This window comes from Allobosea sp. TBD101, assembly GCF_059817965.1.
The window spans coordinates 5320001-5434781 of record NZ_CM187543.1 but is presented as its reverse complement, the minus strand read 5'-3'; the positions used below and the strand labels follow the sequence as shown (position 1 = coordinate 5434781).

The following is a 114781-nucleotide window of genomic DNA, read 5'->3' as shown; positions in this document are numbered from 1 at the left end:
CGCTGATCGATCTCGACGACGACGATCTCCTGCGCCTCGCGCCGGATCGCAAGGACTCGTTGCGCGCCGCCTTGCAGGATGCCGCTGTGGAAGAGCCGCGCTATGCCGCCGCCGAGGCGAAGCTCGTCCGCTGGACGCAGCAGGCCGGGCGGCAGGGGCCCTTTCGTTTCTTCGCCGACCTGCTCGGCCCCGGTGGCGGGCGCAATCTCGCGCTCGCCCGGCTTGGCGCCGAGGCGGGCGACGCGCTCGACGCTTTCCTCAACGCCGCGCTCGATCATGAGCGCCGCTATGGCCCCTCGCTCGCCGGCTTCCTCCAGCATGTCGCCGGCAGCGCCGCCGATGTGAAACGCGATCTCTCGGCCAGCGCCGGCGATGTCCGCGTCATGACCGTACACGGCTCGAAGGGACTGGAGGCGAAGATCGTCATCCTCGCCGATCTCGGCGTCGAACCGGGGGCGCGGCGCCTGCCGAAGATTCTGGCCGTACCGACACCATCGGGCGAACTCGTGCCGCTCTGGCCGCCGGCCTCGGCGGAGGATGTCCAGGCGACAGAGGCGGCCAAGGCCGTGGTGGTCGCGCAGATGGTCGAGGAACATCATCGCCTGCTCTATGTCGCGATGACCCGCGCCGAGGACCGCCTGATTGTCTGCGGCGCGCAGGCCAAGGGCGAGGCGCCGCCCGGCAGCTGGTACGCGATGATCGAGCAGGGGCTGATGCAGTCGGAGGCCGGCCTGAAGCAGCTTGGCGAGGGCGACGATGCGCTGCTGCGCTTCATGGTTTCGCCGCCCTCGGCGGAGGAGGAGGCTCAGGCTGAGCGCGAGCCTGCGTCTTTCGTCGTCCCGCCCTGGCTGACGAAGCCTGCCATGCGAGAGGCCGAGCCTTTGCCGCCACTGAAGCCGTCGAGCGCTCTCACCGCTGCCGACGGCGAGGAGCGGCCGGGCGACGGTCCCTTCCTCGCCGAAGCGGCGGCGGCAGGCCGGCTGGCCCATCTTCTCCTGCAAATCCTGCCGGGTGTCCCCGAGGCACGCCGCCTCACGACGGCGGAGGCTCTGGCGGAAGCGCGCGGCGGAGCCTTGCGGCCTGAAAGGCGCGCCAGCATCGTTGCCGACGCCCTGCAATTGCTGGCGGCCCCGGCATTGGCCGGGCTCTTTGCTGCGGACGGCCTCGCCGAGGTTCCCGTGGCCGGCTCGATCCGCCTGCCGGATGGCGAATCGCGCGTCGTGTCCGGTCGGATCGACCGGCTGGCCGTCACGGCGGACAGCGTCGTCGTCGCCGATTTCAAGACCACGGCCCGTCCTCCGCGTGACGTCGATGCCATTCCCGCCACGACCATCGCCCAGCTCGCCGCCTATGCCGCGCTGATGCGGGAGATCTATCCGGGCCGGGCCGTGCGGGCGCTGGCGATCTACACGGCGAGCCTCACCTGTTTCGAACTCGATGCCGGCCGGCTCGATGCCGCGCTCGTTGCGCTGGCGGCCGGTGAGGGCGCCGGTTCCGCCGAGGGAGCGTTCACGCCATGAGATTCGTGCCGCATTCCCTGTCCCTGCGCCCGCGCCTGCTGATCGCGCTTGCCGCAGGGGCGGTGCTGACCCTGTTGCTGCCCGGCGAATGGCGCTGGACGACGCGGTTGCTGGTGGCCTGGGATGCGGGCGCGATCCTCTATCTCGGTCTGCTGGCGACGACGATGTTCACCGAGACGGTCGACGAGATTCGGGCGCGGGCGGAGCAGCAGGACGAAGGAGCCGTCGCCATCCTCGTGATCTCCTGTCTCGCGGCGAGTGCGAGCCTGGCCGCGATCGCGGTTCAGCTCGCCGGCATCGGGACCATTCCGGCGGGCGAGCGCGGCATTCATCTCGCGCTCGGCGGCGTCACGATCCTGTGTTCCTGGACGCTGCTGCACGCCTTCTTCACGCTGCACTATGCCGGCATCTATTACCGCGGCGGCAAGGCCGAGCCATGCCTGGATTTTCCCGGCAAGGGCGACCCGGACTATGTCGATTTCCTGTATTTCTCCTACACGATCGGCTGCACCTCCCAGACCTCCGATGTCGGCGTGAGCACGCGCCATGCGCGTGGCATCGTGCTGGTGCATTCGATCCTCACCTTCATCTTCAACACCTCGATCCTGGCGATGGCGATCAATGTCGGGGCGAGCCTGGTCTCGGGCGGCTCGTGACGCGCCGGCTTCACTTCTGCTCTGCGGTGCACGCGCCTTGACCCGGGGGGCCGGCGTTCATAGCTTCGCTGGCGAAGGGTGGCATTGCCCCCCATTGAAACCGAAAGGCGGCCAGTCATGGCAACGAGCAAGGTAACCGACGCGAGCTTCGAGGCCGACGTCCTGAAGTCATCCGAGCCGGTCGTGGTGGATTTCTGGGCGGAATGGTGCGGTCCCTGCCGCATGATCGGCCCGGCGCTCGAGGAAATCGCGACCGAGCTCAACGGCAAGGTCAAGATCGTCAAGATGAACGTCGACGAGAATCAGCAGATCCCGGCCCAGTTCGGCATCCGCTCGATCCCGACGCTGATGCTGTTCAAGGACGGCAAGCTCGCTTCGCAGAAGGTCGGCGCCGCTCCCAAGAGCGATCTCTCGCGCTGGATCTCCGCGGCGGTCTGATCCGCCTGCTTCAGATATGAAAAAGGCCCGCTTCCGACGAGGAAGCGGGCCTTTCCTGTTTCCGGGCGGCTGGGCCTCAGCCCTTGCGCGATTCGATGGCGAAGGCGCCAGGGCCGGCCGTGGCGATGTAGAGGAAGATGAAGCTGAACAGCATCGCTGCCTCGCCGCCGTTCAGCAGCGGGTAGAAGCCCTTCGAACCGTGAGCCATCCAGTAGGCGACGGCCATCAGGCCCGACAGGACGAAGGCGGCCGGGCGGGTCAGGAAGCCAACGAGGACGAGGGCGCCGCCGACGATCTCCAGCACGCCGGCAGTCCAGGGCAGGCTCATCGCAGCCGGCATGCCCCAGGACGGAGCGACCGGGAAGGCGAACAGCTTCTGCGTGCCGTGCGAGATGAAGGTCAGCGCGGTGAAGATGCGGAGCAGGCCAAGCGTGTAGGGCGCGTAGCGGGACAGAGACTGCATGCAGGGGTCCTTCGTTCAGATTCTGCGATCGGGATCGGATCTTGTCGGCAGGGTTCTAGGCGAGCTGCCTGAATTTGCGCAACAGCCCGGTTGATGACGATTCCGTTTGCGCGTTTGCAAGTTTAATCACGTTCTCGCGACAGCGATGCAGCTCCTGCCGCATTGCACGCTTTACGAACCCTTAAAAGCGCCATGTTTGAATCCTGTGTGACCTGACCGCATTTGCGAGGCGGCATGGCGGCCGAAAACGGGGCAGGATGAACGACCGGATTGCACGAGGCGAGCGGCGCGAGCCCTCCTTTGGTTATGAGCGTGGCGAGCGCCACGTGGACGGTGACATGCGCCTTTCTCCTGACGATCGCCCCACCCGTTTCCGCAACGCTCCGGCGCAGCCCGAGCCGAGCCGGCAGCTCCGCAACCCGCCCAAGCGTGGCAAGAGTGGCGGTGGCGGAGGTGGCGGCAAGCGCCGTGGCCGGCGCGGCCGCCGCTCGTTCCTGGGCGGCCTGTTCTACTGGTCGATGGTGCTCGGCCTCTGGTGCGCCATCGGCGTCGGCGGGCTCGTCGCCTATCACGCCTCGCAACTGCCGCCGATCGACCAGCTCACCGTGCCGAAGCGGCCGCCGAACATCGCGATCCTCGCCGCCGACGGCTCGCTGCTCGCCAATCGCGGCGAGACCGGCGGGCGCACCGTCACCATCGGCGAGATCCCGCCTTACCTCCCGCGCGCCTTCGTCGCGATCGAGGATCGGCGCTTCTATGAGCATTTCGGCATCGACCCGATCGGCATCACCCGCGCGCTCGTCACCAACCTGCGCGGGCGCGGCGTCGCCCAAGGCGGGTCGACCCTGACCCAGCAGCTCGCCAAGAACCTCTTCCTGACGCAGGACCGCACGGCCGCCCGCAAGATCCAGGAGGCGATCCTGGCGCTCTGGCTGGAGCGCACCTACACCAAGGATCAGATTCTCGAGCTCTACCTGAACCGCGTCTATTTCGGCTCCGGCGCCTATGGCGTCGAGGCGGCTGCGCAGCGCTATTTCAACAAGTCGGCGCGTTCGGTGACGATCGCGGAGGCTGCGATGCTCGCCGGGCTCGTCCAGGCCCCTTCCCGGCTCGCGCCCAACCGCAATCCTGATCTGGCCGAGAAGCGCGCCCAGCTCGTCATCGCCGCGATGGCCGATCAGGGCTTCATCACGCCGGCCGCGGCCAAGACCGCGCTGACCGCACCAGCCGAGGTGCCCGAGCGCGTCGGCGCCGGCTCGGTGAACTACGCCGCCGACTACGTCATGGACGTGCTCGACGATTTCATCGGCGCGGTTGAGGGCGACGTCACCGTCCTCACCACGATCGATTCGAAGCTGCAATCCTCAGCCGAGACGACGCTCGTCGATGCGCTGTCGACGCAGGGCTCCAAGCTCAATGCGTCTCAGGGCGCGGTCGTTTCGCTCGCGCCTGACGGCGCTATCCGCGCGCTGATCGGTGGCCGCGACTACACCAAGAGCCAGTTCAACCGCGCCACGGCGGCTCGCCGCCAGCCGGGCTCTTCCTTCAAGCCCTTCGTCTATCTCACCGCGATCGAGAAGGGCATGACGCCCGATACCATCCGCGACGACGCTCCCGTCTCGATCAAGGGGTGGGAGCCGGAAAACTATTCGCGCAATTATCGCGGCCCGGTGACGCTCGCGACGGCGATGCAGCATTCGCTCAACACGGTGGCCGCCCGGCTGATCCAGGAGGTGACGCCCCGGGAGGTCATCCGCACGGCGCAGCGCCTCGGCATCAACTCGGCCCTGCAGCCGAATCTGTCGCTGGCGCTCGGCACGTCGGAGGTGACGCCGCTGGAGTTGACGGCCGCCTACGCGACCTTCGCCAATGGCGGCCAGTCGGTGCTGCCCTATGTCATCCGCGAGGTGCGCCAGACCAATGGCAAGGTCGTCTACGCCCGCAAGGCCGCGAACCTCGGCCCGGTCATCCAGCCGCAGAACCTCGCCATGATCAACACCATGTTCAACGGCGTGATGAATGGCGGCACCGGCAGCAAGTTCAACATTCCGGGCTGGCAGGTCGGCGGTAAATCGGGCACGACGCAGGACTATGGCGATGCCTGGTTTGTCGGCTTCACCGCCAAGCTCGTCACCGCCGTCTGGGTCGGCAACGACGACAATTCGAAGATGAAACGCGTCACCGGCGCCGGCCTCCCCGGCGAGATCTGGGGCAAGTACATGAAGGCGGCCCATGCCGGCGCCCAGCCCATCCCGCTGCCCGGCGGCCTCTGGCAGGGCGCGCCGAAGGCGATCGGCGATGGCGCGCCGGTCGCCGACGCACGGGTTCCCGCGCAGGCCCAGCCTCAGGGCGACAGCGGCTGGGTCCGCCCGGCGCCGCAGGAGAAGAACTTCTTCGAGCGCCTCTTCGGTGGCTGAGGTCTAGGCCTTCGCCGCCCGGATGCCGCGCGACGCGCGGAACAGGACGAGCGCCGCCACACCCAGCGCCGACATCACCAACGGCAAGGGCAATGCGGCGTTCTTCAAGAGGTGGCCGACCAGCAGCCCGACGCAGGCCGAGAGCAGCATCTGGCAGAGCCCGTTGAAGGAGGAGGCCGCGCCGGCTCGATCCGGGAAGGGCATCATTGCCGAGGCCTGGGCCTGCGGCATGGTCAGCCCGACGCCGCAGGCATAGAGCGCCATCGGCACGACGACGCCGGCAGCGCCGCCGAACCCGGTGAGCACGCCGACCAGCATCGCCAGCCCGCCGCCGGCCAGACAGCTGACGCCGATGGCGATGACACCGTCCATGCCGCGCCGTCCGACCAGTCGCTGCGCGATGATCGTGCCGGTGATGTAGCCGAGCACGCCGAAGCCGAAGGAGAAGCCGTACTCGATGGGCGAGAGCCCGTAGACGCCGATCAGCACGAAGGACGAGCCCGAGATGAAGGCGAAGAGCCCGGCATAGGCGAGCGCCGTCAGCGCGACATAGACGCGGAAGGCGCGGTTTTGCAGCAACGTGCCGAAGCCCCGGAAGATGCCGAAGAGAGAGAGCGGCTGCGGCGAGCGCGCCCGCAGCGTCTCCGGCATCACCGTGACGATGACGGCCGCGAGCGCCAGCCCGAAGGCGAGCGAGGCTAAGAAGGTCGAGCGCCAGCCAAAGGCGACCTGCAGCACGCCGCCGATCACCGGCGCGATCGCCGGCACCAGCCCCATGATCATGCCCATGCGCGCGAGCTCGCGCCCGGCGCGCGGCCCGTCATAGAGATCGCGCACCATGGCGCGGCCGAGCACGATCGGGCCCGACGCTCCGAGTGCCTGGAAGGCGCGTGCCAGCGTCAGCGCCCCGATCGAGGGCGCGAAGGCGCAGGCCAATGTCGCGACCCCGAACAGGGCAAGGCCCGCCAGCAGCACCGGCCGGCGTCCAAGCCGGTCCGAGAGCGGCCCCCAGAAAATCTGCCCGGCCGCGAAGCCGAACAGGAAGGAGGACAGCGTCGCCTGCGCGCCGGCGACATCCGTCTGCATCACCCGCGCGATCTCGGGCAGGGAGGGCAGGTAGAAATCAGTCGAGAGCGGCCCAAGCGCCGTCAGCATGGCGAGGACGGCGGTCATCGCCAGCGTGTCGGGACGAAGCTTCATGCACGGCCTCCGGCGCGGCCGCAGAGGGGGCCGCGCTCCGGGTTGTGCTACGACGTCAGTGGGTCATCCGGCAATGGCCCGCGCCGCCGGCCGGTCCTGCGTCTCGCCGTGATAGGCGGTCGCCTGCATCGAGGGGCGTCGCGAGAAGGCCTCGTACCAGTGTGTCAGCCTTGGCCGCCCGGTCCGGAAATCCGGGAGGTTGCGGAATTCCAGCCATGCAAGCGCCGTGGCCAGTCCGATATGGCCGATATGCACGGGCTCCTCGAAGCTCTCGTTGCGCTCCAGCACGTCGAAGGATTCGACGAGCTTCGCCGTCTGCCCCTCGCTCAAGGGGGGATAGCGCAGATGCTCCGGCCGACGCAGGGTCTCCCAGCGCAATGCGATGCCGGCATCGCAAAGCCCTTGCGCGATCGCATGGAGGCGCAGCGCCTGCCAGCGCGCGCTGCCCTCGGCGGGGATCAATCGGCGGCCGTCATGCAGTCCGTCGAGATAGTCGCAGATCACCAGCGAGTCGAAGATCGCGCCTGCTTCCGGCGTGACCAGGACCGGCACCTTGCCGAGTGGGTTGACGGCGAAAACCTCGGGGTTGCGGTTGGTCGGGCTGGTCTCCTGATCGACGATCGCGAGCCGGTCGGCGATGCCCGCTTCATGTGCGAAGACGATGGTCTTGCGCGCATAGGGCGAATGGCTCTGCGAATGCAGCGTCAGACGCGCGCCGCCCTGCATGGTCAAGCGACCTCCTCCGGCTTGAGGCCGACGAGCTCGGCATAGCGCGCCGGGTCGGTTGCCCCCTCGGTGTTGACGAGGAAGACACGGGAACTGCCGTCGAGCTTCAACGCCGCGCGCGCCTGCGGATCGCGCAGGACCGCCAGAAGCCCGGCTAGCCCGGCTCCGCCGCTTTCGCCGGCAACGATGGCCGGGTCCCCAGCGGTCGGTCGTGCCAAGCGGTTCATCGCTTCCACCGCATCGGCATCCTCGGCCGTCAGGAAGGCATCCGCAGAGCGGTAGAGCACGCGCAGCGCCAGCGGCGAGGGATCGTAGCATTCGAGCATCGCCATCACGGTCGGCGCGCCATGCGGGATCTTGCCGGGCTTGCCGTTCTTGGCCGCCTCGAAGATGCAAGCCGCGCGGGAGGGCTCGACCACGGTGAAAAACGGCCGCTCTTCTCCGAAGCTGGTCTGCATCTGCGCGGCGAGGGCGGCGGCGATACCGCCGACGCCAGCCTGCACGAAGACATGCGTCGGGCGCTCCGGCATCTGGGCCAGCCCCTCGCGGGCGATGGCGGTGTAGCCCTGCATGACCAGGCCGGGGATGCGTTCGTAGCCGTCCCAGGAGGTGTCGGAGACGATGGTCCAGCCGCGTTCGGTCGCGACGCGGGCCGCCTCGACCACGGAATCGTCATAGGTGCCGTCGACCCGCACCATCTCGGCACCGAAGCGGGCGATGGCCGCGACGCGCTCGTCGCTGACGCCGCCATGCACGAAGATCACGGCCTTCGCGCCGAGCAGTTGCGCGCCCTGGGCCACCGAACGGCCATGGTTGCCGTCGGTCGCGCAGGCGAAGGTCATGCCGGCCGCGGCGTCGCGCACGGCGGGGTCGTTCATGTCGGCGTCGCCGAGCCGGCGGCCGAGCTTTTCGGAGGCCGCTTCCAGCGCGAGCCGGATCACCGCATAAGCGCCGCCGAGCGCCTTGAAGCTGCCGAGCCCGAGGCGCTGGCCCTCGTCCTTGATGAAGAGCGCGCCGATCCCGAGCGCGGCGGCGAGAGCCGGCAGGCTGTGGAGCGGCGTCGGCACATGGTTGGGCCGCTCCGCCAGATGGGCCGCGATCGCGTCAGCCCCGGCCGGCCCCAGCGTCTCGACATCCTCCGGATGCAGGGCGGAGCGGTAGTCCGGATGATGGTTGAGCAGGAACATGGTGGCCTCGTCTGGCTGAATGCCTGAATGGATATTGCATCGCGAGTGAAAAAGGCGCTGGATTTGGCTGTAAGCCTTGCAAGTTTCTTTCGCGGGATGGGGTATGGCTGAGCCGACTGCTCATGATCTCGATGCCTTCGACCGGGCGATCCTCGCCATCCTCCAGCAGGACAACACCACGCCGCAGCGGGTGATCGGCGAGCGCGTCAACCTGTCGGCGCCGGCCGTGCAGCGCCGCATCCGCCGGATGGAGGCGAACGGCGTGATCCGCGCCAATGTCGCGGTGGTGGACCCAGCGGCGCTCGGCCATCCGATCACGCTCTTCGTCGAGATCGAGCTGGTCAGCGAGACCGCGCCCGACATCGATGCGGCCAAGAGCGCCTTCCTCGCCGCGACGGAGGTGCAGCAATGCTATTACGTCACCGGTGAGGTCGATTTCATGCTGGTCGTGCTGGTGCCGAGCATGGCGGCCTATGAGGCGCTGACGCGGCGACTGTTCTTCGCCAACCCGAACATCCGCAAGTTCCGCTCCTTCGTCGCCATGGACCGGGTCAAGACGGGGCTTGCGGTGCCCATTTCCTAGCTGCCCTGCGGCCGGGGCAAGGCTGCCATCGCCAGTTCGTCTTGTTCCCGCCGCTTCGATATGCGACCGCGGGCGGACGTGACGAACGAGCCTGATGGGCCTTGCCGTGATCACCGTGAAAGCCTCGAAAACGCCGGCCGGAGAGGGCGATGCGCCGCAGGGCTGGCGCGCGCTCGTCCGCTCCAGCGAAATCGGCATCGTGGTGCTGGCCTGCGTGGTCGGCGTGCTCGCCGGGCTTGTCGTACTAGCGATGTCCTTCACGACGCAGCTCCTGCATGAAGTGATCTTCGGGCTGCCGCTTGGTCAGCGGCTCTCGATCGCCACGACGATCCCGCCCTGGCGGGCCCTGGCCGGGCCGGTTCTCGGCGGCCTCGCCATCGGCTGCGCCTCCTGGCTGTTCTTTCGCCGCCGCAAGCAGCCGATCGACCCGATCGAGGCCAATGCGCTGCATGGCGGGCGTATGTCCTTGCGCGACAGCGCCTTCGTCGCGCTCCAGACGATGGGCTCCAGCGGCGCGGGGGCGTCGGTCGGCCTTGAAGCCGGCTATACGCAGGCCGCGAGCGGGCTTGCCTCGCATATCGGCCGGCGCCTGCGCCTGCGCCGGGCGGATATGCGCCTGATGGTCGGCTGCGCGGCCAGCGGCGCCATCGGCGCGGCTTTCGATGCGCCGCTGACCGGCGCCTTCTATGCCTTCGAACTGATCCTCGGCAGCTACTCGATCGCCGCCTTCGTGCCGGTGATGGCCGCGACCTTCATGGCGACCGTCACCCACAGCGTGCTCGCGCCGGCACTGCTCGCCGTCGAGGTCCCCCCGATCGGCCTGATCACGATGGCGAACCTGCCTCTGGTCGTCCTGCTCGGCGCCACCTGCGGTCTCGTCGGCATCGTCGTGATGCGCGCCGCCGCCTTCGTCGAGGCGGGCTTCCGCCGCTCGCGGATTCCGACCTGGCTCAGGCCGGCCTTCGGCGGTCTCCTCGTCGGGGCGCTGGCGATTTGGAACCCCTCGGTCTTCTCGGCCGGCCATGGCGCGATCAATCTCTATCTCGGCATCGACGCCAGCCTGGGGTTGTTCGCGCTGGTGCTTGTCGCCAAGGCGCTGGCCTCATCGGTTTCGATCGGCTCCGGCTTCCGTGGCGGCCTGTTCTTCGCTTCGCTCCTGCTCGGGGTGCTGACCGGGCGCCTCTTCATCGGCCTGCTGACGCTCGCCTTTCCGAACCTCGCCGGGCACGAGACGCTGTTCGCGCTGGTCGGCATGAGCTCGCTCGCGGTCTCGATCGTCGGCGGGCCGATGACCATGACCCTGCTCGCGCTCGAAATGACCGGCGATCTCAAATTGACGCTGGCCGTGGTCGGCGCCGCCGGTGCGGCTTCGCTGGTGACGCGCCGCCTGTTCGGCTTCTCCTTCGCGACCTGGCGCTTCCATCTGCGCGGCGAGAGCATCCGCGGCGCCCATGATGTCGGCTGGATGCGCGATCTCACCGCCGGCAGCATGATGCGCCTGGAGGTGCCGAAGATCGCGGCTGACGCCACCATCGCCGAGGCGCGGCTGAAATATCCGCCGGGCTCGACCAATTACCTCGTCGCTGTCGGTCCAGGCGGCGCCTATGCCGGCATGGTGCCGCCGGGCGCGCTTTACGAGCCGGACCCGGCTCTGGACGAGGAGGCGGCGGCGGAGCCCGCGCCGCGTACCGTGCGTCATCTCCTGCGCAATCCCGATCGGATGCTGCTCGCCGACATGTCGGTGCGCGACACGCTGAAATTGTTCGAGGCGGCCGAGAGCGAGGCGCTGCCTGTCGTCGCCGATCGCGATAGCCGCCGCCTCGTCGGCATTCTCAGCGAGGCGCATGCGATCAAGCGCTACAGCGACGAGGTCAGCCGCCGCAATCGGGAGCTGACAGGGGAGTAGTCGCTTTGTGTGCGGGGTTTATGGGTTCCCTCGGAAACACCTGGTCATCCCGGGCTTGACCCGAGATCCATGCCAGAGCGTTTCCAAAATAGGTTCCGGCATGGATCCCGGATCTCCGCTTCGCTGCGTCCGGGATGACACGCCATTTTGTAACGCTGTGCGAACTACGACCGCAGCGCGACACTCGCGACGACCCGCCAGTCGGCGATGGGCACATCCTGGCCGGAGGTCACGATGCCGATCCGGTCGAAGCGGATGGTGCGTCCCGCGAGGCGGGCGCCGATCTCAGCGATCGCCGCCGCCTTCGCGGATGGCTCGACCGCCCCGTAGAGCAGCGAGACATGCGGCATGAAAGGCGTGGAATCATCCGGGTCGAGCGTACGTTTCAGCGTCGTGAGCGGGGCTGAGGCGGCGAAGCGCGCGTAGAACGAGCGGAAATAGCTCTCGATACCCTCGACGGCCGTGACCGGCTCCGAGAAGGCCTCGACGGTGTCCGCGACGGCCGTGATCGCGTGCTCCAGCGCGGCAGGCGTCGTCTCCGTGTCGCCCTGCAATGTCAGGTGCGGGGCGAACAGCGGGGTGCCGAAGCGGCCGGACAACTCGCCGACGATGCCGGCCAGCAGCGCTTCATCGGAAGGCGCCGGCATCAGCCAGAGAGAATGAATCCGCGCTGTCATCCGAGTTTCACAAAGCTCTTGCATAGACTGCGCCCCGTACGTAACGTTTATTTCAACTGAGCCGGCGATGGAAGAAATATTCCATTGTCAGGCGATAAGAGCAGAACCGGGGGAGTAGGCGCCTTGCAGCCGGAAACGCAAGCCAGAGCGGGTAGCGGCGCGGCCATCGGCGTGCGCGGCCTCAAGGTCGCCTATGGCGGCACGCGCGTGCTGCACGGGATCGATCTGGACTTTACCCCCGGCAGCTTCACCGCGCTCCTCGGCTCCTCCGGCTGCGGCAAGACCACGCTGCTGCGCTCGCTCTCCGGTTTCGTCCCGGTCGAGGATGGCTCGATCGTCGTCGGTGGCCGCGATGTCGCCGGCCTGCCGCCGGAAAAGCGCGGCATGGCCATGGTCTTCCAGTCCTATGCGCTCTGGCCGCATATGACCGTGCTCCAGAACATCGGCTATGGCCTGAAGCTGCGCGGCAAGTCGAAGGCCGAGATCGCCGCCAAGGTCGGCGAGATGCTGAATTTCCTCGGCCTTGCCGGTTACGAGGACCGCAAGGTCACGGCGCTCTCCGGCGGCCAGCGCCAGCGCGTCGCGCTCGGCCGCGCGCTCGCCATCGATCCCGGCATCCTGCTGCTCGACGAGCCTCTCTCCAATCTCGATGCCAAGATCCGCATGGTGATGCGCCACGAGATCCGCGCCATCCAGCAGCGGCTCGGCCTCACCGCCGTCCACGTCACCCATGACCGCGAGGAGGCGATGACGATGGCCGACCGGCTGGTGATCATGCAGGCCGGTCGCGTCGCGCAGGTCGGCACGCCCGAGGAGGTCTATGACCGCCCGGCCAGCGCCTTCGTCGCCAATTTCATGGGCGCGGAGAACGTTCTCCCGCTCAGCATCACCAGCGGCGAGGCTCAGGCTTCCGTCTCCGCTGGCGATGCCCGCGCGACGCTGACGGGTGCCGCCGCGGCCACTCTGCCGGCCGGCGAGGCACTCGCCTATTTCCGCGACGACGTCGCGAGCCTCGACGCGCATGATGCAGCGGCTGCCGGTGGCGATCTCGTCGTGCCCGGCACCATCGCCGCGCGCGCCTATCCCGGTGGCATCTACCGCTACAAGGTCGAAGCCGCCGGCCGCCAGATCACGGTCGACGATGTCGCCCGTCACGAACTCGGAACGAAGGTCGGGCTGCGCATTCCGCTGCAGCGCCTTCACATCTTCCCGGCGGCCGAGGCCGGGATTGCCGCCTGACAGGGAGTCAGACACATGCGCATCCTCACGCTTGCCTGCTCGCTCGCCGCGCTGATCGTGGCATCGCCGCTATCCGCGCAGACCCTCAATGTCGCCTCCGCCGGCGACCAGAACATGGTCGACTACGTCAAGGACTATCTCGGGCCGATGTTCGAGAAGGCCAATCCGGGCGTGAAGGTCGTCTCGGTCGGCACCGGCCCGGGCGATTCCGGTTCGCAGAAGATCTACGAGAAGCTCGACGCCCAGAAGGGCGCTGCCACGACCGATTTCGACGTGGTCGTCATCCACCAGAAGGCCGCCGGCCAGATGGTCAAGGAAGGCCTGCTGAACAAGTACACGGGCAATGTCGAGACGGCGAAGCTCGCCACCGGCGACGCCGCCAAGAACGCGCTCGGCACCGATGTCGGCGGCTTCGTCATCCCGATGTTCCAGTCGCAGACCGCGCTCGCCTACAATGCCGACATGGTCAAGACGCCGCCGGCGACCTTCGCCGAGCTCGCCGACTGGGCCAAGAAGAACCCCAAGCAGTTCGGCTATAACGGCATCAAGGGCGGCATGTCCGGCGTCTCCTTCGTCGCCGGCTGGGTCTATGCCTTCGGCGGCGACGCCGACAAGCTGATGAAGGGCCCCTATGACGCGGCCACCAAGACCAGCTGGGACAAGGCCTTCGCCGATCTCAAGGAGTTCAACAAGAACGCCGTGATCACCCCCGGCAATGCCGGCACGCTCGACATGCTGAACCGCGGCGAGATCGCGATCGGCCCGGTCTGGGTCGACATGTTCTATTCCTGGCAGGCCGACGGCAAGCTGCCCCCGAACATGAAGCTCAAGCTCGTCTCGCCCGGCATGCCCGGCCAGCCGATGTATTACGCCGTGCCGGAGAAGTCGGCCCAGAAGAAGCTGGCCGAGGCCTTCATCGCGCTCGCGACCTCGCCGCAGGTGCAGGCTGACGGCATCGTCAAGAAGTTCAACTGGTATCCGGGCATCGACGCCAAGAACCTCGAGGGCAAGCTCGACAAGGCCGCCTGGGACAAGCTCTTCACGGACGTGACGCCGGCCGAGCTCGCCAAGAACGGCAAGCCCTTCCCGATCGCGCCCTACTTCAACGACATCCTCGAGGGCTACGAGAAGAAGGTCGCGAACTGAGGTTCGCCTGACGGGATGACGCGGAGAAACACCGTGTCATCCCGGGCGGAGCGAAGCGCAGACCCGGGATCCATTCCGGAACGGTTCAGGCATGGATCCCGGATCGGCGCGGCCTCGCCGCTTGTCCGGGATGACCTCGCGGTTCCGGATATCCATTTGACCATCCGTCGCGGAGAGCGCCGCTCATCATGAGCCTGTCCCAACGCAACCTCGCCTTGCTGCTGATCGCGCCCGGCCTCGCGCTCGTCGCGGCGCTGTTCCTTTATCCGCTCTGCTTCTCGCTGATCTCGGCCTTCACCGGCCCGCAGGGCGGCTTCTCGCTGCAGGCCTTCGGCAAGGCCTGGGAGCTCTATTCCGGCGACGTCGTCTTCACCGTCGTCATCGTGCTCGCCTCCTGCTTCTTCACCGGGCTCGCCGCCATCATCATCGCCGGAACGCTGACGCTCGGCGAGAACCGCTACATCGTCGGCACGCTGAAAGCGCTCTATCGCTGGCCGCTCTTCATCCCCTTCATCGTCGCGGCGCAGTGCATGCGCACCTTCCTCGCCAAGAACGGGCTGATGAACAACACCTTCGTCTCCATGGGCCTGATGGAGCCGTTGCAGGCGGTCAGCTTCCTCGACTGGCGCGGCATCATCGCGACCTTCGTCTGGAAGCAGACGCCCTTCGTCGCGCTGCTGCTCGCCGGCGCGCTGGCCGCGCTTGATCGCGCCACGCTGGAGGCTGGCCGTAATCTCGGGGCATCGCGCATGCGCGTGCTGGTAGAGCTTGCCCTGCCGCAAGTGATGCCGCAGCTTCTCGTCGCGCTCGTCCTCTCCTTCGTGACGATGCTCTCGGTGCTCTCGGTGCCGATGATGGTGGCCGGCTCGCAGCCGACCATGCTGACCGTCGACATGGCCTTCCGCATCAACGCCTATGGCGACTACGCCACGGCCAATGCGCTCGGCGTGATCACCTACCTGATCTCGGCTGGTGCTGCGATCATCTACCTCAAGCGCGGCATGGCCAAGGAGGGCACGCCATGATCCGGGCCGTCTCCGGCCTGCGCATGGTCCTGGCGGCCTTCGCGCTCGCGGCCTTCGCCTTCTTCCTGATCGGGCCGCTGGTCAATCTGGCGCTCTGGTCCGTCGCCGAGCGCTGGTACACGCCCTACAAGCTGCCGGTCGTCTACGGCACGCGCTACTGGGAGCAGGTCTTCCGCCCGACCGGCGACGCCATGGCCTCGCTCGCGACTTCGGTCTGGATCGCGGTGCTGACGGTGCTCGTCGCGCTCGCGCTCTCGATCCCCGCCGGCTACGCGCTGGCGCGGCTCAAGCTGCCGGCGCGTGCTTTCTTCATGGTGCTCTTCCTGCTGCCGCAGGCCTTCCCCTCGGTCGCGATCTACATCAACGTCGCCCGCGTCTTCTACAATATCGGCATCAACGGCACGGTCTTCGCCGTCGTGCTCGTCCATGCCGCGCATGGCCTGGTCTATTCCGTCTGGATCGCGGCCGCCGCCTTCGCCGCCGTCGACAAGGACCTGGAGCTCGCGGCGCGCAATATCGGGGCTTCGCCGCTCAAGACCTTCTTCTCGGTGACGCTGCCGCTTGCGGCGCCCGGCATCATCGCCAGCGGCATCTTCGTCTTCCTGGAATCGCTCGACGAGTTCACCGGCACCTTCTTCGTCGGCGTGCCGCAGGTCACGACACTGCCGCTCCTGCTCTACAACGCGGCGATGGGCGGCAATTATCAGGTCGCCTCGATCACGGCGTTGATCCTGCTCGTGCCCTCGGTGCTGTTCATGCTGTTCATCGAGCGTTTCCTGCGGGCCGACGTGCTCGCCAAGGTCGGGGCCTGAGGCGAGGGCGGGCTTGCGCGCCCTCGGGCGATCCGCAACTCTGCCGCTCCCTTCTGCCTTGCGGACCCGCTATGACGAACCCTGCTGAACTCCCCCGATCCGGGACGAATCCGGGTCCCGTTCCGCGTGGCCGTCCTTTCGCGGGTCTCGTCCCCAGCCTGATCGGCTTCGGCGGCGCCCCGCTCGGCGATCTCTACGGGCATCTCGACGAGGTCACGGCGCAGGATACGGTCCGAGCCGCGCTCGCGGCCGGCATCAACCTCGTCGACACCGCGCCGCTCTACGGCCACGGCCTCTCCGAGCATCGCATCGGCGCGGCCCTGCGCAGCGTGCCGCGCGACAGTGTCATCATCTCGACCAAGGTCGGCCGCTGGATGCAGGCCGGCCAGCCGAAAGGCGACGGCTCCGGCTATGCCGGCGGCCTGCCGCATCCGGCGGTGATCGACTATTCCTATGATGGCGCGATGCGCTCCTTCGAGCAGTCGCTGCTCCGGCTTGGCGCCGACCATATCGACATCCTGCTGATCCACGACGTCGATATCTGGACCCATGGCGACCGGATGGAGCAGCGTTTCACCGAAGCGATGGACGGCGCCTATCGCGCCCTTGAGAAGCTGCGCTCATCCGGCGCGGTCAAGGCGATCGGCGTCGGCGTCAACGAAGCCGAGATGTGCGTGCGCTTCGCCCGCGCGGGTGATTTCGACGTGATGATGCTGGCCGGCCGCTACTCGCTGCTGGAGCAGGACGCGCTAACGGAATTCCTGCCGCTGGCGCTGCATAAGAAGATCGCGGTGATGCTGGCCGGCGTCTTCAATTCCGGCATCCTAGCTACCGGCGCCAGGCCCGGCGCCTTCTACAACTACAAGCCGGCGCCGCCCGAGGTTCTCGCACGCGTTACCCGGATCGAGACGGTCTGCGCCAGCCATGGCGTCGCCCTCCCGCAGGCCGCGCTCGCCTTCTGCGCCGCCCATCCGGCAGTGGCGACGATCGTGCTCGGCGCGGTGACGCCGCAGGAGGTCGCGCGCAATCTGGACCTCGTCGCGCGGCCGGTCCCGGCCGCGCTCTGGCGTGAGCTCAAGGCCGAGGGACTGCTCGCCGAAGCGGCGCCTGTCCCCGCAGCCTGATCGCTACTCGGCCGCCGAGCCGGCCGAGCCGAGATAGTCGACCGCGCAGGCGACATGTAGCTTCATCACCGCGATCGCCTCGTCGATGGTGACATGCTCCTCGTCGGTGCCCATGCTGATCGGCGATGGCCCGCAGATGAGGGCCGGCACGCCGCGCCAGCGCCAGTAGCGCGTGTCGGTGCCGCCGAGGCTCGACACCGGCGGCGCGTCATGGCCGAGCAGATCGCGGATGTTGCCGCGCAGGATATTGGCCATCTCGCCGAACGGATCGGTCAGGCTCGCCGGGTAGCTGTGATCCTCGTTGACCACCATCTCGCAACCGGCTTCGCGGGCGAGCGCTTCGAGATCGGCGCGGATCGCGTCGCGGTCGGAGCCGATCGGGATGCGTATGTCGAGATGGGCGATGCAATGCGTCGGGATCTGCGTCGCCTTCTGTCCGCCCTGCAGGATGCCGACATTGACGGTGATGCGCCGGGCGACATCGCCGGCGCCCTTGCCGAGATTGAGATCGGCCGCCGCGATCGTCTCGGCCGAGGTCAGCACCGCATCGATCTCGGGCGGCAGTGCGGCGAGCTTGAGATGGTAGCGGTCATAGATTGCGGTCACGAGCCGGCTCACATCCGCGATCGGGTTGCGCGCCCGGTGAGCGTAGCCGCCATGGCCGCCGATGCTCTTGGCCGAGAGCGAGAAGCGCAAGGTGCCCTTCTCGGTGAAGCGCAGATTGGCAAGCCCGCTCGGCTCGCCATTGAGGCAGCAATCGGCTTCCATCTCGTCGCCGAACTCGTCGAACAGGAACTTCGTGCCGTAGCGGCCACCCGACTGCTCGTCCGAGACTACGGTCAGCGACAGCGCGCCGTTGAGCTTCTCGCGGTGGGGATAGAGCTGGCAGAAGGCGAGGATTGAGGCCAGCGTCCCGGTCTTCATGTCGGAAGCGCCGCGGCCCATGATCTTGCCGTCGATGACCTCCGCTTCCCAGAGCTTCTCGTTGGTGACCGGGAAGATATCCATATGGCCGTTGAGCATGAGATGGCGGCCGGGCTTTCCGGCCTCCCAGCGGCTGATGATATTCGGCATCTCCGGCACGAAGGCTTCGGTGCGATGCGCCACGCCAGCGGCATCGAGCAGTTCGCGCACGAAGGCCGCCGCCTCGCGCGTATCGCCCGGCGGGTTGACGCTCTTGATGCGCAGGAAGCGGCGCAGCAATTCGACGATCTCGTCGCGGCGCGCATCGATCGCCTGAAGCAGCTCGGCTTTCAGGGCGGCTTTGTCGGTGGGCATGGTCGGTCTTCTAGGTCGGCGTTTCGAAAGGGATGGAGCGCTCAGCCGCGATTGCGGAACGACATGGCGCGCGTCAGCTCGGTCTTCTCCAACCGGGCGGCGACGCAATAGGCGGGGTTGAAGACATTGGCGATGTCGTAGCGTACCGCCTGCCCGAGCAGGTGGCTCGCCTCGATCGGATCGACGCCGAGGGCATCACCGACCCAGCGCAGCAGTTCCGTCGTTGCGAATTGGAGGGGCTGGTCGAGCGGGCGCCCGCTGGCGATCACCAGCAGGTCGGTCTCGGTCTCGCAGCGCGGCCAGCGCAGGTTCTGCTTCTTGAGGAGCTTCACGGTGAATTCGACCTCGAACGAGGTCTCGACGCCGGTGCCGGCGATCTCGCCATCGCCCTGGCAGGCATGGCCGTCGCCGAGGAAGAACAGCGCGCCGTCGACGAAGACCGGAAAGGCGATCGTCGCGCCCGGCCCGAACAGGCGGTAGTCCATATTGCCGCCATTGGCACCGCTGGTCGCGGTCGAGATCGCCTGGCCGCGCTCGGGCGCGACGCCGAAGCAGCCCATCATCGGCGCGAGCGGGAAGCTCCAGTCCTTGATGCGAGCGGAAGGCTCCAGCAGCTTCACCGTGCCGGCCTCGGCGTCGATCGCCCATTCATGGCGCTCGCGCTTCGGCAGCTCAGCCAGGACCGAAGGGTCGAGCACGCCGGGCGCCAGCGGCGAATAGGTCCAGCCGGTCTTCCGGTTCGGCGTCATTCTCTCGATCGTGACCAGCAGCGCGTCGCCGGGTTCGGCGCCGGTGACGAAGAACGGTCCGGTCATCGGGTTGCCGCGCGGGGCATGCTGTGCACCATCGCCACCGAAGCCGGCGGCATCCAGCGTGGTCGTGACGACGCTGTCGCCGCTGGCGATCTCCAAAACTGGCGGCAGGGTGGCGAGCACGTTCGAATAGCGGGTCGGAACGAAGTTGTGGCGCGCCATGGAAGCCTTCCTGAGCCGGGTTCGCGTCGGTGTCTGACGGTGACCGTAGGAGCAAGCTCCCGGCTTGAGAAGCGTACCCGGACGAACAGGTGCCTTGCGTGGCGGTCGGCTGGTGCCGTGCAAGGCGTCAGCGAATGTCCCTCGCCGTCAACCGTGGCCAACCGGCATTGGCGCGGGCGATGTAGGTCTTCGTCCGCCCGAGCCAGGTCGCCCGCACGCCGAGATCGTAATTCAGGTAGAGCCGTCCATCGACGATCGACCAGGCCTCCGGCTCGATCTTCACGAGATAGCCGCGCGAGGTGCCATAGGCGCAGTACCCGCCATAGGCCGGCACATAGCGTTCCGGGTCCGCCTCGAACAGGGCCTTGTGCTCGGCGCTGGCGAAATGCCAGACGGCGCCGGCATACCGGAGTGCGAATTCCGGCTTGCCCGGCCGCGGCCCCCCATCGCGAAAATAGGCGACGGGGTCGTAGCCGCGGATTGCGATACCCTCCACGGAGCCGAGCGTGTTGATCGGGCGTGGCGCTTCGGCCCTTGCGGCTGCCGCGGCGACCAGCGCCGCTGTGGCGAGAGCGATGAAGGCGCGTCTGTGGAGCATGGCGTTGCCCCTGCGCTCAGGCCCGGCGCGCTTCGAGCGCCTCGAAGACATAGGCCGCGAGGTAGCCGTAGATCGCGTGGCCGATGAGGCTCATGAAGGAGAGGCGCGGCACATCGTTCAGCAGGAAATGCTGCCCGGCCAGCGGCGCGAAGAAGGCGAGCGCGATGAAGTAGGTGATCACGCCCCAGATCCAGCCATCGGCCGGCATGCCGAAGCTCTTCACCCAGCGCGTCAGGACCCAGTAGCCGAGCGGGTAGAACAGGAAGCCGGTGACGAAATGCAGCAGCTTGGCGGTCGGCGTCGAAATCATCAGGCCGAGCTGATGGAAGAAGAGCGACTTCACCAGCTCCGGCGGCTCCAGCGGATATTCGGCGAACCAGGCGGTCGGAACGGCCGAGAACAATTCCCAGAAACCCAAGCCGGCAAAGCCGCCGAGGGCGAGGTTGATCACGGTGCGGGTCGAGGGCAGCGCGAAGCCGCGGGTCAGGGTCGCGGTGGTCATGGCGAGAGTCCTTTCCGGATCTCAGTGAGCGATGGCGAGCGGTGTCGAGGCGACGGCGAGCGCGGCGAGCCGCCCCGCGCCGCGGCTGCGCAACTGCGCCAGCCGGCGGGCGGCGAAGAGGTTGTTGCCGCCGCGCCGCGTCAGACGTTCGTCGAGGAGCTGGGCGGCGCGGTCATGCTGGCCTGCCCGGATCAGGCTTTCGGCATGGGCCTGCTCGAACAGATCGCGCTGGGCATGGCTGCCGCCGATCGCGAGCAAGCCGTCGCGGGCCAAGCCGAGCAGCCGCGCGGCTTCGTCATAGCCGCCCTCATGGAAGGCGATGAGCCCGAAGGCTGCGAACGCACCGTTGCGGGCGGCAGCGCGCCGCTCGCCGCTGGGATGAGCCTCGGCATCCTCGATCAGGCTGCGGGCGATGGCCTCGGCCCCGTCGGCATGGCCGGCACCGAGCAGCGACAGGGCATAGTGCAGGTCGGCGAAGACGAGGCGGCCGTCATGGATGCGTCCTTCGGCCTTGGCCGCGAGCTCCTCCCAGCGATCGCCGACATCGACGCCGGCATAGTCGAGCCGGGCGAGCAGCGAGGCGCCATTGGCGATGTCGCGATAATCGTCGGTCGGTTCGGCCCGGATCTCCTCGTCATAGAGCCGCAGCACCTCGGGGGTCTCGCCGCGCTCCAGCCGGAACAGGGCGAGATGCCAGACGATGTGGAAGCGCAGGTTGTTGGCATGGGCGACAGGCCGTCCGTCGCCGAGCCAGGCGATGCCCTCGTCGACACGGCCGGTCATCTCCAGCACATGGGCGACGGCATGGCGGCCCCAGGCGTCGCGCGGGCTCAGGGCCACGGCGCGGCGGCCGGTGCGCTCGGCCTGCGCATAGAAGCCCCGCTCTTCGAGTGCGAAGGCATGGCAGCCATGGACGAAGCCAGCGAGCGGATGGGTCTCGCCGAAGCCCGGTGCGTAGCGGTTCAGCGTCGCCAGCATCTGCGCCTGATCGCCGAGCATGAAGCGCAGGCCGTGCGAGAGCTTGAGTGCGAGCACGTCGAAGGGATGGGCGAGCAGGATCGCCTCCAGCCGCTCGGCCGCCCGGCGCGGGGCGTCGTCGAGCCACAGCGCCAAGGCCTCGATCACCATCGTCTCGCGTCGCGTGACCGGCCGTCGGACAGCGGCAGCCCGCGCCTTGCCGAGGCAGTCGCGGGCGGGTGCGACGAGCTCGGCGCGCGCCAGCGAGAGCAGCATCAGTCCCTTGGCGGCATGGGCGAGCGCGAAGTCGGGATCGGCGCCGAGCGTCCGGGCGAGATGCTCGGGCGTCGCCGCGGCATGGGCCATCAGCGCTTCGAGCGTAGCGTTCCAGGCGAGGCGCGCGGCATCGCCGGAGACGGTGATGCGATCGCCGGAGAGATCGTGATGGACGGCGTCAGACATGGGTTGCTCCATTGCCGCGCCGCGAAGGGCGCTTGTGAGGGAGTTCGCAACGGCGCGATCAACCGGCGTTCAACTTGCTTCACGGACCCGTGTGATCCGCGCCGGGCCAGCGGATGCGCCCTGCTGCTCCGGCGCAGGCTTGCGTGCCGGGCCGGTCCAGGGGGCGCTCTTGAACCAGCTGACCACGAGCGCGGTGGCGAGGATCAGCGCGAATCCGGCAAGGTTGAGCAGCGCGACCAGAAGCTCGCCGCGCCCGGCCATGTCGGCGATCGTGCCGAGCAGGCGCGACAGGACGACGCTCGCCAGAAAGGTCGCGAGCGACTGCCGCCCGATCAGGATGAGCAGATGGCCCGCGCCGCGGTCGAGCCGGTCCCGCCAGGGTTCGATCAGGCTGAGCACGAGATAGGCGAGCGCCAGGAAATGCAGCACGCGCAGGATATGCAGATCGGTCTTCTCGCTGGCCGGGATCAGCAGGTCGCGTACGGCCTGCGCGAAGGGCCAATGCTCCAGGATGCCCCAGAAGGAGAGCGGCAGCGACAGCAGCAGGAAGATTGCGGCAGCGAGCATCAGCCGGCGGTCGCCGAGCTGGGGCACTGGCAGCCATCTCATGCCGATGAAGAAGCCGATGAAGAAGATCAGCTGCCAGGCGAAGGGGTTGAGGAACCAGCCCGTGCCGTTCCAGGGATTGCCGGAGAGATTGAAACCGGTCGCCCAGACCATCGCATAGAGCGCCGCCGCGGTCAGCAAGGGCAAGGCGGCATGGAGGTGCCGCGCCAGCATCATCACCGGCACCAGCGCCAGGATGACGAGATACATCGGCAGGATGTCGAGATAGTCCGGCTGCCAGGTCAGCGTGACCAGGCCGAACAGCGCCTGCTCGGGATCGGACAGCAGCGGCGCGAACTGCCGCGCGATCTCCGCTAGGCCGAAGATGCGATCGAGCGTGGCGGCGAGCGCGATCAGTGCGAGGACGAGGCCGATCTGCGCCCAGTAGACCTGCCAGATCCGGTAGGCGATGCGCGCCGTGCCCAGCCACAACCCGCGACGCGTGAAGACGCCGCCGAAGGCCAGCGCGCTGGCGATGCCGGAGCAGAAGACGAAGAGCTCGGCGCCGGACGAGAACCCGAAGCGCGCGGGAATCCAGGCGTTCCAGCTGTTATCCGGCAGATGCGCGACGAAGATGATCAGCATGGTCAGGCCGCGAAACAGGTCGAGCCGCTCGTCGCGTGGCCGCTTTGCCGGCGTGGCGGTGAGACCTGCCATCAGAAGGCTCCCTCGTAGCTCGCGGCGTCGATACGGCAGGCGAGCAGCGTGAAGCCGCTGCGCCAGAACGCCGCTTCGGCTTCGCGCGCCAGCGTCTCGCGATCCTCGATCGTCGCGCCATGCCCGCCCATCGCGCGCGCGACCGCGGCGAAATCGGTTTCGCCGATATCGACGCCGGCGCGGGCCAGGCCGAGCTGACGCTGCTTCAGCGCGATCAGCCCGAGCGCCCGGTCGACCAGTACGACGACGATCACCGGGAGGCCGAGATCCCGTAGCGTCGCCAGCTCGCCCAGCACCATCTCAAGCCCGGCATCGCCGACGAAGCACAGCGTCGGGCGGCCCGCGCCGAGGGCGGCGCCGGTTGCCAGCGGCAGGGCGCAGCCCATGGTGCAGAGCCCGCTCGATTGCAGCAGGCGGCGCGGCCCGTCGCAGCTCCACAATTGGCTGAGCAGGATGCGATGCGCGCCGGAATCGGCCGTTGCGACCGTACCTGCCGGTGCGATCCAGCGTAGGGTCTCGAAGACGGCGTGCGGCCCCCATTCCTTGGGATCGGCGAAAGCGGCAAGGAAGGCCTCGCGCGCTGTCGTCGGTTCGCGGCCAGGCCAGGTCCGGCCGCCTGTCAGTCCGTCCGACAGGCGGGTCAGGATCGAGCCGACATCGCCTGCCAGCAGCAGGCTGGAATGATGCATGCCGTGCTGAACGGGCTCGGCGACGATGTCGATGACCGGCTTGCCGGCCGGCCAGGGGTTTCGCCAGCCCTGGCGCATCTCGATCGGATCGTAGCCGGCCAGCACGATCAGGTCGGCGGTCTCGATCAGCGGCCGGGCGAGCGCATCGGCTTTGGGCGAGAGGCCGACAGCTCCGATCACGCGCGGATCGCTGTCCGGCACCAGCCCCTTGGCCTTGTAGGTGGTGAGGAGCGCCGCGCCGGTCGCGGCCAGGAAGCGATCGAGCGCTGCTCCGCCTCCGTCCTGATTGACGAGGTCGAGCCCGGCGATCACGAGCGGCCTCTGCGCGGCGGCGATCAGGGCTTGCGCAGGCCAAATATCGGCCGGAATCGCGGGAGCGGCAGGCGGAATGACGTAGGTCGCATGCGAGGCCGCGCGGGCGTCGGCGATCGAGATCGGCAGGTCGATATGGACCGGTCCCGGCCGGCCGCTCCGGGCGAGTGCGACGGCCTTGGCGACGACGAGAGCCTCGGTGCCCGGCGCAACGCGAAAGCTGGCCTTGACCAGCGGGCGCAATACGGCCTGATGGTCGAAGACCTGATGGGTGTAGCTTTCGGCCAGTTCCTGGTCGACGCAGCCGGTCACGAAGACCAGCGGCACGCGATCCTGCTGCGCGTTGGCGACGACATTGACGGCATTGGCGACGCCGGGACCGAGCGTCGCGACCAGCACGGGCAGGGCGCCGGTCGCGTGCCAGAGCCCTTCCGCCATGAAGCCCGCGGCGTTCTCGTGCCGCGCGAGTTCGAAACGGATGCCGGCACGTTCGAGCGCATCGACCAGCGCCAGCACCTCGCCGCCGGGAATGCCGAAGGCATGGGTCGCACCGGCTGCTGCGAGCGTGGCGGCCAGGAGATCGGCGCCGGTCACGAATTCTTCCGGACGGGTTCCGGCCGGCCCCGCGGCCGCTATCCGTTCGTGGCGCATCGTCTCTCTCTCCGTTCGCCGCCGCAGCGGCCATGCCGGAGAGATCGCGCGGGGCGCCCGTTTGGTTACACGATCACGGAGACGTGAGGCTGCTGCGCCCTGCGGCAACGGGCGATCCGGCCGGCATCGTCAAACGCCAGGCGCGCTCGACCCAGGCCGCAACAACGTCGTGACCGCCAGGATGCAGGCAGAGTTCCAGCCGTGAGGGGCCGCCGCAGCCGCTGGCGACGCGGCAGGCGAGTTCGCCCGCGCCGCTGGCGGCGCGCGTGCTTCCGGCCCAGCCGGCCGTGCAGCCGCCAGGCGCGATGATCGCGAAACTCCTGAAGACATCGCCCTGCCGGGCGCCGGAGCGCAGCGTGCGGCCGGCGAGCGGAACCGTCATGTCGCTCGTGCCATGAACATGGATCAGCGGTGGACGCGGGCTTTCGCAGCTTGCGGGCAGCGGCTCCCAAAACGCGCCGGCGATCGGGGCGAAGGCGGCGAAGCGCCGTGGCGTGCGGCAGGCGAGGGACCAGACCATCGAGCCACCCTGAGAGAAGCCGCTCGCGAGGATGCGGCGGGGATCGATGGGAAAACGTGCGACGACATCGTCCAGAACCTGCCCGACGAAGGCGAATTCGTCGCGCTGCTTCGCGGGAGAGCCGGGGAAGGACCAGGAGTGGCCGGCGCCGTCGGGCGCGACCAGTGCGACCCCGAGGCGACGGGCGACGGCGGCGAAGACGGGATCGGCGATCACCTCCTCGGCCGAGCCCTGATAGCCGTGAAAATACAGGATGGCGCCGACCGGCCGTCCTGCCGCAGCCTGCGGCGGCACTATGATGCGATAGCTGCCGCTCGTCACGCTGCAACCCCGATCGGCGGGGCAGGCGCTGCCGGGCTGAGCATGGCCCGGCTCCTGCGCAAGCGCCGAAGCAACCATGCAAAACCCGGCCATCGCGCCGGCGAGCCTCAGCCTTGTTGCCATGCCTGATGTCTCCGCTGCGGGTGAAGCTTCGTGGCTCCCGCGCGAGCGTAGCGGGGCGCCGGGTTCGCTTCACCTCGCCATCGCGGGCTTGTGAGCCTGCGCCCGCCATGCGACGGAGTTGAGCTGCGAATCCTCCTGGAAAAAGCGCAAGACGTGTCGCTGCAAGAGCTCGAAACCCTGCTCCGACCGATCTTCCTCGCGGCCCTTGCCGGCGATGCCGCAGCCTATCGCCTCTTCCTCGACACGATCAGCGTGCGGCTGCGCGGCTATCTGCGCCAGATGCTGGCGCGCGCCGGCCGGACCGAGGCGAGCGAGGCGGAGGATGTGCTGCAGGAGACCTTGCTGGCGCTGCACCTCGCGCGCCACACCTACGATGCCGCGAGCCCGGTGACGGCCTGGGCCCATGCCATCGCGCGCTACAAATTGGTCGATCATCTGCGCCGTTCCGGCCGCCATGCCGGCGCCCTGCCGCTCGAAGACGAAGCATATCAGCTCGCAGGTCCGTCGGAGACTGTCGCGGCCGAGGCAAGGCTCGATCTGGAGCGTGCGATGGCCATGCTGCCGGAACGTACGCGCCGGCTGATCGATCAGGTCAAGCTCCAGGGCGCCAGCGTCGCCGAAGCAGCCGGCCGTGCCGGAATGACGGAGACGGCGGCGAAGGTCGCGATCCATCGCGGCCTGCAGGCGATGGCGAAATTCCTCTCGAAACGCCGGACGGGGCCATGATGCAGCCGATGCGCATTCCAAGGTCCGTAACCTTTCGCCGGCTCCTCGCGAACTTTAAGAAGGCCGGAACATCCTTGAGGGTCGGGACATGCAGACCGACGATCTGATCACCCTGATGAGCGCGAGCAGCCGCCCGGTCGATACCGGCTGGCTGCGCCGTGCGACCTGGCTCAGCGCCTTCGCGGCGCTTGCGGCCACGGCCGGGCTCGTCCTGCTGACGCTCGGAACCCGGCCCGATCTTGCCGGCGCCTGGACGACGCTCCCGGTCATCGCCAAGGCTCTGTTCGGCGCCAGCATCGCGGCCGTCGCGCTCACGCTGTTCCAGAGCAGCCTGCGGCCGGGGTTGAAGCCGGCGCGGCGCCTGCCGGTCGTCGCGATCCCGCTCCTGGTGGTGGCCGGCTGGGCGCTCCTGACGCTGGCGCAGGCGCCGGCCGAACAATGGGACACGCTGATCTTCGGCCGCCATTGGCAAGCCTGCCTGATCGCTGTGCCTCTCTATGCCTTGCTGCCGCTCGTCGTGCTGCTGTTGCTGGCACGCCGTGGCGCGCCGGTCGACGGCGCCCTGACGGGGGCCTGTGCCGGCCTCGCCTCGGCAGGGCTGGCTACCGTCGCCTACAGCCTGCATTGCCCGGACGACACGGCTCCCTTTCTGGCGACCTGGTACACGCTCGCGACTGCGATCGTCGCGGTGCTGGGAGCGCTGATCCTGCCGCGCTTCCTGCGCTGGTGAGGTCGTTTCTGACGGTGCCGGCGCGTGTGGATCTGCCTGCCCGTTCTCGGCCCGGCTGAACCCGGATCAACAGCCTGACGAAGACCGGGCTGCCGATCAAACTCGTCAGCGCTCCAGGGGAATCGCGAGAGCTATCGTGGACCACCCGTATGCCTCACGCGGGCGGCCAGCCAGGCGTTCAGCTGCTTGTCGCTTGCGAAGCGCTGCGTCGGCGCGACGAAACGCTCGCACATGTTGTCCACCTGGTTCTCACCCGCGTCATCCTCAGCCTCGCCGCGCTACAGCAAAGTGGCGCAGCGCAGATGACCCGGGGGGGACGGCGCCCTGTCGGACGCCGATCACCGGGGTGCGGAGACATGTTGCACCCCGATTTACTCCCCTGGGCCTACGTCCCAAGGCCCGAAGCCGTGGCCGGAGGACGATGCTTACAAGCCTGCGGGTCAAGGCCATAAACTCGCCCTTAACCTCGATCGGTCATTTCGTCTGACTAGTAGTAGTGGCTTCGCGCGGGCGGTACCTGCTGCGGCGCGAGGGTGGCAAACCATGCGGCTGATCGTCGGCTCAATCATCGTCTTCGTCTGCGTCTTCGGCAGCTATGCGGCTATGGGTGGCCATCTCGAGGTCCTCTGGCAGCCGTTCGAGTTTGTCATCATCCTCGGCGCAGCGATCGGTGCCTTCATCATCGGCAACCCCGGGCCGGTGCTCAAGGCCGTGCCCTCCATGCTCGGCACCATCGTGAAGGGCCCCAAGTACAAGCAGGAAGCTTATGTCGAACTGCTGGGGATGCAGTTTTCGCTTTATAAGCTCGTGAAGCAGAAGGGCATGCTCGCGGTCGAGCAGCACATTGAGAATCCGAGCGAGTCGACGCTGTTCAACGCGTTCCCGACTTTTGCAGCGAACCATCACGCGGTCGAGTTCGTCTGCGACTACATGCGCATGCTGACGCTCGGCGCCAACAACGTCCACGAGATCAGCGATCTCATGGACGAGGAGCTGGAGACGCACCACCAGGAGCAGGAGCGTATCGTTTCGGCCATGCAGTCGATCGCCGACGGAACACCGGCGCTCGGCATCGTTGCCGCCGTGCTCGGCGTGATCAAGACGATGGGGGCGATCAAGGAGCCGCCGGAGGTGCTGGGACATCTGATCGGTGGCGCGCTCGTCGGCACCTTCTTCGGCGTCTTCGTCGCCTACGGCTTCTTCGCGCCCATGGCGGCGTCGCTCAAGAGCACCTTCGAGGCGGAAGCCAAGTACTTCCTTTCACTCAAGGCGGGTCTCCTCGCCCATATCAGCGGCCAGCCGCCGGTGATGGCGGTCGAATTTGCCCGCAAGGCCCTGATGAGCGACGTCCGCCCGACCTTCGCCGAAGTGGAAGCGGCAACCGCCGCTCTGCCCGCCAGCGTCTGACCCGATTTCCAGCAGGAACGCGATGGCCAAGTCGACCCAGCCGATTATCATCAAGAAGGTCAAGAAGGCCGCTCATGCCCACCACGGCGGCGCCTGGAAGATCGCCTATGCGGACTTCGTGACCGCCATGATGGCGTTCTTTCTGCTGATGTGGCTGATCAGCATGACAACGCAGGAGCAGAAGGACGGCCTGGCGGAATACTTCGCGCCGACGTCTGCTCTGAGCCCCGGCACCAGTGGCGCTGGCGGCGTCCTGATGGGCACCGCCCTGGACAAGGCGGGCAACAAGACGTCGGCGCCCCGCGACGTGGCGAGGGACACGACCGGGCAGGATGACAAAGCGCGGCCGACCAGCGCGGGCGGCGGCGACCGCGAGGGCAGCCGTCGGGCTGCCAGCGTGCAGGTCAACTACAGCGCCATAGCCAGCCTCCGGCAGGCGCTCCAGAACATGCCTGAAATTGCCGATCTGTCGCGCAACATCGTGATCGAGCAGACCAAGGAGGGGTTGAACGTGTCCCTCGTGGACGATAACGGCCGCTCCATGTTCCCCGAGGGCTCGGTCCAGCCCTATGAGCGCACCCGTCTCGTGCTGGAGGCGATCGCGCCCACAATACGTCGGCTGCCCAACCAACTGTCTGTCAGCGGCCACACGGCCGCCGCACGCCCGGGCACGGTGCAGGCCGTCGATTCCTGGGGCCTCACCGCCGGGCGCGCGCTCGCCGTGCGCGAGATCCTGTCGGGTGCCGGGCTCCCCAACGACCGCTTTACGTCCGTGGTGGGACGCGCCGACACCGAGCCGCTCTTCCTCGACAATCCCTACATCCCGCCGAACCGACGGGTGACGATCACGCTGCTCAATGCGGAGCCGCCGCTGCCCCCGGGCGCCTTTCCCTGACGACAAGGCGTCTCGGATGAGAGCGGCCAAACGTGAAACGCGCACGGAACGCCGCTAATCACTGTGAAAAGCATAGAGGTCGTCACGCCAAAAAAGCGGCGCCGGCGGCTGTCTGGGCGGCGACAATCTGGCCGCGGGGGCCATTGCGATCGCGGCATTCGGCGTGCGCATCGATGCCGAAATCGCTCTCCCACTGGCAACGGAAGAGACGCCGACTCAATATCGCGTCCGACGTTGATCCCGCCTGAGCCATCCTGTGTCGAGCCGCCGGGGAGCGGACATTCGGGCCGTCGGCAATGGGTTAGATCTCGCCTCGGGCTCTAGGTTCTTGGATGACCTGAAGACCGCCTGGCGCGTCCGTTTTCCGCCGGAATGTCGGTCTCGAACATCCAGACCTGCGGCGACAGCGAACTCTTCCTTTTCAAAAGGCGCCGAGCCAGCGGCGACACAGAGCTGGAAATCGCCCCGTTTTTGTTGCTCCGTGACATCGCCCCTCTGGGAAAGGCGGGGGTGCGTCGCAAAAATCCGATTCGAGCCCATCCGGACGACAATCTCGCGGCGCATCGCAAATTCGACACGCAAAGAGCGGTGATGGGGCAAACAATGGGGCAGGAGTCGAAGCTCGCGAAAATATCTATTTTCTTCAGATATTTAATGGAGTTTCGTGGCGGACAGGGCGGGATTCGAACCCGCGATACGGTTTCCCGTATACACACTTTCCAGGCGTGCGCCTTCAACCACTCGGCCACCTGTCCGGCGCGCTGCTTATGACTGCCGGCCCACGATCTTTCAAGGGCCGAGATGCAGTGTTTTGCACAATCCCGGTAAATCGGTTGCGATCTGCGGCTGGCAAGGCCACATCTGGTCGCCGGAACGGTTGCGTCGGCCGGGAGGTTCGCGGCGCAGCCCGGTGGATCGCGGCGGGAGCAGGTGGTGCGGTTTCTTCTCCGGTTGATCGGTTATCTGTCCGTCGCGGCCGGCTTCGTCGCGCTTGTGATCGACGGCGCCCGATCGATCGCCAATGCCGGATTGCGCTTCACGCCGCTCGGTGAGGTGCTGACCGCTATCATCCATGAACGCTATCAATCGATCCAGCCGGCGATCGAGCGCAATCTCCATCCCTGGCTCTGGGATCCTCTGTTGCTGAATGTGATGCGCGCTCCGGTGGCCGCGGCTGCGCTCCTGCTCGGTTTCGCGTTGCTCTGGCTGGGGCGGCGCCCGGACGAGGTGATCGGCATCGTCACGCGTCGGTGATGGGTCGCCTGCGATCCCGCCCCTGTCCGAACCGGCCCGGGGCGCTTACATAGGCGTCGAGCTCGAACGAAACGGAGCCAATGATGTTCTCCCTGCGCAAGAAGACCGAGATTCCGACCGCCGTCGAGGCGCTGCCCGGCCGTGCCACGGCGATTCCCACCGCCGAAACCCATTTCGTCAACGGCCGCCCGCTGGCTGGCCCTTATCCCGAGGGAGCCCGCAAGGCCGTCTTCGGCCTCGGCTGCTTCTGGGGTGCCGAGCGCAAGTTCTGGCAGAGCGGCGAGGGCATCTGGGTGACCGCCGTCGGCTACGCCGGCGGCTCGACGCCCAATCCGACCTATGAGGAGGTCTGCAGCGGCCTGACCGGCCATACCGAGGTCGTCCTCGTGGTCTTCGATCCCGGGAAGATCGCCTATGAGGACCTGCTGAGGATCTTCTGGGAGAACCACGACCCGACCCAGGGCATGCGCCAGGGCGGCGATATCGGTACGCAGTATCGCTCGGCGATCTACACCTACGATGCCGGGCAGCAGGCAGCGGCCGAACGCTCGCGCGCCGAATACGGCAAGGCGCTGGCCGCCGGCGGCTACGGTCCGATCACGACCGAGATCCGCGAGGCGCCGACACTCTACTTCGCCGAGGACTATCACCAGCAGTATCTGGCGAAGAACCCGGGCGGCTATTGCGGCCTGGGCGGCACCGGCGTCGCCTGCCAGATCGGCCTCGGCGTCGAGGCCTGATGCAAAGGGGAGGCATGGCCTCCCCTTCTTTCGGTCTGCTGAGTTCCCTGTATGTTCTTGCGTTGCCGTCAAAGCTTCGCTAGCCTTCCCATGGGGTAGGGGAGCGGGACCGACATGGTGGCGCGGGTCGCGACGGTGGCGTTCGAGGGCATCGAGGCGCGCGCCGTCGACGTTCAGGTCCAGATCGCGCCGGGTGGCGTCGCCTTCGTGCTGGTCGGCCTCCCCGACAAGGCCGTGGCCGAAAGCCGCGAGCGGGTTCGCGCCGCGCTTCTCGCTTCAGGACTCGCGCTGCCCGCCAAGCGCGTCACCGTCAATCTCGCCCCGGCCGACCTGCCCAAGGAGGGCAGTCATTACGATCTGTGGCTTTGAATATTAGAATTTAAATTCAATATGTTGGACTTCTTCGGCGAGCTGGTATCTGGCTACGGGTAAGCAGGGGGTAAGCAGGCGGCGAGTTTTCGTGCGGCTGATCCTACGCCAGCTCGTACTCAGCGTCTGCGTAGGCTGCGTGTCTGAAGCCCTTGAACATCACAACCTGGTGGAGCCGGTAGGCAGCGGTGAGACCGGCGAGACCGGTACCGCCGATGGCAACCTTTGGCCCATTGCTGACAATTGGAAGGTCTGCTCCCGGGCGGTGCGATGAGGTCGGCACCGAGTGGCCGGAGCTGGCCAAGGCGGTTCTGATGGGCGGCAGGCGAGCATAAGGCAAACAGGCCCCTAATTCAGCGCGACTGTTGGTGAGGGCCAGGTCACATCTTCGCGGGTCACAGAGGCGCGGTCTGAGTCCCACGTGTGGACCTTCGTCAAAGGTTACATGTGAATAGGGCTGTCCGCTCGATCACGTCGTTCCGCGAGCATGTTAGCAAGAGGAATGCACAAGCTCGTCAATCCCTCGACGTCTGGTCAGTCCGAATTCATCGACCTCGGTCGCACGCTGCGTGACATCCCTGTGGGCGAGAACCTGACGGATGAGATCGACCTACAGAGACTCATGGGCTCGGGCGCTTCGAGCACATGGGCCGAGCTCTGCCCGGAAATGCGGGTGGTTGTATTGGCCGAGGCGGGAGCCGGAAAGACCTGGGAGATCCGCAATCTTGCCGGCCGCCTCCGCCACGAGGGCAAGGTGGCATTCTTCATTCGCCTGGAGTTGCTGGCGGAGAATTTCGAGCTCGCTTTCGAGCCGGAGCAGCATCAGAATTTCGAGGCGTGGCTGGCCGGCCAGGAAGATGCCTGGCTGCTCCTCGACTCCGTGGACGAGGCACGGTTGCGCCATCCTAGCGATTTCGGGACCGCAATCCGAAAGTTCGCCAACGTGCTGGGCGCGGCGAAGGCCCGAGCCCACATTGTGCTGACCAGCCGCATTAGCGCCTGGCGACCTGCGACCGACCTGAGTCTGTGCGTCGAGCTGCTGCCGCATCCTTCACCGGATACCAATACACGGACTAGCGAGAGCGACGATGTGATGGATGGTGACACTGTCCGAACGGAACGTGTCCAAGGCGACGCTACATCCGGGTACCGATTGGTCACCCTCGAGGACCTGGGCGACGATCAGGTTAGTCGCTTTGCCGCCGTCCGTGGGGTCGACAATCCTACTGCCTTCGTTGACGCCGTAGAACGCGCCGATGCGAAGGGCTTCACGGGACGGCCCCAGGATCTCGACGAGCTGGTCGACTTCTGGCGCGTCAATGGCAGAATCGGCTCGCGGTGGGAGATCCTGACCGCCAGCATTGACCGCCGGCTAGAGGAGCGCGATCAGAACCGGGCCGATGTCAACGCCCTGTCACCCGAGAGGGCCAAGTTGGGTGCACAGGCCTTGGCCGCTGCCGTGACGTTGACCGGAGTGCCGGTTATTCGGGTGCCCGATGGTGCGGATACCACCGATGGCGTTCCCATCTCCACAGTTCTTCCGCAGTGGACCGATGCCGAAGCGGGGGTGCTGCTGCAACGGCCCCTGTTCGACAGCGCCATCTACGGGACGATCCGGTTCCATCACCGGTCGGTTCGTGAATTCCTGGCGGCGCAATGGTTCGCTGACCGCCTCGGGCAGGCGCCGTCGCGCCTTGGCTTGGAACAGCTGTTCTTCCGCCGCCAGTACGGGATCGAGGTGCTGTCGCCGCTGCTGCGCCCGGTGCTGCCTTGGCTCATGCTGATGGACGAAGGCATCCGACGGCGGGTGCTGGCACTGGCACCGGAGGTGGTCTTCGAAGGCGGGGACCCGAGCCGCTTGCCTTTGGCCGATCGCAAGAGAATCCTGGCTGACGTTTGCAGGCAACTTTCTAAGCACACGTCCGATCGTTCGGTGCAGGACTACTCGGCCGTACAGCGGTTCGCAAACGAGGACATTGCGGACGATATCCGGGTGCTGCTGCATCGCTACACGGACGATCCGGAAGTCGCGCCCTTTCTGCTCAGGATGGTCTGGCTCGGACAGCTTCGCGACCTCGCCTCCGAAGTCATCAGTCTGGCCATCGATCCCGCCGATGCGGGCTATCGCCGCCTGACGGCCGTCCGCGCCCTCAATGCGATCGGGACGGAACCCGAAATCGACGCGGTGCGCCAGGCGGTCCTGGCGGAGCCCGGCGATCTCGACCGGCGGCTACTGTCCGAGTTGATCTCGGGCTTGCCCGGCACACCGGCGAGCGTCGCCTGGTTGCTCACGGCGATCGGGCGTGTGGCGCCGAAAAAGAAGCACGCCGTCGATCATCTGTCGCATGAGCTCGCAGCCTATGTGGAGCGGAGCCCGGCCATCGACCCGGCCCTGGTGGTCGGTCTGGAGGCGCTGTTGGGCACCGCGCCGATGCTCAGCGACCGGAGTAACCAGGTCTCGCAGCGCTTCGAGTGGGTGCTGGTCGCGGCCTCTCGGGCGGTGGATCGGCTGATCCAGGAGCGTGACCCGATCGTGCTGACGCCTGCCGCTCACAATATCATCCGCCGTGTGAGCACCGCCTACCAGAGTGACGTACTGTCGGGGGAAAGAGAGACGTTCGCCGAACTTGTTCAGGCGTGGCCGGAGCTCAACCGGGCGCAGTTCTGGCATGATGTCGAGCAATTGCGGATCAGCAAGGACGCAAAAGGCGGGCCGCGTGTCACCGATTGGTGGCAGCCGGCAAACTATGGTGCCTCCTGGAAGCTCGGCGCCGACGATTTCGCCTTTACGGTCGAGGCGATGACATCGAAGCCGTTGCTAGACGATCAACTCGTTGCCCTGACGCTGGCCTTCCATATCTACCAGAACAATGGTCGGCCACGGCATTGGCTGGCCGCTATGAAGCGAGCTGCAGCAACTGGGGAAGTGGCGGATCGGCTGCAAGCACTGCTACATCCTGGGGCCGATCCAGAGGGGCGCAAACTGAAGGCCCAACAGCGGCGATGGATTCGCCGCGACAAGGAGCGTCAGGCGGCCGAGGCGAGAGAACTCGGGGACTCTCGCGACAATCTAACCGCGCATCTCGAACAATTGCGTACCGATCTCCGCTCTCACCCTGAGCGGGCGGGCCAAATGAGAGCGATCCGCTACCTTTTCGACCGAACCCGGGACAGCCAGCATCAGAACCACTGGTCGAGCTATGACTGGCGCGGCCTGGCCGCGGACTTCGGGGACGACCTGGCGCAGCTGTTCAGGGACGCGGCACAGAACTTCTGGCGCCTCAACCGGCCGACGCTCCGATCGGAAGGGGCGCCTGCAAATGAAACGGCATTCGCCACTATTTTGGGCCTTGCTGGCCTCGATATCGAGACGCGAGAGACGCCTTCGATCCTCAAAACTCTGAGTGCTAATGAGATCGAGATCGCGTCGCGGCATGCTGTGTTCGAGCTTAACGGCTTCCCGGCGTGGTTTCCCGCGCTTTACGAGCACCATCGCGAAGCAGTGGCGGCCTTCCTGTTTGCCCAGATCCGGTACGAACTGACCGGTTCCGCCGCAAAAAACCGGGGCAATGACGTCCTCGGCAACGTGAGCTGGTCGGGCCAATGGGCCTGGGACGATCTGGGGCTGATGCTGATCGAGCTGCTGCACGAGCATGAGCCGGCGGATAGCGGCGCCTTGAGCAAGGTGCTGAGGATCGTGAGGAGCGCTAGCGGTCCTGATGCGGCCATTGCCGCCCTGGCGCGGTCGAAAAGCCGGGTCGTGGCGGAGGTTTCGCACGTTGGACAGTGGTTCGCGGTGTGGATGGGCGTAGAGCCGGACGCAGCGGTCCCGGCCTTCGCAGGCCACCTCGCGGCGCTTCCGGCCAAGCAGGCGACCAAGCTAGCCATGCACACGGCGGTTGCCTTGTTCGGAGGGGACTTCCACGCCGGGCCGGTGGCCCGGTCGGCCTTCATGCAGCCTCGATCGCTGCGCCGGCTCTATGACATCCTGCACCACTACATTCGGCGAGCAGACGATATTCACCGCACTGGTTCAGGTGTCTACAGCCCCGGATTGCGCGACGATGCGCAAGATGCCCGCGACAGCATCCTCGATCACTTGCGCGACCAGCCTGGAAAGGAGGCGCTGCTGGCGCTCCGCGAAATCGCGACGTCGCAGCCGGGCCGGGAATGGCTCTCGAGGCTGCTTCGCGGCAAGGCTGAGCGCGAAGGTGACTTCGAACCGTTCGAGCCCCACGACATCCCCTATCTAGGCGAGCACTTCGAACGCCGCCCTCGGAGCGCCCGCCAGCTCGGCGACACCGCGAGACTGCGACTGCTGCAGTTGAAGGAGGCGGCCGAGGAGAGCCGATCGCTCGACGCTGGGGTGCTGGACATTTCCGATGCACAAGCTGCGCGGGCGCTGCTGCAGGCCCGGCTGGAGGCCCTGTCCGACAACGCTTACAGCGTAGCTGCACTGGCCGGGGTGCCGCCTTCGCTGGTGCTATCCGGCGTGGGGTATGCAGCCGCCCAGCCGCTGGCTACCGGCACGTCCGAGGACGCGCCGGCGGTGTCCTGGATCGACACTCTTGAGGCAGGAAACACGTCGCAACGCGGCGTCCTTGCCGTTTTCCATCTGGCCCGTTCCAAGCGATGGCGGTGGCCGTGGTCACCGCTCCCGACTCTAAAGGGGACCGTGGCTGCAGCCCAGGCGCAATGGGAAGCTCGGGAAGACCAGGTGCCCACGCTCGATGATGTTGAGGTGATCGGCATCGACCTGACCCGGGTTCCGCCAGTGCAGGGCAAGAAGGATGGCTGGGACCGAATCTTCGATTTTCTCCGCTGGCTTTGGGGCACGACGCTGCTGCGGCTTGGGACGATGATCGCGGGCGCCGGCGTTACGGCTATCACCGGCGTGTTCCAAGTCTTCATCGAATGGGCCTTCGATAGATACTTTGGCATTCAGCTCGACATCCCCCAAAGCGCGGGGTGGATCGGGTGGGTGCTGCTGGCGATCGGGATCGGCGTCGCCGTGCTTGGTGCCGCGGATCAGCGCAAGGGGCGATAGGCATGCCGATCTGCATCTTTGGCCGCGTCGATCTGGAGCCTGCGATTACCCTGTCAGCGGGCTTGCGCCGAAGCGGATCGGGTTCGCGCGTCGGACTTAGATCCCGGCAACGCCAATCTTTTTGCCATCGAATTGACGCATCGCGTGCAGAGAGCAGACGGAAATGGAACGTCCGCTTCTCGGCAGATGCTGGATGCGCGGAGTTGGCGCTTGGCCGTGGCCTTGTACCGCGGCAGGTGCGTCATTACCGATCGATAGCATCATGCTGTGCCGCCTTCTGCAGATTGATGAACCCGCGGGCGTTGGCGCCCCCATTATCCTTTCGATCTTCGCAGTCCTTGCCGCGAACGCTGAAAAGCGAACCGACGCCATGCTTACCAAACAGCTCGTTGAATCCGTCCGCGCTCGCTTCAAAGGTCGCGCCGTCATTGTTCCCATTGCCCCAGCGGGAACGGCCCAGCAGCTTCCGCAGGGAGCGGCCTGAAGATGACATTGCGCCGGCAGCTCCGAAGACGCCCATGGCTGGGAGCCATTCTCCGCTTTCTCGGCCACGCGTCATGGGCTGCAGAGCAGAGTGCCTCAGGGCTCGATTTCCTCGGTGGGCGTCTTGAGGCGCCTTTTGCCGCTTGGACCGGTCCAGCCCGAATTGCCCGCACACTAGGTTTTAGAACGATAGAAGTGCCGCTTGCAGGAGGGCAGGTCGCAAGGCTTGTAGGAGTTACCCAGCATGACGCAGCGAACTTCATCTCCGCGGCCAACCAAGCCTTCCGCGAACATATCCTCAGGGAATTCGAAGCGGTTGAAGACGAACTGAGTGCGCTGTTCGAGGCTATCAGCCGCCTTGACCGGCCGCGCCGCTACCCCGCGGCCTGCCTTCTTGCCCCCATTTTTGTGCGCGCGACGGCCCTTATCGGCTCCTTGCCCACGACCATACCTGAGGGCTTCCTGCCGGAGCGCCAGCAAAAGCTCATCGACGCGGTCCGCGTATTCCAGGCGGAGCCTGCAGACGCGCGCCGGGCCGCAGTACAGCGCTTCATCGACTCTGACCTCGCTGACATGAAGGAATTCTTCGATACGATCGAGAAGAACCCTCTGACGCCTGAGCAGCGCCTGGCCGTGGTCACGGACGAGGATGCGACGCTTGTCCTCGCCGGGGCGGGCTCGGGCAAGACCAGTGTCATTGTCGCAAAGGCCGCCTACCTGATCGAACGCGACATCCGCCCCCCAAAAAGCATACTGCTCCTCGCCTTCGGGAAGGGCGCCGCCATCGAGATGGCCGCGCGCATCAGGGAACGGGCCGGCGCAGAAGTTGACGCCATGACGTTTCACGCGCTCGGCAACAGGATCATCCGCGAGGTCGAGGGCCGAGGGCCGGCGCTGGCCGAACATGCCAGCGAGGAGGCGAAATTTCGAGCGCTGCTGCGCGACATTCTGCTCAACGAAGTCGCGTCCAATGCCGACGTCGGGAAGCTGCTTCTGGATTGGCTCTCCGAATTCTATTTGCCGTACAAGAGCGAATGGGACTTCAAGACAGGCGACGGCTATTTCCAATGGCTGGAAGCCCATCGGCTCCGTACCCTGAACGGCGATCTCGTCAGGAGCTTTGAAGAATGGGAGATCGCCAACTGGCTCTATCGCAACGGCATCGCACACGAATACGAGCCGTTTTATGAAGGTCCTCTCCCGGAGGACGCACGCGGTTCCTATAGACCTGATTTCCGGCTGACGGAAAGCGGCATCTACATCGAGCATTTCGGCGTCCGCAAAGCGCGCGGACCTCTCGGCTCAATCCGCCTCACGACCGCGCCCCATATCGACTGCGACCGCTACCTTGCCGACATGGAATGGAAGCGCCAACTGCACACGAGGAACGGCACGACGCTCATTGAGACGTTCAGCTACGAGAAGGTCGACGGCAAGCTGCTCGACAACCTCAAAGAAAAGATCGCCCCCTACGCCACGTTTAAGCCTGTAGCCACCGACCAGCTGGTTAGCACCCTGGACGCCATGGGACAGGTTGATTCCTTCACGCAGACGCTGGGTACGTTCCTAAGGCACTTCAAGAGCTCGGGAGCCTCCATGGCCCAGTGCGAAGCGCGGGCCGACTCATCGGCTGATGCACAGCGCAGCCGTTTATTCCTGAAGATCTTCGACGCCGTAATCGACGCCTATGAAGCGCGCCTTGGCGACACGATTGACTTCGAGGACATGATCGCCCGCGCGACAGCTCATGTTGAGAGCCGCCGTTACAATAGCCATTACCGGCATATCCTAGTCGATGAGTTCCAGGACATCTCCGAAGGGAGAGCGCGGCTGCTCCGCGCCCTTAAGGCGCAGCATGAAGATGCTCGCCTGTTCGCAGTTGGCGATGACTGGCAGTCCATTTACCGGTTCGCCGGTTCAGACATCCATTTGATGCGCAATTTTGGCGCCGAGTTTGGCGGCCATTTCGCCGGCCGCAATGAGATGCACAGCATCGTCGATCTGGGACGCACATTCCGCAGTGTTGATAAGATCGCCCATCCTGCGCGCCGCTTCGTGCTGCGCAACCCCGCTCAGATGACGAAGGCCGTCGAACCTGCAGCGACAACCGCGACCCCCGCCATCATGGTCGCCTATTACCATCGAGGTCAGGAAGGCGATGTCCTTAGAGCGACGCTTGATCGCCTGTCTTCCGGCGCGGCTACCGGCACCAGCGTTCTCCTGCTGGGACGATACGGTCATGCACGCCCTCAGGCGCTCCCCTCGTTCGCCGAACAGTTCCCCAGGCTGTCGATCCGGTTCATGACGGTACATGCCTCCAAGGGGCTTGAAGCCGACCATGTTATTATCCTGCGCGCCGTCTCCGACACGATGGGGTTCCCGTCAGAAATCGTCGATGACCCTCTTCTTGACCTAGTTTTGCCGAAACCAGAGAATTTCGAGCACGCTGAAGAGCGACGCTTGTTCTACGTGGCTCTGACCCGCGCGCGGCATTCCGTGACCGTTCTTGCAGATCGGGAAAAACCCTCATGCTTCGCAAGGGAGCTCGCAGAAGACCCCGATTACCAGGTCGTGGAAATGGGCGAGCCCGGCATTGCCGAGCGCCGATGCCCGTCGTGCGGCGGTCGGATGCTCGTACAATCCTCAAAGAGCGGTGGAACCTTTTTCGCATGCGAGCACCGCTATCTTTGCGGTCAGACGCTGAAAGCCTGCAACGTCTGTGGAAGCGGACTGCCTATCAAAGCCATGGCTGATCCAGGCCATCTGCTTTGCAGCTGCGGCGCCTCATTTCCTGCCTGTCCCCGATGCGCCGGCGGATGGCTCGTCAAGCGTCGCGGCAGGAACGGCAAATTCCTCGGCTGTGTGAACTTTCCCACCTGCAAGGGCACCCGGAACTTGGCCGAGCGCCAGGACACGAGATCCGACTAGGCCGTAGACTCGTAATTGCGCAGCCACAGACGCATTGAGGCGAGTTGGACCATAGCTAGGAAGTTGGCGGCCAGCTTGTCGTAGCGTGTTGCGACACGGCGAAAGTGCTTCAGCTTGGAGAAGAAGCGCTCGATCAGGTTTCGCTCGCGGTAGAGGCGCTTACTGTAACAGGGCTTCCAGCGCCGATTGCTCTTTGGAGGGATGTTGGGCGTGGCGCCCCGTTCCTGGATCAGCTCGCGAATGCGGTCCGCGTCATAAGCTTTGTCTGCAAGCACGATGGTGCGAGGGCCGATGTGCACGGCGGTGAGAAAACCATCCAGTGAAGCGTCGGCGCTTGTGCTGGCGCGGGCGGCGTAAAAGCCGTCCACTGGTTAGGCTGCCCCCTTTCGGGGTTGGCGGGGATGTTCGCTGTGGAGGTCTACGCGGCGGTTCGCGATTTCGTTTTCAACCAGAAGCAGAGCCGGCGGGAAGCGGCTCGCGTGTTCGGGCTGAGCCGCGAGACGATCGCCAAGATGTGCCGTTTCTCGATCCCTCCGGGCTACACGCGCACAAAGCCGGTCGAGAAGCCGAAACTCGGTCCGCTGCTGCCGGTGATCAATGCGATCCTGGAGGCAGATCGGACGTCACCGGTGAAGCAGCGTCATACGGCGAAGCGGATCTTCGAGCGTCTGCGGGACGAGCACGGCTTTGCCGGCGGCTACACGGTGGTGAAGGACCATGTGCGGCTTTGCCGGGCGCGGGGCCGCGAGACCTTTGTGCCGCTGGCTCATCCGCCCGGGCACGCCCAGGTGGATTTTGGTGAGGCGACAGCGGTGATCGGTGGTGTGCGGCAGAAGATCCACTTCTTCTGCCTGGACCTGCCGCAGTCGGACGCCTGCTTCGTGAAGGCCTATCCGCGGGAGACGACGGAGGCATTCCTGGACGGGCACATCTCGGCCTTTGGCTTCTTCGAAGGCGTGCCGCTGTCGGTGCTTTACGACAACACGCGTATCGCGGTGGCGAAGATCTGCGGCGATGGCCGGCGAGAGCGGACGCGTGCCTTCACCGAGTTGGTGAGCCACTATCTGTTCCGGGATCGGTTCGGGCGTCCGGGCAAGGGCAACGACAAGGGCAAGGTCGAGGGGCTGGTGAAGTATGCCCGCTCGAACTTCATGACGCCGATCCCGGTTGCAGCGAGCTTCGCCGAGCTGAACGCGATGTTGGCCGAGCGCTGCCGCCGGCGACAGGGCGAGCGGGCCGGTCGACAGGCGCAGACGATCGGCGAGCTTCTCGCGGCCGATTGTGAGGCCTTGCGCTCCTTGCCGGCGGTGCCGCTGGAGCCGTGCGAGAAGCGTGGCGGGCGGGTCTCGTCGACAGCGCTGGTCCGCTATCGGTCGAACGACTACTCGGTGCCGACGGCCTATGGCTTCCAGGACATGGTGGTGAAGGGCTTCGTCGAGGAGGTCGTGATCCTGTGCCGGGGCGAGGAGATCGCCCGGCATCCGCGCAGCTACGGGACAGGCGTGTTCGTCGCCGATCCGCTGCATTATCTGGCGCTGATCGAGGAGAAACCGAACGCGCTCGACCAGGCGGCGGCGCTCCAGGGCTGGGACCTGCCCGAGAGCTTCCAGCACCTGCGCCATCTGCTGGAGGCGCGGATGGGCAATCGCGGCAAGCGCGAGTTCATCCAGGTGCTGCGGCTGATGGAGGCCTTACCGCGCGAGGTCGTGAGCTTCGCCGTCGGCGAGGCGATCCGGCTTGGTGCGATCGGCTTCGATGCGGTGAAGCTGATCGCACTGGCGCGTCTGGAACGGCGTCCGGCCCGTCTCGATCTGGCAGCCTATCCGCACCTGCCGAAGACGGCGGTGAAGACGACCTCGGCAGCCGATTATGCCGTGCTCCTGCCGGGAGCGGCGGCATGACGGGCGCGGCGAAGGAAACGATGCCGGCGGGCACCACGGCGGGAACGCCGCAGGTGCTGCTGGCGCATCATCTCAAGCATCTGAAGCTGCCGACGGTGCTGCGCGAATACGACAAGGTCGCGCGGGAATGCGCCCGGGACGGCGTCGATCATCCCCGCTATCTGCTGCGGCTGGTCGAACTCGAACTGATCGACCGGGAACGGCGCATGGTCGAGCGGCGGATCCGGGCGGCGCGCTTCCCGGCGGTGAAGAGCTTCGACACCTTCGACTTCACCGCGATCCCGAGCCTCAACAAGATGCTCGTGCTGGAGCTGGCGCGCTGCGGCTACATCCTGCGCCGGGAGAACATCATCGCGCTCGGCAACAGCGGCACGGGCAAGACCCATGTCGCTCTCGCGCTCGGGCTGGCCGCTTGCCAGAAGGGCTTCTCTGTCGCCTTCGCGACGGCGGCTTCCCTGGTAAATCAGCTCCTCGAGGCCCGCGACGAGAAGCGCCTGCTCCGGCTCCAGCGCGAGTTGCAGGCGGTCAAGCTGCTGATCGTCGACGAGCTTGGTTATGTGCCGCTGTCACCGACCGGCGCCGAGCTCCTGTTCGAGGTCTTCTCGCAGCGCTACGAGCGCGGCTCGACCATCGTCACCTCGAACCTGCCCTTCGAGGACTGGACCTCGGTCCTGGGATCGGAGCGGCTGACTGGCGCGCTGCTTGACCGGCTCACCCACCACGTCAGCATCCTGGCCATGAACGGCGACAGCTACCGCCTCAGGCAATCCGCTGGCCGCCGGCGCGCCACCGCCGCGGCGGAGCAAAACCAGGCCACCCCAGACAACGCCGATCCAGAAACCGGCGAGATCATCCCCTGATCAATCCCGACAGCGGATATGGCGAGGGCCCCGATCGGGGCCCTCGCCATATCCGCCGCTCCCCAACGCCAGTGGCCTGCTTTTACTCCGCCACGATGGCCTGGAATCCGACCGCCGTTGACAGTCGGACACGATCGTCCCCGACCGGCCGCGCAGGCGACCCTGCGGGTGCATCCACTTGTAGCTGCCCCTCCTGTGACCAAGGCGGTCTTTGACTAAAGCAGCAAGTCGTCAACCGGGCGATCCAGTCTCGTCAAAGCGGTTCGATTGGAAAGGGGACGGACCTGCGCGGCTCGGTTTGGCCAGAATACTCAGGCTCACAGCTTCGGCGGCTGCCGTTGAGTGTTAGCTATTCGCAGCCTTATCGAGCGGCGGATTTTGAACCCGCGGGTCGTCGGCTTGAGCAAGTTCGCCGTCGACCAGCGAAACCCGTTGGTGCTCTGTCGGCTTTAGCCACGATGCAGAGATAAAATTATCGCGCCGCACTATTGCAACATTTGTTACATTGTGCTCAGGTTTATGGAATAATAACGACAGAGCGGGATAAAAATGGTGCACTCATTGAATCGGCGGGGTTTCCTACAGGGCGCTGCTTTAGCCGGGCTGACTGCGCCATTTCTTATGAGCCAGGCATTCGGAGAGAATCTCAAAAAGGCCCGTGTGCAACTGAGCTGGGTGTCAAACGTCCAGTATGCCGGCGACTGGCTCGCGCAGGAAAACAGCCTTATGGCCAAGCACGGCGTCGAAGTAGTCTGGCAACCGGGCGGACCCAACGCACCTGCATCGCTGGTGACCCTTGCTGCCGGCAAGGCCGACATCGCCTATTCGAATTGGCTCCAGTTCCTTGATGCCGTCAACCGAGGCAATGATTTCGTGATGGTTGGCGCGACATTCCCGCGCAATCCGCATGGCCTGATCTCGCTGGCCAAGAAGCCGGTCCTGGAGCCGAAGAACCTCGTCGGTGCGAAGATCCTCGCCCAGGCCCCCAATGATAAGACGGCTATCGACGCTACGCTGGCGCTCGCCGGGCTGCCGAACAACTGGACCTGGGTTCCGACCGGCTTTTCTCCCGAACCGCTGCTAGCGGGGGATGGCGACGCTTTCACGGCGTTCAGCACGAACCAGCCCATCACGCTTGAAAAGATGGGCCTGAGGGCCGGCAAGGATTTCCATTTCGTATTCTTCGACGATCTCGGCTTTCGGACCTTTGGCTCGATCATTCTGACCACGCGGTCCTTCCTCAACAGCGACAGGGCCGCGGTCGTCGGCTACATCCGCGGGCTGATCGACGGATGGGCGCTGAACAGCAAAGATCCGACCGTCGCCCCGCGCCTCGTCGTCGAGAAATACGGCGCAGATCTCGGCCTCGATCTTGAGCAGCAGACCCGCCAGAACGAATTGCAGATTCCGCTGACGCGCTATGCCGAGCCGGGCAAGCTGCCACTCTCGCTCGACAAGGAACTCATCGAGGGGCAGATGTCCAAGGCCGCCCGGGCAACCGGACGCACCAAGCTTCCCGACATCGCGACAATCGCCGATTTCACGGTCGTTCAGGAAGCCTACGAGGGCAAGCCATGAGCGCCGCTGCGAACGGGAAGGACCACACGCTTCCGTCCGATATCGACCTGCTGATCACTGGCTGCGACATCGTCACCATGGATGCCGCCGGCACGATACTGAAGGATGCGGCGATCGCGATCAAAGGCAATACGATCGTCTGGATGGGGTCCGCCGCCGAAGGCAAGAAGATCGGCCGCCCCGCCTCCGTGATCGACGGAAGCGGCCAGGTCGCGATGCCTGGGATGATCGACGCGCATGTCCACACCGCCCAGCAGTTGCTCCGCGGAAAGCTTTCCGCGTTGCGCAGCCGGGGGCCGCTACGCAACCCGCCGTGGAAAAACTATTACGTGCCGTTCGAAGGGCTACTCGATCCTGAGGATGTCCATCTGAGCGGACTCGTTGCCTATACCAATATGCTCACAGTAGGCACGACATGCTTCGCCGAAGCCGGCGGGCCGCACCCGGATGAAATGGCGCGCGCCGCCATCGAGGTGGGCATTCGCGGATTCGTGTCGCTTTCGACTGTCGACCAGAACACGGATGTTGGCGGCAGCAGCGTTCCGGGCTCCATGATCATGACGACTAAGGAGGCCTACGACCGCAACGTAGCCCTGGTCAAGCGGCTGAGCACGCAAGAGCGGGTCAAGGGCTGGCTTTCGCTGCGCCAGATCATCGTCTGCTCGCCGGAGCTCATCCAGTCGCTTGCGGCCGCTGCCAGGGAGATGGGCGTAAAGATCCATACCCACCTATCGGAAGGCACCTACGAGATCGACTACGCGCTGGAGCACTTCGGAAAGCGGCCGGCGGAGTATCTCGATGATCTTGGGGTACTCGGCAAGCATCTCCACTGCGCCCATTCGATCATTCTGGCGCCGGAGGAAGTCGACCTCTACGAGAAGCACAATGTCTCCGCTTGCCATTGCGCGATGGGCAATTACGGGGTGGGAATTCCGCGCCTTCAGGAAATGTGGCGGCGCAGGATCGCCATCGGACTCGGAACCGATGGAGCGGCGTCTGCCGGCTCGCTCGATCTGTTCGCGGTGGCCCACGCCGCGCGCATCGGCCAGGCAGCGTCGATCGGGCACCCCTATCATATCAGGGTCCCGATGTCGGCCGAGGAGCTTCTCTCGGTCGCGGTCAATGGCGGCGCCCGCGCATTGGGCGTGGAAAATGAAATCGGCAGCCTCGAAACTGGAAAGCGCGCGGACATCATCCTAGCCGGCACTGACAACATCGATCAGTTCAGCGCCGGCAACCCGCTGTTTGTGGCCTCCAATCTCGTGGTGGGGCGCGACGTTCGCACGGTTGTCATTGACGGCAGGACTGTCATGAAGAACCGCGAGATATTGACCGTGGACATGGATGAGTTGCGTCATCGACTGTCCCGGCGGCTTCCCGAAATCATGGCGCGGTTCGACAAAGCCATCGACCACTACGGCAAGAGACGATCCGCATGAACGCCCCCGCCGATCAAGCTCCGTCGGTCGAGGTTCACGACGTTGCAAAGGAATTCCGTCTCGACGACGGCAAGCGCTTGGTCGCGCTCGAGGGTATGTCGCTGAATATCGCGGCGGAATCATTCGTCGCGCTGATCGGGCCGAGCGGGTGCGGGAAGAGCACCGTTTTGCGCATGATCGCCTCGCTCGACACACCGACGGGGGGCAGAGTGACCGTCAAGGGCAAGCCGCCGGCCGCGCTCGCCGCCGATCACCGGCTCGGAGTCGCTTTCCAGGACCACGCGCTGCTGCCCTGGCTGGACGTGCGCCGCAATATCGAACTGCCCTATCGCGTTTCCGGCCTGGCCGTGGATGGGGAAAGGGTCACTGAGCTCATCGCCCTGGTGGGCCTCACCGGGCTCGAACGCGCGCGGCCAAAGCAATTGTCCGGCGGCATGCGCCAGCGCGTGGCGATCGCACGCTCGCTGGTTCTGCGCCCGGAAGTGCTGCTGCTCGACGAGCCGTTCGGCGCGCTCGACGCAGTGACCCGTCGCCATATGAACCATGAATTGCAGCGGATCTGGACGGAAGAGAAGCTGACGACGCTGCTCGTGACCCACGCCGTCGATGAGGCGCTGTTTCTCGCCGACCGCGTGTTGGTGATGAGCGGCCGGCCCGGCCACGTTATCCAGAGCCTCGACGTGCCGTTCGAGCGGCCGAGAACGGTCGAAACCACGCGCACCGAATTGTTCCACCGGCTTCAGGACGAATTGACGGCGGCGCTCGACTCCCGGGCGGAGCACTGACATGGCGGCGTCCGGTCGGCCGCGGCACGGCTCTGCGCTGCTCGGCACGCTCGGCATCGGCATGTTCCTGCTCGCATGGGAAGTAATCGGCCAAAACAGGTGGCTGGGACTGACATGGCCCGCCCTGTCGGACGTCGTCGCTTTTCTCGTGACGGCGTCGCGACGCTCGCTGTTCCTGCGCGCGCTTGGCGCCTCGCTCGGTTCGCTTGCCATCGGCTACGGCCTCGGGCTGGTCGCTGGCATAGCGGCGGCTATGCTCGCCCATACCCTCACGGCGTTGCGGTCCGGACTCGACACGATGAGCGCGTTCATCCACGCCATTCCCTCGATCGCGCTGGCGCCGCTCTTCATTGTTTTCATCGGCCGGGAGAACACGCCGGCGGCCCTCGCCGGGCTCGGCACCTTCTTCGTGATGTATGTGACAACGACATCGAGCTTCGCCTCAACACGGCCCGAATGGAGCGACCTGATGCGCGTGCTCGGCGCCTCGCGCCTCGACCGGCTTCGGATGCTCGACATTCCGGCGGCGATCCCCATCATCGTGGGCGGCATGCGGCTGGCTGTGCCCTCCGCGCTGATCGGCGTGATTATCGGCGAATGGTTCGGCGCCTCACGCGGGCTCGGCGTACTAATGATCAATGCGATGCAGAACTTCCAGATCCCGCTGCTCTGGAGCGCGGTGGTCCTGACGGTGATCGTCTCGCTCAGTCTTTTCGCGTCGTTCGGTCTATTGCAAAGGTATGCCGAGCAACGCTTCCGCTAGAGACCTTGTGCACCCAACCATGAACCCAACCCTCAAGAGATTTCTCGCGAGTACCTGGATCGTCCTGGCGATTCTGATTGCCTGGGAGGCGGTGGTTTCGATCTATGCGATCAACACCATTGTCATGGTCTCTCCCTCCTCCATCGTGAAGGATATTCTGGCCAAACCCGGCGAATTCGGCACGGCGACGCTGCAGACCGTGCTGCTTGCCGCCGCGGGACTGCTGCTCGGTATGGCTATCGGAACGCTGCTGGCGGTGGCCACCTGGCTTTCGCGCTTCGTCTCCGGCCTTCTGACGCCGCTGAGCATCATATTCGCCTCGGTGCCGGTGGTCGCGATCATTCCGATCCTTGCCCGGCTTTTCGGGTATGAAACCGGCACGGTTCTCGCCATCGTGGCAATCATATCCTTCTTCCCCGCCTTCGTCTTCACCTCGGCGGGTCTGCGGAATCTGCCCCCCGGCAGCGATGATCTGTTCCTTGTTCTGGGGGTAGGGAAATTCAGGCGCCTCTGTTTTCTCGCCCTGCCCGCAGCCATCCCGCAATGGGCGATCGCATTTCGGCTTTCGGCGACGAACGCGATTCTTTCGGCGATCGTCGCGGAGTTCCTGATGGGTACGGGCGGGCTTGGCTATGTCTTCAACGTTGCGCGCGGCGATCTCGCTATGAGCCACGCGCTGGGCGCGAGCGCGATCGCCGCCGTCATCTCGATTGCCTGCTTCTTCACGGCGACCGCGCTGGAGCGCAAGGCGAGACAACGCTGGGGCTAGGCCAAGGGACTATGCGTCCTATCGGACGCGATTTGGCGACCCAACTCTTTGCTTTGCGCGCTTCGTAAATTGGGAGCCACTTTCCCGCCCAATGCTCTTCCCTGCCCTCAGGGGTTCTCAATCCAGGGCAGCGACAGTTCGGCGAAGGTTTCGGCATGGTGGATCGTCGCCGGGTGGGCGTGCAGGACGGCTCCCAACAACGCCTCGATAACTGCCAGAATCGCCGCATTGGAAACCGTGCCAAACTGCCGCTGCGCGGCGACAAAAATATTGACGTTGCCGATGGCGGCGAGCGGCGAGCGGTGGCTATCGGTGATCGACAACACTGGGATGGAACGTGACCGAGCGAGCGCTGCCAGTCTCACCGTATCCTTGATGTACCGGGGAAACGCGATGGCGATAACGAGATCCTCGCCGTTCATGTTCACGATGTGGCGAAGGCCGGTAAAGCCGCCCGAGCCGCCGGATGCTGCATGGACATGAGGATTGATCCGCAGCAGGCCGTTGGCGAGGATTTGGCCAAGCGCCGCGCCGTTGTCGAAACCATCGATGAAGATGCGCCGTGCCCTCTTGATCGTATCGACCGCCGCCTGCCACGTTGCGAGCTCGACGGAGGTGATCGTCTCAGTGAGATTTTCGATATCCTCACGTAGGATGTTGGCGACAATTCCATCCGCCGACATTTTCTGCGACATTTCCCGCTTCAGCCGGTGTACCGGTTCATAGGCTGCGCCGAGGTTCTGGATCAGATCGGCGCGAAACGAGGCGTAGTTCCTGTAACCCACGCTGCGGACGAACCGGTTTGCCGTGGCCGACGAAACGCGGGCTTCCTCGACAGCGCCATGTATGCTGACACGCGCCATCTTGACCGGATCTGACAAGACGAAATCCGCGAACATTTTCTGACTTTTTGAAAGCCCAGGGTACTTCTCTTTGATCTTCGCGTAAATTGTGGGCGTCGACATGATAGGTGAGGTGTGTAATTTAATCCGGCCCATCCCTCATTCTAACTCGCGAGTATGCGTTAAGGCCAGCTCTACCATGCTGATTCGTGACTTCGGCAGACGAACCGTAAGGGGCGGCGGATTGACGATCAGGCGGCCATGGCCCCTTTTGGGAGCGCTCGCCAAAGTTCACGGCGAACCACGCCTTGGCTAACCGGCTCTCGCGCTGCCACCGTACTCCTTCTCCGCGCGGTCAAGTCTGACCTGCCCCGAATGTGCGGTTGGGCTTCCGGAAACCCGCTTGCTCATGTTTTTTCTTGGGATTTCTGCACGCCCCGCACAGTTTTGCAGGAGGGCCGGGACAAGGAGCTGGAATTCGAGCAATTCGGCCTTGACGACGTCTCCCAATGAGATCGTCAAGCCGAGCCACTAGAAAGCAATGCCGGTTATCCTAACCACACCCGAGGAGGTTGAGCAGTGGCTACCCGGCGAGGCGAGTGGGAGGACAAGCAACATCTGCAGCGGCCTCTGCCGGTCAACATGATGGTGATTGTCGAGCCTCGGCGAAGCCAAAAGACGACGAAGATGCCCCGCTGTGAACGATGACAAGCGCGCTTCAATCCACAGCCGGTCGATGCCGACGAGGTCTAGCGGTTTCAGAGGAGTCTTTTCAGGGGGCTCCTCAGTCGAGCTTGACCACTGGATTTGGGCGTGGGCATCCGATCCTATACTGTGGACACCAATCGACATCAGGGCCTGCGATGACCTCGGCGGCATGGTTCGCGAGCTGATTTAAACGCCGGGTCCCATTCGACAGTGAGCGCATCTGCAGTCGTGTAAGGCTGTGATTGCCTCGGCTGAGGAATCACCGATGAATAACGCCATCGTCGGTGGTCGAGCCGGCGCCTCTCTCCCCGCAAAGGAATTCGCGCCGGCTCGTTCGTCTTCGACACGCACATATGCGACGTGAATCGAAAGCTGGCGACTGATTCCAAACTCTCGTTGGACGCAACGGCACTCGCCGTCGATCGTCCGGGGCATGAAAACGCCCCTGCCCCGCTGCCTCGAGCGCGTCGACGCCAGCCGAAACATGGCAAGGTTCTACGCGCTCTCGCTCGAGCCTACTCATTTCGGCGACATCGCAATTACACGCGAGTGGGGCGGCATTGGACGGCCAGGCCGCCGCCAGCTCGATTTATTTCCGACCGTCGCGAGTGCGGAAGCCGCCTCCGCGCAGCTCCAGTCCGTAAAGCTCAGGCGCGGCTACCGCGCAACACAAGCGCAGGCATCCAAATTCTCGCTTTTGGGCGTATAACCTCCACCGAAGTGGAACCTGCCTCGTGCTGAAGACGCCGAACCCCATCGATGTGTTCGTCGGACAGAAAGTCCGCATGCAGCGGCGCGTGCTAGGGCTTAGCCAAGAAAAGCTCGCTCATGCGCTGGGGGTGACGTTCCAGCAGGTTCAAAAAATACGAGAAGGGCAGCAACCGAGTAAGCGCAAGCCGACTACAGGCGCTGGCGCGCGTCATGGGAGTTGAACCGTCCTTCTTCTCCGCCGGTGCTCCGTCGCACGAGCGGCATATGGCCGTGGCGGCAGGCGCCTTCGCGGCGACGGATGTGTCGGCCCTGATGGCCACCGCTGAGGGGGTCGCTCTCGCCAAAGCGTTCCAGGCCATCAGGAGCGCGCAGGTACGCAGGCGCGTAATCGACTTGGTCGAATCCATCGCGCCGGAATAACTGACCACGCCTGAAGGTCTCGACGCCCCAGAAGGATGCAGGCTGGCCCTGGCGAAGCGCTGTGTTACGAATTCGCCGAGGATCTGTTCTGGCCATCCTGGTCGAAGCCCACCGGACTCCGGGGGCAACTCATCTAGACCGCGGCATTGCGGCAGGTGCGGTTGACGACGTAGGTCTCAAACCAGCCGCGGGAGGCGCGGGGCAAAAGATCGTTTCTGGACCGAGCCTAATGTCCGGCAAAAACATTTCGCATAAGAGCAGGCCGTATCCACTCATTGTTTGATCAAACCTCGACAGCCAGGCCGGGTGGGAATCACGGATTTTCACGATCGCCGTGGACATTCGGACAGCCGACCTGATTGGCGAGAACGCGTGTTCGACCGACGTTGTAGTCGTGCGAGCCGTGATCGTGACCGTGGATTCAGAGTTCGGGCTGGTGCTCCTCGATCAAAGCGCTGAGGTCCGAGACAAATGCCGGTGACAGTGTACTGCTCTGATGCCTGGGCTGGGACCGATTGCGGATGCGGCGCGTGATGCGTGATGAAGCGGCTGTGACGTCCGCTCTCCTCGCGATACCGGATGAGGCGGTGATTGTGTTTCGGCGTGCAAGTTTGACCCCGTGAGGCGGGGGATCGGCGTCCAACTTTGACCCCCTTGAGCCGGTTTCGGTGAGACTGTCCGTCCTGGTTTCGGATGGGCGGGCGGGGGATGAAGGGCGTGGATACGATTGCGCGGATCCGGCGCGAGTTTTCGATCCGCGGGAAGACGATCAAGGAGATCGCCCGCGAGCTGCACGTCTCTCGGAACACGGTGCGCAAGGTGCTGCGCTCTGGCGCGACGTCGTTCGAGTATGAGCGGAAGGTTCAGCCGCAGCCGAAGATAGGGCCCTGGCGCCCTGAGCTGGATCGGCTTCTGATGGCGAACGAGGGCAAGCCGGCCCGCGAGCGCCTGACGCTGATCCGTCTTTTCGAAGAGCTGCGGGATCTCGGCTTCGAGGGCGGCTACGATGCCGTTCGTCGCTATGCGAGAGGCTGGCGCCGCGAGCAATCCGCCGTCACGGCCGACGCCTATGTGCCTTTGAGCTTTGCGCCCGGCGAGGCCTACCAGTTCGACTGGAGCCACGAGATCGTCGTCATCAATGGCGCCACGACCCAGGTAAAGGTCGCGCACGTCCGGCTTTGTCACTCGCGCATGCTGTTCGTGCGGGCCTATCCGCGCGAGAGCCAGGAGATGGTCTTCGACGCCCATGACCGGGCCTTCGCCTTCTTCAAAGGCGCCTGCACGCGCGGCATCTACGACAATATGAAGACCGCGGTGGAGACGATCTTCGTCGGCAAGGAGCGGGCCTATAACCGCCGCTTCCAGCAGATGTGCAGCCATTATCTGGTCGATCCCGTCGCCTGTACGCCGGCCTCCGGCTGGGAGAAGGGACAGGTCGAGAACCAGGTCGGGCTCGTGCGGGAGCGTTTCTTCGCCCCGCGCCTGCGGGTCAAGAACTACGACGAGTTGAACGCCTGGCTGATGGATCAGGTGCTCCGCTATGCCAAGGCTCACCGCCATCCGGAGCAACGTGACCGCACGATCTGGGAGATGTTCGAAGCCGAGCGGCCGAGCCTCGTGCCTTACGCCGGGCGGTTCGATGGCTTCCATGCGCTGCCGGCCTCGGTGTCGAAGACCTGCCTCGTGCGCTTCGACAACAACAAGTACTCGGTCATCGCGAGTGCGGTCGGGCGTCCCGTCGAGATCCGCGCCTATGCCGATCGGATCGAACTGCGCCAGGACGGGCGCCTCGTCGGCGAGCATCCCCGCTGCTACGGCCGCGACCAGACCATCTACGATCCCTGGCACTATGTCCCGGTGTTGGCTCGCAAGCCGGGCGCTCTGCGTAATGGCGCGCCCTTCAAGGATTGGGTTCTGCCCGGCGCGATCGACCGGGTCCGGCGCAAGCTCGCTGCCGTTCAAGACGGCGATCGGCAGATGGTCGAGATCCTCACGGCGGTGCTCAGCGACGGGCTGCCTGCCGTCGAAGCCGCCTGCGCGGACGCTCTGCGGCAAGGCGTCCATTCCGCCGACGTGATCATCAACATCCTGGCCCGGCGCCGCGAGCCCGCGGCAGCGATCACGATCATGACGCCCGATGCCTTGCGGCTGCGCCATGAGCCCGCCGCCGATTGTGCCCGCTACGACAGCCTCAGGAGAGCCGTGTGATGGAACGCTCGGAGATTCTCGCCACCATGGGCGAGCTCAAGCTCTATGGCATGAAGGCCGCCTTCGACGAGATCATCGCCTCGGCGGTAAAGCGCCAGCACGAGCCCCAGCGCGTCGTCGGCGATCTGCTCGCCGCCGAGATCGCCGAGAAGCAGGCTCGTTCGATCAAGTATCAGATCACTATCGCCAAGCTGCCGCTCGCCAAGGACATCGCCGACTTCGCCTTCGACGACACGCCGATCAACGAGGCGCTCGTCCACGATCTCGCTGGCGGCAACTTCCTGGCCCATCAGCGCAATGTCGTCCTCGTCGGCGGCACCGGGACCGGCAAGACCCATCTCGCCATCGCGATCGCCCGGGCCTGCATCCGCGCCGGCGCTCGCGGCCGCTTCTTCAATGTCGTCGATCTCGTCAACAAGCTCGAGGCCGAAGCCCGCGCCGGCCGCCAGGGCCGCATGGCCGATTATCTCGCCCGCATGGACTTCATCGTCCTCGACGAACTCGGCTATCTGCCCTTCGCACAGTCCGGAGGACAACTGCTCTTCCACCTGGTCAGCAGGCTCTACGAGCAGAGCTCCGTCATCGTCACCACCAACCTCGCCTTCGGCGAATGGCCGTCCGTCTTCGGCGACGCCAAGATGACCACCGCGCTCCTCGACCGGCTCACTCATCACTGCGACATCGTCGAGACCGGCAACGAGAGCTGGCGCTTCAAGAACAGGCTCTGAGTTCCCCGCACACCACCGATCCGGAGCCGGCGCGGCTGCGCAATCCAGACCAGCTCCGCCGCGCCGCCTCCTCGCCGCGAAGCATACTCAAGGGGTCAACATTGGACGCCGATCTGGAGTGCGCCCCTGTGGGTAGACAGGATCAGGCTGCGGATTTAACCGTTAGCCGGGCGTGTTGATCCTCGAACTGCTGCGGGCTGAGATAGCCGAGAGCGGAGTGCAGTCGGTTGGCGTTGTAGACGTGATCGATGAAGCGTGGAAGGTCGGCGGCGACATCCTCGAAGGCGTCATATGCCATCGGATAGACGGCTTCGACTTTGAGCGTCTTCATGAAGCTCTCGGCCTTGGCGTTATCGTAGGGGTTGCCGCGGCGCCCCATCGATCCGACGAGACCGTGTTCGGCCAGAGCGTGCCTATAACGCCCCGCAGCATATTGCGATCCGCGGTCGGTGTGGTGGACGCAGCCGGGCGGCGGTTTTCGCTTTTCGATGGCGGAGCGCAGGGCAGCTAGCGTCAGCCTGACGTCGATCGAGGGGCCGATGGCAAACCCGACAACCTTGCGCGACCAGGCGTCGAGGATGACGGCAACGTAGACGAAGCCCGCAGCGATCGCGACGTAGGTGATGTCGGCCACCCAAAGCTGGTTCGGCCCATCCGGCACGATATCCTTCGCGAGGTTCGGGAAGATCGGCAGTTCGTGGTCGCCATCGGTGGTGGCGACATAGCGCCGGCGCCGACGCGGCTGAAGACCATGCTCCCGCATCAGGCGCCGGATTTTCTTATGATTGACGACAAAGCCGCGGTGCCGCAGCGCGGCCTGCATCCGGCGGTAGCCATAGGCTTCGAAACAGTCGGAGATCACCGCCATCGTTTCGACGAGCGCCGTGTTGTCGATGCTGGTGGCCGGCTTGTCGTAATAGGTCGAGCGCGCGATCCCCATCAGCCGACATCCTTCTGCGACGGAGATGCCGCGGGGCCGGTGACGATGGATGTACTCGCGCTTCTCGGCCGCGGTCCGTGCTTCAGAGCCCCCTTTAGGAACTCGATTTCCAGGGCCTGCCTGCCGACCAACCGCTCCAACGCCGCGATGCGCGCCTCGTAGGCCTCGATCGTATCGGCGGCGGCCGCATCGTCGTCGAAGGCGCCGCCCTCGAACTTCTGGATCCAGATGCGGATCAGGTTGCGCGACAGATCATGTCGGCGCGCGAGACTATGGAGTGTCTCGCCCGCCAAGTAATCCTGCGCCACCTGGCGCTTGAACTCGATGCTGTGGGATCGATGTCGAACCATGGGCTTTCATCCTTCGAAAGCCCGGCTTCCCGGTCAATTGCTCACCGTCGCGCTGTCCGCCTCAAGGGGCGCACTCCAATCGGGGGGCAACTTTGCGGGCCGTTTGACAAGAAGGTCTATCGAACCGAGCGCCCGCTCGTCGATGAGAACGGTATGATGCGCTACCACGCCAGCAAATTTGTCTGCGACGCCTGCACGCTGAAGCCGCACTGCTGCCCAAACACCCCGGCCCGCAAGATCCTGCGTTCGATCCACGAAGGCGCCCGCGACATGGCCAGGGACATCGCCCAGACCGACGCCTATGTCGTCTCACGGCGCGAGCGGAAGAAGGTCGAGATGCTCTTCGCCCATCTCAAGCGCATCCTGAGGCTCGACCGGCTGCGACTGCGCGGCCCGAACGGCGCCAGAGACGAGTTCCACCTCGCCGCCGCTGCTCAGAACCTCAGGAAGCTCACAAGGCTCCTGCCGAACGGACCGCAGTTCAGGCCCGCGTGAGAGGGCGAAACCCGACTGGCCAAATCCGAAACGTGCCGGGGTCGCCCTCCAAGCCGACTTTTTTCAACGACATCGGCGCAAAGCAGACGTCGCGGAGAAGGCAGTCGAAGGTCGGCAAAGGGCCAATTAAGGCGCGCACGGTGCTGTCGCTTCAAGGCTTTCGGGTTGGGCTAAGGAGCTCGTTCGGCTCAACGCCCAAAGCTTCCGCGATCTGGCCAAGGATCGTGACGCTAGCAGAGACATCTGCTCGCTCGACGGCTCCGACATAACGGCTGCTGATCCCGGCGCGTTCGGCAAGGCCTTCTTGCGTCAGCTGCTGCTCGTGCCGCAGGCGTCGCACATTGGCGGCCAGGACATCCTTGAGATCCATGCCGCCAAAAGCGGTGTGGAGGAACGATCAATCCAGGAACGATCGTTCCTATTCATCGCCAAGCATGATATTCCGTTCGGTCAAGGGTCTCTCATGCTCCGCTGCCGCGCCATTTCCTGACGAGCAGCACTCATCGAACAGCAAGAAGCGCTGGAGAGCGACGTGGCATTGAACGGCTGGCACCGACTTGGAATCGTTATCGCAGCCGCATGGGCGGTGGCTATGATCGGTCTTGCCACACTGGAATATCAGGCCGGGCAAGGCCGGGTAGGCGATGGCTTTTTCACATGCTGGGAGCCGAATGGGTCACCAACACCGCCGGCAACGCGCCATTGGAATCGCGATTGCGGCCTCTTCCCGCGAACCCGTGCGGTAACGGACCTCGACGCGCTGTTTGATGACATTCCCTATGTCGGTATGCCGTCTCACAGACGATATCTCAACATCCCGCGCTTCTCGGCGATCCTGCTCGGCCCTGGGATGTTCATCGGGCTCGTCATCGTCGCGGTTTGTTGGGTTGCGCGCGGCTTCCGGTCATCTGCTCCGGAGACCGCTCATTCTGAAGCGAACGCCGCATGCTCGCCGCTCCTCTCGGCTCAGCCAAAACTGCCTCCGCAAAACCATACAGAGGCGTGGCTTCTCCGATTGCCGCAACGGTGGGCGCGCAATGCTGCAATCGGTGGAGGAGCGCTGGCGGCGATTTCGACCGTACCCTTGCTGTCGAGGGGCGATGGTTCCTTTGCCGCCCTCATGCTGGTTGGATTCGCCGCTGTCACGCTTGGGATTGCCGGCGCCGGATATTTCTGCGGACGATGGGCTCGCTACAGCCTGAAAGCGCCGTTCATGTTGAACCCGGCATCCGCCGTCGCCCGGATCACGTCGAACTGGGCGACCGGCGCCATCCTGCTTGGAGCGTTGGTCCTGGCATGTGATGTCCTGTTCGGTTGGCGGAGGCCCACCTCTTTGTTTGAGGGAGGCGTCAGCTTTCGGGACTTGGGATACCTGATCGGGTTCTTCGGCACATGGCTGCTCGGCGGATACCTGACGGCATTGGTGTCGAGGCGAGGGTTGCGGAAGGCGATTGATGCCGATCGCAAGCCCTCCTCAGCCCGCACCGGTCGTCCGCCCGCGCCGCATGGCGAGCCCCTCCAGCGCGAATGCTCCTTCGGCTGATGGAGCTCGCTGTCTCCCTTCCCTCACAGCCATTGCTGGGTTGTCTGCCATGTCGATAACGGTTCGTGTTCCTCCCGCTTACGGCTTGCATGGGCTGACGCAGCGCAGAGGTGGCTTCCAAGAGGCGCGCGGAAGCGCGCGCCTAGCCGCAACGATCGGGCTCGTTCTGGCGCTCGGCGGTTGCGTCAGCGTCGCTGATCAGGTCTCAGCAGATGTCGAGACGAGGCGTGGTGCCTGTCGGCAGCAGAGCTTCAAGACTAACGTCGAGCGAGCGCGGTGCCACAACGCTGCGGAGGTGCGCCTCGGCGAGGTCTGGGGCGCCGACCTTGCGGCAGTGCGTTGGCAGTCGCGGCTTGTCATCGCGGAGAAGACGGATCGCAAGCAGCTAACGGAGGCAGAGGCGGAGCTCGAGTTCTCCAAGGTGAACGCCGACTTGACCTCCGAGGCGATGAGCCGAAGGCAGGCGCAACAATCCGCGGAGGCGCAATACGAAACTGCCTTGGCGCAACAGCGAAGGCTGCGAGCGATGCAATTACAATCCGCATCGTCGGGCAGCATTGAATGCGTCACCCGCCCCGGCGCTGGAGAAACTCGAACGGAATGTCGCGACAAGGGCGTCGGCTACTACAATCCCGCGATCCAATATCAGTGACCGACGTTGCCGCGAGGGTATGTCGTCGCGCTAAGCGTTCCCCTCGAAACCACGATCGCGACCTCGCACACGCCGAAGGCGATGCTCTGCGATCGTGGGGCGCGGTTATACCCGGTCCGTACCCCTATCGCGCCTGCAGCGTCCAAATCGCGCACGCCAGGGGCATTGGCATGGAAACGGCGATTTTGCTCCGTCGGGGGTACGAACCAATACCCCCTCATACCCCGGCCAATCCAGCGCTGAATCGGCTCGTGGACACCGACCGTCGGCACCACATACCCACAACGTCAAAGGACTTATTGCGCGCACTCTTGCCTGACGGACCAATGTGATGCCGACGAAATCAATCTATTCGAGCACAGCAGAGGGCCGACCAAAAGGCGGCCGCGCCTCTCGCCTCACGAGTTGGCACCCCCCTTGCTACGCGCGTGCACCTGCACGAGAGAGGGGGGTAGCTGGTGCTCTTCGGTCAGCGACACGGTAGGATGATCATGTACTCGCTGAACTGCTCCTCTTTCTTTGCCGTCTTAGCGCTGTAATCAAGGGCGCCGTAGGGATCCCACATCGGACCGACATGGGCTTCTCCTTCGCTGTTGGAGCGGCGCCAGATTGCACCGGGCACGCCACTGTTGCACAGCTCATCGAACCGCTCGTGCAAAAGTGTATCGCGGCCCAGCCGTGCCGCAGTTGGAACAATCAAGGCGATGTGAGCGTGCTCGAACACATCGCCAGGATGGCGAGCAAGCGGGCTGCGCTTGCTTGCGCCCTTGTAGATGGGACGGTCCAGCCAGCCGATACCGCGGGGCTGCAGATCCCTCATCCCGACCCAATTCCGCCCGAGCAACTGGCGGCAAAGCCTGACGTAGAAGCGTCGGACGTCGGCTTGGCGACGGTCCAGGGCCGCCGCAGGCGGCATCGGACGCGTCAGGCCAGCCAAGACCTCCTCCTGGCTTGGCGTCACCTCGTTTGCGGAGTTGGCGAGATGACGATCGTGGTAACGGTTGAAGGTCAGCGTCAGGAAATACGGCGCGGCCTCACCGGCGCGAACCGCCTCATGGAAGAGACCCGCCAGCTGCATGATCGCGGGATCGTACTTCGAGCGGAACTGTTCTGATTTAAATTTAGACATAGGTAGTCAATTGACCTCGAAAGGCCACCCTGTGGTGTGCTTTCTGCCCGATCCCTCGAAGGCCGCCAGGATCGGTGATTCAGACAGCGATGTCGGTAGGAATGCCAGTGACGAACCAGCATGGGAGGAGCGCTTAGCGGTTGGGCTTTGGGATCGGCCTTGGCGGCCGACCGACGCGTGGGCTATGGCAAGCTTTCGGCCAAACGGGGAAGCGCAGCGGCCGAAGCGGGCAGCGTACAGCCGAGCATTTGCGGAGGTCAGGCGCGAAAGGAAGCAACCGACGTGGTATGAGCTTCAGTGACGCGATTGAAGCGTTGAAGAGGCTCGACGATAAACGCCGGCGATTATAATCCAAAGGCGTTCCGGCCAGGAATGACGCCTGGGAGAACTCGACGTTACTAGAGTCGGGTTGGCATTTGTGAGGTGCATCACTCAGGCGTTCTCCCTCAACTGCGAGGTAGAGCTAACCTTCGGACTAATCCTCGCCTGTGCCCAAGCATCCAGATCCACAATGTCATAAATCGGCCAGCGCGAAGCCTTGCGGAATTTTGGGCCGCCGCCAGTGACAGCGAGCTTGGCAAGATATTTGTCGGCGCAGGCGAGACGGTAGCGGTCGCGTAAATAGGCAGCAGCCTCATTCCTGCGGAGGGGTTTGATTTCCATACCGATGGCTCCTGATATGCCCCACGGAACGCGGGGAATTGCGGCGGCAACGACACCGCTGTCAGGAATGATGCGGGAAACAACCCGAGCTATCAGCCGGAAAGGCCGGAAAGGCCGGCAACTAATTTCCGGCCCGCTGCTTCTCATAGAGGGAAATCCAGCCTGGAATACGCTCCCTGATGATCGATTCAGACGGTGCGATATTTAGACGTTCCTGGCAGAATGAGAGAACAAGTTTTTCCAAAGCAGCCTGGGAAGGAAGGACACCATCCAGCGGATCAATTCCGCCATGATGGTCAAGGATTGACACTGCGTATTTGCCAATGGTCTCCCAATCGTACTTCGGTGGCCGCCCTCGCAATTTCGGCGGTCGGTCGTTCCAAATTTTCAGGACACCACTCAGGGTTACAGTGATTTCTGAATAGCGAACTGGTCCGACACCGATCAGCGTTTTTGCGCGAAGGACATCGTTATGATTGATGTCTCCCAGTTCAAGATCTTGAAAACTCAATGGTTCTATTGCCACTCTTTTTCCACTTACTGGCTCAATTCCAGAAGCGTCTAAGCGGGATTCGGACAGCGCATGCCAGAGGGCATCAATCGCGTCCGCTACCGGCATGAAAAAGTGAGAATTCGGATCTCGTGACTGTTCGGCATTCGCAGTCGTTTGGAGTTGCCGCAGACTCGCTCGCGGAATTTCAAAAAGGTCATATCCCGAACGACCGGGGCCTCTCAATTGATCGACAAGCTGCCATTCCAAGCATTGCGATCTATACCGATGCCAATTTTCTCGAACTGCGTTCGCCGATCGGTACGTTATCCAAGAAACAGTCATCGGGAGCGTCCAGAATCGCTCATTCATAGGATCGAAATCAACAGCGTCAGGTCGATACGCTAAGCGCACTAATCCCAAACCTGCAGCCTGTTTTTCTGCATCCTTTGGGCTGATTTCGCCGGATCTAACTTGATCAACTAGTTGGAAGCGGCGCGGATCTCTAAGGATTTCTCTCCAGTCCTTCAAATATCACCTCAAATATTTCCGTCTGAGTAAGAGAGAGATTGCAGACATGGAGCGGATCGAAATCTGAGGTTTCGCGGACCTTGTTCCGCCAATGGTTGTGCCGGTGACTGGTCAGTCACGGGACTTTGCGCCTGCTCCTCGCTATGGGAATAACATCGGCCTTGGGCCGCTTGCCGTGCTTCATGAGGTCGTCAATGTGCTGGGCGAGTTGGTCAGCCGCTGCTAGGAGTGCCGCATCCAGCTTGTGAATGTATCCGTCGGTGACGCCGCTGCGGGCATGGCCAAGCAGCGTCTTGATTGTTGGGTCGGAAAAGCCAAGGTCGTCCGCGTGTGACGCCAGCGAGTGGCGCAACCCATGCGGGGTTACCCCAGGAACGACCAACTTCAAGTTTTCAGTCCATATCCGAGGGAAGTCCTGAAACCACGGCGTCTTGCCTTTGACGGCCGGGAATATGTAGTCGGACGGGCGATTGCGCTTCAGCGCGGCTTCCAGCACCGCCGCTGCCGCCAAGCCGAGCGGGCGAACGCTGTAGCCAGTCTTCGTATCGCCTAGCCTGAGGCGCCGCGAGCGCAGATCAACTTCATCGAGCCGCAGCTTTTCAATCTCGCTTCGCCGGCAACCTGTCAGCGCGAGCAACCGACCGATGGCGATTGCCTGCCACCGCGTACCGGCCTGCTCAAGCTCATCGAGCTTCGTTCCAAGGGCGTGGTAGCCCTCTGCCTCAAGTCGGACTTGGCGCCGGCCGTCCTTCCGCTTCTTGATGCCGCGAGCGGGGTTGTCAGCGCGGAATCCCTCTTCGATTGCATAGGACAGGATTGCCCCGAAGAGACCCAGTGTACGGGCTGCGGTGCCTCCACCACCTGTCACGATCGATCGCCCGCCGGCATCGGTCTTTTCGTTCCGGGCCGTCTTCCCAGCCGTGACATCGCGAACGAAGCCGCGAACGTCAGCGGAGGTCAAATCCTTCACCGTGCGATTGCCGAGCAACGGGATAATGTGCCGATCAATTCGGCCTTGGTCGATTTCGAGCGTCGTCGCCTTCTTGGGGCGCCCGTTCTTCGTCAGGATCAGTCCGGCTTGCGCTTTCTCAAGATATTCGCGGCAGAGCTGCGCGACGGTCTTGGCGTCTCGGTCGGCCGCCTTCTGCTCCGCTGGGTCCAGGCCCTTGGCAGCATCTCTCAAATGGTCCTTTGCAATGTCACGCGCCTCGTCAGGGGCCAGCACCCCATAGCGTCCGATTGTGAGACGCCGGCTGCGACCGTTCTTGTTGCGATATTGGATGAGGAACGACTTCGCCCCACTCGGCTTCACGCGCAGGCCGAACCCCGGCAAGTCGTCATCCCATAGGAAGACATCCGAGCCTTTCGGCTTGGCGGCGTCGATCGTCCTGATCGTGAGACGTGCCATGTCGGGTAAGCACCGGGTAAGCAGGCCAGGGTAATGTCAGGCGCGTTGAGGATACGCCAATCGCCATTGAGATCATCTGAATCTGGCGCATTTGCAAGGGCTTGTCCACATCGCGAAATTCCGGGTAACTCAGCGTAATCCCGCAATAGCTGCCCAAGGAGGGCAGCCATTACGACCTGCCGATCGCGCTCGCCGTGATGGCCGCGATCGGGGCGATCCCGGCCGACGCTCTGTCCGGCTACGCGGTCCTAGGCGAACTGGCGCTCGACGGCTCGATCGCGCCGGTGGCGGGCGTCCTGCCGGCGGCGATCGCGGCCTATGCGAGGGGGCAAGGCCTGATCTGCCCGGCGGCGTCTGGCTCGGAAGCGGCCTGGGCCGCTGCGGATATCGACATTCTGGCGCCGCGTTCGCTGATCCAGCTCGCCAACCATTTCAAGGGTACGCAGGTGATGGCCCGGCCCGAGCCGGCTGTGGCGCGCCAGGCTGGCCCCTTGCCGGACCTGGCCGACGTCAAGGGCCAGGAAAGCGCGCGGCGGGTGCTCGAGATCGCGGCGGCGGGCGGGCACAATCTCCTTAGGTTGTGACCTATTTGTTGACGAGGCCCATGTCGGCGTCCGATTATGTGGGCATGCAGCCGATCGCCTATTCCTACATCCGGTTTTCTCGCCCCGAGCAACTTCGAGGCGACAGCCTTCGCCGCCAGCTCAAGAACGCCCGAGACTGGGCGGAGAAGCGGGGCGTCGTGCTCGACGACAGCCTCCGCGACCTCGGCGTCAGCGCATATCGTGGCCAGAACAGAACCGAAGGGGCGTTGGCCGGCTTCCTCGCGCTGGTCGAGAGCGGTCGAGTGGCAAAGGGGTCGTTCTTGCTCGTCGAGAGCCTCGACCGCCTGAGCCGTGAGGCGGTGATCGACGTCCTTCCGAGGTTCCTTGAGCTGATCAAGAGTGGCGTCGTCGTCGTGACGCTGATGGACGGGCAGGAATATTCCTCCAAGCGGCTCAAGGAGGACACCAGTCCGCTCTTCATCTCTCTGGTCATCATGACCCGCGCGCATGAGGAAAGCCGAACGAAGGCGAAGCGGCTATCCGAGGCCTGGACGAACAAGCGGGCGCAGGCTGCGGCGACGAAAGCGGTGGTGACGAGCCGCGTCCCGGCATGGCTCAAGGTCGTGAAGGACAAGGACGGCAAGCGCATCGTCCCTATTCCGGAGCGGGTGGAGATCATCCAAAGGATTTTCGCGAGGAGCATCGCCGGACAGGGGAAGTACGCGATCTGCCGCGATCTCAACCAGGAGAAGGTCCCGGCCTTCCGGGCGAAGAAGTGGCAGCCATCCTATGTCTCCAAGGTCATCTCGAACCGCGCGACGATCGGCGAGATGCAGGCTTGGTCCTTCGGCCAGGACGGCAAGCGCCGGCCCGTCGGCGATGCGATCCCCGATTACTATCCGGCCGCGGTGGACGAGCTGACTTGGCAGCGCGCGAACACCGCCAGGGAACGCCGTAACGATAGCGGCGGCCGTCACGGCGATACACGCGTGCCCATCCTGCGTGGGCTGGTGCGCTGCAAGGTCTGCGGGGCGCGGATGTTGCACGTGAACAAGGGCCCCGGCCCGAAGGGCGGACGATATCTCTCCTGCTCGGATAGGCGGCGCGGGCTCGAATGTCTCAACGACCGAAACTGGGATCTGGAAGACGTCGAGGAGATCGTGCTGAAGGCGATCGGCAGCGGCGAGCTCGCGAAGGTGGCGGAGCCAGAGCCGATCCCGGAGGGCCCGACAGAGCAGGACCTCGAAGCCCGGATCGTGCGAGAGACGAAGGCTCGCAAGGCGCTTTTGGATCTGGTCGAGGAGGAGGATGAAGAAGCGAAGGTGCGCTACCGACAATGTGGCGAGCGCATCAAAGAGCTTCGCAAGCAGATCGCCGAGCTAAGGCGTCATGATCGGCGAAGCGCCTCCGAGCCGACCTGGGCTCAGCGTCAGGAGGCTTTCGCCGGCATCATGGCCGCTTTGGAGGAGGCTGGCGAGGAGAGCCGCGAGCTCCGCACGCGTCTAGCCGCCGAGGTCCGCGGGATCGTGGAGGTGGTGCAGCTAGGTGTCCATTCGATCACGATGACGCGGCGGACGCCGAAGGTCCTTGGCGGCAAGGCGGCACCGTCCCGCTCGATCGAGGTGTTGAACGATCACCCCGATCATATCCGGGAGATGGAGCTGCATGCGGAGGCGGTCGCGGAAAGGCAGGCAGCGGAGAGCGCCATTCCCGAACGCTGGAAGCGGAGATGACGTCCGATACGCCGATGAAATCGACGGTCTTCGCGGTGCCGCAATGGTGTCAGAACGAGGTCGAATGAGCCGTGCTGAGAGTGAACGGATCTAGAACAGACCGGTCGAGAATGCCCCAAAATAGGGGTAAAACACCACCATTCGAATCTACGGGTAGATCGGATCGCCGGGCCATCGTCCTGAAAATGTTGCAGGATCTCGGATCAGCGCCTTTCGCGGTGACGTAATGGTGCGTCCATTCCCGTCCAACCCCATGTAATTTGGCACGTTTTCGTTCATCGCGCCAGTCCCGCCGGCAACGAAAAAAGGCCGGCGGCTTTCGCCGCCGACCCTCGATTGTCGCCCGATCGACCGGGCTGGCCGGTTCAGTCTGAGGACTTCGCAGCCGCGATGATCGCCGCCTTGCGCCGCGCGTCCTCGCGGACGACGCGACGGGCCTCGTCCGCGTCGGCCTCCCGCATTCGAACCAGCGTCAGCGGATGGGGACGGTCAGGCCCGATCAACGCGCCGGGGTCGAACTCGCGTTCGCCCATCAGCAACGCCCCCGCCCATGTCGCCTCGACATCAACATGGCCGTAAGTGTTGCGGACTACGGCGACGGAGACGCCGACGAAGGCGGCCACGTCCTCGATCCGGCAGCCGCGACGCAGCAGGGTCGTGCAGGTCGTGTGCCGGAGCGTGTGGACGTTGATGTCGTCCAACCCGGCCAGCCGCGCGGCCCGCTTCAGGCGATAGAGCAGCTGACCCGCCGGCAGCGGACGACCGGGGGCGAACTGATCGTGGAGGAAGAACTTCGCCCCGACCCGAGCGTCGGCCACCTTCGCCGCCCTGGCGAGGCGGAGCAGCGGACGCGGCAGGAAGGCGGGCGGGTGGAGCTTGTTCTTCTTGTAGGCCTTGCCCCGCGGTCGCGCCGTCGACGGACGGTTCAGGCCGCGCCGGTTCAGGATGCCCCGCCCGACATCGATCCAGCCGCCCGTCTTGTTGAGCTCCCACCGCAAGGTCTCCACGACCATGCTCCGGCTCCCCGTGTAGTAGAGGAACAGGATCGCACGGGCGAGGATGCGGCCCTCATAGCGCGCGCGGGCGCCTTCGCGGGCGAAGCGGGGGTCGACGACCTTGCGACGGATCGTTCGACCCGTGGCGGGATCGACGACCTCCTCGGTCAGCCAATCGTCCGCTTCCTCGACCCAGATCCAGCCGCGCAGGGAGCTCCAGACCAAGCGGACAAGCTCCGATTGGCTGAGCCAGTCGGGGCGAGACTCGGCCCGCGGCAGGTCGCCGGGGAAGAGCTCGATCTTGCGCGGGCTACCCTTCGAGAAGTGCAGCGCAGCCGCGCGGGCCTTGCGGATCTCGTAGGCGGCGGTCACCGGCTTGACGAGCTTGCCCCGACGACGCTGGCCCGAGGCCGTGACGACCTCGATCCTGCCCGCCTCGCTGGTTCGGTAAGTGATGTAGGCGTCCGACGTCATCGCGTCGATCTCGCCGCAGGTCACGTCCCGACCCAGAAAGTCGAGCATGCGCTCCAGCGTCGCCACAAGGGCGGCGTAGTCGCGGATGGCGTGGTGGGGCGCACCCTCCCCCGGCTTCATGTGAGCCAGGTAGTGGTTGAAGATCGCGTCCACCCGCACGGCCTTCGGGTTGACGGCGCCGGTGAGCAACCCGAGCTCCTCCAGGCGCCTCATGGCGAGGACGCTCTTGGCGAGGTCGGGCTGATCGCCGGGGACGCCGAGCGTCCGGCGCTTACCCTCCGCGGTCCGATAGCAGAACATGCCCTGCGAACCGCGCTCCGACCGGATCCACATGTGGTCGGGATCGGAGGGCGCGCCCAGACGGGCTTCCGGCAGGGCGGCATCGACGGCGGCTTGGCCGAGGACGCCCTTGGCGGCGGCGAGGAGGGAGGTGAGGGTGTGGATTTGATTCAGGTTGGGGGTCATTGTACTCTACTCCGATCGGAGCGAGCGCGGCGATCTTCCAGGGCCACCGCGCCCGCACAGCTTCCCGGTTCGCCGGGCCGAGCCCCCGCTGGTCTTGCCGGACCGGCGGGGGTGTTTCGTTTGCGCTACCGCTTGGGTCGCGCAGTCCCTGCATTCGCGGGCCGGCACACGCTCATCGTGAGCACGGCGCGCCGCGTCGTCAGGAACTTGCCGGCGACGACGGTCACCGGAAGCACTCCGTCCCGGACGGCGATCCTCAGCGAGTTCGTCGTCAGCGGGCCCTGCGGCCAAAACAGGCTGGCCGCTTCGGGAAGGGTCATGATCTCGTCCAGGTCCCATTGGCTGGGATCGGGACGTGCCTGGACACGGCCAGGAACGGGCATGGCTTGGGTCTCCTTTCGTGGGTTTCCAGACCGCGACACGGTCACGTTCCGGGCGTTCGACGAAGCCGACATGGCTTCGCCATCGGGGCGAATGGCCCCTGGTCTCGGGTTTGGGGGGATGGCCCGCGGCAGGACGCGGCGAGCGGGCGGCATCGACGGTGGCTCAAGCCTGACCGCGACGGCGCGCGGGAGGCTTCAGCGTTTGGTCGACGGCGATATGGTGCGATGGACCATGTGAAGGCTGACCTCGGTCTGACGCGCGATGTCGCGCGTCGCTTGGTAGAGGGGTGTCGCTACCAGGAGGTCAGGAAGGCGAGCGGATGGCGCGGCCAGGGAACCGGGCCGGTTATCCGTTCGAACGGTCCTGCCGCTGGGCGGCAGATATGATTGGCGTGCGGTTCATGGTGCCTAGGATCCACGATTCCGGTGGCCGCGCAAGAGTGTGAAGGACCGCGAAACTCGGAACTGCCAGCAATTCGACGAACGCGGTTTAACGCAGCTCTACGAATTGGATCCAAACTGTTCGTATCGATCCGCTACCCCTCCTTCCTGGGGTCGAGCCGCGCGCCCAGCGGGAAGGAGACCACCTTCGACGGCGAAGGCCCAAGCCGCACGACGCCGGCTGCGCTCTCGGCCTCGTCCATCGCGACGCGGGCGATCGCTTGATAAGCCGCGGACACCGCCCGCCCGTATGCACCCGGCCCGAGCTCGGCCTGGACCGAAATCAGGCGCGCTACCAGGTTCACGACGAGACTATCCATGCTGCGCTCCACTCCGACGCCGGGGCGCGGCGTCCGAGGCCTCGACGATCGCCGCGAAGACGTCGCCCCCAAGGTGACGGCGACGCATGAGCCCGTCGGCGACCGCCTCGATGGCACGGCGGTTCTGGCGAACGGCGAGGATTGCGCGCTCATGCAAGGCGGCCAGGGAACGCGATACCGTTTCCCTCAGCCCGTGGTCGAGTTGCATCATCTCCAGCACGTCGCCGGGCGCGCCCGAGTAAATCAAGTTCGGCCCCAGCCCGTAACTCGTCAGCATCGATCCAACTTGGACCGTAGCGATGCCGAGGTCGCTATCGAGCCCCCCACCGCAGCCGACGCTGGCTTCGCCGAGGATCTCGACTTCGGCCGCCCGGCCAGCGAGCGTGCATGTCACGTCGAGCTCGATCTCCGCGCGCGTAGGCGCCTTTCCGAGCCGCCGCAGCGTAGCGGTATGGCCTGCGGCATCGCCCCTGCCGACGATCGAGACGGCGCGAACGGACCCGGGCGAGACACGGTGGGAGAGGACGGCGTGGCCGGCTTCGTGGATCGCTAGGCGCCGCCGCTCCTCCGGCGGGCTGTGGTCCGGCGGCGCCACGACGGCTACGAGGTCGTCGACGACCATGTCCCTTCCGGCGGTCCGCGCCGCGGCTCGGGCCGCCTTCGCCCAGCCCATCGCCTGCGCGCCGGTCGCGGTTCCAGCCAGCTCAGCGATCGGCAGCAGGTCCTCGCCCGGCAAGTCGGCACCGAGATGCTGGCGGAGGATCGCGGCGAGATCGGTCGTCGACGGCGGATGGATGTGGATGACGCGGTTCAGTCGGCCTGGCCGGATCAGCGCGGGATCGATCCTATCGGGATGGTTCGTCGCGGCGATCACGATGAGATTGCTCGAAACGCCGGACGTCGCACTATCCAAGGTCATCAAAATATTCGTGATCACGGGGACCCAATAGTCCCTGTTCCTGTCGCCGACGTGGCTCCTACTTGGGAGGGCATCAATTTCATCTAGGAAAATAATCGCAGGAGCGCATGCATTCGCCGCCGCGAATACTCGATCAACTTCCTTGATGACGCTGTTGAGATAGCCGTCAGTGGAGCTGAACCACGATGCCACACTCGTTACTACTAGGGGGAGGCCGATCGACTTGGCGAGGGCACGGACGTAGGTGCTCTTGCCCAACCCAGGCTCACTGGCCAGCAGGACATTGCGGTCGATCGCTTCGAACGGGATGACCCCGCGCTTCCATTCCTCGATGTCCCGGACCAGTCGCAGGCCCCACTCGCCGGCGGCGCCGTAGCCGTGCATGTCCTCCAACCTCGGGACGTCGGCGAGCGTCGGGTCGACCACGCTCTGGCTCGCCGCGGCGACTTCGAGGCGACGAACGCAGTCCTCGGCCGTCGAGCCCACGCGGATCGCGGCGACGATGTCGTAGAAATCCAAGCCTGTCGCGACCTTGGCCGGCATCGACATGAACCGGTCGCCGGTCGCCGTGGCGATGACCCGAGCCAGGACTTCGTTGTCCGGCGCGGCCACCACGACCCGGGCGTCGGCTGCCGTGATCAGCGAGGGCGGGAGTTGTCGCTCCGGCGCGACCGCGACGCCGACCACCGACTCCCCCTTGGCGAGCTTCCGCGCGCAAACGTCGGATGGAGGGCGCTTCTTGCCGTTGATATGAGGGACGAAGACCTCGTTCCATTCCCGCAGCGAACCAAGGGCCTCGACGGTGGGCTCGACCCAATCCGCGGAGGGGACCGTTACGATCAGCGCGAGGCTCGTCTCGTCGTTGTCGATGCGCTCCATGAGTGCGGGCGGGACCGCGGCGTAGAGTGCCGCCTCGGCCAACGTCTGATGCGCGGGGAGGATGGTGGGCTCGTCGCCCTCGATGTCGGAGTAGTCTTGCTCGAATTCGTTGATGTCGATCATGTCGGCCTCGCGAGCGGAGGCCGTCGCCGCGCGTCAGCGGGCGTCCGTCCTCCAGATGGAAGGGAATGGATGCATCGGGATGTCCTCGGGCCGCGCGTCGACGCCGCCCAAGGTAGGGCGTTTGGTCGGCGCGGCGGTGGATATGGATCGGATCGGAAGGATCATCATAGGAGGCCTAGGCTAGAGCATGGCCTCCCGTTCGCCGGCGAGATCAGTCGCTGGCGCGGGAAGCCGGGAGACACGGACGCGATTTCGTCGCGGGCCGGTCACATATGGACGGTGGCGAAACAGATAGGGAACAAACTCTGGGCCGGTCAAGGAGCCAGGGCACGACTCCTGACATGATCCGTCTTATGGTTAACGGGAATCCGCGTACGCTATACCCGATCGATCAGCCGATGAAAGCAACCGCCTTGATCGCCTTCCACCCCCATGTGCCACGTTTCCTGTCGAAGCTGATGGCCGCGAGACCTTCCACTTTGCTCCCATCAGAAATGCCGGCGGATGCGACCAAGTCCGGGGGGATGAAGATGCCCGAGGCGGTGAAGCCCAGCCCGTTTCGGACATCTACTTCCTCATGGAAAGGCCTGCACAAGTCCTTGGCAGGACGGTCGGTCGAGGGTGCGATCGAGATGGCGCGAAAGCGTTGGCCACCGCTGCTGTGATGTCGGGACATCCGAACGGAGATCGCATCACCGGGGGCGACCGGTGGGAAATCCTTCAGGGGCCAAGTGCCGTCGACGCCCTTCGCGACGATGAAATGCAACAACGCCTTCCCATGATTGACGTGGTCGACCACCCCGCATGTCTCGGTGAGGACGTCATCGGCAATTCCATTATCGCGAGACCGAATGCGGTAAACCGTGAAGCGCCACGGCTCCTCGGACGACACCTCCATCTGAAGGCTAATGGGTTCGCCCACGCGCTTGTCGAGGACGCCGGCGTGCGAAGCGGCGACGCTGATCTCGATGGGGTAATCAGCGTCCTTGACGAAGATCCGACGCCGCTTCCGAGGTCTCTGACCATCGGGTCGTTCGATGACGAACTCATCGCCGAGCGACGCATCGATCCACGGTAGGCCATGAAACAGCAGTTCCTCGGCCTGCGCCTTGAGCCGATCGTAGAAAGACCTCCCGGTCGGCGCGGCCTCGACCTGTCGGAACCAAGCGCTTTGGACGAGTTGATCGGCCTCCGGTGGGATACGATTTCCCGCTTGCTGCTTGTACCTGATGACCCGCTCGACCTCGGACCTGGCCTGGGCGGGATGATCGGCCGCCAGCAGGCTCGCGAACTTGAGACGAACCTTGCTGAGGAAGGCATCCTCCTCCGAGCAGGACAAAGCCTTGGCGTAGCACGACAGACGGACCGCCGGATCGGCTTCGAGATCGCCGAGGAATTCCCAGGCCCAATACTCTCCGGCCTTCTTTCGCGCGAACTCGATCGCAAGCTGCCGGGCATCCTCAACGCGGCCCAAGCCGCGCAGGAGCTTGGCCATGTTCAGCTGGAGCCAGACGTTAGCGGGAAACCGCCCTAGAGCGTGTTCCACGTAAGGCAGGATGAACAGCATCTCGTCGGGGCGTTCGCCCTCCGAGGCCTCCTTCGAGGCTCTCTGGATCACCAGCTCGACCAGCGAGGGGAAGACCTTGCCATCTTCCGCGGAGAATTCCTCGTAGTCCTCGGGTCGGAACCGATCGAGACCCCATTGTCGGGCGAATGCGACAAGCCGCACATGGTCGGAGAGGGACAGTCGATGCGCATGCTGGAGCATGCAACTGTGAAGCAGGCTCGGGCCAGGGAGTTCGAGCTTGAGATAGCTGTTCAGGTGACGACGCAGCGTGTTGACGGTCGCCGGGGGAAGATCCGCCTTTCCGCTCGCCTGCAAGACCGACTTGATGGCGTGGAACAGTTCCCAGCCGAACGATGGCCGATCGTCGTCCCTGAGCTTGCCGTCCGCTTGCAGCGTCGCGAAGGCCAGGACGGCTTCCGCATGCCGGCCTTCCTTGCCGAGCCTCTTGGCTTCCATGACGGCTCGCCGATCTTCGTCGGTCAGACCCAGCGCCCGCTCCTTGTGCTCGGCGAGCAACGCGTTCCCTTCCGCCACCGGGAATAGGGCAAGCTCACCGACATATCGGTCCCGGAGGCTCGTCTCCCTGTCGGAGGCGTGGCGCTTGACGAGATCGATCAGGCACCAGCCGTAGGCGTCCCGGACCCATTTGTCCGCGTCTCCGGCGGCGATGAGATCGAGAGCTAGCTGATATGCCTCGTCGAGCTTCCCGTCCTTGCGCAGAGCGGTGATCCGCTGGCTGGGCCTGTCGGCCGACACCGAAGCCCGGCGGGATCGCGTGTCGATCAGGACGCTCAAGGGAGGATCTCCGCTGTCAGGATCTCGACCACCTCGGGGACCAGCCGTGCCGGTCCGGTTCCAAGCTTCAGCGGCATGCAGCTCTTCCAGCGGTTCCTGCCATCGTAGAAGATATCCACGACGGCGATGTCCCCTTCGCGGGCGAAGGTATATCGCTGACACCACTGACGTTCCTCCAGGGACGCCACGCGGATGCTCCTGGCCTCAAGTAGGGGGAGCAGTCGGTCGTGGAATTCCCCTAGGAACCCGGCGGTCGCCTTCGCGGCTGGAGGCGGCGTCGTTCCGTTGGACGTCGGCAGGATCGCGATCGCGCTCTGCCCGACCAGCGGGGCGAGCAAACCGCGTATCTCCTCGCCGAAGGGGCCGATCGGCTGCGGCGTGACCGAGCCGATCCTGAACCTGCCGTTGTAGCTGATGTTGACCCGGCACGTTTCGATGCCTCGGCTCAGATAGTAGGCCTCCTGGTATTGGTGATGCGCGACGTCGTCGATCCGGATCTGCGACCCCTCCAGGAGCGTCTCTACCCTTGCCAGAAGGCCCGAGCGGAAGGTCTCCTGCGGCGACGCTGTTCCGCTGACGGGGGCGGCCGCGGCGGGCGAGCCGGCGTCCTGGGGAACAGGGGCGCCCTCCGCGTCGCCGGACCACCAATCCATGCCGACCACGGGGATACGGATCTCCGGCGGGTTGATGAGAAACAGCTTGTCGCTCGACCGCGTCATCGCCGTGTAGAGCCAACGGAAGTAGTCGGCGGTGCGGGGATTCTGTCCCGTCCGGCATGAAACGAAGACGTCCTTCCACTCGCCGCCCTGCGCCTTGTGGCAGGTCACCGCGTAACCGAACCGGGTCCTAAGGGCGTGGAAGTAGGGATCGTGACGCAGGACGCGACCCAGTTGATCGCGGTTCTCCCTCCGATTGAGATCGGGATGGCGCTTGAGGAAGTCGACATAGAGCGCGCGCTGTTGAAGGGACGAAAGCCCGGACCGGTTTCCATGCAGGAGGTCGTCCAGCAGCTTCAACCTGACCAAGGAAACGGCGCTGTCCGGGGACGGCAACCGGATCTCAACGTCCCGGAAGCTAAGCGCGACCTCAACCTCCTCCATGACGCCCGTCTCGGCATCGCGATGCTTGAGCCTGACCACCCGCCGCTCGACCATCGTCTCCACGCCCGAGACCTGGATGAATTCGCCATTGGCCACGAATTGATTTCCCACCATCGTGTTGGCCGTGACGAGGAGGACGTCGCCTGCCGTGACGAAGGCCTTGCCGGGAAAGAGGCGGCTCCTGATGCCTCGGTTGACCTCCGCTGCCTCCACGTTGGAGTAGGTGATGACGATCGGCTGGCGCTCTCCCTCCCTGGCCTCCATGTAGCGATGCACGAGATCGTCGGCGTTGAGCCGGGAGACATTGTCGCCGAAGTCGAAGCCGATGGCCCCGAACCTGGCCTTCTCCAATCCCTCGCGCAGCGGCATGACGTTTCGGATCACGCCGCTGTCCGCCTTCTGGCGCACGATCTCCTTCAGATCGTAGGAAGCGGGCTTCAGACGATGGTGCTCGCGCAGGTAGCCGGCGTCGAGCGCCGGCGAATGCGACATGCCGACCGGTGGCAGCTGCGCCGGATCGCCCACGAAGATGATCTTCCGATCGCTCGGTCCATTGGCGAGGTCGACGTAGGTCAGGAGATCCTGCAGGAGGTATCCCGTGCCGGATTGGAAGAATTCGCTTTCGGCGTAGACGTCGGACAGGAGCGAGGCCTCGTCGACGATGTAGACGGTGTTGGCCTGGTCGGCATTCGTGCGGATCGACGCCTGGACCTTGAAGGTCTCCGCTCCCTCGGGGTCGTCGCCATGGCGCCGCTCGGCGATGTCCCCATAGCCATAGATGAAGCCGTGCAAGGTCCGCGCTTCCCGCCTGGTCTTTTCGTGGATCACCTTGGCGGCTCGCCCCGTCGGCGCCAGCAGCTGGAACGAGCGTCCCTGCGCCGAGAGAAACTCGGTGATTCCCTTGATGAGGAAGGTCTTACCCGTTCCGGCATACCCCCTCAGCAGGAAGACGCGCTGATCGGTCCGCTCAAGGAACTGCGACAGGGCGGCCAGGCAGTTGCCTTGATCCTCGTTCAACGGTTCGGAGAATGCGTCCCTTAGCGTGATCCGAGTGCGCAGCGCGCGTGCGGCCGGCTCGATCTGGGCCATGGCCTTCGCGGCCGCTTCCCGCATCCGAAGCACGCGGTCCGCCGGGAATTGCAGAATGGTTCCGGGCGAGCCGACGGGCGTAGGCAGGATCGCAGGCGGATCTTCATGGATCGCCGGCGAAGAGACCGATGCGGCGGCCTTCGCCGCCCTCGGCTGCGGTGTCACCCACTCGATGTCGGGGCGCATGAAGCGGCAGAACCAGCAGGCAAGCGACCAGGCGTCGTCGAGGAGGCTGGTCGACTGCTCGATCGCCACCCGGCCGTTGTGAGCGGCCTTGTTTCCGAGCTTGCGGATGGTGTGAAGCTTGGCAAGGAGCCGCGCATCCAGCATGCCTCCCTTTTCCAACTGCACCAGCCGATCGAAATGCGTGTCGTTCTCAACCCGCTCCAGCGCGAAGTGGGCGAGCAGATGCACGACCATGATTTCCGCGAACCCCCGCAGTCGGATCGCGGCAAGGTCGGGCTGGACGGCGACCGTCTCTTCAGCACTCCGTCCAGCTTCGTGGAGATCCGGCCACAAGCCTTCCAGGAACCGGAAGCTGTTCTGGTCGATTGGCGGCTCCACGATGCCTCTGCCTTAAAAAAAATCGAATCCTCAACCCCGATTCTAGGCTGACAACCGATGACGGACAAACCTCTGATTTCAACGTGGGTTCTGGGATCAGCGTCGCGTCCGCGCGATCAGTCGTCTACTTGTGCCTCGACGATAGTGTCGGCTGCCCTATCGTACACGACCTCGAACGTCCCGCGGCGATCCGTAATGCGACGACTCGGCGGGCCTTTCGCGACAAGCCGGGGATAGCCGGATCGATGATCGTCGCACTTAACTGCGAGCCATCCTGACTGGCCGAGGGTCGACCTCAAGCGGCCCTGCATCCCGCAATCGTCGCAGGTGCATTCGGACCGCATCTCCGCGAGCAGGATCGCTCGATCGATCGCGGCTTGGGTCTCCGGCCCGACAGGCGCGATGATGTCGAAGCGGAGTTCCGCATATTTCTCCTTGATGTCGATGATCGAGATCTTGGTCGGCACCGGCTCGCTGGCGAGCGCCTCGGCGATGCGGTCGAACAAGCGGGACAAGACGTCGGCCCAGCCGTCGCCGACAGCCATGTGGATGTGAGAGCCGGCGATCCAGTCGGAATGCTGGGCATAGATCTGGGCCTGCCAGTCGGCAGGCGTCTTCGGGCGCGACATGGGCGCCTCCGTAAAACGGGATCGCCGGCGGAATGCCGTGACGATCGGAAATGCGGGAGTGTGCGAGGGCGCGCCGCCAAGCGCGATGTAAGCCCGCTATTCGAAGCTGTTTGCTTTTAAACGCAACGGCACCGCATCCGTCAGGGTGCGATTGCGTTGACGGCCCGGACAGGATCTGAGACGGGCTCATTTGCAAACGGCTATCTCAACGACACCCCTCAGGCAACGCATTTCAGAGCCAGACAGTGCGGTTCGCTAGCTGGCGTAGCCTGAAATTATTTCTACATTAAAGCGGTTTGCTCGATTCGCCGGTGGGACGTTGGGGTTCATCCGCTCCTGCCACTCTGCTCCAGGCCATGGTGGGCACTTGCATTTGAGGTAGCACGATGCTACCTGATGGAGGCTGAATGACGCCGGCGAATTCGCTTGCCCAAATCAGACAGTTGGCTGCCTCAGAAGATAGATGCATCATCTATACGCCGGTTCTCGACGAGCTCCGTGCTCGGCAGATGGATACCGATGATCTGCTTGAGATCATAGCGAGCGAGATCGGTGAAGGGCATTGCTTTAAGGTTGAGCCGACCGCCAAGTACTACCCAGGGACGACTTCAGATTATTATTCGATTTGGATCGATGTCTGCGGGTGCCACATGTTCTTAAAGCTTCTGGTCGCATCCCAAGGGGGTGTCGACAAGCTTGTAATTACGTCGTTTAAAAGGGACGATCGGCATGTCTGACCAATGTTTCGCTTGTGGCGAAATGGCCGTCGAACGGCGCGTCGAAGATTTGCTTGTCCACCACGACGGAAAATCCGTGACCATCTCCGATGAGCGGATGGTTTGCTCCGCTTGCGGTGAAGTCAGTTACGCTGGCCCTCAGATTTCGAAGCATGAACTCGCGATTGCCGCGGCGATCCGTCAGATGGACGGCCTGCTTTCCGCGGAGGAGCTTCGTAGGATCAGGGCCAAGTACAAACTCTTGCAGAGCGATATGGAGCAGATCCTCTCGACAGGGCCAAAGACGTGGACCCGTTGGGAGCGTGGAAAGGTTCCGCAGAGCAAGCCCACGGATAAGCTTCTTCGGATGATGGCCGATGATCCCGATCTCGCCCATCGTCTGATGGTGCAAGCCGGCGTCGTCAATGCCGATGCGGAAGCCGAATTTCAACGGATCGAGAGGGACGCCAAGGTTTTGGCACGCGCGAGGATCCGAGCCGAAACGAGCTTGCCATCGTTCTCCGATATGGATCGATACGTCGAGCAAGTCATCGAAGCGAGCGCAATGATGCGCGATGCCCGCCGCGAAGTTGTGGCGCAAGGGGAGGCGGCATGACTGACAAGCCTACTCGGACGACGGATGGCGCCCAGGTCTTTCATATGGTTCCGGCTCGAAAGCGGACGGCCGAAGAACAGCGCATGCAGGAGTACGAGCTCAAGATCGCGGAGCATTTCCGCGCCCAGAACGAGATCTTGCACGCGAACAACAAGGAACAGGGCGAGCGCATCCAGCGCCTGACCATTGGAGTGGAGCGGCTGGTCGCTGAAATGCATGGCGTCCGCACCGGAACGCAGGAGCAAGCCTTTGCGCGTGTAGGTGGGATGAACTGCGATCCCGATCTCCCGACGGTCGGGGCGGAAGCTGCCCTGTTCTATACCCATACCGCCAAGCAGATTGGGATCGAGCTCGGATTCCATTCCTCTCAGATTGGGATGCTTCTCGGCCCGCAAGGCCTAAAATGGGCCGGCAACGGCGACTACCAGGAGATTGGAAGGGTGACCTCGCCAGGGCAGACCAAGTTCTGGCACAAGGACGTCCCTGCACAGCTGCGTCGGATCCTGGATGAGGGCATGCCGGAAAAGCACGGCATCACCCACGGCGCTGTCGTCGCCATCTTCAGGAAGTGGGCTCGTAGGAAGGCTGCCGAACAGCTGTTCGCTGACATGGAGACTTCCAGCCCACACTAAGGCGATGTGCACGTCGGCTACCGGGGCACCTCGGCTAGATCTACGAAGTCGCTCCTATCGCCTTGACGGCTCATGGTCAGGAATTTCCAGCTGGTCGGATCAGCGCCGTGCAAGCCGAACGGGAATACTCCCGGATGTCGCTTGATCTCATCAAGACGCAATCCATGTTCGGCCTTGAAGATCATGGCTCGGATCAGGATCTCCACGACGGGCGGCTCGGTGATGGCGGCAGGCGGGGCAAGCCGATACTGACCCGGTTGAGCGGTCTCCAACAGTACTCCCCATTTGGCCATCGAACGAACCACTCGCTGGACCGCGCGCGGAATGCCCGTGCGATCGCCCCACGACGGGGTCGTCCTGCGGACCGCCTGGCTTACGGACACCTCTTCGTTCAAGCGCCCCAGCTTTCCGATGGTGTCGGCCAGGTCACCGAAGAACGGGTAGGCAGCCAGCATCATCGCCCAATGCAGCGCCAACCGCCCGCGGTCGTCAGCGTCGGCGAAGAGAGCCAGTGCATCGCTCCTCAGAGCGGTCAGCCGGGTCGGTGGGACCAACCAGATCCTGTTTAGGACCGTCGCCGTCTTCCCTCTGGCGCTATTCAGCTTGGAGCCCTCGACCTCGCCATCCAGGACCTCCCAGACACATGCCCTGGCGGAGCTCGGCGAGGGGTGGCCGAGTGCACAGATGGCCGTTGCGTCGAGCCAGCGCCGCTCGACCTGTCGATCAAAGCCTATCGTCTTCCTGGATTCGCTCATTTCTTCAGTATGAACTCAACCAGCGGAACGAGCACCTCTTCGATGCTGATCCCACCGTGCGAAACCACCGTGGCTCCACGCGATGAGAAAGATTTCCGAGCGGGCGCGATCAGCGGCAGGAAGTCGGGCGGGAGGCCCCCGGAGTCCCACGGGATCGAACCTGGACTGCCAGAGGCTATGCGGGTTCGCAAGTTCGTGTCGTTGAAGACCAGCGCGCGCTCGCCGCGTGTTTCTGCCAAGACCCCCGTATCGGGCCTGCCGATTCCAATCGTCTCCACGTTTCCGTGGTCCGCCGTCATCACGACATCGAAGCCAGCTTGCTTCAACGTCTGAATGCATCTCCAGAACGTGCCTCGCTGGGCCCATATGTCGACGTCTCGATGAAGTTGGGACGTCCCGAGTACCGCGCCGTGCGTCATCTCATCGACGGTGGTCAGGACCACGCCCACCGCCCGACAGAACGGTTTGGACGCCTCAGCTTCAAGTGCATCGATGAAATCGTCGTCGCCGATGTTGGCCGACTGCTTGACGAAGGCTACCTGGCTTGCAGCGAGACCGTTGTTTTCCCAGAAGCGACGCCAGAGCTTGGCCTCGGAAGCCGTGTTGCTGATGCTTGCGGAAAAGCGCGCGGGGACTTCGCCGGCGAAGATTGACTGTCGTGAGACCGACGTAAGTGTCGGAACCCAAGCGAAGCACGCATGCTCATCGGGATGCTCCATTCCAACGGGCATATGCCGCTTCAACACCAGCCATTGGTCCAGGGATAGCCCGTCGACGACGACTATGGCGACGCGGTTGCTCTCCCCGGCGAGAGAACGGCGATGGGCAAGGTACCGCGCGATCTGGTGAACCATTACCGGGCGTGGAAGATGAAGGCGGCTCTGAAGGACTGAGTATCGAGAGAGCATCCATCGGTCGAAGCGGTCATCTACCGTCCGTTGCAACTGCGACCGCTCATTGTCCTCTGCCTCGGCTAGCCGCCCGCTCGTAGCAGCCCAGAGCGTGGTAAGCTCAGCCCACCTGCGGGCGAACACCGCCCATTCGGAATGGTCGGCATGATCGTCAGGGACGTGGTCGGCAATTCTTGGCTGAAGACCGCGGACGCGAGCCAGCGCGTCATCACCGTCCGTCCCCCGTATGCCCACTCGCGTCCAGGAGTGGCGAAGCGCGGACTGCGCTATGAGGTCGGTGCGCTCAAGGAGGCCGTCCGCGAACATGGTGTCGAGATAGGCACGCACGTCGCTATCGCCGAAAGGGAGATCCCTTGGCCCTTCGATGACGAAAGCAGACGGGACGGCAACCGACAAGCCAGCCTCTTTAGCCACGAAATCGGGCCAGCGCTCCTGGATGAACAGTAGGAAATCGGCACGGCTTTGGACGAGGCGCTCCAGAGGCCAGGCATGCCAGCGGCCGCTCCTTCGGAGCTGCCACACCAACCGAAGTTCAACGTCGTCAGGAATGCGGTCGTCCCGATAATGCTTACGCAAGAGGATACGCAGCAGGTCCGCCGGTTTCCCGATCGCATCGACGTCAATCTGAAAGACGTGCTGGAGGATGAAATCGCGGGTTGCCGCGTCCCCAAGAGGCTGGGCTTCGATCCGCCCCGCAGCGTCATGGAGCGCCTCAACCGATGCAACGTCGAGCCCCGCAAGTGCCCCGGGCGCCAACTTCGGCAGCAGGCCGGCGATGCTGAAATGAAAGATGCGCGCATCGAGCTCCGCCCACGCGACCAGGTCGAAGGGCAATGATGAGGCCTCCGGACTTGCCGTACGGATGACCACGGATGGGCCAGCGCCGGTCGATTCCCACCGCGGCCGGATCTCGGTCTCGAACACCATCCGAAACGCGATCGGGTCTTCGATCGTCAGCAGGTCAAACCCTGCGGCCCGAAGTCGTGCCGAGATTGCTTCATCGGCAAGCAACGCGTTCGGATCGGATACGAGCGTCAGTCGGCATGCCTGCGCAATCTCTGGCGTGAAGCGAGCCAGCAGCCTGTCGCGCCAACTGGCGGATGCACGATCTATCAAGATGCGGCTCCGGCCTGGTCCAGTTGCAGCATCACGACGGCGGCCAGTTCGGGCGTGGCCAACGCCTTTTCTTGCAAGCTTCGGGCCCAGGTCATTTCCTCGTCGTCGAGCATCCTCAAGCGGTGAGCCTTCACGGTCGCTAGGCCTATGCGATCAACAACGCGCCTTCTTGCCGCGAACGCCTTCGCGCCTTTGGCACGTTCGGCAGCGATCAAGATCTCGTTTCGCGTGGATAGGGTTTCGAACGCGGCGGCGCCCAGTTGCTCCGCGATCTTGCGTGACTTTTCGTATGCCTCGATAGCGTCTTCGCCCGTGCTCACGCCGAGGCGGGCGAACGCGGGTGCAGAGGCAACGACGTGGTCCCATACCAACCTTCCCGTCGCGGCATAGGTCTTGCCGTCGTTAGAGACGAATACCGAGAGGAAAGTCTGCTTTCGGCCACTGAGCGAACCAAGAGAAATCCGCCAGAGCGACCACACGCCAGACGTACGCCCGGGCATCTCCGGAACGCAGACGGTTGGAACGGGCTGCCCGGGAGCATGGACCGGAAGGCTGGCCACCATCGTCCTAAGTCGCTTGTCACCAAGGGTAAGGAGAGTGGCCGTCTCGGCCATGACATCCGATCGCCTGAACACGGCGAATGGAACCGTGTAACCGTCCTCCCAGCGAAGGCGGAAGCCGCCTGGACAGATCGATGCCTCGGCGCCAAGGCTTGCTCGGGACGAGAGGTACGACACCGTCATGCGCTCCGTCCAAAACGGCATCTGGTGCTCGACGATGCGTCGCGCCTCTGTCGCGTCGAGGTCTGCGGGATCGGCCAGCGTCGACATGAGCGACCTGCTCTCGGATGCACGTCCTCGGATCTCGTCGACCAATTCCTCCGCGCGGCGTTCAGCGGCGAAGGGGTCTACGATGGCCTGTGCAAACAGTGCCTCGAAGGATACCCCACCCTCTTCGGAATCTAGGACGTCGGCCAGCTTGTCGACACCGAACTCGGTCAGGATGGTTTGGAGCTTCTCGGTCAGCACCTCCTGGATGCGAAGTTCGACCGATTCCTGAAGCGCGAAGTTCAGCGCTCGAACGATGTTTCGCTGACCGATGCGATCGACGCGTCCGATGCGCTGTTCGAGTTTCATCGGGTTCCACGGCAGATCGTAGTTGACGATGACATGGCAGAATTGAAGGTTGAGGCCTTCGCCGCCGGCATCGGTCGAGATCAAGATCTGAGCGCCTTCCGCGAAACGCTTCTGAACCTCGCGTCGCTGTTCCAGATCCATCGAGCCGTTCAACACGACAACATCGTAGCCACGTTGCCCGAGGAAGTCGGCAAGCATGGCCTGTGTCGGAACGAACTCGGTGAAGACGAGGAATTTCGTATCGGGATCGCTGCTATCGCGCTTGAGCTCGTCGATCTTCGCGAGAAGCGCCTCCGCCTTGATGTCGGGACCCGACGCCTCGCAGCGACGAGCCGCGGAAAGCAGCAATTCAACCTCTTGCCGCTCGTTCTTCAAACCCTTCAGCCGCGCCTTTAGGATAGCGTCGAGCTGGCTCGGGTCATCGGAACTCGACCAATCGTTCTCGATGTCCTCCGGGAACAGCGCAAGTTGGCCCTCGGGCTGGTCCAGCGCCTCCAGACGACGTTCCAGCGCAGACCTGATGGCGGCCGTACTGGATGTCACCAGACGCTGCATCAGGATCATAAGGAAACCGACCGCCGTTTGCTTGTCCTTCAACGCCTTGTTGTAGCCGTCCCGAACGTAGCCCGTAACGGCCTCGTAGAGGGCTCTATGCTGGCCCCGGCGGTCATCCCATTGGATCTGAACGATTTGCGTGAAACGCGGCTTGAAGAGCGGATTACCCTCAGCATCCACCGCATGACGCTTTTCCGTTCGGATGACGTAGGGCGCCACTAACTCGCGCGTGATGGGTTCGTCGTCCGCAAGCGCGTCGGCGTCGAGAAAGCCGATCAGCCGCCGGAACGCGTCCGTCTTGCCCTGATGGGGCGTCGCCGAAAGGAGCAAGAGATAGGGCGCGCTCTGAGCCAACGCCTCGCCGAGCTTGAAGCGGGCGACCTGGTCGCTGCTGCCGCCCAGTCGATGGGCCTCGTCGACGACTACGAGATCCCAACCTGCGGATACGACATCCTCGAAGCGCTCGCGATTGTATCGGTCCAGCTGATCGGGCGACCACCCCCTTCGGCTATCTACCGGCTTGACGCTGTCCAAGGTACAGATGACTTGGTCATTCAGACGCCAGAGATTTTCTTCGTCCCCGGAGCCGGTCAGTTGGCGCATGGCGGGGAATGCGCCGGGCGCGACGAAGCGGAAATCCTCGTCGAAGTGCGTGCGCATCTCGGACGCCCACTGAAGCGCCAGCCCCGCCGGAGCCACTACGAGGACACGCTTCACCAATCCCCGGATCTTCAACTCGCGGATTATGAGGCCCGCCTCGATCGTCTTCCCCAGCCCCACCTCATCTGCAAGCAGGTACCGAATACGATCTCCTGAGATCGCACGCTGAAGCGCACGGATCTGGTGTGGAAGCGGTGTGACCTTTCCTTCGAGCGGTGCGATCAACGTGTCCGTTTCGAGCGCGTCCGCGATCTTCGCCGCGGCGCCCGCGAAAGCGAGCCGATCAAGGAAGCCCTCCTCCTCGAAATCGAGGGCTTGCAGACGATCGGCTCGAACGCGTGCGCTACCTCCCCGGCGCGGAAGCCAAACCAGGCATGTCGGGCGTCCCCACAACGTCTCCGTCTCGATGACACGGCATGGCTCGCCGTGGTCGAGGCTGCGCCACCACTCACCGGGCTTCATGTCGGATCAATCGTCTCCCAAGCGCAAGGTCGCGACGTCGAGATACATCAGCAGCTTGTCGTCTTCCTGGACAACGGATTCCGGCAGCTTTCCCGCCACCGCGACGATCGCCCGGTAGTCCTGAGCTGCGTAGGCGGCTCCGAAGCCGACGCGAACGGCCTCGGTCCGGAAGGTTTTCAGCTTACGATCCTTGGAGGTCTTGTAGAGCTCGAACTCCCGAAGGAGCTCCTTCTGCCTTACCTTCTCTATATCTTCCTGACGCTTCGGGTCGGGCACGTACCAGCGTCCTTTCGCCTTGGCGCGGATCTGGGGATCGTCCTTGGCCAGGTTTCGGAGATCCTTGTAGTTCGATGAGAGATAGCTGCGGATCTGCGCGGGGACATCTCCCTCCCCCTCGTATTCTAGGAAGCTCTGGCGAAGAAGGTCACGCAGCTCGATGGTTCGCTCGTGCGCCGCCCAGCTTTGGATCTCCTTCATAAACTGAGGCGTCAGATCCTGGAGGCTCCTCGGCTTCGAAGACAGCTCCTGGCGCAGCCACAGGATGGCGCTCGCCTCGTCGAAGACGAAGAGATCCAGCTGCTTAAGGGCTGTCGTGCCCATGCGTTTGGCTTCGTATTCGTTGACCTGCCGAGGAAGGAAGAACATCCCGTCGCGCTCCATGAAGCGCGCGCGCAGGCCGGAGTTAAACTCCGCGGTCGACAGCGGGATCGACAGGTGCCGCTGGACATGGAAGGCGACCAGGCGATCGTGCAGGAACTGCGCGGTTCGCTCGCCGATCACGTCGGCGGCTACCGACGTGCCGGTGAAGACCGGCAGGTGCGCAAGGTGCTCGCTGACGAATGCCCAGGCATCGTCCGGCGTAGAGGACCCCAGGGCGAACCGGGTGGTGAGATCGCTTGTCGGCTTGTACGCGGAGATCACCAGGTCCTGCTTCACCGCCGTGCTGGTGACCTGGTGGAATGAGCCCTGCTTCTTGTCGAGCGTCCGGACGTCCGCCACCACGAAGCCGGCTCGGCCGAGAGCTTCTTGGATAGCGCGCCATACCGCGTTCGACGAGTTGCTGAACACGACCGTCATCCACCGGCCGGGTTTAAGGACCCGATGATACTCCTCGAAGCAAGCTCGCATGAGCTCCTGGTAGGTCTCGGTTGTCTTCCCCTGAAAGTCGCTGACGATCGCCTCTCGACCATTGTTGGTGAAGACGCGGTGCCATGCTTCGATGATGAAATTCAGCTCCGAGTAAAACAGGTTCTCTCCGAACGGAGGGTCGGTGAAAATATAATCAATCGAATTATCTTCCAATCCAATCGAGCCGCAATCGCCTGTTGTCACGATCGACTGACCGCGGTTGAAATTCTGGATGCCACCGAATGCCGATTCGAGCCGGTCCGCCTTGCCCTCCAAAATATACCAAGGACTGCACTCCGCATGCTGGGAGAGTACTCGCAGTCGCCCAGACATAAACTGATTGACCTGAGAGAAGTGCGTCGGGGCGTAACGCGCCATCAGCGACATGCCCCATACCGCTTGCTCAACTAGGAACAGCAAGGCACGACGTACGTCGACGTCCTGCACCTCGGAAGTGCGCTCCCAAAACGCTGCCAGGGCTTGGCCCGAGCGTGCGAGGAAAAGGTGATGGATGTGGGTAAAAGCAGCGACACCTGATCGCCATTCGTCACCCCACCGCTCTTTACCTTCCGGGGCGTGCATCATGCGGTCTCGCGGCATACGCCGCGGCAGCGCCATCTCCTCGATCCGCGCAATCCGAGCCAAGTCGGCCTGATCCGGCTTCTTCTGGTAAGATTTCCCGTCTACGGAGTAGTCGATGATGATTGGGCGCCGGGTCGGGCCGCGAACCGCCGTGCCAGTGGCCTTGTCAAAGCTGCTTTGATACTTCCGCTCCAACGAGCGGCGCGTCAGCTGAACGCCACAGGATGGGCAGGCGAAAGTCTTGTTGACCGCCTTGGTCTTGTCGTCGAGTGCTTCCTCAAGGAAGACGACATCCGATGAGCACTCGGGACAGGCAAACACCTCGCTCCATACCGTGAAGTTGATTTCGCCCACGGTCTTGCCGTCCGTGTGCAGCGTCTCATACATCCAGCCGACTTCTCCACGGAGATCATGGAGCAGCCGGGCGGCGGCCTTGGCGAACACCCGAGGCGAGAACGGGCGATTGTAGTTTGAGGTGATGAAGGTCGCGACCGGACTTAGGTCGTTGAGGATCGCGCGGCGCGCGCCCCACTTCGGCGCATCGCGTCCGGCCTTCGCCCATTCTTGCTCCAGATCCATCCTGTAGGATTGGGGAGCTGCACCGCACCATTGCGCCGCGACCCCGGTCATGCCCGATCCGGAAAAGCCATCCAGTACGAGATCCCCGGGCTCCGTGTAGTTTAGGATCGAGGGGACGATCGCTAGGTGCGGCACCTTGGTATGGTACGAGTGGGCCCTGTAGAGGCTATCCGTCTTGCCGACGCTGACGTCCACGGCGAAGGGATCGCGCTCGTAGGAATCCCTTGGATCATAAGCGGTCCCATAGGCTTTCACGAACTCCTCCAGGAAGGGGTTCGGACAAGCCGTGTACCAGGGGGGATTCGACATGCGGATGATGTCTTCGTCCGATCCTTTCGGGAAGCCGGGCTGATCGCGAAAGCCAGGTTCACGAAGCTTCTGTCGAAGCACGTCCGAGAAATGGTCGCGGCAAGCGTCCGCGCTCGCGAACGTCATCCCCATGCACTCGAACCGAAAGCGCTCCAGCGACTTCTGCTCCACGGTCTTGCCCAGCATCCTGAGCTGACCGTCTCCATCCAGGAAGAGATCGGGATCGAGGGCCCGTGCACGCTTCGCCATGTCGTTAGGCCTCACTCGATCACGATCCGGACCTTCGACGGGTCCTTGCCCTGCGTTATCGCCTTCACGAAGGCGTCGAAGCGTTCCTTCAGCGCCGCGACTGTGCACGGCATGCCGCCGTCATGGAGAGCGGCATGAAGCTTGGACTCATCCACGCCGACCCGTTGAAGACCTCCGAACACCTCTTGGAGGGCCTTAACGAAGGACTTGTCGACCATCCCCGGCATCAACCTCCCCGCCATGAAGGCTTCGATCTCGGCCTTACCCATGGCATCGGATACGAGCGCCACGTTCGCTACGACGCTGGGATCTTCGAGGTTTTCAAGCAGGGTTTTCGTCCAGTTCGTCGTCATTGCGTCGAGCTTCTCGTCGACGTCCAGAAGTCGACGGTCCGCCGCCTTCCCATGCTGCGGCTCGACGGCCGGGCGGAACTGGCAATGCGGGCACAGCGGTTCCTTATCGAGCTCGCCCGCCGTGACGGCGAAGCAGGACCTGATGTTGATGAGTTCGTTTTCGGTGTTTCGAAATTCCACGCTCGGCATCACCTCGATGCCGGCAAGGCTGCGCAGATTGGAGACCCTAACGTCCTTGAGGAGCTGCTCCTTTCGCTTGTCGTCGGAAGCTCCGAGCCGCGACGACTTATGGAGAGCGAGATAGGTCTGCTGGTAGTCGGCCTTGAGCGCGGAAAGTCGCTCCGTCGCCTGATGGCGGAAGGCAGCGGAGGTTCGCTTCTCGGGATCAGCGATCGCCACGAGCAGTTCGGACCGTGCCGTCCGCACTGTCGATTGCCAAGGATGCTCCTTCTCCATCACGATCTCGGCCTTGCCGAGATAGTTGGTCAACTGGCTGAGTTGATCGATGAGCGACTGAAGCCCCTCGATCTCCTTGCATAGGTCGAGAGCCTGCCGCTGCCCGGTCACCGCCGCACTGTCGTGCGGGAAGTTCTTCAGCTTGCCGACCGTGTTGAATGGCTGGACGCCTTCAAGGAACGACTTAGCGCCGACGAGCCGCGACCTCCAGTCATCCCTTTCCTGGACCGTAGTGACCGGTAGCCCCCAGAAAAGGAGGTCGTCCAGCTTGGCGGAGGAAACCATGAGGCGGTTGATCGCATCGGAAGCCCTCGACTGAATCTGGGCGACGGCGTTCTCTCGGTTCGCGGGATCAACGATCAGGCCGGGCGCCACGCCGAGGAGCTCGCAAAGGTCCCGTAGCGGACCTATCGGGATATCCCTCGGGCGCTCCAGATGCTTGAAGTTGGCTAACTCCACGACCGGCATTTTCGCGAACTGGTCGACGGAGGATGCATCGAGCTTCCTGCCCGGGACGTTGACCACGATGTCGCCGTTGTGGGTCAGGGCGGCGAGAACGACGGCAAGGAATTCCGGCTCCATGCCGAAGGCCGTCCACGTCTCGATGCCGACGAACGGCGACGATACGAGGTCGGATCGGTTGAGGACTTGCCCTTGGCCCTTAGCGGCCAACTCGGCCAGTACCTGCCTGGCGTACTCGGATTCCTGCGGGCGAAGGGTGTCGCCATCAAGCAGGCCGAGGGCATCCAGCACCGCGGTGCCCTGCTTCGACCGCAACGTACCGCTGATCCATCTCAGCGCGTCCTGAGCGGCCTGCTCGCGGTTCTGGGCGGTGATCTGAACCTGGAAGATCGGATACTTCGGCGCCAGGTCGGCGAAGTGGGACGAGAGCAGGACCGACCCGGCCGTATTCACGTAGTCACGTACGGTCGGCGAAGAAGGCAGGCGCCCCTGGACCGTCGCCTGCATCGTCTTCGTCCGGCCCTGATATGTGACCTCTACGGCGGTCGGCATGTGCTCGCGCAGCCACGCGGTCAGGGCCTTCAATTGCTCCCCGGCCTTCTTGTCGTAGACCGGCTTGTTACCGCTTGAAGCCTCCGTCCAAAGCTCCTTTGCGCCCGCGAACATCTTCAGCGCCTTCTCGAACGAGGCATCGCGCTTCGTCAGCCGGAAGATGACCTCGTCAGCACCCTTGCCGTCCTTGAACGCGGGGACGTCATGGACCTGGAGGAAATAGAGGTAAAAATCGCGCGGGGGTTGTGCGGTGGATCGCTGATTGGGCGCGCCGAAGAAGAGGTATCCGCTTCGCCCGGAGCGGCGCTCGATCCACTCCAGTTCATGTTCCCAGATCCGGTAGCCGGGTACGTACTGAGGGGCTTCGGGATCCTCTAGTATGACTCGTCTAAGCGCGTCGAAATAGTACTCGTCTAGCTTGGAGGCTTCGAGGGATTCGCCTCGCTTTTCGATCAAGGCGTCGAAATCAACATCCTTCTTGAGGTCCAGGTAGAACTGACCGTTGTCCCGATTATGAGAGATGAACTGGCCGCTGACCGTCTTGACGATCTCGTTCATCACCGTCTCGACAAGGGACTTGAGGAAGTCCGCCTCCTTCTGAGGCGTCGGCAGGATGAGGCAGAGATCGTCGCGCAGCTCCTCGGCCGTGGGTCCGAGCGGGGCGTAGATGTCGGCGGTGGTGAGCCTGTGAACGGATAGCGCGTGGACGATGCGTAGTGCCACGGGACGATACGCAGGCCTTGTGAAGGCGAGCTTGATCCGATCTTCGAGAACGGTGCTTCGGTCGATGACCTCCTTGATGTCCGGGTCCGCACGGAACGACGGATTGTCCTTCAGGTTCAGCCAATAGCTGTCGTAGGCGATCAAGCCCGGCTCATCGCTCGGAACGTCGTCATGAATGATCCGTCCTATCGCGGCGCTCAGGGTCTTGAGCACCTCTCGCTTCTCCGCGACCGAGACCCTCTCGAACACGTCGAGGTAAGCCGGATGGACGGGGAACAGGCGAACGAATTCGTCCATCCTCTCGGTCAGCGAACCGTAGAGCGGGCCGAACTTCGAAAGGTGCGCGCGGATGTCGGCTTCCTGCTGAGCCGTCTTTTTCAGGATGCGATGCGCGACGACGAAGGCAACGTCGTCGCGCGCGATCCGGACCTGCTCGAACCGGTCCTTAACCCGTCTCAACGGATCGGCGATAAACTGGAAGCGCGGATTGTCGAAGAGACTTTCCTGGACACCCGCAATGAAGCGGAAGCGCGTGCCGCCGCTGATCTCGCCGATCTCGCGGAGGAACGACAGATCGAGAACCGCTTCCTGATCGCGGCGCGAGCGGAGGTAGTCGAGGAGCTCGTCCAAAACCAAGACGAGCCCCTTATCCGGAAAGGACAGCTCGAACGCGGCCATCATCTCGATAAGCGCGGACTTATTCTCATGACGCTCGTTGGCGTGCGGAAAGCGATAGTTCACGCCAAGACCGGCGAGCCCATCTTCGAGGATGCGACAGACGATGTCCCGCAGAGACATCGTCGTCGATCCGATCTCGGCTCGGATGACCTTGAACTTTCCAGCCACGGACGACGCCGGCGTCGAAAGCGACGCATCCGTCAACCGGGCGGCGAGCTCCTCGCGTTCGGCGATCGCGGAGATGACGGCCATCAGGTGCGACTTGCCCGTGCCGTAGTTGCCGACGACCAAGAGCCCTTTATTGTCAGCGTCCAGCTCGAACTGGAGATGCGGGAAAACCGTGTCCTTGAGAATGCTCTTGACGCGCTCGGAGACGACGAAGGTATCGACCAGTCGACGCGCCTCACCCTCGGCATCCGCCTCCCGCAGTTGCACGACCGATTCGATCGGTTCGAACTGGATCAGATCGGCGTACTTCATGTCGTGCGTTCCGTTTGTATAAGAGGGTTCAGATTGCGATGGCCGGCGATTGAATGTGGCGCCAGCTTCGCCCCTCGGGATGGTTGGGCCTCGCATATGAAAGGGTGTCTCCGTCGAGAGTGCCACGCCAAGAGACGATTATGGTCATGGAGCGCGACAAACTCGTCAGCAAACGCAACGGATCGATCATCAATGCACGGTCGAACAGGATCTCGACATGATCGAGAAACACTGGGTCGCTCCCAGCCGACTTGAGGACGTCCAACAGCAGACCCTCGACCCTTCTCGCACGCTCGGCCGTCGACAGAGGCGCTAGGCGCTCCGCCAGCGCGAGGTTGAGGTTCACGACCTCGATGCCCCGGCGAGAAGCCGTAGCCCTCAGGGCGGAAGCCGGAGATGCGGTGACGGATTGAACGATAATCGCTAGCCGATGGTACGAGGCCGCCGCCTTTTCGATCGTTGCCTCTATCGCAGCTATGGCGTCGTTCACGGCATAGCTCATGACTTTGAACGCTCCTTCGTCCGGGAACTGAGCCAAGCCTTCAACGCGTCCTCAGTGATCGCCGATGCCGACGTTTCGTCATCCACCGCCGCTTTCTTCACGTCCTTGATGACGTCCGGATTGACGTGGACAAGGAACTGACGCCGGCCATCGGCGCGCTCACGTCTGGACTTCCTCGGATTGGCGTCAATCATGAAGGGCTAGCTAGCTCGATAGCGTGCAGTGGTCGAAGGAGATTCGCACTGGATTCGCGAATAGGCAATGGATCCCTCAACCATCGATTGCGATGGTTTACGGCGAGAGGACCTCGTACTTCCAGCTGTGGTGGCTGTAGAGGTACTGGGCGCCGCCGAGGCGGTCGGTCAGCTTGGCTCGGATACGAAAGCGCGTGCCGACGGGATGATTGCGGACGATCGACCTCGGGCATTCCACGTCAATGCCCGGCGGAAAGCCCTCCTCCGCGATCGGACGGACGTGAACATCACCGTGGCGTCCCGCGGTCGAGCCGACGCGATAGGTCTCGACAACGATCGATCGATAGGGTTCCAGAGCCAGTGCCATTCGATGCCCCCATGTGCCGCAGGGGCAATTTAGCATGACGCCGATCAGTGCGCTCAGTCCGCGAGCTCGCGGCGCGTTGCGTTGTCCAATCCGACCTCATGGCCCACCAACTTCGCCACTCGCCGGCTGACGGCGCGCCAATGCCCGGCGGGTCGGCTATCGTCTATCAGCTTACCGTGGCGAACCTGGTGGGCCCGCCACTTCGCGACGCCATAGGCTTGGACGCCGTGCTCTTCCATCAGCTCGGCGGCGTCGCGTTCGACCTGCTGCGCCACCTCACGCCGCCGATTTCGCCATGCCGCGAACCATGTCAGCCGCGGGAAAAATGAGTCACGCGGCCTGCTCGGTGAAGGAAGAGGCTTCGGCAATGGCCTGGAACTCCTCAAGGTATTCCGGACGGTGTTGCAGAAGGTAGCGGACTACTCGCGGGTTGCCGAGAAGCTTCGCGAGATAGCCTTTTACGACGGTCAGCTGGAGATGCTCGCGCCCGTAGTCGTCCTGGACCTCGGAGATGGATTCCTGGAGGCGGGCGAGCTCCCTCTCCATCCTTGCCATCGCCTCGGGGGTGACGCCCTTGACCTTCTTCGGCTTCGTGTCGCCGACCAGCTCATTGGCGGGGGTGCCGGCGAGGATCGCCGTGGCGTAGGCGACGGTCAGGTTGTTGGCCGCGACCAGTAGCTCGGCGGCCTCGATCTGACGCATCGGCTTCATCCGCTTGAGGATCTCGAAGACGGCCATCGGGCATGTCCTGTCCTTCAGCAGCGAGACAGCCTCCTGGCAGATGCCGTCGAGAAGCCGGACCTTCCGCTGGACGCTGTTGACGTGCAGGCTCAACGCACGGGCGATCTTCTCGTCGGGCACGCCCCGCGCGATTGCCTTCAGGATCATCGCGTGCTCCTGGACCGCGGAAAGGCGGCTGATCCGCTTGTTGAAGGTGAAGGCCTCGTCGTCGGTCGAGACGAGGCATTCGACGTGCGCGTTCCCCATGTCCTTCAGGATCTCGACGCGAAGGTGTCCGTCGAGCAGCAGGTAGCGATCGGGATCGCCGGCGATCCGCGAGATGACCGGCGGCTCGACCAAGCCGATCTCCATGACGGATGCACGGATCTGCTGGTATTTATGGCTCGCCTTCACCGTCGCCCGAGGCGGGCGGACCGGCAGCAGCGCCTCGATCGGCACGGAGACGCAGTCGGTCTCGAAGGCGATGATGGGCGGGGTTGCCTGGTCGGTCACGGTGCGCCTCCCCCGATGCGGGCTTCGAGATCCTTCGGCAAGGTGTCGAGCCGCTCGGCCCGCAGCAGCGTCACGAAGTTCTCGTCCGCCCGAAGGGACTTCAGCGCCTCGACGACGAATAGGAGGCGGGTTTGGGTGACCGCCGCCTTCTTGACCAGCAGCCGCTGTCGATCGGCCTCCTGCTGGAACATGTGGATGAGGGCCTCAGAGGTTCGGACGCGGCTGAGCTTGCGCCCGAACGGCGTCTCGGACAGGTGCTTGCCGCGCCGGGTCCGCTGCTCGATCAGGCGGCGCATCTTGATCAGTTTCGGTCCGGTCAACTTGCCCTCGGTGTAGGCCTCGGCGAGCAGCTGCTGGATGTTCTCGTCGTCGGCCTTGGCGATCTCCATCGCGACGGTGATCGGGATCAGCCCGGTATCGACGGCCTCGACGAGCCGCTGCTCACCCTTCTCGATGAGATGGGCCATCATGTGCACCCACTCGGCCGTCGTGCCGATCTTGTCGGCGATCTCGCGGTCGGAGTAACCGCGCTTACGCAGGGTCGCGACGTCCTGGAGCATGTCGATCGAGCGGTGCTGGCGGCGGGCGCAGTTCTCCACCAGGCTCATGACCAGGCAGTCCTGCTCGGAGGCGTCGGTGACGATCGCCGGGATCTCGGTGTGCCCCAACTCCCGGAAGGCCTCGATGCGGCCCTGACCGCAGGCGAGCCCGTAGGATGGTTGCCCGTCCGGGCCGACCATCGTGTTGACCTTGATCGGTCGCTTCAGGCCGACCGCACGGATGCTCTCGACGACGTCCAGGAACTTGCGCCGATTCCGGACGCGCGGGTTCAGGACGACGATGCGGTCGATCGGGATCATCCGCACCCTGGAATTCGCAGCTTGAGTCATGCCGCCTCCTCGAACCTGGCTCGCGCCGCTAGCGAGAAAAGGAAATCCAGCGTCTCGAACCGATAGCCGTCCAGCGACAGGCCGTTGCTCTCGGCGAGTCTCAGGTTGGGCTCGGTCATGTCGAGGCGAGGGAGCAGGTAATAGTCCAGCGGGCCGACGTTGCTTCGGTCCATGCGGACGGCCACCGTGATGTCCGGCGCGAGCCCAGCGTCCAGCCGAATACGCCAGCGCGGCTTGCCAGCGGCGGTCTCGGCGCAGCGGGCGATGACCACCGAGGCGGTGAACTCTCCGTTCACGCGCAGCAGTCCGGTGTCGTGGTCGACGACCACCTCTCCCCCCGCGTCGCGCAACCCGTCGACCACGGTAGCGACGACGTCCGGGTGGAGGGCGCGGAGCCGCCTGTTGACGTCGATGTAACGGTAGTCGCGCTCGGGGCTGTAGCCGACGCGATGGTAGGCCCGCAGGAGGCTGCCGAAGCGGTTCCGATACACGCTGCTCGACGGCATCCCCTCGGTCTCGTCGATGACGAGGCTGGATAGGGCTCCCTGCTCGGTCAGGAGCGCCTTAAGGAGCTCCAGGAGTTCCTCGTCGGATAGGCGCCGCGTGCGCTCCTCGATGATCCTGGCCGCGCGATCGAAGTCCGCGGGGTCGACGAGCGGCACGAAGGCGCCGCGCGCCCGCACCCACCGGTCGGGCGTGTTCACGACCCGCTTCTGCTTCAGCTTGAAAGAGACCCGGTTGAAGACGTTGTCGCCGATGTATTTGGGGTTGGTCAGAACCTGGTGGACCGTGCCCCGCGTCCAGGGGCGTCCGAGGTCCGTGACGGTTCCTTCGAGGTTCAGGCGTGCCGCGATCTGAGCCTCTTGGACGCCGAGGTCGACGAACAGGCGATAGATGCGCCTGACGACCTCGACCTCCTCGGGCGGGCCGGGGATGAGGATCACGCGATCGGTCTGGAGGCTCTTGCGCTCGCCGATCGTGAGTTCGGACTTCGGGTCCCCGTTCTCGTCGATAAGCAGCCTGCGCAGGCCGTAGCCCGCCATGCCGCCTTGGCGAAAGCCCTTCTCGACGAGCCGGCATTGGCCCGCGAAGACCTTGACCGAGAGCTCGCGGCTGTATTCGCCCGCCATGACCCTCTTCACGGTCTTCAGCAGGTTGGAGCCGATGCTGCCGTCGTTCTCGAACTGCTCGGCGCAGTAGTGGACGACGATGTCGGCGCGCGAGCACAGGAACTCCAGGTGCGCGCCGTGGTCGGCGTTCTGGAAGCGGCCCCAGCGACTGACGTCGTAGACCAGGATCGCCCCGAAGTCGGCCTCGCCCCGCTCGACGTCGGACAGGAGCCGCTGGAAGGCGTCGCGCCCTTCCAGGTTCAGGCCGCTCTTCCCGGCGTCCTCGTAGACGCGGACGATCTCGATCTCGCGGGCCTCGGCGAAGCGTTTGATGCTGTCGAGCTGGTTCTCGGTGGAATAGCGCTGGTGGTCCGTGGACATCCGGACGTAGGCAGCCGCGCGCTTCGAACGCTCCGGGCCGATCCTGGCAATCCTAGACGATCCGTAAGCGCTCCTCACACGATGCAACTCCTACTCCTCGCCGTGAGAAGCCGGCGACCGGTCGCCGGCACTACAGCGCGGAGGCGATGGAATGTCCTTTCCGAAATCGGGCAACGTCTTTCCCAACGGGACGCGAAACGCCGGCGCCGAGGCGTCGTTCGCCAAGCTGGTGGCGACCGCCCTGCGAGCGTCGCTTCGCGGCCAAGCATCGGCGGTCAAGACAATCGCGAGGTGGACCGGCGCGAACGAGCGCACGGTCAAGAACTGGCTCGCCGGCGACCGCGCCCCCAGCGGGGATCATTTCCTCGGCCTCGCCGCGAACTGCCCCGGCGTGCTCGCGGCATTCCTCGCGGCGATCCACCGGAACGACTGTCTCGTCATGGCGGACATCGAGGAGGCCCGTGCCAAGGTCGCGGCGGCCCTGACGGCGTTGGAGGCGGTTCGGGCCGTTCAGCTGGAGGCGGCCACCCAGCCATCGGCCGGCGCGTGACCTAGCGAGCGAACGTCGAGAGCGTCGGCAGGATCTCGCCGATCTCGCGTTGGAAGTTGGCTTGCTGGCCAGTGCCGGGGAAACTGACCACGTGCAGCGGGCACGTCAGGCCCGCCCGGGCTCGCGCCTGCGCCAGAGGAGTGGCGATGGTCTTCGCGATCCCGACGATCGCAAGCGGTCGGTAGGCTGCAAGCCGCGAGGAGAGGCAAGGGACGGCGGCGAGGTTCCGCGCCGCTCGCTCCCGCGGCGCCAATCGGTTCACAGGCGTCAGGACGAGGTCGTCGAGATAGAGGCCTGCGTCCCGAAAGCGATCCAGGAAGGGGCGCGGCCCGGGCAGATACGGCGACAGCGCCTTCGACAGATACCGATGGACCTGGCTGTCGCCGGCGTAGAAGAACCTCCCGCCGGCGGGCGCCGACTCCCCGCCGAAAAGGACGGAGATCCGATCCGGGCGATAGGCCGCGCGGAGGGCTTCGGCGTTGGCTGCGACGTCAGCGAGGTCTGGGAGGGGCATGGCCATGGACGAAGCATGGCCCGACGATATGAAGATAGGCCTTATCGGCGGTGTTCGAGCCGGCCATGCCCATCAAGGCGGCATTCACCATTCCGCGGCATCCTCCGCCCGGGAACGGGGTGCTGGAATGCCAACGAGATCTGAAGTCTGGGCGATCGCCGACAGGTTGCGGGCGAAGCCCGAGCGCGTATCGATACGCAGCGTTCGCGACGCCTTGCCCCGCGGCGGCTCCTACCGCGTCATCGGCGAGCACCTGGCCGCTTGGAAGGCAGAGCGGCATTACCAGCCGCGGCTTGAACTCGCGCAACTGCCGGAGGAGCTCCAGGAGGAACTGGCCAGCTTCGGGAAAAGGGTCTGGGAGGCGTCCATGCGCGAGGCGACCCGCCAGTTCGAGGCGGATCGAGATCGGCTGGAGGGGCTTCGCCTTCACGACCAGAAGCTGCGCGACGAGGCCCTGGCCGGCGCCGACGCGGCGGAGGGCCGGATCGCCGCCGCAGAAGCCAAGGCCGAACGGCTTGCCGCCGAGCTCGCCGCGGCGCGCGAGGAGGCGCGCGGCTTGCGGCGGAAGATGAGCGCGGTGAGGCCGACCGGAGCGGACGCGGAGGAAAGGCGCCGGGCCGAGCGAGCCCGCTCCCGGGCGTTCTGGGAGAAGGTGATGGGCGAGGCGCAGGCGGCGTTGGCCCGCATCCACGCCGCCGGAGGCGGCCTGACGCGCGACCAGATCCTCAAGAAGCTGTCGCGGGATCTGCGCGAAGAGGCGACCGCCACGGGTGAGGATCTGGGGGTGGCGAACCTGTCGAAGCGGCTGGACGAACGCGTCCTGCGCGGGAAGTTCTTCACGAAGAAAGATGGGGTGTATCGGCTTCGGACTGCGGCTTAGATCCGCGCGTTCATCGCGCAGGATTCCTATTGCCGGGTAGCGCGAGTCGGGTAACGCTACCCGTTATCCGTTACCTGCTTCACGATCGGGTCGAGCGGTATCCCAGCGGCGGCGACCCGCAGCCGGGAGGCGCTCATGGTGCGGCCTCTTGGAGCGATGCAGCCGATCGAAGGCTATTGCTGCATCGAGAGAGAGTGCCGGATCCGCCGCGAACGAAAAGCTCCGTTGTAGCCGTGAGTTAGGTGTTTTCGGTGGCGCGACTCAAAATGGGTCACGACATACTGATGAACGGGCCGCCCGGTGCCGGAAAGTCGATGCTGGCGAGCCGTCTGCCCTCGATCCTGCCGCCGCTCTCGCCGCGCGAGCTGCTTGAAGTCTCGATGGTTCTGTCCGTCGCCGGAAAGCTGGCCGAAGGCGCCCTGACCGACCGGCGGCCCTTCCGCGCGCCGCATCACTCGGCCTCAATGGCGGCGCTCGTCGGCGGCGGCCTGCAGGCCCGGCCGGGCGAGGTCTCGCTCGCGCATCACGGCGTGCTTTTCCTCGACGAGTTGCCGGAATTCCAGCCGCAGGCGCTCGATGCCCTGCGCCAGCCGATGGAGACCGGCGACGTCCTGATCTCCCGCGCCAATCACCGTGCCGTCTATCCCGCGCGCTTCCAGCTCGTCGCTGCGATGAACCCCTGCCGCTGCGGCCGGGCGACCGAACCCGGCTTCGCCTGCCGCCGCCAGCCGAATGAGCGCTGCATGGCGCAATACCAGGCGCGCGTCTCCGGCCCGCTGCTCGATCGGATCGACATCGCGATCGACGTTCCCGCCGTGACGGCGGCGGACCTGATCCGCCCGGCCGCAGGAGAGAGCTCGGCGATGGTCGCGGCGCGTGTCGCCACGGCGCGCCATATCCAGGCGTCGCGCTTCGAGAGCCTCGGCCTTGGTCACGTCATGACCAATGCCGCCTGTCCGGTGTCGGTGATCGAGGAGGTCGCGCGGCCGGACAATGCGGGGCTTGCACTTCTGCGCGACGCGGCGGAGGCCCTGCGTTTGACGGCACGCGCCTATCATCGCGTGCTCAAGGTCGCCCGCACGCTCGCCGATCTCGATGGGGAGGCGAAGGTCGGCCGGTGTCATCTCGCCGAAGCCCTCTCTTACCGGGCGCGTGGCGAGGAACTCGTCCAGGCCGCCTGAGGCCGAGGGTTAATGGACCCTCCTCTCGAACCGGTCGAATTTGCGGCTTTCGCCGGCCGCTTTTTCAAGGTGGTCTGCGTAGATCGAAGGGCATGGCTTCTTCGATCTGGTCATGGTTCGCCTTCGCGGCGCTGCTTCTCCCCACAGGGGGCGTCGTCCTGTGGCTGCTGCGCCAGCGCAGCGGCCTGCGTAACCAGGTGGCCGCGCTCGCGCACGATGTCGAGGCGCTCAATGATCGGCTCTGGAATCTGGCGGACAGCGAGGAGCGTTACCGGAGCCTGATCGAGGCCCAGGGCGACCTGATCGTTCGGCGCGACGGCATCCGGATCGTCTATGCCAACCGCGCCTACGCGGCCTTGTTCGGCGCCGGGGAGCAGGATCTCGTCGGCAGCGAGATGCTGCTGCCGCAGCTCGCCAGCCGTCCGATCATCCTGCTCGAGGGCGGCGCCCGCAGCTTCGACGAATGCCTCGCCACCTATGAGGGTGAACGCTGGATCTCCTGGATCGAGACCGCGGTGCCCGGCCCCGGCGGGCGCACGCTGATCCAGCGCGTCGGCCGCGACATCTCGGCACGCATCGCGAGCGAGGATGCGCTGGTCGAGGCGCGAGCGCGGGCCGAGGCCGCAAACGAGGCGAAGTCGCGCTTCCTGGCGACCGTCAGCCACGAGTTCCGCACGCCGCTCAACGGCATCCTCGGCATGGCCGACCTCCTGACCGATACCGGTCCCGATGCCGAGCAGGCGACCTATGTCGCGGCCCTGCGCACCTCCGGCGAAGCCCTGCTCGCGTTGGTCGACGACATCCTCGACTTCGCCAAGGTCGAGGCCGGCAAGCTGGAGTTGGTCGCGGAACCCTTCGATCCGGCCCAGCTCGTCGAGACCGTCGCGGAACTGATGGCGCCGCGCGCGCAGGCCAAGGGCATCGAACTTGCAGCCCATATCGCGCCCGACCTGCCGGCACGGCTCGTCGGCGACCGCGACCGGCTGCGCCAGATCCTGCTGAACCTCGTCGGCAACGCGGTGAAGTTCACGGAAGCCGGCGGTGTCGGCCTGAGCCTGGCCCGAACCGGGGATCGCCTCGAGATCACCGTCGCCGACACTGGGTCCGGCATCCCCTCCGACCGGCTCGACACGATCTTCGGCGAATTCGAACAGCTGGATCATGGCGCTGCCACAGGGCAGGCCGGCACCGGCCTCGGTCTCGCGATCGTGCGCCGTCTCGCCCGCCTGATGGGTGGCGAGGTTCGGGCCGAAAGCCGGCTCGGCGAGGGCGCGACCTTTCGCGTCACGCTGCCTCTCGCGGCGGCGGCTGACGCGCCGGACGCGCGGATTCCGCATTGGCCGGGGCAGCATATCCTGCTCGTTTCGCCGGCGCCCTTCGCCGTGCGCTTCCTGGCCGAAACGATCCGGACGACCGGGGCAGCCGTCTCGATCGCCGGCACGATCGAGGCCGCGCGGGCAAAGCTTGGCGGGGGGCTCCCGGTCACGGCGGTGCTGATCGACCATACGCTCGGCGATGCGCCGGCAAAGGAGCTGGCCGCGGCCGCTGCGGCGCTCGGCATCCGCGATTGCCTCATCCTGCTGTCGCCTCATGCCCGCCGGCAGTTCGGATCGCCGCAGGCGGCCGGGTTCTCCGGCTTCCTGATCAAGCCGGTGCGAACGCGCTCGCTCTACGAGCGACTGGGCAACGGCCTTCAGCCTGGGCCGTCGGCTGCGGGTGAGCCGGCCGCGCTGGCCGCGACGCTGATGCGCCAGCCCGGCGCCGGCCTGACGGTGCTGGTCGCGGAAGACAATGAGATCAACGCCCTGCTCGCGACGCGCACGCTGGAGCGTTTCGGCTGCACGGCGATCTGGGCGCGCGACGGGCGCGAGGCCCTAAAGCGGGTCGAAGCCAGCTTTGCCGGCACCGCGCCGCCCTTGGCGCTCGCGCTGCTCGATGTACGCATGCCCAAGATGACGGGGCTCGATTGTGCCCGTGCCGTGCGTGCGCTGGAGCGACGGTTCGGCCGCGCCGCCACGCTGCCGCTGGTGGCTGTCACGGCCAATGTCTCCGCCACGGACCGGGCTGCCGCCTTCGCCGCCGGGATGGATGATTGCCTGGCGAAACCCTTGGAGCGCGAGGCCCTGCTCCGTTGGCTGGAGCGCCTGTCGCAAGCGCCGGCCGGCAGTCTGACGGCTTGACGGCCGTCATCGCTCCGACGCAGTTTCGTCGCGAAGTTGTAAGATCATCGGAGCAAGCCTACCTCATGCCGGTAGCGGCAGGAGATGAGAGAAGCGATGGCATTGCACGTTTCTGGAAGCAAGAACGCGCTGCCCGGTCGGTTTTCAGCCGGCAATCCGTTCTCGCGCTTCGCCCCGTTGATATTGATGAAGGGTGGAGCCATGCGCCGATCCGGCGCCGAAATCGACGAAACGCCGCTATCGGGCACGCTTGGGCGGCTCGGCTCGCTTGAGGTGCGGCTGGCTCGCGGTCCGCGTGAGATCTGGCGGGCGCAGCGCCTGCGCTATCGCGTATTCTATCAGGAAATGTCGGCCAAGCCCGATGTGATCTCGCGCATGTTCCGTCGCGATGCCGATCGTTTCGACAAGGCCTGCGACCATCTCCTCGTTATCGATCATGCCGCGCGTGGCCGCTTCGGTGGGATCAAGCCCAAGGTCGTCGGCACCTACCGTCTGATGCGCCAGAGTGCGGCCGAGCGCCTCGGCGGCTTCTATACGCAGGGCGAGTTCGATCTCGCACCGATGCTGGCGCTCCATCCGGGCAGCCGCTTTCTCGAGCTTGGCCGCTCCTGCGTGCTGAAGCCCTATCGCACCAAGCGGACGGTCGAGCTTCTCTGGTCGGGCATCTGGGCCTATCTGCAGCATCATCGCATCGATGCGATGTTCGGCTGCGCTTCCTTCGACGGCACCGATCCGGATGCGCTGGCGCTGCCCCTGAGCTTCCTGCATCACCATGCCCGCTCGGAGGGAGCGTGGGCCGCGACCGCGCATGCCGAGCACTTCGTCGGCATGGACCGCCTGCCGCCGGAGATGGTCGACGCCAAGCTCGCGCTCAAGCAGTTGCCGCCTTTGATCAAGGGGTATCTGCGGCTCGGCGCCCGCTTCGGCACCGGCGCGGTCATTGACCGTCAGTTCGGCACGACCGATGTGCTCGTCGTGCTGCCGGTCGCCGCGATCGACAAGCGCTATGCCGACTATTACGGCGGCGAAGGCCCCCGCCACGCGGCCTGACTATTCGCCGGCTGCTGCCAGGGCGCGCAGCGCCTCGCGATAGGTCGGGTAGCGGAAGGCGTAGCCGAATTCCCGCTTCACCAGCGCGTTCGAGACGCGCTTGCTCTCGCCATAGAAGCTCGCCGCCATCGGCGAGAGCTGAGCCTGCTCGAACGGGATCTCCGGCGGCGGCTCGAGCCCCGTCAGTTCCGCCGCGAAGGTGATCACGTCCTGCGGCGGGCCGGGCTCGTCGTCGGTGACGTTGTAGATCGCGCCCTGGCGTGGCTGCGCCAGCGAGGCCATCAGCACGCCGGCGATATCGTCGACATGGATGCGGTTGAAGACCTGGCCTGGCTTGATCAGCCGGTTCGCAGTGCCGTTGCGCAGCTTGGTGATGGCGTTGCGGCCAGGGCCGTAGATGCCCGACAGGCGGAAGATCTGAACGGGCTTGCCGCTATCGCGGCCGAGCTGAAGCCAGGCCTCCTCGATCTCGACGCGCTGGCGTGTGCGAGCATTGGTCGGGGACGGCGGCGCGGCCTCGTCGATCCAGGCGCCGCCCTGATCGCCATAGACGCCGATCGTGGAGAGATAGCCGATCCAGCGCAGGTTCGGGGCGGCCATGAGCGCCGCGCGCAAGGGCCCGAGCGCCGGGTCGCCATCCTCCGCCGGCTGCACCGAGACCAGCACGGCATCGGCCTCCGCCACCGCCTTGGCGAGCGCCGACGAGACCGCGAAGCCGCCGAAGACCAGCGTCCGGATGCCCTCGCGGCTGAGCTCCGCGGCCTTCTCGGCGGAGCGCACGGTGCCCGTCACTTCCCAGCCTCGCACTAGGGCGGCGCGCGCGAAGAAGCCGGCGGAATAGCCGAGGCCGAGGATCAGGATGTTCATGCGGCGTCTTCCGTCTGGGGCGTGAGCGCATGCCATTCGGCACGCACCTGCGGGTCGGTTTCATCGGCGAGTCGCATAAGGGCGAGTTGGCCGGCGCGTTTAGTATCGAGCCGCCCCAGCGCCCAGACCGCCATCGCACGGACCAGCGGCGAGGGATCGGCGAGATGGGGCAGGGCGCTGTCGATGAGCTCCGGCCGGCCGCTATTGCCGATCGCGATCAGCACGTTGCGTAGGAAGCGGTCGCGCCCGGTGCGCTTCACCGGCGTGCCCGCGAAGAGCGTGCGGAAGGCGGGATCGTCGAGCCGGGCGAGCGCGGCGAGATCGAGCCCGTCGAGCTCGTCCTTGAGCGCCAGTCGCGTTTCCCGCGCGGCCGCGGCGAACTTGTTCCAGGGGCAGACGGCGAGGCAATCGTCGCAGCCGAAGACGCGGTTGCCGATGCCCGGACGCAAGGTGGTGTCGATATGGCCGGCATGCTCGATCGTGAGATAGGCGATGCAGCGGCGCGCATCGAGCTGGTAGGGCGCCGGGAAAGCGTCGGTCGGGCAGATATCGAGGCAGCGCCGGCAGGAGCCGCAATGGTCGCGCTCGGCCGCGTCTACCGGCAATTCGGCGGTGGTGTAGATCGCCCCGAGCAGCAGCCAGGAGCCGTGCTCGCGCGAAACCAGGACCGTGTGCTTGCCCTGCCAGCCGAGCCCGGCCGCCTGCGCCAGCGGCTTCTCCATGACGGGCGCGGTATCGACGAAGACCTTGACGTCGGCGCCGCCGCGCGCGGCGAGCAGCCCGGCGACGCTCTTCAGCTTGCCCTTGATGACGTCGTGGTAGTCGCGCCGTCTCGCATAGAGCGAGATCGCCGCCTTGTCGGGATGGGCAAGGATCGCGAGCGGATCGCCCTCGCCGGCATAGTTCATGCCGAGCATGACGACGGAGCGGACCTCGCTCCAGAGCTGGCGCGGATCGGCGCGCTGCGCCTGCCGCTCTTCCATCCAGCCCATCTCGCCTTGGTAGCCGCTCGCAAGCCAGGCCTCGAGACGGCTCGGCGCTTGCGGAATCGCATCGGCACCGGCGACGCGCATCACGGCGAAGCCTTCGGCAAGCGCGCGCTCGGCGACGGCGCGCTTCAGCTTCTCGGCCTTCAAAAATCCAGATTGTCGTAATGGGCGCTCGGAGCCATGCCGGGTATGCGGTCGCTCAGCAGCGGCCGGAAGCTCGGTCTCGACTTGATCCTCGCATACCATGCGCGAGCCGCCTCATCCTCTTCCCAGGGCACGTCGCCGAGATAGTCGACGCAGGACAGATGCGCCGCCGCCGCGAGATCGGCATAGCTCATCTGCGCCCCCGCCAGCCAGTTCCGCTTGGCCAGCAGCCAGGAGATATAGCGCAGATGATAGCGCACATTGGCGCGCGCGGCGCGGATCGCGCTCATTTCCGGCGGGCCGCCGCCCTCGTCGCGGCTCATGAAGCGCTTCATCACCTTTTCCAGCACGAGCGGGCTGGTGATCTCGTCATGAAACTTGGTGTTGAACCAGTCGAGCAGGCGGCGGACCTCGACGCGCTCGCCCGGCCCTTCCGGCAGCAAGCGGCGGTCGCCGAGCGCGAGCCCCCGCGTCTCGTCGAGATACTCCGCGATCGGCCCGGCGCCGGGCACGGCGAGTCCGTTCTGCTCCTGGAATACGGGCGTCGTGCCCGCGGTATTGAGCTCGATGAACTCCCGCCGGCGCTCCCAGACGCGTTCCTCGACCAGTTCGGCCTCCATGCCGAACTCGCTGAGCACGAGGCGGATGAAACGCGAATGCGGGCATAGCGGGTAATGATACAGGGTCGCCATGGCACTCATGAAGACTGTGAAGCAGGCAAAATGCGACGGAAGCAGGGCCGCCGGGCTTGCAGCGACCCGATAGGCGACGGCGGCTTGCTATAGTCATGCCGGAAAAACGCCACAACCCGCGATGATGGCGATCTCCGCAATTTGCCGCTGCTGCTTCGCGAAGTGGTAACCAATTTGCAAAGAGCTGGGCGTAAGCCGGCGACAGGCCCGGCCCGGGCTGACGTCCAGGCCGCCTGATTCGCGCGAGGACAGCCTTCCATGCACAACCTGATCGAAGCCTTCATCCTCGGCATCGTCGAGGGCCTGACCGAGTTCCTGCCGGTCTCCTCGACCGGGCATCTGCTCCTGATCGGCCATTTCCTCGGCTTCGAATCCAACGGCAAGACCTTCGAGGTGCTGGTCCAGCTCGGCGCGATCCTGGCGATCACGCTGGTCTATTTCCGCCGCCTGCTCGATATCGCGCTGCGCATTCCCAGCGACCCCTCCGCCCGCCGCTTCGTCATCGGCGTGCTCATCGCCTTCCTGCCGGCGGCGGTGATCGGCGCGCTGCTGCACAGCTTCATCAAGGGCGTGCTGTTCAACCCCTTCATCGTCTGCTGCACGCTGATCGCCGGCGGCCTGATCCTGCTCGTCGTCGACGAGCTGGAATTGCAGGAGAAGCACACCGACGCCACCACCTTCCCGCTGCCGATGTATTTCAAGATCGGGTTGATCCAGTGCCTGGCGATGATCCCCGGCGTCTCGCGCTCGGGCTCGACCATCGTCGGCGCCATGCTGCTCGGCGCCAGCAAGCGCGCGGCGGCCGAGTTCTCCTTCTTCCTGGCGATGCCGACCATGGCCGGCGCCTTCGCCTATGACCTCCTGAAGAGCTACAAATTCCTCACCTTCGACGATGGCGTGCTGATCGGCGTCGGTTTCGTCGCCGCCTTCATCTCGGCCCTGATCGTGGTGCGCAGTTTCCTCGATTTCGTCTCGAAGCGCGGCTTCGCGCTCTTCGCCTGGTGGCGGATCATCGTCGGCATGGTCGGCCTTGCCGGCCTCTGGGTCGTCGGCTGAAGCCGAGGCCTCAAGCCGGCCGTGACGGGTCGTTGAGCGAGTCCGCCAGCGTCGGCGTCCGGCTCGGCGTCAGTTGCGGCAACGACGCCGTCTGCCGCTCGATCATGCGGTGGACCACCGGTGGGTTCGGGCCGCTATGCAGGGCGCGGACCTGCTCGCCGATCTCGGCATCGGCCTGGGTGACGCGCTGGTTCTGCCGGACATATTCGACCCAGGTCGGGCTGTCGTAACGCTCGATCCAGAGCGTCGGGTCGGTCAGGTCGCGCAGCAGCGTCCAGTGCCGGGCGCCGTCGCGACGCCGGATGCGCCGCCGCTCCGCCATCACGGTCAGGAAGGCGACGACGTCCTCCGGCTTGATGATGTACTCGATGGTGACGATGACCGGGCCGGAGCGCGGCTCGATATCGACCGCGACCTTGGGCTCGCGCCAGCGGCTGAGCGGGTCGAGATTGAGTTCCTCGAGCGGCGGCAGGCGGTAGCGCAGTCCCATCACGGCACCGGCGACCAGGACCACGGCCGACATCAGCAGCGCCTTCTCGACGCCGAAATGCAGCGCCGAGCGGCCCCAGGCCCAGCTGCCCATCGCCATGCCGCCGAAGGTCGCCATCTGGTACATCGCCAGCGCCCGGCCGACGACCCAGCGCGGCGCCGAAAGCTGCACCGTCGCGTTGAAAGTCGAGAGCGCCAGAACCCAGCAGGCGCCGCAGACGCACAGGCCCGCCATGGCCAGCCAGATCGTCTGGCTGAAGGCAATCAGCGTCACGCCGCAGGCATAGGCGACGAAGGTCGAGCGGACGAGCGCTTCCGTGCTCATCGCCCGTCGCAGGCGCGCGCTCATGAAGGCGCCCGCCACCGCGCCGGCGCCGAAGGCCCCGAGCAGCACGCCATAGGTCAGCGGGCCGCCGCGCACGAGATCGCGCGCGATCAGCGGCAGCAGCGCCAGGCCCACGATGGCGCCGAAACCATAGACGAAGGCGCGCAGCGTGACCGTGCGGATGTTCGGGGACATCGCGACATAGCGGATGCCCGCGCTCATCGCGATGAACAGCGTCTCGCGCGGCAAGAGCCGCTCGACCTTGGGCGGAGACCAGCGCGCCAGCACGACGAGCAGCGGGATATAGCTGAAGGCGTTGATGATGAAGGCCGCAACCGCGCCGGCCGCCGCGACGATCGCGCCGCCGATCGCCGGCCCGACGCTGCGGGCGATGTTGAAGGCGACGCTGTTCAGCGTCACCGCTGCCGGCACGTCGCGGCGCGGGACCATGTCGCCGACCGAGGATTGCCAGGCCGGGTTGTTCAGCGCCGTGCCGCAGCCGATCAGGAAGGTGAAGGTGAGCAGCAGCCAGGGCGTGATCAGGCCGAACCAGGCGAAGACCGCAAGCCCGATCGAGACCGCCAGCATGAAGCATTGCGCGGTCAGCAGGATCTTGCGTCGGTCGTAATTGTCGGCGATGGCGCCGGCCGCGAGCGAGAACAGCATCACCGGCAAGGTCGTCGAGGCCTGGACCAGCGCCACCATCTCGGCCGAGGGCGAGATCGAGGCCATCATCCAGGAGGCGCCGACCGCCTGGACCAGCCCACCGAAATTCGAGATGAGGCTGGCGAACCAGACGGCGCGGAAGATCGGCTGCTGCAGCGGAACGAAGGGCGAGACCCGGGCCCGGGTAGGCTTGATGCCCTCCGAGGCGAGCTCGGCTTCTACGACATCGGCCGTGGGCTGGGCGTGCGGGTCGTCAGGCATGTCATAGGGTTAGAGCATGAGCGCTGGAGGGGGAAACCCTTTCCATCTGGAAGATGTCGAAACTTGGAAAGTTTTTCTCCCAACCTGTTTCGACATTCCCTGAGCCCTCATCCTGAGGAGCGCCGTAGGCGCGTCTCGAAGGATGTTTCAGGAGGCTCCCGAACCATCTGGAGCATCCTTCGAGACGCCGCGTTCCGCGGCTCCTCAGGATGAGGGCTGGGGTCCCTCATCAGTCTCTCACGTCGCCCGCGCGGCAGCGGCCTCGCGTACTTGCCGCGGCGGGCGCGCCTTGCGGGCGCGCAGGCCATGACTGAGCGCCACCGCGAGGCCCGCGAGCGCGACCCAATGCGCCGGCCGGATCGAGGCATAGTCCTGATAGGTCAGGATATCGGCATTGGCCTGGAAGACCAGCCAGGCCGAGACGCCGGAGGTCGCCGCATACCAGCCCGCTTCAAGGCTGGCCGTAAGCAGCCCGCCGAGAAGCGCCACTCCGACGAGAGCCGGCACGGAGATCGGCAGCTTCCAGCGATACAGGCCGCGATAGAGCATCAGCAGCAGGAACAGCCCGCTCATCAGCACCGGCTCGGTGACGTCGATCTTCGATTGCAGCGCGAAATGCAGCAGTGCCAGCATCGCAATGGGATAGACGAGATTGTGCAGGCGCTGCCAGTTCTTGCCGAGGCGGCGGATCATGCCGTCGGTCGAGGTCACGCCCTGCGCAACGAGGCCGATCAGCGCGACGAAGCCGATCGTCAGGTAGAAGCGCTTGACGATCTCGGAGACGATCAGGCCCCAGTCGAAGGCCATGTCGATGCAGTAGAGCGCCAGATGCCCGAGCGCGTAGGCCATGACGCCGAGACCGAGCATGCGGCGGATGCCGATCAGCTTGCTCCAGTCGAGCAGCCCCCGGAACGGCGAGACCGCGAGCGTGGCGATGAGGATCCTGACCGTCCAGGTCCCGGTCTGGTGGATCGCCTGCGTCCAGGGCTTCGAGCCGAGCTGATGCATCCAGGCGGCGTAGAGCAGCATGAGCGCGGGCACGAGGAGCAGCGCGAAGGCCGCGGCCCTTAAGGTCGAGAACCGGCCCTGCCGGTCGGTCCATGGCAGCCAGGTGCGGAAGCTGGTATTTGCGGGGCGGGCGCTCATCACCCCGGCATAGACGATGGGGTCCACCCCTGTCCCGCACATCTGGACACAAGGGCGTGAATGGGTTGTCCTGCCGGCCCTTTCAACCGGGTTCGGTCATGGCTTCCAGCACTTCCATCGTCGTCTTCGATGTCGGCAACGTCCTGCTGCGCTGGGATGCGCGGCTGATTTACCGCTCGCTGATCCCCGAGCCCGAGCGGCTCGACTGGTTCATGCAGAACATCTGCACGGGCGACTGGAATCTGGAGCAGGATCGCGGCCGGAGCTGGGAGGAGGGCGTGGCCCTTCTGGTCAGGCAGCATCCGGAATGGGAGCGCGAGATCCGCGCCTTCGACGAGAGCTGGCACGACAGCGTGCCGCATACCATCGCCGACAGCGTCGCCGTGCTGGAAGAGCTGAAGGGGCAGGGCGAGAAGGTCTATGCCATCACCAATTTCTCGCGCGAGAAATGGGCTGAATGCCTGGTCCGCTTCCCGTTCCTGCAGAGCTTCGACGGCGTCGTCGTCTCCGCCCATGAGCGGATGTTGAAGCCGGAGCGCGCGATCTACGAGGTGCTGTTCGATCGTTACGGTCTGAAGGCTGGCGACTGCATCTTCGTCGATGACAGCGAGAAGAACGTGGTGGGGGCCCGCGCCGCCGGCATGCGGGCCGTCCATTTCGTCGAGCCCATCGACCTGCGCGCCGAATTGCGCGGCCTGGGCGTCAGGCTCTGACGGGCAGAGCCTGACGGGGGAGAGCGCAGGCGATCAGGCCGCGCTCTTGATCGCGACGCTCGGCACGAGGCCGGCGGCATCGACGCCGCGGGCTTCGCCGACCAGCCGGGCGCCGGCCTTGGTCGCGAGGAAATCGGCGAGGACGGCGTCTTCCTGGCGCACGAAGCCCTTGGCGGGCAGCTTGCCGGCGAGGAACAGCTCGACCATCGCGACGCAGCCGGCGGCGGTGGTGAGCTGGATCGCGCCGAGCTCGTCATTGCCGTCATAACGCAGCACGACGCTCTCTTCCTCGAGGCGGCCGTTGCGCTCGCCGACGCCGGTCACGAAGATCACGACCACGTCCTTGCGGGTGAAGGGCGCGGAATGCGTCAGGATGCGGCGCAGGGTCTCGCGGTCGTCGGCGAGGTCGAGGTCGCGCAGCAGCAGCTTCATGATCTCGGCATGGCCGGGATAGCGCAGCGTCTTGTAGCTCATGTTGCGGACCTTGCCGGCGAGCGTCTCGGTCAGCGTGCCGAGGCCGCCCGAGGTGTTGAAGGCCTCGTAGGCGACGCCGTCGATCATGACGCTCTCGATGCCTTCAAGCGCCGGCACCAGGGTCGGCTGGCCGTCGAAGACGATCTCGCAGGGGTTGCAGTATTCGTTGATCAGGCCATCGACCGACCAGGTCACGTTGTAGCGCAGCGCATTGGTCGGATAGAGCGGCAGCGCGCCGACGCGCATCTTGATGGCGCGGACGTTCTCGAAACGCGCCGCCATGTCGGCGCCGAGGATGCAGATGAAGCCGGGCGCCAGCCCGCACTGCGGAACGAGCGCGACGTCGGAGGTCTCGCCGAGTTCCTTGATGTAGGAGGTGGTGGCGACGTCCTCGGTCAGGTCGAAATAATGGGTCTTGGTCTCGGCCGCGACCTTGGCGATGCCCTTGTTCAGGAAATAGGGGCAGGCGCTGACGACGATGTCGCGGTCTTTCAGGAACACGCGGAGCGCGTCGAGGTTCGAGGCGTCGACGGTCTCGGTGGCGAAGCGGCTGCCGGCGGCGTTCTTGAGCTGCGCGGCGGACGCGTCGGCCAGTGTCACCTGATGGCCCTGCTCGGCCAGCATGCCGGCGATGATGACGCCGATCTGGCCGGCGCCGAGCACGGCAATGCGCTTCTTGATGGTCATCTTGCTATCTCCTGGTGGGTATCGGGTCGGCCAGGAGCCTCCCCCTCGATGCGGAGCATCGCCGCAAGCCACGCAGGCTTTAACGGGCGGATCGCCGGAGGAGGATGTTTTGATCAGTCAATTCGATGGGATATGAACAAGAGTGACGGGAAACGGCGAGCACTGCGGCAGCCGCGCGCTCAACGCTCGAACTTGCGGGCCAGAATCACCGAGGAGGTCGTCCGGCGCACGCCTTCCATTTCCGCGATCCAGTCGATGATCGTGTCGAGGTCGCTGGAGGTCTCGCACTCGATCTTGACGCTGAGGTCGAAATGGCCGCTCAGCGTGTGGCATTGCACGATTTCCGGCCGCTTTTTCAACGCCGCGACCACGCCGCCCTGCTGTTTCATCTCCAGTTCGATCAGGATCAGCGCCGCAATCGTGGTTGCCGGCCGGCTCGCCTTGCCGAGAATCGTGGTGTAGCCGGCGATCACTCCGTCGCGTTCGAGACGGCTGAGCCGTCCCTGCGCCGTCGCGCGGGAGACGCCGAGCTGCTTGGCGATCTCCGACAGCGGCAGGCGGGCATTCTCGGTGAGGATGCGGATGAGCTCGCGGTCCTTCGCGGCGTCTGACGGCCGTGCCATGTCGTCTCCAGCGGTTCGGCGGGGGCGTCATATAGCAGGGAAATCCCGGCTTATCGCAAGAGCCGCCTTCAGTACCGCTGAGACCGGCGCCGTCAATTGACGGTATGGAACGAAAAGCCTGCCCGAAAAGGAACATCTTGTGGTCCGAAGCATTGCTCACGCGCCGGAGGGACTTGCTTCGGGGTGAAAATCGGAGTGGCATGCCGACCGGCGGCAGCACGCTTTGCCATGGAGAACGCCATGTTCAGGACTCTCATTCTCGCATCAGCATCGGCTTTCGCCCTTGTCTCCTTCTCCGTGGTGCCCGCTTCGGCGCTGACCATGAAGGAATGCAGCGTCAAGTATCAGGACGCCAAGAAGGCCAATACGCTGAAGGGCCAGAAGTGGAACGATTTCCGCAAGGCCCAGTGCGGCGACGACGACGCTGCCGACGACGAGGCTGCGGCTGCCATGCCGGCCGAGCCGGCGAAGCCCGCCGCTTCCGCTACGGCGGCGGCACCCGCTGCCAAGCCCGCCGCGATGCCTGCCGGCAAGGCGAAGCCTGCTGTCTTCCCGAAGGCGGTTTCGCAGAAATATTCGAGCGAGACGGCCGGCAAGGCGCGCCTCAAGACCTGCGTCGATCAGTACAATGCCAACAAGGCGGCCAATGCCAATGGCGATCTCAAGTGGATCGAGAAGGGCGGCGGCTACTGGAGCCAGTGCAACACCAAGCTGAAGGGCTGATCTTCAGACGCAGCCGAGTTTCCGGAACGCCGCGCCGCAAGGCGCGGCGTTTTTCGTTCGTAGGGTCGTTAAGGGAAACGCGTTGTCATTCCGGACAAGCCGCGCGAGCGGCGCCGATCCGGAACCCACGACCGGGTGAGACATTCTATGCCGCGTCGGAGCCGCTCACCCAGTCGTGGGTTCCGGGTTCTTCGCTACGCGAAGCCCCGGAATGACGAGGCGGGATTCGAAGCCGCTGCGATCAGGTGGGGGCATCGCTCAAAGCGACTGCGAGGGGCGTGAACCTGAATCGGTCGGCCGGCTTGGTGCGGGGTCGCCCGGCCGCTGCCCCTTGCTGATCATCTCGCCGCGCGAGCGGATGACATGGGCCGTCACCACCTCCTGGACGCGCTTCTCCGCGGCATCGCGCACGGCGTTGCGATTGGCCGGCCGGCCGTCCTCGGTTTCGATCAGTTCGATCGTGGCGTTGGTCAGGGCGTCGACATCGCCCTTGCAGAACAGCATCGCGGCCTTGGCGACGACCTCCGCTTTTTCGTCCGTGAGCAGCATCGGCGCGCCCTCGCGGCCGATACAGGCCAGCATCTTGGTGCGGATCAGGTCGCGCGTCTTTTCCAGCAACGCCTTTTTCTCGGCCCGCGCCGCTCGCTCCTGCTCGCTCGGCTGAGGCGTCTGCGCCTGGGCGGGAGCGCCGGGCGAGACCGGCCCGCGCACATTGGCGCTCTGCTTCACACATTCGACCAGCGCCGGCAGCATCTCGCCGGTCGAGGTCAGCGCGAAGGTATAGCGTGCGTCATTGGCCACCAGCTCGAGATAGCGCCCCTGACGGAAGGCGTTGATCAGGGCGGATTGTGCCGGCATGGCGATGGTGACGAGCGTTGGCGACTTGATGTTGGCGGTGACGTCGATGGTCGAGCGCCGATCGAACACGAGCTGAAGCTTCAGCGTCTCGCCGGTCCTGAGTTTCCAGTCTGGCTTCGAGAAGCCGAGCAGCCAGGAGAATTGCGCGGTTACCGAGGTCAGCATCGTGACGCCGCTCTTGTAGCTGGCGCTGACGGCGCAATGCGAGAAGGCGCCGGTCTGGTCGTTGGTGAAGGTCCCGCCCGACCAGTTGCCGACGACGATCTTGCCGAACGGGCCGGCCGCCGACGCCGGCAACGACAGAAAACAGCTCAGGGCGACGATCGCGGCCCGCATCCAGTTTCCTCCGTTGAAATCCCATCCCAAGGCTAAAGCAGGATGGCGGCTGGGGGGAACCCGCTTTTTCGTCAGGCCGCCTCGCGCTTGAGCGGGCGCAGCAACATGGCGAGGAGATCGCTCTGGCTGACGAGCCCGGTCAGACGCTCCTGGTCGTCGACCACGATGACGGCGTGGTGGCGGCCATCGGTGAGGGCGGCGATGAGATCGACGGCCGGCTCGTCCGGGCGCGCGATCACGGCGGGAGACATCACGTCGCGCACGCGCAGGCCCGGGTGCGTCAGTTCGCGCAGGCCGACCGTGCCGAGCACCCGGTTCTCGCGGTCGACCACCGGCAGCGTCCGGACCGCATGGTCGAGCAGCAGACGGCGGGCGGTCTCGATATCGTCGTGCTGGTCGACCCGGACGAGGTCGCGCGACATGATGTCGGCGCAGCGCGGCAGGTCGTGCTTGCGGGCGAGCGCATGCAATTCGACGCGCCGCAGCAGCCGGTCGAGATCCTCCCGGTCGATGTCGAAGGTCTCGCCGACATCGCTCAGCGCCGCGTCGATATCGGCCTCATTGAAGCCGACGCGCTGCGCCGACGGCAGGTCCTTGGTGCCGTGGCTGTTCGCCGGGGCCTGCGCGCGATGCGGATAGCTGTGGCTGGAGAAGCGATGGAACGCGATGCCGAGCAGGGTCAGCACCAGCGCGTTGAGGCCGACGGGAACGAAGGCGAAGCCGAGCCCGTAGGTCGCGACTGCCGGCCCGCCCAGCGCCGCGGTCAGCGCGGCCGCCCCGCCCGGCGGATGCAGGCAGCGCAGCAGCGACATGGCCGCGATCGCGAATGCGACGGCGCAGCCGGCCGCGACCGCTGGCTCCGGCACATAGCGGCTGACGAGGAGCCCGATCAGGGCGGAGACGGTGTTGCCGCCGACAATCGACCATGGCTGCGCCAGAGGACTCGACGGGATCGCGAAGAGCAGCAGGGCGGAGGCGCCCATCGGCGCGACGAGCAGCGGCAGGTGCGGATCATTGCCGAGCAGCAGGCTGCAGATCAGCCCGGTCGCGCCGACACAGACAAGCGCGCCAACGCAGGCGACCAGCCGGTCGCGCCAGGTCGCGCCGGCCAGGATCGGCACGAAGAAACGGAACCGGGAACGACGGCTCGCCGGGGAAGGAGGGGAAGCGGAATTCATAACGGCCGATTGGGCTGCTTAAATATCAGGCAGGTCCAATAGGCCGATCGGGATCGGCAGGGCAACGCCATTCAGCCGTCAAATCGGCGGTCATTCTGCAAAAGGCAGAAACGCCATTTCGAACCGCGCGATCGGAGAATTTCGATCTAGGGACCGTTCATGATCTCCGGAACCACGCAGGTCATCCCGGACTTGACCCGGAATCCATGCCTGAGCGCTTTCGTAGAAGGTTCAGGCATGAATCCCGGCTCTCCACTGCGCTTCGGCCGGGATGACCGCATTTCCGAGAAGAGATGATTGCCTTTGGCCGGTCGTCCGGCAGGGCAACCTGCTCGCTATCAATCGACGACGCGCACCGCGCCCTTGGCCGCGCTCGTCGTCGTCGCGGCATAGGCCTTCAGCGCGGTCGTGACCTTGCGCTTGCGCGGCGCGGCCGGCTTCCAGGCATCCTTGCCCTTCGCCTCCATCGCGGCGCGGCGGCGCGCCAGTTCCTCGTCTGAGACCTGCAATGAAATGCTGCGATTGGGGATGTCGATCGCGATGATGTCGCCGCTCTCGACGAGGCCGATCGCGCCGCCCTCGGCCGCTTCCGGCGAGACATGGCCGATCGAAAGACCGGAGGAACCGCCGGAGAAGCGTCCGTCGGTGATCAGTGCGCAGGCTTTGCCGAGGCCCTTCGACTTCAGATAGCTCGTCGGATAGAGCATCTCCTGCATGCCCGGCCCACCGCGGGGGCCCTCATAGCGGATCAGCACGATATCGCCGGGCTTGACCTTGCGGTTGAGGATGCCCTCGACCGCGGCGTCCTGGCTCTCGAAGATCACGGCCGGGCCGGAGAACTTCAGGATCGAGGCATCGACGCCGGCCGTCTTCACGATGCAGCCGTCGAGCGCGATGTTGCCGAACAGCACGGCGAGACCGCCATCCTTGGAATAGGCATGCTCTGCGCTGCGGATCACGCCCTTCTCGCGGTCGGCGTCGAGCTCGGCGAAGCGCCGGTCCTGGCTGAAGGCCGTCTGGGTCGGCACGCCGCCGGGCGCGGCGCTATAGAAGGAGCGCACCGCCTCGCTCTCTGTCCGGGTGATGTCCCAGCGCGCCAGCGCGTCCGCCATCGTCGTGCTGTGCACGGTCGGCAGCGAGGTGTCGATCAGCCCGGCGCGGTCGAGCTCGCCGAGGATGGCCATGATGCCGCCGGCGCGATGCACGTCTTCCATATGAACGTCGGCGACGGCCGGCGCGACCTTGCACAGCACCGGCACCCGCCGCGACAGCCGGTCGATATCGGCCATGGTGAAGTCGATCTCGGCCTCATGCGCTGCCGCCAGCAGATGCAGCACCGTGTTGGTCGAGCCGCCCATGGCGATGTCGAGCGTCATCGCGTTCTCGAACGCCTTGAACGAGCCGACATTGCGCGGCAGCGCGCTCTCGTCGTCCTGCTCGTAGTAGCGGCGGGCGAGATCGACGATCAGATGGCCCGCCTCGACGAAGAGGCGCTTGCGGTCGGCATGGGTGGCGAGCGTCGAGCCGTTGCCGGGCAGCGCGAGGCCGAGCGCCTCGGTCAGGCAGTTCATCGAATTGGCGGTGAACATGCCCGAGCAGGAGCCGCAGGTCGGGCAGGCCGAGCGCTCGATCACGTCGACTTCGGCGTCGGTGTACTTGTCGTCGGCCGCTGCGATCATCGCATCGACGAGGTCGACCTTCTTCAGCACGCCTTCGGCGATGAACTTGCCGGCCTCCATCGGCCCGCCCGAGACGAAGACGGTCGGGATGTTCAGGCGCATCGAGGCCATCAGCATGCCGGGCGTGATCTTGTCGCAATTCGAGATGCAGACCATCGCGTCGGCGCAATGTGCGTTGACCATGTATTCGACGCTGTCGGCGATCAGCTCGCGCGAGGGCAGACTGTAGAGCATGCCGTCATGGCCCATGGCGATGCCGTCATCGACCGCGATCGTGTTGAACTCCTTGGCGACGCCGCCGGCCTTCTCGATCTCGCGCGCGACGAGCTGGCCGAGGTCCTGGAGATGGACATGGCCGGGCACGAACTGGGTGAAGGAGTTCACCACCGCGATGATCGGCTTGCCGAAATCGCTGTCCTTCATGCCGGTGGCGCGCCACAGGCCGCGGGCGC

At 65.0% G+C, this 114781-nt stretch carries 96 protein-coding genes, 1 tRNA gene and 5 pseudogenes (2 of these 102 cut by a window edge); 48 read left to right on the top strand and 54 right to left on the bottom strand.

Annotated elements, in window-relative coordinates; translation table 11 throughout:
* From addA to trxA, 3 genes are all read left to right on the top strand, one after another.
* Nucleotides 1–1520, top strand: the end of a protein-coding gene (gene addA, locus AC6RIC_RS26285; RefSeq protein ID WP_499734580.1) for a double-strand break repair helicase AddA. It extends 1969 nt beyond the left edge of the window; 1520 of the gene's 3489 nt are visible here — the last part of the coding sequence; its start codon lies off the left edge, out of view; it ends in the stop codon at nt 1518–1520.
* Complete coding sequence (locus tag AC6RIC_RS26280; RefSeq protein ID WP_499734579.1) at nt 1517–2176, top strand: DUF1345 domain-containing protein; 660 nt, start codon at nt 1517–1519, stop codon at nt 2174–2176. The genes addA and AC6RIC_RS26280 overlap by 4 nt, the downstream gene beginning before the upstream one ends.
* A 117-nt stretch (nt 2177–2293) precedes the next feature.
* Nucleotides 2294–2614 (top strand): thioredoxin, encoded by a 321-nt coding sequence (trxA, locus tag AC6RIC_RS26275; RefSeq protein ID WP_291656956.1) that lies wholly within the window; start codon nt 2294–2296, stop codon nt 2612–2614.
* Between the two features lie 76 nt (nt 2615–2690).
* Here the strand turns inward: trxA and AC6RIC_RS26270 are convergent, their stop codons facing one another.
* Nucleotides 2691–3077 carry a DoxX family protein gene (locus AC6RIC_RS26270; protein ID WP_454658787.1) on the bottom strand — a complete coding sequence of 129 codons (387 nt, stop codon included), beginning with the start codon at nt 3075–3077 and terminating at the stop codon, nt 2691–2693.
* Nucleotides 3078–3334: 257 nt separating this feature from the next.
* On the opposite strand from AC6RIC_RS26270, the gene AC6RIC_RS26265 reads away from it, so the two are divergent.
* Complete coding sequence (locus AC6RIC_RS26265) at nt 3335–5494, top strand: transglycosylase domain-containing protein (RefSeq protein WP_499734578.1); 2160 nt, start codon at nt 3335–3337, stop codon at nt 5492–5494.
* Between the two features lie 3 nt (nt 5495–5497).
* On the opposite strand, the gene AC6RIC_RS26260 is transcribed toward AC6RIC_RS26265, so the two are convergent.
* From AC6RIC_RS26260 to AC6RIC_RS26250, 3 genes are all read right to left on the bottom strand, one after another.
* Nucleotides 5498–6694: a multidrug effflux MFS transporter gene (locus AC6RIC_RS26260; RefSeq protein ID WP_499734577.1), complete on the bottom strand. Its 1197-nt coding sequence runs from the start codon at nt 6692–6694 to the stop codon at nt 5498–5500.
* A 63-nt stretch (nt 6695–6757) separates the two neighbouring features.
* Nucleotides 6758–7420 carry a glutathione S-transferase family protein gene (locus AC6RIC_RS26255; RefSeq protein WP_499736663.1) on the bottom strand — a complete coding sequence of 221 codons (663 nt, stop codon included), beginning with the start codon at nt 7418–7420 and terminating at the stop codon, nt 6758–6760.
* 2 nt (nt 7421–7422) lie between these two features.
* Complete coding sequence (locus AC6RIC_RS26250; protein WP_499734576.1) at nt 7423–8607, bottom strand: diaminopropionate ammonia-lyase; 1185 nt, start codon at nt 8605–8607, stop codon at nt 7423–7425.
* A gap of 103 nt (nt 8608–8710) precedes the next feature.
* Here AC6RIC_RS26250 and AC6RIC_RS26245 point away from each other — a divergent pair, with 103 nt between their 5' ends.
* Nucleotides 8711–9190 carry an Lrp/AsnC family transcriptional regulator gene (locus AC6RIC_RS26245; RefSeq protein WP_499734575.1) on the top strand — a complete coding sequence of 160 codons (480 nt, stop codon included), beginning with the start codon at nt 8711–8713 and terminating at the stop codon, nt 9188–9190.
* 94 nt (nt 9191–9284) lie between these two features.
* Nucleotides 9285–11096: a chloride channel protein gene (locus tag AC6RIC_RS26240; protein WP_499734574.1), complete on the top strand. Its 1812-nt coding sequence runs from the start codon at nt 9285–9287 to the stop codon at nt 11094–11096.
* Between the two features lie 164 nt (nt 11097–11260).
* On the opposite strand, the gene AC6RIC_RS26235 is transcribed toward AC6RIC_RS26240, so the two are convergent.
* Complete coding sequence (locus tag AC6RIC_RS26235) at nt 11261–11773, bottom strand: 2'-5' RNA ligase family protein (protein WP_499734573.1); 513 nt, start codon at nt 11771–11773, stop codon at nt 11261–11263.
* Nucleotides 11774–11896: 123 nt separating this feature from the next.
* On the opposite strand from AC6RIC_RS26235, the gene AC6RIC_RS26230 reads away from it, so the two are divergent.
* The 5 genes from AC6RIC_RS26230 (at nt 11897) to AC6RIC_RS26210 (ending at nt 17119) form a co-directional block, all read left to right on the top strand.
* A complete protein-coding gene (locus AC6RIC_RS26230) occupies nt 11897–13012 on the top strand; it encodes an ABC transporter ATP-binding protein (protein WP_454658779.1) in 1116 nt (371 codons plus the stop codon).
* A gap of 15 nt (nt 13013–13027) precedes the next feature.
* On the top strand, nt 13028–14158 hold the full coding sequence (locus AC6RIC_RS26225; protein WP_499734572.1) for an ABC transporter substrate-binding protein: 1131 nt from the start codon (nt 13028–13030) through the stop codon (nt 14156–14158).
* A 194-nt stretch (nt 14159–14352) separates the two neighbouring features.
* Nucleotides 14353–15183 (top strand): ABC transporter permease subunit, encoded by an 831-nt coding sequence (locus AC6RIC_RS26220; protein ID WP_494585898.1) that lies wholly within the window; start codon nt 14353–14355, stop codon nt 15181–15183.
* The gene (locus AC6RIC_RS26215) at nt 15180–15995 is read left to right on the top strand and encodes an ABC transporter permease (protein ID WP_293808591.1); all 816 of its coding nucleotides are present in this window, start codon (nt 15180–15182) and stop codon (nt 15993–15995) included. Before AC6RIC_RS26220 ends, AC6RIC_RS26215 begins: the two co-directional genes overlap by 4 nt.
* 71 nt (nt 15996–16066) lie before the next feature.
* Nucleotides 16067–17119, top strand: a complete 1053-nt coding sequence (locus tag AC6RIC_RS26210; RefSeq protein ID WP_499734571.1) for an aldo/keto reductase — start codon at nt 16067–16069, stop codon at nt 17117–17119.
* Nucleotides 17120–17122: 3 nt separating this feature from the next.
* Here the strand turns inward: AC6RIC_RS26210 and AC6RIC_RS26205 are convergent, their stop codons facing one another.
* From AC6RIC_RS26205 to AC6RIC_RS26170, 8 genes are all read right to left on the bottom strand, one after another.
* Nucleotides 17123–18397: a M20/M25/M40 family metallo-hydrolase gene (locus AC6RIC_RS26205; protein WP_499734570.1), complete on the bottom strand. Its 1275-nt coding sequence runs from the start codon at nt 18395–18397 to the stop codon at nt 17123–17125.
* A 41-nt stretch (nt 18398–18438) separates the two neighbouring features.
* Nucleotides 18439–19371: an acetamidase/formamidase family protein gene (locus AC6RIC_RS26200; RefSeq protein WP_499734569.1), complete on the bottom strand. Its 933-nt coding sequence runs from the start codon at nt 19369–19371 to the stop codon at nt 18439–18441.
* 127 nt (nt 19372–19498) lie between these two features.
* Nucleotides 19499–19969, bottom strand: a complete 471-nt coding sequence (locus tag AC6RIC_RS26195; protein ID WP_499734568.1) for a YHS domain-containing (seleno)protein — start codon at nt 19967–19969, stop codon at nt 19499–19501.
* A 16-nt stretch (nt 19970–19985) separates the two neighbouring features.
* Nucleotides 19986–20471 (bottom strand): hypothetical protein, encoded by a 486-nt coding sequence (locus AC6RIC_RS26190; protein ID WP_499734567.1) that lies wholly within the window; start codon nt 20469–20471, stop codon nt 19986–19988.
* 21 nt (nt 20472–20492) lie between these two features.
* Nucleotides 20493–21890, bottom strand: coding sequence for a tetratricopeptide repeat protein (locus AC6RIC_RS26185; RefSeq protein WP_499734566.1), 1398 nt, complete (start codon nt 21888–21890; stop codon nt 20493–20495).
* 69 nt (nt 21891–21959) lie between these two features.
* Nucleotides 21960–23153, bottom strand: coding sequence for an OpgC family protein (locus tag AC6RIC_RS26180; protein ID WP_499734565.1), 1194 nt, complete (start codon nt 23151–23153; stop codon nt 21960–21962).
* Nucleotides 23153–24805, bottom strand: a complete 1653-nt coding sequence (locus AC6RIC_RS26175) for a thiamine pyrophosphate-binding protein (RefSeq protein ID WP_499734564.1) — start codon at nt 24803–24805, stop codon at nt 23153–23155. The genes AC6RIC_RS26180 and AC6RIC_RS26175 overlap by 1 nt, the downstream gene beginning before the upstream one ends.
* A gap of 73 nt (nt 24806–24878) precedes the next feature.
* Entirely contained in the window at nt 24879–25769 is an 891-nt protein-coding gene (locus AC6RIC_RS26170; protein ID WP_499734563.1) for a CE1 family esterase, read from the bottom strand.
* Between the two features lie 153 nt (nt 25770–25922).
* On the opposite strand from AC6RIC_RS26170, the gene AC6RIC_RS26165 reads away from it, so the two are divergent.
* From AC6RIC_RS26165 to AC6RIC_RS26150, 4 genes are all read left to right on the top strand, one after another.
* Nucleotides 25923–26495, top strand: a complete 573-nt coding sequence (locus AC6RIC_RS26165; RefSeq protein ID WP_499734562.1) for a sigma-70 family RNA polymerase sigma factor — start codon at nt 25923–25925, stop codon at nt 26493–26495.
* An 88-nt stretch (nt 26496–26583) separates the two neighbouring features.
* Complete coding sequence (locus tag AC6RIC_RS26160) at nt 26584–27225, top strand: NrsF family protein (RefSeq protein WP_499734561.1); 642 nt, start codon at nt 26584–26586, stop codon at nt 27223–27225.
* Nucleotides 27226–27768: 543 nt separating this feature from the next.
* Complete coding sequence (gene motA, locus AC6RIC_RS26155; RefSeq protein ID WP_488849048.1) at nt 27769–28632, top strand: flagellar motor stator protein MotA; 864 nt, start codon at nt 27769–27771, stop codon at nt 28630–28632.
* Between the two features lie 22 nt (nt 28633–28654).
* Complete coding sequence (locus AC6RIC_RS26150) at nt 28655–29527, top strand: flagellar motor protein MotB (protein ID WP_499734560.1); 873 nt, start codon at nt 28655–28657, stop codon at nt 29525–29527.
* 665 nt (nt 29528–30192) lie between these two features.
* On the opposite strand, the gene AC6RIC_RS26145 is transcribed toward AC6RIC_RS26150, so the two are convergent.
* Nucleotides 30193–30282 (bottom strand) — tRNA-Ser (locus AC6RIC_RS26145).
* A 178-nt stretch (nt 30283–30460) separates the two neighbouring features.
* On the opposite strand from AC6RIC_RS26145, the gene AC6RIC_RS26140 reads away from it, so the two are divergent.
* The 4 genes and pseudogenes from AC6RIC_RS26140 to hyoA all read left to right on the top strand — a co-directional run bounded on the left by AC6RIC_RS26140 (nt 30461) and on the right by hyoA (nt 36937).
* The gene (locus tag AC6RIC_RS26140) at nt 30461–30781 is read left to right on the top strand and encodes a hypothetical protein (RefSeq protein ID WP_499734559.1); all 321 of its coding nucleotides are present in this window, start codon (nt 30461–30463) and stop codon (nt 30779–30781) included.
* 83 nt (nt 30782–30864) lie between these two features.
* Entirely contained in the window at nt 30865–31521 is a 657-nt protein-coding gene (gene msrA, locus AC6RIC_RS26135) for a peptide-methionine (S)-S-oxide reductase MsrA (RefSeq protein WP_499736662.1), read from the top strand.
* 114 nt (nt 31522–31635) lie between these two features.
* Nucleotides 31636–31881: pseudogene (locus AC6RIC_RS26130) on the top strand (magnesium chelatase domain-containing protein); the annotation flags it as partial.
* Nucleotides 31882–32392: 511 nt separating this feature from the next.
* Nucleotides 32393–36937, top strand: a complete 4545-nt coding sequence (hyoA, locus tag AC6RIC_RS26125; protein ID WP_499734558.1) for an NACHT domain-containing antiphage protein HyoA — start codon at nt 32393–32395, stop codon at nt 36935–36937.
* 244 nt (nt 36938–37181) lie between these two features.
* On the opposite strand, the gene AC6RIC_RS26120 is transcribed toward hyoA, so the two are convergent.
* Nucleotides 37182–37457, bottom strand: coding sequence for a hypothetical protein (locus AC6RIC_RS26120; RefSeq protein ID WP_499734557.1), 276 nt, complete (start codon nt 37455–37457; stop codon nt 37182–37184).
* Nucleotides 37458–37615: 158 nt separating this feature from the next.
* Between AC6RIC_RS26120 and AC6RIC_RS26115 the strand changes: the two genes are divergently transcribed.
* The gene (locus AC6RIC_RS26115; protein WP_499734556.1) at nt 37616–40348 is read left to right on the top strand and encodes a UvrD-helicase domain-containing protein; all 2733 of its coding nucleotides are present in this window, start codon (nt 37616–37618) and stop codon (nt 40346–40348) included.
* On the opposite strand, the pseudogene AC6RIC_RS26110 reads toward AC6RIC_RS26115, so the two are convergent.
* Nucleotides 40345–40626, bottom strand: a pseudogene (locus AC6RIC_RS26110) (IS5 family transposase); the annotation flags it as partial. The gene AC6RIC_RS26115 and the pseudogene AC6RIC_RS26110 overlap by 4 nt on opposite strands.
* A 123-nt stretch (nt 40627–40749) precedes the next feature.
* Here AC6RIC_RS26110 and istA (AC6RIC_RS26105) point away from each other — a divergent pair.
* The 7 genes from istA (AC6RIC_RS26105) to AC6RIC_RS26075 all read left to right on the top strand — a co-directional run bounded on the left by istA (AC6RIC_RS26105) (nt 40750) and on the right by AC6RIC_RS26075 (nt 48443).
* On the top strand, nt 40750–42249 hold the full coding sequence (istA, locus tag AC6RIC_RS26105; RefSeq protein WP_499734555.1) for an IS21 family transposase: 1500 nt from the start codon (nt 40750–40752) through the stop codon (nt 42247–42249).
* Nucleotides 42246–43109 (top strand): IS21-like element helper ATPase IstB, encoded by an 864-nt coding sequence (istB, locus tag AC6RIC_RS26100; RefSeq protein WP_499734554.1) that lies wholly within the window; start codon nt 42246–42248, stop codon nt 43107–43109. The genes istA (AC6RIC_RS26105) and istB (AC6RIC_RS26100) overlap by 4 nt, the downstream gene beginning before the upstream one ends.
* Nucleotides 43110–43730: 621 nt before the next feature.
* Nucleotides 43731–44687: an ABC transporter substrate-binding protein gene (locus tag AC6RIC_RS26095; protein WP_499734553.1), complete on the top strand. Its 957-nt coding sequence runs from the start codon at nt 43731–43733 to the stop codon at nt 44685–44687.
* Nucleotides 44684–46126, top strand: coding sequence for an amidohydrolase family protein (locus AC6RIC_RS26090; protein WP_499734552.1), 1443 nt, complete (start codon nt 44684–44686; stop codon nt 46124–46126). Before AC6RIC_RS26095 ends, AC6RIC_RS26090 begins: the two co-directional genes overlap by 4 nt.
* Nucleotides 46123–46911 carry an ABC transporter ATP-binding protein gene (locus AC6RIC_RS26085; protein ID WP_499734551.1) on the top strand — a complete coding sequence of 263 codons (789 nt, stop codon included), beginning with the start codon at nt 46123–46125 and terminating at the stop codon, nt 46909–46911. The genes AC6RIC_RS26090 and AC6RIC_RS26085 overlap by 4 nt, the downstream gene beginning before the upstream one ends.
* Nucleotides 46912–46972: 61 nt before the next feature.
* Nucleotides 46973–47674 carry an ABC transporter permease gene (locus AC6RIC_RS26080; RefSeq protein WP_499734550.1) on the top strand — a complete coding sequence of 234 codons (702 nt, stop codon included), beginning with the start codon at nt 46973–46975 and terminating at the stop codon, nt 47672–47674.
* Complete coding sequence (locus AC6RIC_RS26075) at nt 47652–48443, top strand: ABC transporter permease (protein WP_499734549.1); 792 nt, start codon at nt 47652–47654, stop codon at nt 48441–48443. The genes AC6RIC_RS26080 and AC6RIC_RS26075 overlap by 23 nt, the downstream gene beginning before the upstream one ends.
* Before the next feature lie 107 nt (nt 48444–48550).
* Here the strand turns inward: AC6RIC_RS26075 and AC6RIC_RS26070 are convergent, their stop codons facing one another.
* Nucleotides 48551–49408 carry a MurR/RpiR family transcriptional regulator gene (locus AC6RIC_RS26070; protein ID WP_499734548.1) on the bottom strand — a complete coding sequence of 286 codons (858 nt, stop codon included), beginning with the start codon at nt 49406–49408 and terminating at the stop codon, nt 48551–48553.
* A gap of 1018 nt (nt 49409–50426) precedes the next feature.
* Here AC6RIC_RS26070 and AC6RIC_RS26065 point away from each other — a divergent pair.
* The 4 genes from AC6RIC_RS26065 (at nt 50427) to istB (AC6RIC_RS26050) (ending at nt 54060) form a co-directional block, all read left to right on the top strand.
* Complete coding sequence (locus tag AC6RIC_RS26065) at nt 50427–50702, top strand: WGR domain-containing protein (protein WP_499734547.1); 276 nt, start codon at nt 50427–50429, stop codon at nt 50700–50702.
* A gap of 76 nt (nt 50703–50778) precedes the next feature.
* Nucleotides 50779–50925: a helix-turn-helix domain-containing protein gene (locus AC6RIC_RS26060; protein WP_499736661.1), complete on the top strand. Its 147-nt coding sequence runs from the start codon at nt 50779–50781 to the stop codon at nt 50923–50925.
* 907 nt (nt 50926–51832) lie between these two features.
* Nucleotides 51833–53332: an IS21 family transposase gene (gene istA, locus AC6RIC_RS26055; RefSeq protein ID WP_499734546.1), complete on the top strand. Its 1500-nt coding sequence runs from the start codon at nt 51833–51835 to the stop codon at nt 53330–53332.
* Nucleotides 53332–54060, top strand: a complete 729-nt coding sequence (istB, locus tag AC6RIC_RS26050) for an IS21-like element helper ATPase IstB (protein WP_257735803.1) — start codon at nt 53332–53334, stop codon at nt 54058–54060. Before istA (AC6RIC_RS26055) ends, istB (AC6RIC_RS26050) begins: the two co-directional genes overlap by 1 nt.
* Nucleotides 54061–54202: 142 nt before the next feature.
* Here istB (AC6RIC_RS26050) and AC6RIC_RS26045 read toward each other — a convergent pair whose 3' ends face one another.
* Both AC6RIC_RS26045 and AC6RIC_RS26040 read right to left on the bottom strand, forming a co-directional pair.
* Complete coding sequence (locus AC6RIC_RS26045) at nt 54203–55027, bottom strand: IS3 family transposase (protein WP_499736660.1); 825 nt, start codon at nt 55025–55027, stop codon at nt 54203–54205.
* The gene (locus AC6RIC_RS26040) at nt 55000–55350 is read right to left on the bottom strand and encodes a transposase (RefSeq protein WP_499734545.1); all 351 of its coding nucleotides are present in this window, start codon (nt 55348–55350) and stop codon (nt 55000–55002) included. Before AC6RIC_RS26040 ends, AC6RIC_RS26045 begins: the two co-directional genes overlap by 28 nt.
* Before the next feature lie 159 nt (nt 55351–55509).
* On the opposite strand from AC6RIC_RS26040, the pseudogene AC6RIC_RS26035 reads away from it, so the two are divergent.
* Nucleotides 55510–55845: pseudogene (locus AC6RIC_RS26035) on the top strand (transposase); the annotation flags it as partial.
* A 151-nt stretch (nt 55846–55996) separates the two neighbouring features.
* Here the strand turns inward: AC6RIC_RS26035 and AC6RIC_RS26030 are convergent.
* A complete protein-coding gene (locus AC6RIC_RS26030) occupies nt 55997–56215 on the bottom strand; it encodes a helix-turn-helix domain-containing protein (RefSeq protein WP_499734544.1) in 219 nt (72 codons plus the stop codon).
* On the opposite strand from AC6RIC_RS26030, the gene AC6RIC_RS26025 reads away from it, so the two are divergent.
* The 3 genes from AC6RIC_RS26025 to AC6RIC_RS26015 are packed head-to-tail and all read left to right on the top strand — an operon-like array spanning nt 56150 to nt 58040.
* Nucleotides 56150–56335: a hypothetical protein gene (locus tag AC6RIC_RS26025; protein ID WP_499736673.1), complete on the top strand. Its 186-nt coding sequence runs from the start codon at nt 56150–56152 to the stop codon at nt 56333–56335. The genes AC6RIC_RS26030 and AC6RIC_RS26025 overlap by 66 nt on opposite strands.
* A gap of 42 nt (nt 56336–56377) precedes the next feature.
* Nucleotides 56378–57388, top strand: a complete 1011-nt coding sequence (locus AC6RIC_RS26020) for a hypothetical protein (protein ID WP_499734543.1) — start codon at nt 56378–56380, stop codon at nt 57386–57388.
* Nucleotides 57389–57437: 49 nt separating this feature from the next.
* A complete protein-coding gene (locus AC6RIC_RS26015; RefSeq protein ID WP_499734542.1) occupies nt 57438–58040 on the top strand; it encodes a hypothetical protein in 603 nt (200 codons plus the stop codon).
* Between the two features lie 469 nt (nt 58041–58509).
* Here the strand turns inward: AC6RIC_RS26015 and AC6RIC_RS26010 are convergent, their stop codons facing one another.
* The 4 genes from AC6RIC_RS26010 to AC6RIC_RS25995 form a co-directional block, all read right to left on the bottom strand.
* Nucleotides 58510–59169, bottom strand: coding sequence for a hypothetical protein (locus AC6RIC_RS26010; protein WP_499734541.1), 660 nt, complete (start codon nt 59167–59169; stop codon nt 58510–58512).
* A gap of 432 nt (nt 59170–59601) precedes the next feature.
* A complete protein-coding gene (locus tag AC6RIC_RS26005; protein ID WP_499734540.1) occupies nt 59602–59832 on the bottom strand; it encodes a hypothetical protein in 231 nt (76 codons plus the stop codon).
* Between the two features lie 121 nt (nt 59833–59953).
* Nucleotides 59954–60853 carry a hypothetical protein gene (locus tag AC6RIC_RS26000; protein WP_499734539.1) on the bottom strand — a complete coding sequence of 300 codons (900 nt, stop codon included), beginning with the start codon at nt 60851–60853 and terminating at the stop codon, nt 59954–59956.
* A 115-nt stretch (nt 60854–60968) separates the two neighbouring features.
* A complete protein-coding gene (locus AC6RIC_RS25995; protein ID WP_499734538.1) occupies nt 60969–62261 on the bottom strand; it encodes a tyrosine-type recombinase/integrase in 1293 nt (430 codons plus the stop codon).
* A 149-nt stretch (nt 62262–62410) separates the two neighbouring features.
* On the opposite strand from AC6RIC_RS25995, the pseudogene AC6RIC_RS25990 reads away from it, so the two are divergent.
* A pseudogene (locus AC6RIC_RS25990) lies at nt 62411–62836 on the top strand (magnesium chelatase domain-containing protein); the annotation flags it as partial.
* A 29-nt stretch (nt 62837–62865) separates the two neighbouring features.
* The gene (locus AC6RIC_RS25985) at nt 62866–64539 is read left to right on the top strand and encodes a recombinase family protein (protein ID WP_499734537.1); all 1674 of its coding nucleotides are present in this window, start codon (nt 62866–62868) and stop codon (nt 64537–64539) included.
* Nucleotides 64540–64904: 365 nt separating this feature from the next.
* Here AC6RIC_RS25985 and AC6RIC_RS25980 read toward each other — a convergent pair whose 3' ends face one another.
* From AC6RIC_RS25980 to AC6RIC_RS25950, 7 genes are all read right to left on the bottom strand, one after another.
* The gene (locus AC6RIC_RS25980; protein WP_499734536.1) at nt 64905–66473 is read right to left on the bottom strand and encodes a tyrosine-type recombinase/integrase; all 1569 of its coding nucleotides are present in this window, start codon (nt 66471–66473) and stop codon (nt 64905–64907) included.
* Between the two features lie 125 nt (nt 66474–66598).
* Complete coding sequence (locus tag AC6RIC_RS25975; RefSeq protein WP_499734535.1) at nt 66599–66856, bottom strand: hypothetical protein; 258 nt, start codon at nt 66854–66856, stop codon at nt 66599–66601.
* Nucleotides 66857–67392: 536 nt separating this feature from the next.
* Nucleotides 67393–67617 (bottom strand): hypothetical protein, encoded by a 225-nt coding sequence (locus tag AC6RIC_RS25970; protein WP_499734534.1) that lies wholly within the window; start codon nt 67615–67617, stop codon nt 67393–67395.
* On the bottom strand, nt 67610–69538 hold the full coding sequence (locus AC6RIC_RS25965; protein ID WP_499734533.1) for an AAA family ATPase: 1929 nt from the start codon (nt 69536–69538) through the stop codon (nt 67610–67612). Before AC6RIC_RS25965 ends, AC6RIC_RS25970 begins: the two co-directional genes overlap by 8 nt.
* A gap of 391 nt (nt 69539–69929) precedes the next feature.
* Nucleotides 69930–71900 carry a tetratricopeptide repeat protein gene (locus AC6RIC_RS25960; RefSeq protein ID WP_499734532.1) on the bottom strand — a complete coding sequence of 657 codons (1971 nt, stop codon included), beginning with the start codon at nt 71898–71900 and terminating at the stop codon, nt 69930–69932.
* Nucleotides 71897–74653, bottom strand: coding sequence for an ATP-dependent DNA helicase (locus tag AC6RIC_RS25955; RefSeq protein ID WP_499734531.1), 2757 nt, complete (start codon nt 74651–74653; stop codon nt 71897–71899). Before AC6RIC_RS25955 ends, AC6RIC_RS25960 begins: the two co-directional genes overlap by 4 nt.
* 116 nt (nt 74654–74769) lie before the next feature.
* A complete protein-coding gene (locus tag AC6RIC_RS25950; protein WP_499734530.1) occupies nt 74770–75282 on the bottom strand; it encodes a hypothetical protein in 513 nt (170 codons plus the stop codon).
* Nucleotides 75283–75689: 407 nt separating this feature from the next.
* On the opposite strand from AC6RIC_RS25950, the gene AC6RIC_RS25945 reads away from it, so the two are divergent.
* The 3 genes from AC6RIC_RS25945 to AC6RIC_RS25935 are packed head-to-tail and all read left to right on the top strand — an operon-like array spanning nt 75690 to nt 77246.
* Nucleotides 75690–76019: a hypothetical protein gene (locus AC6RIC_RS25945; RefSeq protein WP_499734529.1), complete on the top strand. Its 330-nt coding sequence runs from the start codon at nt 75690–75692 to the stop codon at nt 76017–76019.
* A complete protein-coding gene (locus AC6RIC_RS25940) occupies nt 76012–76614 on the top strand; it encodes a type II TA system antitoxin MqsA family protein (protein ID WP_499734528.1) in 603 nt (200 codons plus the stop codon). Before AC6RIC_RS25945 ends, AC6RIC_RS25940 begins: the two co-directional genes overlap by 8 nt.
* A complete protein-coding gene (locus tag AC6RIC_RS25935) occupies nt 76611–77246 on the top strand; it encodes a hypothetical protein (RefSeq protein WP_499734527.1) in 636 nt (211 codons plus the stop codon). Before AC6RIC_RS25940 ends, AC6RIC_RS25935 begins: the two co-directional genes overlap by 4 nt.
* Nucleotides 77247–77263: 17 nt before the next feature.
* On the opposite strand, the gene AC6RIC_RS25930 is transcribed toward AC6RIC_RS25935, so the two are convergent.
* From AC6RIC_RS25930 to AC6RIC_RS25875, 12 genes are all read right to left on the bottom strand, one after another.
* On the bottom strand, nt 77264–78001 hold the full coding sequence (locus tag AC6RIC_RS25930) for a hypothetical protein (protein ID WP_499734526.1): 738 nt from the start codon (nt 77999–78001) through the stop codon (nt 77264–77266).
* Nucleotides 77998–80028 carry a BREX-3 system phosphatase PglZ gene (gene pglZ, locus AC6RIC_RS25925; RefSeq protein WP_499734525.1) on the bottom strand — a complete coding sequence of 677 codons (2031 nt, stop codon included), beginning with the start codon at nt 80026–80028 and terminating at the stop codon, nt 77998–78000. The genes AC6RIC_RS25930 and pglZ overlap by 4 nt, the downstream gene beginning before the upstream one ends.
* The gene (locus AC6RIC_RS25920) at nt 80025–82841 is read right to left on the bottom strand and encodes a DEAD/DEAH box helicase (protein ID WP_499734524.1); all 2817 of its coding nucleotides are present in this window, start codon (nt 82839–82841) and stop codon (nt 80025–80027) included. The genes pglZ and AC6RIC_RS25920 overlap by 4 nt, the downstream gene beginning before the upstream one ends.
* A 6-nt stretch (nt 82842–82847) precedes the next feature.
* Nucleotides 82848–85688: a DNA methyltransferase gene (locus AC6RIC_RS25915; protein ID WP_499734523.1), complete on the bottom strand. Its 2841-nt coding sequence runs from the start codon at nt 85686–85688 to the stop codon at nt 82848–82850.
* Nucleotides 85689–85699: 11 nt separating this feature from the next.
* Entirely contained in the window at nt 85700–89392 is a 3693-nt protein-coding gene (locus AC6RIC_RS25910) for a DUF6079 family protein (RefSeq protein ID WP_499734522.1), read from the bottom strand.
* 28 nt (nt 89393–89420) lie between these two features.
* Nucleotides 89421–89894, bottom strand: coding sequence for a BREX-3 system P-loop-containing protein BrxF (gene brxF / locus AC6RIC_RS25905; RefSeq protein WP_499734521.1), 474 nt, complete (start codon nt 89892–89894; stop codon nt 89421–89423).
* Nucleotides 89891–90088 (bottom strand): hypothetical protein, encoded by a 198-nt coding sequence (locus AC6RIC_RS25900; protein WP_499734520.1) that lies wholly within the window; start codon nt 90086–90088, stop codon nt 89891–89893. Before AC6RIC_RS25900 ends, brxF begins: the two co-directional genes overlap by 4 nt.
* Before the next feature lie 97 nt (nt 90089–90185).
* A complete protein-coding gene (locus AC6RIC_RS25895; protein WP_499734519.1) occupies nt 90186–90455 on the bottom strand; it encodes a hypothetical protein in 270 nt (89 codons plus the stop codon).
* Between the two features lie 53 nt (nt 90456–90508).
* On the bottom strand, nt 90509–90730 hold the full coding sequence (locus AC6RIC_RS25890; protein WP_499734518.1) for a hypothetical protein: 222 nt from the start codon (nt 90728–90730) through the stop codon (nt 90509–90511).
* Nucleotides 90731–90785: 55 nt separating this feature from the next.
* Nucleotides 90786–91688 (bottom strand): plasmid partitioning protein RepB C-terminal domain-containing protein, encoded by a 903-nt coding sequence (locus AC6RIC_RS25885; protein ID WP_499734517.1) that lies wholly within the window; start codon nt 91686–91688, stop codon nt 90786–90788.
* Nucleotides 91685–92578 (bottom strand): plasmid partitioning protein RepB C-terminal domain-containing protein, encoded by an 894-nt coding sequence (locus tag AC6RIC_RS25880; protein ID WP_499734516.1) that lies wholly within the window; start codon nt 92576–92578, stop codon nt 91685–91687. The genes AC6RIC_RS25885 and AC6RIC_RS25880 overlap by 4 nt, the downstream gene beginning before the upstream one ends.
* Nucleotides 92575–94068, bottom strand: a complete 1494-nt coding sequence (locus AC6RIC_RS25875; protein WP_499734515.1) for a recombinase family protein — start codon at nt 94066–94068, stop codon at nt 92575–92577. The genes AC6RIC_RS25880 and AC6RIC_RS25875 overlap by 4 nt, the downstream gene beginning before the upstream one ends.
* A 151-nt stretch (nt 94069–94219) precedes the next feature.
* Here AC6RIC_RS25875 and AC6RIC_RS25870 point away from each other — a divergent pair, with 151 nt between their 5' ends.
* A complete protein-coding gene (locus AC6RIC_RS25870; protein ID WP_306222352.1) occupies nt 94220–94618 on the top strand; it encodes a hypothetical protein in 399 nt (132 codons plus the stop codon).
* A gap of 1 nt (nt 94619) precedes the next feature.
* Here AC6RIC_RS25870 and AC6RIC_RS25865 read toward each other — a convergent pair whose 3' ends face one another.
* A complete protein-coding gene (locus AC6RIC_RS25865) occupies nt 94620–95138 on the bottom strand; it encodes a hypothetical protein (protein ID WP_499734514.1) in 519 nt (172 codons plus the stop codon).
* Here AC6RIC_RS25865 and AC6RIC_RS25860 point away from each other — a divergent pair.
* The 4 genes and pseudogenes from AC6RIC_RS25860 to olsB all read left to right on the top strand — a co-directional run bounded on the left by AC6RIC_RS25860 (nt 95137) and on the right by olsB (nt 100423).
* Complete coding sequence (locus AC6RIC_RS25860; RefSeq protein ID WP_499734513.1) at nt 95137–96012, top strand: DNA-binding protein; 876 nt, start codon at nt 95137–95139, stop codon at nt 96010–96012. The genes AC6RIC_RS25865 and AC6RIC_RS25860 overlap by 2 nt on opposite strands.
* Before the next feature lie 269 nt (nt 96013–96281).
* Nucleotides 96282–97193 (top strand): annotated as a pseudogene (locus AC6RIC_RS25855) (YifB family Mg chelatase-like AAA ATPase); the annotation flags it as partial.
* A 92-nt stretch (nt 97194–97285) separates the two neighbouring features.
* Nucleotides 97286–99373 (top strand): hybrid sensor histidine kinase/response regulator, encoded by a 2088-nt coding sequence (locus AC6RIC_RS25850; protein ID WP_499734512.1) that lies wholly within the window; start codon nt 97286–97288, stop codon nt 99371–99373.
* Between the two features lie 96 nt (nt 99374–99469).
* Nucleotides 99470–100423, top strand: coding sequence for a l-ornithine N(alpha)-acyltransferase (gene olsB / locus AC6RIC_RS25845; protein WP_454658727.1), 954 nt, complete (start codon nt 99470–99472; stop codon nt 100421–100423).
* Here olsB and AC6RIC_RS25840 read toward each other — a convergent pair whose 3' ends face one another.
* From AC6RIC_RS25840 to AC6RIC_RS25830, 3 genes are read right to left on the bottom strand one after another with little or no spacing between them, the layout of a single operon-like run.
* Nucleotides 100424–101290: an SDR family oxidoreductase gene (locus AC6RIC_RS25840; RefSeq protein WP_499734511.1), complete on the bottom strand. Its 867-nt coding sequence runs from the start codon at nt 101288–101290 to the stop codon at nt 100424–100426. It abuts the gene before it with no gap.
* Nucleotides 101287–102363 carry a tRNA epoxyqueuosine(34) reductase QueG gene (gene queG, locus AC6RIC_RS25835; RefSeq protein ID WP_499736659.1) on the bottom strand — a complete coding sequence of 359 codons (1077 nt, stop codon included), beginning with the start codon at nt 102361–102363 and terminating at the stop codon, nt 101287–101289. The genes AC6RIC_RS25840 and queG overlap by 4 nt, the downstream gene beginning before the upstream one ends.
* A 59-nt stretch (nt 102364–102422) precedes the next feature.
* A complete protein-coding gene (locus AC6RIC_RS25830) occupies nt 102423–103115 on the bottom strand; it encodes a glutathione S-transferase family protein (protein WP_499734510.1) in 693 nt (230 codons plus the stop codon).
* Nucleotides 103116–103373: 258 nt separating this feature from the next.
* Between AC6RIC_RS25830 and AC6RIC_RS25825 the strand changes: the two genes are divergently transcribed.
* Entirely contained in the window at nt 103374–104171 is a 798-nt protein-coding gene (locus AC6RIC_RS25825) for an undecaprenyl-diphosphate phosphatase (RefSeq protein ID WP_499734509.1), read from the top strand.
* Nucleotides 104172–104181: 10 nt separating this feature from the next.
* On the opposite strand, the gene AC6RIC_RS25820 is transcribed toward AC6RIC_RS25825, so the two are convergent.
* Together AC6RIC_RS25820 and msrQ are read right to left on the bottom strand one after the other, a co-directional pair.
* Nucleotides 104182–105912, bottom strand: a complete 1731-nt coding sequence (locus AC6RIC_RS25820) for an MFS transporter (RefSeq protein ID WP_454658722.1) — start codon at nt 105910–105912, stop codon at nt 104182–104184.
* 237 nt (nt 105913–106149) lie between these two features.
* Nucleotides 106150–107085, bottom strand: coding sequence for a protein-methionine-sulfoxide reductase heme-binding subunit MsrQ (gene msrQ, locus AC6RIC_RS25815; RefSeq protein WP_499734508.1), 936 nt, complete (start codon nt 107083–107085; stop codon nt 106150–106152).
* Nucleotides 107086–107156: 71 nt separating this feature from the next.
* Here msrQ and AC6RIC_RS25810 point away from each other — a divergent pair, with 71 nt between their 5' ends.
* The gene (locus AC6RIC_RS25810; RefSeq protein ID WP_499734507.1) at nt 107157–107771 is read left to right on the top strand and encodes an HAD family hydrolase; all 615 of its coding nucleotides are present in this window, start codon (nt 107157–107159) and stop codon (nt 107769–107771) included.
* 33 nt (nt 107772–107804) lie between these two features.
* On the opposite strand, the gene AC6RIC_RS25805 is transcribed toward AC6RIC_RS25810, so the two are convergent.
* Both AC6RIC_RS25805 and AC6RIC_RS25800 read right to left on the bottom strand, forming a co-directional pair.
* Nucleotides 107805–108932 carry a saccharopine dehydrogenase family protein gene (locus tag AC6RIC_RS25805; RefSeq protein WP_499734506.1) on the bottom strand — a complete coding sequence of 376 codons (1128 nt, stop codon included), beginning with the start codon at nt 108930–108932 and terminating at the stop codon, nt 107805–107807.
* Nucleotides 108933–109111: 179 nt separating this feature from the next.
* Nucleotides 109112–109555, bottom strand: coding sequence for an Lrp/AsnC family transcriptional regulator (locus tag AC6RIC_RS25800; RefSeq protein ID WP_061971852.1), 444 nt, complete (start codon nt 109553–109555; stop codon nt 109112–109114).
* 240 nt (nt 109556–109795) lie between these two features.
* On the opposite strand from AC6RIC_RS25800, the gene AC6RIC_RS25795 reads away from it, so the two are divergent.
* Entirely contained in the window at nt 109796–110278 is a 483-nt protein-coding gene (locus AC6RIC_RS25795; RefSeq protein WP_499734505.1) for a hypothetical protein, read from the top strand.
* Nucleotides 110279–110536: 258 nt separating this feature from the next.
* Here AC6RIC_RS25795 and AC6RIC_RS25790 read toward each other — a convergent pair whose 3' ends face one another.
* The 3 genes from AC6RIC_RS25790 to ilvD form a co-directional block, all read right to left on the bottom strand.
* Complete coding sequence (locus tag AC6RIC_RS25790; RefSeq protein WP_499734504.1) at nt 110537–111472, bottom strand: hypothetical protein; 936 nt, start codon at nt 111470–111472, stop codon at nt 110537–110539.
* A 71-nt stretch (nt 111473–111543) separates the two neighbouring features.
* Nucleotides 111544–112650 carry an HPP family protein gene (locus tag AC6RIC_RS25785; RefSeq protein WP_499734503.1) on the bottom strand — a complete coding sequence of 369 codons (1107 nt, stop codon included), beginning with the start codon at nt 112648–112650 and terminating at the stop codon, nt 111544–111546.
* A 338-nt stretch (nt 112651–112988) separates the two neighbouring features.
* Nucleotides 112989–114781 carry the 3' portion of a dihydroxy-acid dehydratase gene (gene ilvD, locus AC6RIC_RS25780; protein ID WP_499734502.1) on the bottom strand. Its footprint extends 49 nt past the window's final position, so only the last 1793 of its 1842 coding nucleotides appear in the window; the start codon falls outside the window, past its right edge; its stop codon occupies nt 112989–112991.

Bases quoted from the DNA above. Each gene is read 5' to 3' on its own strand.
- AC6RIC_RS26280 (WP_499734579.1), top strand. From the start codon at position 1,517: ATGAGATTCGTGCCGCATTCCCTGTCCCTGCGCCCGCGCCTGCTGATC.
- trxA (WP_291656956.1), top strand. From the start codon at position 2,294: ATGGCAACGAGCAAGGTAACCGACGCGAGCTTCGAGGCCGACGTCCTG.
- AC6RIC_RS26270 (WP_454658787.1), bottom strand. From the start codon at position 3,077: ATGCAGTCTCTGTCCCGCTACGCGCCCTACACGCTTGGCCTGCTCCGC.
- AC6RIC_RS26265 (WP_499734578.1), top strand. From the start codon at position 3,335: ATGAACGACCGGATTGCACGAGGCGAGCGGCGCGAGCCCTCCTTTGGT.
- AC6RIC_RS26260 (WP_499734577.1), bottom strand. From the start codon at position 6,694: ATGAAGCTTCGTCCCGACACGCTGGCGATGACCGCCGTCCTCGCCATG.
- AC6RIC_RS26255 (WP_499736663.1), bottom strand. From the start codon at position 7,420: ATGCAGGGCGGCGCGCGTCTGACGCTGCATTCGCAGAGCCATTCGCCC.
- AC6RIC_RS26250 (WP_499734576.1), bottom strand. From the start codon at position 8,607: ATGTTCCTGCTCAACCATCATCCGGACTACCGCTCCGCCCTGCATCCG.
- AC6RIC_RS26245 (WP_499734575.1), top strand. From the start codon at position 8,711: ATGGCTGAGCCGACTGCTCATGATCTCGATGCCTTCGACCGGGCGATC.
- AC6RIC_RS26240 (WP_499734574.1), top strand. From the start codon at position 9,285: ATGGGCCTTGCCGTGATCACCGTGAAAGCCTCGAAAACGCCGGCCGGA.
- AC6RIC_RS26235 (WP_499734573.1), bottom strand. From the start codon at position 11,773: ATGACAGCGCGGATTCATTCTCTCTGGCTGATGCCGGCGCCTTCCGAT.
- AC6RIC_RS26225 (WP_499734572.1), top strand. From the start codon at position 13,028: ATGCGCATCCTCACGCTTGCCTGCTCGCTCGCCGCGCTGATCGTGGCA.
- AC6RIC_RS26215 (WP_293808591.1), top strand. From the start codon at position 15,180: ATGATCCGGGCCGTCTCCGGCCTGCGCATGGTCCTGGCGGCCTTCGCG.
- AC6RIC_RS26210 (WP_499734571.1), top strand. From the start codon at position 16,067: ATGACGAACCCTGCTGAACTCCCCCGATCCGGGACGAATCCGGGTCCC.
- AC6RIC_RS26205 (WP_499734570.1), bottom strand. From the start codon at position 18,397: ATGCCCACCGACAAAGCCGCCCTGAAAGCCGAGCTGCTTCAGGCGATC.
- AC6RIC_RS26200 (WP_499734569.1), bottom strand. From the start codon at position 19,371: ATGGCGCGCCACAACTTCGTTCCGACCCGCTATTCGAACGTGCTCGCC.
- AC6RIC_RS26195 (WP_499734568.1), bottom strand. From the start codon at position 19,969: ATGCTCCACAGACGCGCCTTCATCGCTCTCGCCACAGCGGCGCTGGTC.
- AC6RIC_RS26190 (WP_499734567.1), bottom strand. From the start codon at position 20,471: ATGACCACCGCGACCCTGACCCGCGGCTTCGCGCTGCCCTCGACCCGC.
- AC6RIC_RS26185 (WP_499734566.1), bottom strand. From the start codon at position 21,890: ATGTCTGACGCCGTCCATCACGATCTCTCCGGCGATCGCATCACCGTC.
- AC6RIC_RS26180 (WP_499734565.1), bottom strand. From the start codon at position 23,153: ATGGCAGGTCTCACCGCCACGCCGGCAAAGCGGCCACGCGACGAGCGG.
- AC6RIC_RS26175 (WP_499734564.1), bottom strand. From the start codon at position 24,805: ATGCGCCACGAACGGATAGCGGCCGCGGGGCCGGCCGGAACCCGTCCG.
- AC6RIC_RS26170 (WP_499734563.1), bottom strand. From the start codon at position 25,769: ATGGCAACAAGGCTGAGGCTCGCCGGCGCGATGGCCGGGTTTTGCATG.
- AC6RIC_RS26160 (WP_499734561.1), top strand. From the start codon at position 26,584: ATGCAGACCGACGATCTGATCACCCTGATGAGCGCGAGCAGCCGCCCG.
- motA (WP_488849048.1), top strand. From the start codon at position 27,769: ATGCGGCTGATCGTCGGCTCAATCATCGTCTTCGTCTGCGTCTTCGGC.
- AC6RIC_RS26150 (WP_499734560.1), top strand. From the start codon at position 28,655: ATGGCCAAGTCGACCCAGCCGATTATCATCAAGAAGGTCAAGAAGGCC.
- msrA (WP_499736662.1), top strand. From the start codon at position 30,865: ATGTTCTCCCTGCGCAAGAAGACCGAGATTCCGACCGCCGTCGAGGCG.
- hyoA (WP_499734558.1), top strand. From the start codon at position 32,393: ATGCACAAGCTCGTCAATCCCTCGACGTCTGGTCAGTCCGAATTCATC.
- AC6RIC_RS26120 (WP_499734557.1), bottom strand. From the start codon at position 37,457: ATGGGCGTCTTCGGAGCTGCCGGCGCAATGTCATCTTCAGGCCGCTCC.
- istA (WP_499734555.1), top strand. From the start codon at position 40,750: ATGTTCGCTGTGGAGGTCTACGCGGCGGTTCGCGATTTCGTTTTCAAC.
- istB (WP_499734554.1), top strand. From the start codon at position 42,246: ATGACGGGCGCGGCGAAGGAAACGATGCCGGCGGGCACCACGGCGGGA.
- AC6RIC_RS26095 (WP_499734553.1), top strand. From the start codon at position 43,731: ATGAGCCAGGCATTCGGAGAGAATCTCAAAAAGGCCCGTGTGCAACTG.
- AC6RIC_RS26090 (WP_499734552.1), top strand. From the start codon at position 44,684: ATGAGCGCCGCTGCGAACGGGAAGGACCACACGCTTCCGTCCGATATC.
- AC6RIC_RS26085 (WP_499734551.1), top strand. From the start codon at position 46,123: ATGAACGCCCCCGCCGATCAAGCTCCGTCGGTCGAGGTTCACGACGTT.
- AC6RIC_RS26080 (WP_499734550.1), top strand. From the start codon at position 46,973: ATGTTCCTGCTCGCATGGGAAGTAATCGGCCAAAACAGGTGGCTGGGA.
- AC6RIC_RS26075 (WP_499734549.1), top strand. From the start codon at position 47,652: ATGCCGAGCAACGCTTCCGCTAGAGACCTTGTGCACCCAACCATGAAC.
- AC6RIC_RS26070 (WP_499734548.1), bottom strand. From the start codon at position 49,408: ATGTCGACGCCCACAATTTACGCGAAGATCAAAGAGAAGTACCCTGGG.
- AC6RIC_RS26065 (WP_499734547.1), top strand. From the start codon at position 50,427: ATGAAAACGCCCCTGCCCCGCTGCCTCGAGCGCGTCGACGCCAGCCGA.
- AC6RIC_RS26060 (WP_499736661.1), top strand. From the start codon at position 50,779: ATGCAGCGGCGCGTGCTAGGGCTTAGCCAAGAAAAGCTCGCTCATGCG.
- istA (WP_499734546.1), top strand. From the start codon at position 51,833: ATGAAGGGCGTGGATACGATTGCGCGGATCCGGCGCGAGTTTTCGATC.
- istB (WP_257735803.1), top strand. From the start codon at position 53,332: ATGGAACGCTCGGAGATTCTCGCCACCATGGGCGAGCTCAAGCTCTAT.
- AC6RIC_RS26040 (WP_499734545.1), bottom strand. From the start codon at position 55,350: ATGGTTCGACATCGATCCCACAGCATCGAGTTCAAGCGCCAGGTGGCG.
- AC6RIC_RS26030 (WP_499734544.1), bottom strand. From the start codon at position 56,215: ATGGATCTCAAGGATGTCCTGGCCGCCAATGTGCGACGCCTGCGGCAC.
- AC6RIC_RS26015 (WP_499734542.1), top strand. From the start codon at position 57,438: ATGTCGATAACGGTTCGTGTTCCTCCCGCTTACGGCTTGCATGGGCTG.
- AC6RIC_RS26010 (WP_499734541.1), bottom strand. From the start codon at position 59,169: ATGTCTAAATTTAAATCAGAACAGTTCCGCTCGAAGTACGATCCCGCG.
- AC6RIC_RS26005 (WP_499734540.1), bottom strand. From the start codon at position 59,832: ATGGAAATCAAACCCCTCCGCAGGAATGAGGCTGCTGCCTATTTACGC.
- AC6RIC_RS25995 (WP_499734538.1), bottom strand. From the start codon at position 62,261: ATGGCACGTCTCACGATCAGGACGATCGACGCCGCCAAGCCGAAAGGC.
- AC6RIC_RS25985 (WP_499734537.1), top strand. From the start codon at position 62,866: ATGTCGGCGTCCGATTATGTGGGCATGCAGCCGATCGCCTATTCCTAC.
- AC6RIC_RS25980 (WP_499734536.1), bottom strand. From the start codon at position 66,473: ATGACCCCCAACCTGAATCAAATCCACACCCTCACCTCCCTCCTCGCC.
- AC6RIC_RS25975 (WP_499734535.1), bottom strand. From the start codon at position 66,856: ATGCCCGTTCCTGGCCGTGTCCAGGCACGTCCCGATCCCAGCCAATGG.
- AC6RIC_RS25970 (WP_499734534.1), bottom strand. From the start codon at position 67,617: ATGGATAGTCTCGTCGTGAACCTGGTAGCGCGCCTGATTTCGGTCCAG.
- AC6RIC_RS25965 (WP_499734533.1), bottom strand. From the start codon at position 69,538: ATGATCGACATCAACGAATTCGAGCAAGACTACTCCGACATCGAGGGC.
- AC6RIC_RS25950 (WP_499734530.1), bottom strand. From the start codon at position 75,282: ATGTCGCGCCCGAAGACGCCTGCCGACTGGCAGGCCCAGATCTATGCC.
- AC6RIC_RS25945 (WP_499734529.1), top strand. From the start codon at position 75,690: ATGACGCCGGCGAATTCGCTTGCCCAAATCAGACAGTTGGCTGCCTCA.
- AC6RIC_RS25940 (WP_499734528.1), top strand. From the start codon at position 76,012: ATGTCTGACCAATGTTTCGCTTGTGGCGAAATGGCCGTCGAACGGCGC.
- AC6RIC_RS25935 (WP_499734527.1), top strand. From the start codon at position 76,611: ATGACTGACAAGCCTACTCGGACGACGGATGGCGCCCAGGTCTTTCAT.
- AC6RIC_RS25930 (WP_499734526.1), bottom strand. From the start codon at position 78,001: ATGAGCGAATCCAGGAAGACGATAGGCTTTGATCGACAGGTCGAGCGG.
- AC6RIC_RS25920 (WP_499734524.1), bottom strand. From the start codon at position 82,841: ATGAAGCCCGGTGAGTGGTGGCGCAGCCTCGACCACGGCGAGCCATGC.
- AC6RIC_RS25915 (WP_499734523.1), bottom strand. From the start codon at position 85,688: ATGGCGAAGCGTGCACGGGCCCTCGATCCCGATCTCTTCCTGGATGGA.
- AC6RIC_RS25910 (WP_499734522.1), bottom strand. From the start codon at position 89,392: ATGAAGTACGCCGATCTGATCCAGTTCGAACCGATCGAATCGGTCGTG.
- brxF (WP_499734521.1), bottom strand. From the start codon at position 89,894: ATGAGCTATGCCGTGAACGACGCCATAGCTGCGATAGAGGCAACGATC.
- AC6RIC_RS25900 (WP_499734520.1), bottom strand. From the start codon at position 90,088: ATGATTGACGCCAATCCGAGGAAGTCCAGACGTGAGCGCGCCGATGGC.
- AC6RIC_RS25895 (WP_499734519.1), bottom strand. From the start codon at position 90,455: ATGGCACTGGCTCTGGAACCCTATCGATCGATCGTTGTCGAGACCTAT.
- AC6RIC_RS25880 (WP_499734516.1), bottom strand. From the start codon at position 92,578: ATGACTCAAGCTGCGAATTCCAGGGTGCGGATGATCCCGATCGACCGC.
- AC6RIC_RS25875 (WP_499734515.1), bottom strand. From the start codon at position 94,068: ATGTCCACGGACCACCAGCGCTATTCCACCGAGAACCAGCTCGACAGC.
- AC6RIC_RS25870 (WP_306222352.1), top strand. From the start codon at position 94,220: ATGTCCTTTCCGAAATCGGGCAACGTCTTTCCCAACGGGACGCGAAAC.
- AC6RIC_RS25860 (WP_499734513.1), top strand. From the start codon at position 95,137: ATGGACGAAGCATGGCCCGACGATATGAAGATAGGCCTTATCGGCGGT.
- AC6RIC_RS25865 (WP_499734514.1), bottom strand. From the start codon at position 95,138: ATGGCCATGCCCCTCCCAGACCTCGCTGACGTCGCAGCCAACGCCGAA.
- AC6RIC_RS25850 (WP_499734512.1), top strand. From the start codon at position 97,286: ATGGCTTCTTCGATCTGGTCATGGTTCGCCTTCGCGGCGCTGCTTCTC.
- olsB (WP_454658727.1), top strand. From the start codon at position 99,470: ATGGCATTGCACGTTTCTGGAAGCAAGAACGCGCTGCCCGGTCGGTTT.
- AC6RIC_RS25840 (WP_499734511.1), bottom strand. From the start codon at position 101,290: ATGAACATCCTGATCCTCGGCCTCGGCTATTCCGCCGGCTTCTTCGCG.
- queG (WP_499736659.1), bottom strand. From the start codon at position 102,363: ATGCGCGTCGCCGGTGCCGATGCGATTCCGCAAGCGCCGAGCCGTCTC.
- AC6RIC_RS25830 (WP_499734510.1), bottom strand. From the start codon at position 103,115: ATGGCGACCCTGTATCATTACCCGCTATGCCCGCATTCGCGTTTCATC.
- AC6RIC_RS25825 (WP_499734509.1), top strand. From the start codon at position 103,374: ATGCACAACCTGATCGAAGCCTTCATCCTCGGCATCGTCGAGGGCCTG.
- AC6RIC_RS25820 (WP_454658722.1), bottom strand. From the start codon at position 105,912: ATGCCTGACGACCCGCACGCCCAGCCCACGGCCGATGTCGTAGAAGCC.
- AC6RIC_RS25810 (WP_499734507.1), top strand. From the start codon at position 107,157: ATGGCTTCCAGCACTTCCATCGTCGTCTTCGATGTCGGCAACGTCCTG.
- AC6RIC_RS25805 (WP_499734506.1), bottom strand. From the start codon at position 108,932: ATGACCATCAAGAAGCGCATTGCCGTGCTCGGCGCCGGCCAGATCGGC.
- AC6RIC_RS25800 (WP_061971852.1), bottom strand. From the start codon at position 109,555: ATGGCACGGCCGTCAGACGCCGCGAAGGACCGCGAGCTCATCCGCATC.
- AC6RIC_RS25795 (WP_499734505.1), top strand. From the start codon at position 109,796: ATGTTCAGGACTCTCATTCTCGCATCAGCATCGGCTTTCGCCCTTGTC.
- AC6RIC_RS25790 (WP_499734504.1), bottom strand. From the start codon at position 111,472: ATGCGGGCCGCGATCGTCGCCCTGAGCTGTTTTCTGTCGTTGCCGGCG.
- AC6RIC_RS25785 (WP_499734503.1), bottom strand. From the start codon at position 112,650: ATGAATTCCGCTTCCCCTCCTTCCCCGGCGAGCCGTCGTTCCCGGTTC.